The sequence below is a fragment of the Paenibacillus qinlingensis genome (assembly GCF_031455095.1).
Taxonomy (GTDB): Bacteria; Bacillota; Bacilli; order Paenibacillales; family NBRC-103111; genus Paenibacillus_E; species Paenibacillus_E qinlingensis_A.
Window position 1 is genome coordinate 460,673 of sequence record NZ_JAVDSB010000003.1, and the last position, 115,106, is coordinate 575,778.

Sequence of the window (115,106 nt, forward strand, 5' to 3'; positions counted from 1 at the left end):
GGTCGGCTCATAACCGATTGGTCGGGGGTTCGAGTCCCTCTGGGCCCATAGTACGGAAACCCTTGGTAGATAAGGGTTTTTATTTATTTTAGAGACAAAAACAAGCCTCTCGTTCTCATCAATGTTGATGGGAATGAGGGGCTTGTTTTTGCTTATGACGTAGCATCATCCAGATTCGCAGACCTGTCGCCCAGAGCGTTACAGAGGAGCCGAAGCCGATAAAGATAGACCGGGGCACTAGAGAAACATGGCCAAACGTACCGTCGATTGGTATATTTAAAGAAATGATACCTAGTAGACAGAGTACTCCACCTGTACCATAATAAAATTTTTCTCGAAATAAGGAAGCTAAAGGAAAGAAATGAATACCTACAATCATAGCCATGATGGGGAAAAAGAGTTCAAAATGATCGAGTGACTGACAAATGACACTTGCAAGAAAGATAGCAACACCTTCTAATCCAAAGATTAAACCGAATTTGCGATTTAATTGTTTGGTATCTTCCTTTTCTTCCGGCGTTACAGTATGACGTATACTGCGCGATTTGACAAAAAGTGAAATGGCTCCACTAAGTAAGATAAGGGTTACGATAGCTGATAGCATAAGTGGCCATGGAGCTCCAAGTTGATGGGAACCAACAATACCAATAGATGACCAGAGCGCACCAAAGAAAGTCATAAACATGATGCCATTGGCAGCGCCCAAGACATTCGCTTTCGAAAGTTTTACAAGTTGACTCATCATTCATCATACTCCTGACATGTTTAATTTGGCAGCTACGCCATTACATAAAAAGAGTTAATACTTTGTTAATAATCCATTTAGATGGATTCAATAAGCGTATAATAAAATAACTAGTAAGGAAACGTTTCCCGCAAATTATTTCTATATAAAGGAGAAAAGAGATGAAACTTAGTAAAAAATCAATTACCGTACTTTCTTTTACCGTTGGAGCATGTTTATTTGTATCTACGGCATTTGCGGATGCGCTGCTTGGATCTGGATATGACCGATTGAAGGATTCAGTGAAGAATACGGCTTCTGTGATGGAAAAGGGTCTTAACAACTACACGGTTGAGACGATGTATACATTGAAAGATAATGATCAAATTTTACTCCAATCTTCAAATTTCCAGAAGATGGATACAGCGAACCAAGTCAAAGAGAATAAAGAGGTAACGAAAAACGCCAAAGGTGAAACGACCTCCAGATATACGTATTCCGACAAGAAGCAAACGATAGACAAGAACGAATTGGAAAATACATATTATGTATTTGATCATTCGGGAGATGTGAACCAAAACCGTAGAGGACCAGCCGATTTCGAGAACCCTTTTAATCAAAAAGGTGCAAGTGAGGTAGAGAAAATCGTCGATGCCGTAGTTGGCTCCTTGAAGGATTATGTACAAGTTGAAGAAGGAGCAGACGGCGGTAAAGTGTTTTCTGGAAGTTTATCCGAGGCACAAGTGCCGGCACTCGTGAATGCCGTATCCTCCTTCGGTATTAAACAAATGCTGGATAATGAAAGAGATTTACCAGCTATAGAGAGCGATATTTTCGTGAAAAAGGTTATCGGTACGGCAAATGAAAGTAAGAATGGCTATCTAGAAAATCTAACGGGTGAGATCACGCTGTCAGGTAAAGATAAAAATGGGGTTCAGCATGACTTAAACCTCAATGTTATGCTAAAGCTGTCTGAGATTGGCAGTACGAAGATTAATAAGCCTGATCTTAGCACGGCTAAGGTTGAGAAGGTTAGTCAGAATAGTGGGTTCAGCACTAAATATGTGGGAACCTATCAAAACGATATTATTATGGACAAAGACGGTAAATTCACGAAGATTGGTGAGAGAACAGTTAAAATCACAAACGTAGAAGGCGATAAAATTTCAGGATCGTATTCCGAAACTGTCATTCCTGGTTTTGAGAGCGAGTATCCAAACAAGGATGCATTTAATTTTGAATACAACCTAGCGACGTCTCCTATGTTTACTTACACGGATTCAAAAGGTGAACAGAAACAAGGAATGGTACATCCTAACCAGCCAGGTAAGATTTATTTTGATATGAATCTTGCAATTAGAGATAAAAATGATTACAAACAAAGTAACAGCATGAAGCCATTCTATGATGGAGAATTTAGACGCGTATTTGAATAGGAATGATTCTCAGGAGGCTGCTTATGCGGCTTCCTGAGCATTTTTAGGGAGATGAGATGAATTGACAGTCAAGGCGATTGAAATAACGGGCTTAACCAAGTCATTTACGAATGGCCGGGGCATTAGTGATTTGAACTTAGATGTAGATCAAGGGGATATCTTCGGTTTTCTGGGACCTAACGGCGCAGGGAAAACCACTGCGATGAAGATGATAACAGGCCTTATGAAGCCTGACAGAGGCGATGTGAAAATTTTCGGAGCGAGTGTGGCAGAAGATTATGTCAATGCCATGAAATATGTAGGCTGTATTATTGAAACAGCGGAGTCATACCCCTATTTGACAGCTAATGAAAATTTAAAGTTGTTTGCAAGATTCTATCCAGGTGTTGATCAGCGAAGAATAGATGAATGTCTTGAAATCACGGGAATGTTGAAATATAAAAATGAGAAGTCCCAAAAGTTTTCGCTCGGAATGAAACAAAGACTCGGTATAGCGGCGGCGATTCTGTCCAGACCGAAACTGTTAATTTTGGACGAGCCACTAAATGGGTTGGATGTAGAAGGCATGCTAGAGATGAGGAAGTTGATTAAACAACTTTCGCAGGAAGGTACTACTTTTTTTATTTCAAGTCACTTGATTCACGATGTGGAATTAACATGTACGAGAATTGGTATTATTTATGGCGGCAAGCTGGTGAATGTCGAATATACCCAAAATATTCTGTCGTTCTATTCATCGCTTGAGAATTATTTTGTTAGTGAGGTGGACAGGAATGGAAGGGTTTAAGGCTGCATTTATCAATGAAACCGTGAAGCTGCTCAAAAAGAAAAAAATAATGGCAGCCGCGATATTGTCCATTCTTGCCGTACTGATCGGTCAAATTGCTGTCACGACGATTAAGCATGGCTTTGGATTACGAGTAGTAGGGAGTGTAGAATTTCCTATTGCTGTACTAACGTTTATTTCTTACACGTTATTACCACTATTTGCTGTTTTTGTGGCAATCGATATGTTTAATGGTGAGTCTTCATCGAATACGATGAAAATAACCCTATTGAGACCCGTTTCCAGGTTCGGTGTGTTTAGCGCTAAGGTATTGAATTTAGCTTTATTTATTGCTGGTAACCTATTGTTTATTATGGTGCTTTCGCTTCTAGCTGGGTTTATTTTTAATCCTTCGTCTGCCAGTTTGGTTGGGATTTTTAAAGTGATGGTGTCCTATGGCTTAACTTTTTTTCCTGTATTTGTGTTTGCACTGATCGTCGTACTGTTATCCAACCTCATTCAGGGAGGACTGGCTGTATTTTTCCTCGCTATCCTTGTGTTTATTGGATTTAATTTTCTTGGCATTGTATTCTCATCGTATTCGAGCTTTTTTATTACATCGATGTTTGATTGGTATACACTCTGGATCTCTGAATCGATCAATTTCTTCAAAATCATCCGCCAGATTCTAATCATGTCCGGTTGTGGTATCATGTTATTTACGACGGGCTATTATTTGTTTGACAAGAAGGATATATAGGAAGGACGTCTAGAAAGGAAACTACATGCACTTAACGAAACGTTTTTTCACGATGAATACATTGGCCGTGCTGCTCTCCATTGGATTGACGATTCTGGCTGTCATTATTTTTGTTGCAGCGTATGCGAAAGTTTTTGGGCGCGAAGCCAGTATAAAAGAATTTCAACATACGTTCGAGGTCCGGGCAGCCATCAGTGAAATCAAAAGAGAAGCGCAGACCTTTAAGTTCGAGGAACTTTTGGATAAGAAATACCAACAAGAGTTGTCTGAACGTGTGAACGTTTTGGATGCGAGTGCAATCATTATTCTTAATCGAGAGGTTTTGTTTACCACTCATAATTTTAACAAGATTGAAATAGAGAAAAGCTTGATGCTGACCAGTGAGTCTAATCGTGATGAGTTAGAGCTTGATGGCAGCATGTATATGTTTAATCGAACGGACTACAAACTTCCGTCTGGCGACAGAGGTGTTCTATTGTTGCTTGCGCCAATCAAGATTAAGACCAATTTATATTGGTCGCTTGGTATCTTTACGGTCAGCTTTTTCACGGTTGTTTTTATGCTGATGAATTTTTGGATTTCCTATAAGTTCTCCCGCGGGATTATTATTCCGATTTCCAGGTTGAAGGATGCTGCGATCAAAATTAGGGAAGGCGATCTAAGCAGCGAGATTGCGGAAGATGGCGAAGGCGAGATTCGGGAATTGGGCCAAACCTTGGAATTAATGCGGATTAAGTTGAAGGAGTCTGTTCATTTACAACAAAAATATGATGATAACCGGAAGTTTCTTGTTTCAAGTATTTCTCATGACTTAAAGACGCCAGTAACTTCCATTAAAGGATATATTGAAGGTATTATTGATGGGGTGGCCAAGACGCCTGAGAAAATGGAGGAGTATCTCGAAACAGCGCGTTCCAAGGCAGTTTTGGTCAATGCGATGATTGATGATCTCCTTTTATACTCTAAGCTCGACTTAAACCAGCTTCCGTATCATTTTGAAAAGAGTGATCTGGCCAGTTATTTCGAGGATTGCGTGGCAGACCATAAATATGAAAGTGAAAAAGCAAATGTGTCGATTACCTTAATGAATGAACTCAAGGAGCCTGTCAAAGTATTAATTGATGGAGAACGATTAAAGAGGGTTGTACAAAACATTATTGACAATGCCATGACCTATGCCCGTAAAGAAAATGGCAAGATTGACATCATCCTTAGGGAAACTAGAACTTCTGCTATTATTGAAATAAAGGATAATGGAAACGGCATACCAGAGGATAAGCTTCCCTTCATTTTTGAAAGATTCTATCAAGTCGATCCCTCAAGAAAAAGTGGCAGTGGTTTGGGGTTGGCGATCGCCAAGCAAATCGTTGAAGGACACGACGGCAAAATATGGGCTAAAAGCACGGTAGGTGAGGGAACCGGGATTATGATATCACTGAAAAAATTCTAAATGTGTTTGGAGGTTATGATGAACAGAATTTTGATTGTTGAAGATGACCAAAGTATTGCTAATTTACAACGGGACTACCTCGAATTAAGCGGTTACTCAGTAAAGATGGTGAACAACGGGTCTGCTGGATTGAAGGCGCTCAAAGAGGAAGAGTTTAAGCTTGTTATCTTAGATATCATGCTGCCCGATATGGATGGGTTTGAAGTGCTGAGAACGATCCGTGAGCAGGATGATATTCCGGTGCTGTTGGTATCTGCGAGAGCAGAGGAAATTTACAAGGTTAACGGCTTAGGTCTAGGTGCGGACGATTATATTACAAAGCCTTTCAGCTCAGGTGAGCTGGTTGCACGTGTAGGTGCCCATCTTAAGAAGTTTGAGCGTATGAAAGAGCGATTTGGCAAAGGGAATGAAGGGACAACGATCCAAATTCGGGGACTTGAACTTCAAAAGGATGCCCGGAGAGTTTTTGTGAACGGTGATGAAGTGGTTCTTGCTCAAAAAGAATTTGACCTGCTTCTGTTTCTAGTGCAATATCCGAATCGAGTATTTGGCAAGGAAGAGCTATTCGAGCGGATATGGGGAATGGATGCGATGAGTGACGCTTCTACGGTAACGGTTCATATAGCCAGAATTAGAGAAAAGATTGAGGAAATCCCATCGAAACCTCAATACATAGGTACGGTTTGGGGATCGGGATATCGGTTTATGGTTTAAAATATACAAAGCCTGGGGATAGCGTATCCCTGGGCTTTGCTGTTATTCTACAGTCAACGGCAGTCTGACTTCAATCAAAGTGCCTTCGTTGATCTTGCTTTGATACGTAATATGGCCATGGTGTTGCTTAATTATCTTATGACTGATCATGAGACCGAGCCCCGTGCCTTTTTCTTTCAAACTATAAAAGGGCTGACCTAAACGGGGAAGCATTTCCTCGGCTATACCACTGCCCTGATCTTTAAACATGATAACGCACTCATTCTCTGAATCTTTGTGCAAGTTAATGTGAATCTCACCGCCATTAGGCATGGACTCGATTGCGTTCTTTAGAATATTCAGAAATACTTGTTTGATTTGATTTTTTTCACAGGTAAGCAGAAGAGTGGATTCTTCGCAAAAAAGCTTGATTTCAATATTACGCAAAAGTGCCTGTGGAGAGAAGAACTCGATCGTAAATACAATCAATTCTTTAATATCCGTTGAAATAAGTTGAATAGCTTGGGGTTTGGCCATGGAGAGCAGCTCACTCGTGATGGTTTCAATACGCTCTAGCTCACTAAGGAGCAAATCATTATACCTAATCGATGGGTTTTCCTTTTTGTACATTTGAATAAATCCTTTGATGGTTGTAAGGGGATTGCGAATTTCATGTGCCACACCTGCGGCCAATTCTCCAACGATGGATAGCTTCTCAGACTGCAAAAGGAACTCTTCCGCTTTCTTGCGTTCGGAGATATCTCGGCTAATAATTACGATATGGGCTATGTTTCCACAATCTGCTTTGACCGGCATGCAGCGCGATTCAAATTCGATCCAATGACCTTCATTGTGTTTAAACCGAAATTCCATGGAGTGCGACTCGAATTGTTCGAACATGTTTTTTATTCTAGTCAGGAACATCAACACATCATCAGGGTGTACGAACTTACACAATTCTGTACCTTCCAATACAAATTCCTTATAGCCCAGTACAGTCTCGTGGGAAGGTGAAAAGTAACTGATGGAGAGATCTTTATCCATAATCATGATCAAATCCGATGTATTCTCAGCGATGAGTCGGTACTTAGATTCACTAGCTTCTAGGGTTTGCTCGATGTGTTTTTTCTCTGTGAACATTCTTCTGACTCTCTCATTAGATTCAATGAGTAGGGTTCCTAGCAGGACACCTAACATCACAAACAAGAGATATTGCCCATGAAACAGTGGTTGATCTGTTAAAATATGGTAAGTAAACACAGTGAATATGTAGAGTGCAGTATAGGCACCAAATAGCGTAATACTTTTTTTCAGTGGGGAGAGATGAGAGATATAGGCATGTATGAGGGAGAAAGCAACCATGATGATTGCCCAGCCTACGATGGCTGGCGTCCAATTTCCACCCGTATACAGCCTTACAAGTAACGAGAAGAAACCAGTAATTAACCCTGGGACTGGCCCCAGATAAGCAAAAATGAGAATGACAGGGGCATATCGGATGTCGTAAGTAAATCCTTGTTGCTTGACCGCTAGGATGACGAGAACAATCGAAACAAGTCCCCCATAAATACCTACCCAAAGGCGAAGCAGCTTAAGTGGCCGATGATTAATGTAGGAACGTATTACTAATGGCGTGCTGACAAAGAGCGAAAAAATAGATAGATTAACAATGTAGTCATAAAGAAACAATATACTCACCCGTATCTAGTTATTATGAATACTCCTATCTATCATAAACCCGTATGGCTATGATTTCCATATAATTCTTCTTGTGCGCAATCTTGTAAAAATACATAGCATCTATTATATTGGATGAAAAGCCCTGAAGGAGTCAGTTATGTGCCGAAATATTAAGCCACTTTTCAATTATGAACCAGCAGTAACGGAGGATGAAATTCGTGCTGCGTCTTTGCAATTTGTACGCAAAATTTCAGGATTCACAGAACCTTCTAAAGCGAATGAGGCAGCATTCCAGTTGGCTATTCATGAAGTAGCGCAAGCTGCGCAGAAATTAATGGACTCTCTGGTGACGCATGCAGAGCCACGTAATCGTGAAGTGGAAGCGCAGCGCGCGAAAGAACGAAATGCAATCCGATTTGGTACGAAAGAGGACTAACGGATAGAAGCGTATAGAGAGGGTAACAGATAGAAGATAAACAGATTGAAGCAAGGGCTTTTCTCCATGGAGAGGAGCCTTTTTTTGTGCCCGAAAATGGGACGTTAGTTGCATGTAAGTGTCGGGAGTCGCTCTTTTGGCATATGCTAAGAATACCAATTGGAAAGTAGGTGATTGCAAGTGACGAAAGGGTTTGATTGTTCAACACCGCTTACGGCACAAAGAGCGGCTGCTTTCGTCGGACAAGGATTCAAATTTGTCGCCAGATATTTGGTGCCAAGTGGTGCGAAGGCATTAAAAAAAGCAGAGGCTGATGCCGTTAGCGCAGCTGGTTTACAGTTGGTTTCCGTGTATGAGACGACTGCGAATCGTGCGTTAGGCGGGAGAAGTGCTGGTTTGGCAGACGGAGCAACCGCGTTACAAGTTGCCGCTCAAGTGGGCCAACCGGCGGGGAGTTGTATTTATTTCGCCGTTGATTTTGATGTATCTGCAGCCCAAATGCCGACGGTCATTGCTTATATTAAAGCGGCCAGTGAGGCAACACCCGCTTACACGACAGGTGTTTATGGTTCCTATGCCGTCATGGAGGCTGTTTATGCTGCGGGTGCTTGCTCGCGATTCTGGCAGACCTATGCTTGGAGTGCAGGGAAGAAATCGACGTTTATTCATATTTATCAATATCTCAATGATGTCATGGCCAATGGTATTGCGATCGATTATGATGAATCTTACGGGAATGAAGGCTGGTGGAATACACGCATTACGCCCGAACCTCCTAGCTATCCAATGAGTGCGAAAGATGCTAATGCGATCATTCCATTCCTTTCAGCAGGGTATGGGGCTACATCCTCTGTTCCTGCACAGAATGAATTCCATCGACTTGCGAATGAATTACGGAAGGCTTCCGGTCAAAGTTTGGAATAGGATCGAAAGTATAGATGAAGAAATTTAAAGAAAACGAAAGAAACGAAAGATAAGCCCGAACGCTTTGGAACTTCCAAAGTGGCCGGGCTTTCGTCATTGGATGACTGCACTGCGTATGTACCATCGATCTTGCACGGAGGCACGTTCAAGATGAAAGAGAACGCGGCGACTCGACACCGCGGAAGCTCGAGCCGCGGTCATCGTCACGTCGACCGCGGTGTCTAGTTGCAGGAGCTGGGATACATCCTGCTCCGTGAACTTGGACAGGCGGCGCATGCTTCGCACATGCATGGCCTGTTCTTGCCCTGTGGTGACCTGCAGCAGCTGCAGATCACCTTGATGTGCTGCGCTGATCCATACGTCGATCAGCGCCCAGGGTGAGAGCTTGCTGACGTAGTCCAGCAGCAAGCCTGCGGCTCGGTGCACCATGACCTGGTGCGCCGGGTCAACGGAGCGGGAGCCGTGGGTTACGCTCCCGAGGAAGTGAATGCAGAAATGACCGTTGAAGTCATTTCCCGGTATACCATCACCGCCATGCGGCATGCCGTGCATGGAGGCGGCAAGTGTGCGGCCGTTCAGCTTCACTAGGACCGCACGGCGGTCCCAGCTCCATTGGCCGCCATAAATGCTTTTGAGCGTCGCGGAGTCGACTTTCGTGAGCGGCTGCACATCCGCATGGTGGGAGCCCGCGCGACGCTGCCCTTCGAAGCTAAGGCCGCTTTCTACATCGAGGATGGAAAAAGAGCTGAATTTGGGAAGCACGAGACTTGCTTCCTCCCAAGTTAACAGTTCGCCATAGTGCTTGGAGCGAAGAGTTTGTACGTGTGATTGGAGAGTCTCCTGTACTTTACTAGGCAACTTGATGATTTGCCTTGCCGCCAAGTCGATTACATCTCCAGTCGGAGTCACACCTAACCGTACAGTTTGATTCTTCGTGTTGTAGCGCAGCATTGTGTCCGGGAGTATGGGTTCAGTATAGGGATCTGCGCTGAGGCTGGCTTCAAGTGCACGTTTTAACGATTTATCTTCAATCGTTACCTCCGTCTGATAGGCAGCTCGGGGTGATGATGCTACAAGTAATACTATCGAGTCGGAATCAGCAACGGGTTCGTTTTTTAATGGTGCGCTATCATTTGCTAAGGCGCTATGTCCAACCGATTGCGTCAATAGGAGCGCAAGAAGGAAAGTGATAAGTAAGGTTCGATGCCGGTGTGTAGAGCGGACTGAAGACATGTGAAAGCTTCCTCCTTAATCGTATAGGTTTGCCATAGTTAAGTGTTTACTTTTTAGTATGATTTTATAAAAACGAATCCTAAACGAAACGTGTTCCTTGATCGAATTCATGTATGATAAAATTACAATAGTAAACGGTTGAACGAGTAACTAGTAGGATTTAATTGAAAGGAAGGAGATTTGTATGGAAGTAACTAAAAGCATACCATTTGAATTACATATGGCAGATGAGCGGGTCGTGCGAGGCGATATTTATAGCGCCAAAAGCGAATCAAGTAAAGGGACATTACTCCTGTGTCACGGTTACAAGGGATTTAAAAATTGGGGGATGTTCCCACATGTGGCGAATGAACTAGCAGAAACAGTTGATGTGGTTGCGTTGAATTTTTCCCATAATGGTGTGGGTGAACAGTTAATGGAATTTACTGAGCTTGAGAAATTCGCAGGTGATACCTACTCCAAAGATCTTGAAGACATCCAAGCCGTCATTGCTGAAATACATAAGCGTGAAGGGACAATGAAACCGATCCTATTGCTAGGGCATAGCAGAGGAGCTGCAGTGAGCCTGATCTATGCCTTAGATCATCCGGAGGACATCGCAGGTGTGATTAGCTGGAATGGCACTACGTATGTTGATTTACTAACGCCAGAGAATAAGGCAGAGATGAGAGCCACAGGACGATCCTACACCATGAATGGGCGAACCAAGCAGATGATGCCGCTTGATCTTGAGATTTTAGAAGATATGGAGCTCAATCAAGAGAGGTTTGATATTATTGGAAGAATCAGCGGAGCTACTTTTCCAATCACGCTCATACAAGGCACCGCGGATGGCGAGCGGGGGATTCGTGGCTCTGAGCAGTTAGTTGCGAATCATGCCGATATCGCGTGGGTGAGGATTCCTGATGGGAACCATACTTTTGGAAGTGTTCATCCTTTTCAGGGTGAGACCCAGCCTTTAAGAGAAGCAATTGCTGAGACGAAGCGGGCGATTCGGGGGATGTTAGGGTTGTAAAGAGGAAAACCCGTGAAGCATAGGGCTTCACGGGTTTGCTGTTAATCAGAAAGTTTATGATCCGAGACTTGAGATTTGCTTTTTGTTTGTTTTGAGAAAAAGTCAAATCCATTTGAAATTGATTCAAAGATTGAAATGCAAATGACCAAAGCATTAATGATATTTGCTTTAAAAAGATTAAATTGTGAAGTTGCTTTGCTGCAACCTTGAAATTTTTCATATGTCGGTTGCTCAATGCAATCAATTCCTAAATTAAATGGACCAACATTAAAATAAATTACTGTAGTAAAAAATGCAATTAATACATAAAAGATCATTTTAATCAGAGAAGTATTATTTTTTGTTCTCACCAAAGTAGTTAGTAAAACAAAATAAAGAATGAAAAGTGCATAGAAATAAAAAACAAGCCTATTAGCATCATCATTATAATTAATTCGCACATAATTCATTGTGTTGATTAATAGATGCAAACCAAATAATAAAATACTAAATTTAGTTTGAAGAGTAGAAAACTTATGGCATGAAAAAATCAATATACCAACTGTAACAATAGGGAAAATGTTATAAAGTTTATTTGAATTTGCTGCTAAGTAAGCAGAGAAAAATAATAAAGCTAGCATAAAAATCTGGTTAACACTTTTGTTTTCAATAATTTTCTTTACTAAGATAAACATCATGTTCCAACTTTCTTTAGTTTGTGAAGCATTAGCTATGTTTGTTTCCTGAAAAAACGAAAAACCCTTACTTCGTAAGGGTTTTTCGATATGACCTGTAGTGGGCTCGAACCACTGACCCCTACCCTGTCAAGATAGTGCTCTCCCAGCTGAGCTAACAAGTCGTTTATGGATACAGGTAGTAATATACCAAGAAATCGTGAGATTGTCAATTGTTGGAGAGCTTACTTCCGCCAGAAAAAGAGGAGTTTTTTTAAGTTTGAATCAGCTTTTCTCTTCTTTTTGGACCGTGGAAGAAAAGCAGTAGGATCGCTTTCTGCAGTTGGTGAATCGATGGTTTTTCCGAGCAAAAGGGATCGCTCTTCTTCAGTAACACCAAGAGTTGTCATTGCACGTTGTCAGCCTTTCTGGTAAAGATTATGAAGTAAATGTAACATATCTATCCGATGTTTCCTAGTATAGCTTTCTTCTTGCGTGAATTTATGGTAACTTGAGATCATTAGAGTTTGGGAGGACTAAGGTTATGACGAAACAACAGCATCGTTGGAATTTGCGTTTGAAGAGTAGTAATGTATATCTAGGAACTGTGTATTTGGGGGATCCGCTTCCGGAAGTGGAAGATGTGATTATGATTGGTGAGAAGAAATATACGATTCTTGAGCTCGGAAGTACACGAGATGCAAGTGACGTATTTGTAGAGGAAGTTAAGAAGAAATAAGGAAGACATATAGGAAATAACGAAGGAGCTGATCATTAATGATCGGCTTCTTCGTTTGTTAGGTGTGAATAGTTAGGTAAGATGATACAAAGACGCTAGGCAATCCACAAACATTTTATTGTACTCTTCACGTGTAAGGTCCTTGCTGCAAGCGATGTCTCTTCCTAAAAATTGAAACCAGGTAATTTCAGTACCGTTTTTCTTATACACAAACTTGTCTTGCTGAATAAGGAATGTTTCATTTTCGAAAAAGGGGACATTGTCAAATTGAAGGGCAGGTTCGTTTTGCTTTTCACTGACTAAAGTGGCCAGTAAAATTAACATTCGGTAAGGATCACGGAAAATTTCATATTGTGTGGTCATCGGTTCAACACTCCTTTTTCGGGTATCCGAGCAAGGTAATCATACTAAAACGATAAGATCAAATATAGATGTTTACAGCAAGTGGTGAGGAAATTGAAGGGAAATCAGAGGAATTTGAAGGGAATAGAAAAAAAGACTGAGGTTCACTCTAAGGAGGATCGAGTGAATCAGTCTTTTTTTGAGCTTGCTCCTACATCAAAGGATTAGCGTTTGTAGCCGCCTAAAGATTGTTCAGCCATTTGCACTAATCTTTTTGTGATGGTGCCACCGATTGAGCCAGCATCACGGGATAACAAATTACCGTTGTAACCAGAAGGGGAGAGAGGAACACCAATTTCCTGAGCGACTTCATACTTCATTTGATCTAGTGCTGCCTTTGCTTGTTGGACAACTAACGTGTTAGATCTAGCCATTCATAATCATCTCCTTTTTTATGGTACACCAGTATTATTTGAATGTTCAGAATATTTATTCGCGAAATATTAAAAAAACGAAGAAATTTTTCATGCCAATATTTTCTATATAAAATTAGTCATAAAAATCAATAAACCCCCAACGGTTAAGTTGAGGGTGATATGTGATCAGTTATGATAACGGTTTCATTATTCTTCGGATTGTTCAGCTTCTTCAGCTTGTTCCTCTGCAGCAGCTGCTTCTTCAATCGCTTCAGCGATTACTTCTTCAGCTTCAGCCTCTTGACTCACCACTTCTTCAGTGGATTCAGCAGAGATTTCTTCTTCATTTTGTGAAACTACTTCTTCTTCTTGGCTCATTTTTGTCACCTCCTCTGATACGTATAGTAACATTGTAGCACTTCTAATAGGTTATACAAGTAGCTTGGACACCTAACTATCAGATTTAATGTGGAATTGATTGATTTGTCACTTTATAGGGGAAATACGATGCGAAACGCGTCGGATATGGGGGAGAAAACCACTGTTTTCGCGGCTTTCAGCGATTGTGCATGTTTTATTTTTCTATGAATATAATTGAGCCTAAGCAACAATATTTGTTGAATTACTATGCTGAGTTTCTAGGAAAACTCATAGGGGGAATCCGAATGAATCGGTCGGATGTAATTTTGGAGCTACAACTTGTACCAGAGTTATTGAAACAAGCGGAAGCGATTTATGTGGATGCCGTGTCAGAATTGAATTGGGCCAAACATATGCTTCTAACAAAAGAGTATGAAATCATTGGTGAAGGTCTCGTAACAGGGAAGAATGAGCTTCAACGGCAAGCTGAATTGTGGCCACATACGAAGGATTTGCAGAAGCAGGTATTACAAATGGAAGATGCGGTTGAACATACGAAAGTTGAGTTTAACTTTTACAAACGCAAATTAGAAAACCTCCAAATTATTGCCAAGCTCATGACTATTTTATAATCCTAAAGGACGATGATGAAAATGCCTGTGATCGAAAGATTGCAGGCATTTTCTTTGTTGAAACGGAAGTTTTTTTTAATTTAATAGCTGTCACGCGGTTATCAGTAAGGGCAGTTGTGCATCCTAAGGGTAGAATATACCAATGTGTGGTTTTACAGGAGGATTGTACACGATGAAATCAATGCAAATTATGGTGACAGCGAGCTTGGGTCTAATGCTATTGTCTGGTTGCCAAACCGTCAGGAGTACGTCAGTTGCTGAACCCACTGCGCCCCCTGAGACGGTTCGTGTTACGCTCATAGGAGCCGACAATCAATCTGTTGGTTCAGCGCAATTAACCGCTGTCAGTAACGGTGTACAAATGGATGTGCAGGTTAGTGGGCTTTCACCCGGTGTTCATGGTCTCCACATTCATGAGAAAGCGAGATGTGAAGCGCCGACGTTTGATTCTGCAGGTAGTCATTTCAATCCCCATCAGAAGGAGCATGGTTTTTTAAATCCGAAAGGAGCACATGCGGGTGATCTGCCCAATCTCGTTGTGGATGCACAAGGCAATGGACGATTTAGTGGTGTTACAAAGGTAGTAGTCCTAGACAGAGGAAAGTCTAATTCGCTGTTCAAGCCTGATGGGACAAGCTTAGTCATTCATGAGAAGGCTGACGATTTAAAGACGGATCCATCAGGCAACTCGGGTAAACGGATTGCTTGCGGTGCTGTGAAATAAAGGAAGGAAGGTTTCGACAACATGATCAAAACACAGGATCTCAAGCTCCAAATGGATGAATTAACGAAACAAAACGATATGGTACTTATTGAATTAGAATCAGTGAAGAAAATGTTGATGTCAAGTAGCCAGGGCTCTCAAGACACGCAGGGGCAGCAACAGGCTTCTTCGAGTAATGGGAATAACGCACAACAGGAATCAGCAATGAATGGTTCGCAAAGTCAAGGTCAAGATCAAGATAATGGCCAAAATCAATCACAAGCTCAAAGCCAAAATCAAGATCAGGGGCAGCAAACAAGCAATGGTCAAAATAATAATCAAGATCAATCACAGCAAATGAAAGCTGGTCAAGGAAATGCAGGAAACTCGAATAACCAGCAAGTAACTGATTTAGCGAATGAGCTTTTGAAAATTAAAGATTTAGTTGTAAAGCTGGAGCAAAAGACGTCGCAGTATGTCAGCAGTCAGTCAAATGGCTCGTTAACGGAAAAAGATGCGGTTAATCTGGTTTTGACGCTAATGAACGGGATGGTAGACTGGGCAAGCGAATTTGTCTCATCCAAAGCTTCCTCTAATGGCCAAGTGCAATAACTTGCCCCCATAATAAAAAGCAAAAAGGCTGATATCAATCAGCCTTTTTGCTTTTTATGAAAAGGGATATCGATTAGGGCTGTACAGCTTCAGCTTTAAAATTCATCTGTTTTGCACAGTATTCAATGATTTCACTCCGCCGCACGATGCCAATAAATTTATCAGAATCATCCACGACAGGTACGAAGTTTTGTACTTTTGCTAAATCAATGAGATCAATCATTTCTGCATGAATATGAACGGGTTTATTTTTAACGCGAAGAGGAACCTCGTCGAGCACATGCCGGTGAGCATTCTCGAAGCCGATATGTTCGGAATTTTTAAGAAACCACAAGAGGTCACCTTCCGTTACAGTTCCAACATAATGGCCATCATCCGAAAGAATAGGGACAGCCGTATATCGATGATACTCCATTCGTTCCAGTGTTTGGCGAAGGGTAGCTTGTGGAGTCGCGGTAATAACTTCGGATTTAGGTAAAAGGAAAAAAGCGATGTTCATCAGTTACACTCCTTACATAAGAATCAATGTGTCTAGTATAACAAACTTTGCGCATAGAATCTAAACCTGTGTTGGATGCTAGTAGTGAGGTGAACGGAAATGAATCGAGCATTAACTACAGCTTTGGTCGGTATCGGCGCTGCTCAAGCCATCAAATTACCATTAACTTATGTGTTCAGTAAAAAATGGGACTGGTCGCAATTGGTTCAAACAGGCGGAATGCCAAGTTCCCATTCTTCCGGTGTTACAGCATTAGCTACCTATATCGGAATGAAAAGAGGCTTTTCAGCCATCGATTTTGCTGTGAGCTCCGTATTCGGGGCTGTCGTCATGCATGATGCAATGGGCATTCGAAGATCAGCTGGCGAGATTGCAGTGGAAGTGAATGATTTAGACGAGCAGGTCGAACGAATCGCTAGAGAGCACCCCGGACTCTACCATGCCAGAAGAAGAAAGGCATTGAAAGAACGATTAGGCCATTTGCCACGTGAAGTTGCGGCCGGCGCATTGTTAGGGCTTGCCATCGGGACATGCAGTTATTTACTGGAGAGAAAATAAAGCCGAAATCTTTGTAAATGTGGACAACATTTCCGGAATGGGATAAGATCAAGAAACGATCTTAGAGAGGAAGAAGCCCACATGGAAACGATTCGTGTTACGACAATGGAACAATTGAAAGCTTGTTTTGCTGTGCGATTTAATGTGTTTGTTGATGAACAACAAGTACCCGCACACTTGGAGATGGATGAGAAGGATGAGTCCCCAGAAGCCTGTCATCATTTTCTCATCATGGACGATGCAATACCCATTGCTACATCCAGATGGTATGAATATCAAGAAGCAACAGCCAAACTACAGCGTGTTGCTGTCTTAAAGGACTACAGAGGACGCTCATTAGGGAAACAACTTATTCTAGCTATGGAACAACAGGCCCTCGAACTTGGTTGTAAATATGCCATTCTAGACGCCCAATGCCAAGCAGAAGGTTTTTATAGCCAGTTAGGTTACCAAGTGATTTCCGATGAGCCATTCTACGACGCTGGCATTCTGCATGTCAGAATGAAGAAAACACTTTAACTCACAGAGACACTGTCATGTGCAGTAGGCACTGCTGCCGCGAGTGGAAAAGTAAGAATAAATCGGGTGCCAATCCCGAGCTCGCTTTCGACTTCTAGAGTGCCATGATGATCCTGTACAATTTTATAGCAAATGGATAATCCTAGACCTGTACCCGTTTCTTTGGTTGTGAAGAATGGATGAAAAATCTTATCCAACTGATCACTCGGAATACCAGGACCATTATCCGCAATGATTAAAGTCGCGTTCTTCTGATCGCGGCTTAATTTCATGTGGATAGAGCCGTTTGCTTCCATCGCCTCGCAAGCATTTTTCATCATGTTAAGCAAGAGTTGAATCATCTTATCTTGATCCATTAGCATGTGAACCCCATATGCCGCTTCATGAAAATGAATCTCATGTCCAGAGCTGGTAGCTTCAGATTCAATAAGGGAAATCACTTTGAGAACGCATTCATTTAACGAGTGATTTTGAAAAACGGTTTGGTGCGGCTTAGAGAATTGAAGAAACTCACCGGTCAAATCACTCATCCGATCAATCTCATCCATAATTAATCCATACCAATTCTCAATATTGTAATCGCTTGCTTTTGATAATTGCAAAAAACCTTTCACCGTTGTTAAGGGATTGCGAATTTCATGTGCCATGCCAGAAGCAAGTTCACCGACAACACGCAGTTTCTCTGATCGTTGCATTTGTTCCTCGCGTTTTAACCATGATTCCCGTTTCTTCATAAATAGGTTATGCTCCGCGTGCAAAATAAGATCATCTTTCGTCAAAGCATCTTGTGGAAATATCGCTATGCCATATGTATTTTGTATACCAGTCAGCTTGGGGAGTTCAGAATCGAGCTTTTGTTGATAAGACGCGGTAGTCAGAAAATCTTTATGAAGAGGCATGACCACTGCGAATTCATCACCACCATATCGAGCTATGAACAGTGCATCTTTGAATAGAATTTGAATGAGATCCGCCATTTGCTTGAGTACGAAATTACCTGCTTGGAATCCGCCAGAGGTATTCATTGCCTTCAGATCCGTACAGTCGATAAGAAACAGTACTAGGGGCTGATGATGCTTGATTTGTTGTTCGAGTCTGCGATGACATTCTTCATAATTATAAAGACCAGTAAGGGAGTCTTTTTGCGTTAGTAGATGGCGTTCATTGCGATTGCGATCCAATTTACCGGTACGAAGATGGGCAGTTCTTGTAAGCCAAGTAACAGCAGAGAAGTCGAGGATACTCATGAATCCATACATCGTGTTTTGAGAGGCAGAATGGGTAATGAAATTAACCGTAGTCACATAAGTAATCATGCAAGCAAAAGTCATGGCCCATGATTTGATCTTGTCTTCTTCCTTGTAAGCATGATGTGAGAGTGCTAATAAATATAAGGGATAGCAGAGACTAGATTGTCCAAGTGCATGTAGCGAAGCAATGAGAAGAAGTTGAACCCAAGGCATCGCAGGATGAAGATTGGCAAAGCGAACAGCTAAAGCAAAAAGAATGATGGCTAGAACGAATGAAGGGATGTTCAATACTGACTGCAGATAAATTGTATATAGGCCATACAATAGTACATAAACATAATAAACCCCATTAATAATCACCGTATCAGCTCCCGATTGGAATTTCCGCCGTTCACCTACTCATGTGACAATTTCTATACTTTTCATAAAATCCCTGCTGTTAATCAAAAAAAATGAGAAAAATAGGGACTTTTGTATGAAAAAAAGCCTTGAGAAGTTGCACTCTAAGGCTTTAGATTAACAGATAGATTAATCTGGGATTTGGATGATTTCATGTTTGTGGATAAAGGTCATCTGACCTGTTTGGCCTATGTAATCAGGCATGTGATCGTCATAATGCATTAAATAGATGAGTTTCTGAATAGGCTCGGGTAAGGAAAGAAGTTCATCTAATGTGGTATGCACAAATCCTTGACCACTTAATTGACAATCGTGAAAAATGGTGTGACAATCTCTTGTATCTATAACTTCATGAAGGAGCAAGTCTTGATTAAATTGCAAATCTGCACTATAAAACGTTCTGTGGTTAATAAAAATGGAATAGTTGAGCTTGTGAGCAATATGTAGAGTTGGGATAATTTCGATCGTTAACTTAGGTGAAACGGCATAGGGCTGTCTCTCTTGGAGATAGACGATTTCGAAGTAATCCTGAAGTTGATGGAAGCTTTCATCTGGATTATAGAGACCACCTTTAAGACTGTTCTCCCAAAGCGTATCTGCTAATGCTGCCGTCACATAAAGTTTTACGCGCTTGCGGTTATATTGATAGAATAAACGAAAGGCTACTTCTTCAAGCCCGCCTACATGGTCAGCATGAATATGTGAGATGAGAATACCATCGATTTGATCGAGCTCTATACCGAGTTCATGAAGTGATTTAGGCGTTGTTGGTCCGCAATCAATTAATATATGGGCATCCGCTGATCGGACTAATGCACTTGTATTGTAATATAATTTGGAAAAGGCACTGCCGGTTCCCAACATTTGAATTTGCAAACTCATTCAGCTGCCTCCATTTTTCGACAAATTCCATCTTTTTCTAATGTATCATGGAGGTTGCCGACTTTCAACCACTTATGTTGAAATAAAGATTCAGCAAGCTTAAAGTATCGAATAAGAAGGTGTTGATTTCATAATGAACTGGTTAGTAGCAGGTATCCTTTTTTTGCTTATTTTGTTTTGTTTAGTTGGGATTTCGACCTATGTTGGTTGGCAGTTAACGCATCCAGAGCGGAAATTAGTAGATGACACACCAAAGAATTATCAGCTTGAACATGTGGATGTGACGTTCCCAAGTCGAACAGCGGGAGTGCTGTTAGATGGCTGGTACTTGAAGTCGCCTAACGCGCCATCCACGTCCATGGCAACGACGGTAATTATGTCCCATGGCTATGCGGGCACAAGGCTGGAAAAGGGACTACCCGCACTATCATTAGCTCAGCAGCTGGTGCAGGCAGGTCACCATGTTCTCATGTACGATTTTCGAAATTCAGGGCGCTCAGAAGGGAAGACGACAACAATAGGATTCCTAGAAAAGGAAGACATTCTTGGTGCCATTGATTGGGTGAAGTCATCAACTAGTCATCCGACGAAGATTATATTACTAGGATTCTCAATGGGAGGAACTTCATCCCTTTTAGCGGCTGCTGAAGAGAAAGCGGTGGCTGGCGTCATTACAGACAGTGCGTTTGGTCAATTAATTCCTTATCTGAAGGAAAATCTGCCTGTATGGTCTAAGTTGCCTCGAATACCTTTTACGCCACTGATTCTATTTATTTTGCCAAAATTAATAGGTGTAAATACTTATGCAGTTGATGCGTTAGCTGCTGTTGATCGGATTGCACCAAGGCCAATTTTGTTCATTCACAGTAAAGCTGATCAAGCCATCCCTTATACCAATAGTGTAGAAATGTATGAGCGGCATCCGGAACAATTTGAGATATGGCTAACAGAACGTGGGGGGCATGTCGGCTCCTATCAGTTGGAAGCAGATGTGTATGTGCAGCATGTTCTAAAATTTATTGCAAAAAGTTAAATTCATCGCAACTCTTCTAAACCATCGGCGTATAATGATGCAGACAAACAGATGACTAACGAGGTTGGAGGCTAAGAGTGATGAAAGTTCAGCGCATTTTTATGTTGATGGTGATGTTTTTTGTTTTAAGTACGGCTGCGGTGGTAGCCTCTTCGATATGGGGGGAATATAAAGGATTTAATATCGCTAGATTGGTCGTAAACAATGAAACGAAGGAATTCCCAGATTCAGAAGTACCACCACTTATTGTAGATGGCAAGACAGTGCTGCCTTTACGTGCAATGAGCGATGCTTTACAGGCATTACTGAAGTGGGACGATGCAAGTAAAACGGCCTACTTGTTCAAGCCCAATGTACATATGTTTTTTACATCGGAAGTTCGTAAAGATTCGTCAATTATCCCTTTCAGCGTTGTAGCGCGCGGAGATGAAGTGAACTTTACCGTATTCACGCAGGTGGATAATTTGAAAACGAGCATTAATTCGGTTCGCGTGTCCGTTGTTTCTCCTAGTGGACGCAATGTGATCACCCCAATCGAGAAATCAATTGCAGACTCCAAAGAATCGTTTTGGTTAAAAGTACCTTTATATGGCGTGTCATTTTCGGAATCAGGTACATATGTTGTGAAGTTTGCGATGCAGCAAAGTGGCAGCAGTGATTATACGGTCGTTTCGGAGAAACAAATTCAAGCGGAATAAGCGAAGTGGGAATGAACTGGTTTGACCTCTTATAATGAAAATGTTAGGATATTCAAGTAACTTATTACTTTATGAAATGAGGTTCTGCCTGTGAGCGATGAGAAGCATCATGTGCACGGCCCGGACTGTGACCACGATCACGACGAGCAAGGGGAAGACGTTTTTATCGTAACGGACGAGAACGGTGTAGAACATGAAATGGTCATGGTATATACCTTCCAATCTCAGGAGCAAGCTTACGCTGTTTTACTAGATCGAAATGATCCTGAAGCAGACGGTGTCATTTTCCGTGTTGAAGAAGAAGACGAAGATGCATTCCTTGTCAACATTGAAGATGAGGAAGAGTGGGAACGTGTGGTAACGATTTACAATGAAATCGTGGCTCAAGAAGGCGAAGAATAAGAGCTATACATAAGAACCCCCTAGCAGAGTGATCTGTTAGGGGGTTTCTGTTTGTGTTGATTCATTTTCTAGGATTGAAATACATGACTCTACCGTTAAATAGATGAAGTTCAGCTTTCAGAAGTTTGCCCAAATATTTGCAGAATTCATTGCCTTTGCTCTTGTCACCGTGTGTGGCATTGTCAGGTAATACGAATTGTACGAACTGGCGTTCTTGCTCTTGGTTTTGTTCAGAACCGACCCCCACGACGATCGTATGATATAAAGCGTTGGTGCCTTTCAGATAAAACCATTTGCCTTCACCTTCCGGCTTCGTCTCAATCGTATAAGGGAATCCGGCTTCATCATACTCCCAACCAAGTTGTTTGGCTGTTTGGCTGAGTTGATCGCGATAATGCAACAGCTTGTCCTTGATTTCATCCAAGGTAAGTGAGGCGACAACGGATCCTGTTACGAATTTAATATAAGCGCTTTGAGCCATTCCTTGATCACCTCATTCGCAAAACATCACCCATATCATAGCATCATGTAAACGGTTTTACAATATATCCCTTCGGATGAAACACTAGAAGATCGCTTGTGTTTCCACGATGACTTTCACTTGTTGGACACTGCGATCCTCGGGTCCTTTGACAGGCAACCCAACTTCTACATGCTCAACAATATAGTCGATTAATTCTTGCGTAATGACTTCGCCAGGGAGCAAAATAGGGATGCCAGGCGGGTAAACATAAATGAACTCAGCAATAATTCGATCAGCAGAGTCTTTGAACGGCAGAATTTCGGTTTCTCCATAGAAAGCGTCACGCGGTGTTAACGTTAATTGCGGTATCGCTGGAACCTTGATGACAACTTCTTTAACCTCTACAACATCATCATTGATATGGGAGAGTTCTCGCAACGCTGTTAGCAAGATTTCCACATTCTCTGGCGTATCTCCTGGTGTGAAGAGACAGAGGATGTTGTACATGTCGCTCATCTCGACTTCGATATTGTAGTGATCACGCAGCCAGTTCTCTACTTCAAAGCCCGTGATGCCTAGCTTACGGACGTGAACGCAGATTTTGGTAGGATCATAGGCGTAAGTAGCTTCGTCTCCGAGAATTTCTTCGCCGAAGCAATATAGGTTAGGAATCTCGTTAATTTGTTTTCTCGCATAGTGAGCAAGCTCAATTGTGCGTTCAGCCATCTCACGTCCATTTAAAGCTAGATGGCGACGAGATGTATCCAAGGATCCGAGTAAAATGTACGAAGTCGACGTCGTAGTCAGCATCGATATAATCGTCTGAATTCGCTTAGGATTGACACGATTTCCTTTGACATTGAGGACCGAACTTTGCGTCATGGAACCGCCAAGCTTATGTACACTCGTTGCCGCCATATCAGCGCCAGCTTCCATCGCAGACATCGGCAGCTTCTCGTGGAAATGGATGAGTACACCATGCGCTTCATCAACAAGTACCGGCATGTTGTAGCTATGAACCAAATCGACGATTTCTTTAAGGTTCGTACATACGCCATAATACGTAGGGTTGATGACGAGCACGGCTTTCGCATCAGGATGCTTCTCGAGTGCTCGACGAACGGAGCGGGTAGGGATGCCGTGGTCAATTCCCAGATTTTTATCACGTGCAGGTTGGATAAAGACAGGTTTAGCGCCAACGAAAATAATCGCGGCTAGGACGGATTTATGAACATTCCGAGGCACGATAATTTTGTCCCCCTCGGAACAGACTGTCATGATCATCGTCATAATGGCGCCACTGGTTCCTTGTACGGAGAAGAATGTATGATCCGCGCCAAACGCATGTGCAGCCAGTTTCTGGGCTTCTTCAATGACCCCCATTGGTTGGTGGAGATCATCTAGCGGTGCTATATTGATGAGATCGATGGAAAGGGCGTTGTCGCCAATGAAAGCACGAAACTCCGGGTCCATGCCGACTCCTTTTTTATGGCCAGGAATATGAAACTGAATAGGATTTCTTTCCGCATGCGCTAGCAATGCAGAGAACAGGGGTGTACGGGTATGATCCACCTGATTATCGCTTCCCTTCTATCGTGGATTGCTTGTGCTATAGTTGCAACAAACAAAATGAGTATATCAAACTAGAGATTTGATGCAAGTTAATTTTTTCAAAATAGTTTGCACAAAATGGGGTCAAACTAACACTATGATGAATAAATAGGCAAAATAAAGGAGAAATCGGATGATTTGGCTGCAAAAATGGCGGAAAAATCGGTTATTTTCCCCATTTGTGATGGAACTGTTAATTATTATGTTTGTTGTCGAATTTGTAAAGGGCGCGTTGCTTTTAACCATTTTGCCTGTATATATGACAACAGCGTTAGGAGCTTCTGCTTTTGTGATCGGATGGACACTAGCTGCTCAATATATTGGCGATAATGTATTACGTACACCCGTTGGGTGGATTATCGATCGGCTAGGTTATCGTGTGACGATGCTAACTGGGGTATTGCTGACGTTCCTATCGGTTATTATTATGTCGATTACAACGGAATACCTGTGGATGATAGTCGGGTGCGCGCTGCTTGGCTTTGGGACAGCTCCTTTGTGGCCTTGTGTCATTACGGGAACGACAGAGGTAGCAGGTGATGAGGGTAAAGCAACAATCATGAGTGTCGTGTATATGGCTTGGCTGTCAGGGGTAGGACTAGGTCCTGTTGTGATTAATTTTTTCGTTGGTGAAGATAGTTATACGTTTGCTTTCAGATTGTTAATCGGCTGCATGACGGTAGTCGTCCTCGTGGCGCTTATGCTCCCACGTAAAGAAAAGGGGAGTATAACTAAACCTGATGGAGCAAAGGAGAGTGTCAATGTTCACTCTCAATCTCAGCCAATCAAAAGCCGCAATTGGTTGCAGAGTGTCTCTACCTATTTAAGCGAAGTTCGGAAGTCGATGTCCGTGAGTCCACTAATGTTTCCAGCTATGTTTGCACAAACATTCGCACTTGGCATATTAACGCCGATTCTAACGCTCTATGCCAAAGAAGTCTTGCTGCTGTCTTCTTTTCAATACAGCCTCTTTTTGGTTGCTGGAGGAGCGGTTACGGTGCTGTGTCTGGTTCCCATGGGCAAAATGGTGGACCGCCTAGGGATTCGTCCGTTCCTGTTCATCGGGTTTTCACTTAGCGCAGCATCGCTGCTGCTCTTTACATTTGTGAAATCAATGGGGCTGCTGTATATCTTGGTCGCGATACTTGGCGTGGGTTATGCGTTTATTATCCCTTCGTGGAATGCGTTAATTGCTTCAGCGATTCCACCAGAGAAAAGGGGGGCAGTCTGGGGGTTTTTCCTCACGATTGAAGGGTTCGGGATGATTGTTGGCCCCATTGTTTCAGGGAAGCTCTGGGATGTATATGGGTATCACGCGCCATTCCTGACAAGTGGATTCGTGCTTATCGGTCTACTTGTTCTTCAAATGTTCATTTCCATCCCCAAAAAAGGTATGGTACGATAAGGAAAAAGAATTGGTTTGGAGGCTTAACGCATCATGAATAAACAGATTGGAATCATCATGTTGTTGCTGATGACGATCTTTATCGGATTCGGAATTATCATTCCTGTGCTGCCCGAAGTAGTGAATGGAGCAGGAGCGAAGTTTCATAACGCCTTACTATTGTCGGTGTATTCCGCCGCTTCCTTCTTGATGTCTCCCATATGGGGAGGCCTATCGGATCGCATCGGTCGTAGACCGATTATCCTAATTGGACTGCTGGGATTTAGTATTAGCTTCTTGATTTTCGGTTTTGCTAATGATGAATTATGGATTATGTACGTATCCCGTATCCTAGGCGGTTTATTCTCAGGAGCAGCTACGGCATGTGCTGTCGCTTATGTTGCGGATATTACAACCGCAGAGAATCGAACGAAGGGCATGGGCATGGTTGGAATGTCCATTGGCCTAGGTTTTATCTTTGGACCCGCAGTAGGCGGAATTGTTAGCAAATGGGGAACGTACACGCCATTCTTCGTAGCTGCTGCGATATCCTTTGCATCGTTCTTACTTGCTGCTGCGATTCTTAAAGAATCCTTAACGGCGGACAAGCGCAGATCCTCTAAGGAAAAAGCGCCTTCGCGCTGGAGCGCTTTCGATGGAGCTTCGAAATATTTGTACGTGCTTTCGTTTTTCGTCTCGTTCACGTTGGCAGGACTTGAGGCCACGCTGCAGTATTATCAAATGGACAAAATCGGCGCTACGCCCTTTGACATTGGCATGATGTTCCTCGCCAGCGGCATCGTCGGGGCTTTGATCCAAGGTGGCGTTGTACGCCGCCTAGTGAAACAAGGTGCCGAACAGTTCGTCATCGGCATCGGTTTATTGCTTTCAGCAGCTGGCTTCTTCCTGCTGCTGTACTCCAGCAGCGTCGTAACCGCTGCGATTTACTTGTCGGTCTTCGGCGCAGGGAACGCGCTGATCAGACCGTGTGTGACGTCGCTGATTACGCAGCGCACGAAGGTTGGACAAGGCGTCGCGACAGGGCTCAGCTCCTCCATGGACAGCTTGGGCCGCATTGCAGGCCCATTGCTTGGCGGAGCGGTGTTCGCGATCGCGCACTCGCTGCCGTTCATCATCGGCGGCGTGCTCTGCCTAGCTGCGATCTTGCTTCTGCAGCGCTTCATTTTGGTTGATCGCCAATCGACCGCGCAACGAGCGGCGTAGCATAACAGAAAAGCTGCACATCCATATCTCCAGAAGGAGAAGGATGTGCAGCTTTTTTTTGTAACGTCTTATGGACGAGGCGTTAGGCCGTACAAGATGAAATTGATCGTGTAGTCAACTTCTTTCTCTTCCTGCCATTCGCCATCTGGTATTAGCAGAAAACGAGTGATAAGAAACCCCATAATGGTAGAAATAATCATCCGTAAGGCTGCTGGAGGAGGGAGGTCTATGATCTGACCATGCTCTTGAAAATGTCGTATGGCTTTATAAGCCTTTTCCAACACTTGAACGGCAACCTTCTCTTTAAATTGTTCCCGCAGCTCGTTGTGAAAAGGGATCTCGTGAATGAAGATTTTAATAATGGGAAAGTGCTTGCGAGCAAATTCCAAGCGGTTCAAAGTAACCGCGCGTAAGAAGGACTCCACACTGGGGTAATCAGCTTCCAATACCTTAGTAAAATCTTTGACAGCAAACGGAGCAATGAGTTTGGTCATCATGGGTGCTACGATCGAGAGGAGGAGCTCCTTTTTCGTTTTGTAATGACGGAAGATCGTACCCTCGGCTACGCCAGCTTTCTGCGCAATCTCACTCGTAGAGGAGCCTGCAAAACCTTTCTCAGAGAAAATCTCCACAGCGGCCTGAACAATCTTTATCTGTTTATCGGTCATTTTCTCTTCTTCATCGTTCAGACGCAGCAGCTCAGTTAACCATGGCTCGATTTCGGACATTGCATTCACCTCTTTATCCCTTCCTTGACATCCATCCATTATAACTTACGATGCTTCTTCAATGCCACAATATTCAAGAACATAAAGACGATTGTAAATGCCGCTAATACGAGCACATCAAGCCAGATGCGATCCCAACCAGCGCCGCGAATCATTATATTTCGCAAAGCATCAGCTCCGTAATATAGCGGCATCAAATGACCGATCCAGCGAAGATAAACCGACATCGTATCCAAGCTGAACAATCCAGAGAAGAATACTTGCGGAACAATGATGAGAGGGATGAACTGAATCATTTGGAATTCATTGTTGGCGAATGCAGAAATGAGTGTACCTAAGGATAAGGCGGCTAACGCAAGCAATAATGTTATGAGCAGGACATACCAGAAGGAGCCGACCATCATCAGACCAAGGACACAAGTTGCGAACCAAGCAATGAGCGTTGCTTGCAAAGTAGTGAAGATCCCGAAGCCGAGGATGTAGCCAACGACGATCTCCCAACGGCGAAGCGGCGTTGCAAGTAAGCGTTCCAAAGTACCTCCCGTCCGTTCTCTGAGGAAAGAAACCCCTGAAAGCAAGAATACGAAAAAGAAGACGAAAAACCCAATGAGTACCGGTCCGAAATTATCAAAAGCAGCCATGTCAGCCGCGCCGTGTAAATATGTGATGGCAGGTGTCTGAGCAGGTGCAGTGCCTGCGGTGGCGGCACTTTGTAACGCCTTTTGCAATAAGAAGAGGACAGCTTTGTTTTTACTTGGATCACTACCTTCTAAGGTCAATTGCGGTGTGGTTCCGTTCATCACGAGTACTGCATCTAATTGTACATTGTCTAGTTTCGTTTGAGCCTCCTCGGCGGTGTATACCGTGACCTCGGCATTCAAATCTTGTAATTTCTGAATGAGCGGGGCAGGGACATTGACGGCTCCGAGTTTAGGGGTATAGGTGTTGCCATTGAAAACTAACGACATCATAAACAAGATGAGCATGGGGGCAATAAGCATCATCATTAGCGTGCGTTTATCATGAAAAAATTGGCGAAGGATACGAATGACTATGGCTCGAATTCTCATGCTTCAGCACCTCCATAAACTAGGAATGCTTCTTCAATCGTGGAGGAGGAGGTTGCACTCTTTAACTCCTCAGGCGTACCCATTGCTGTGAGTTGGCCATCACGAATCATGCCAAGCTGATGGCATTTGTCTGCTTCATCCATGACATGTGTCGTCAGAAGAATGGTGGTTCCGTTAAGGCTCAGATTGGTCAGTTCCTGCCAAATGGAATTGCGTAAGACAGGATCGATCCCGACTGTAGGCTCATCGAGAATGAGGATGCTGGGTTCATGCAGCAAGGAGATGGCCAATGATAAACGCCGTTTCATTCCTCCTGAATAATTGCTAACTTGCTTCTTCAAGTGTTCAGTTAAATCAACGAGTTCCATGACGGCCTGAATCCGCTGCTTGCATTTGGCTCCTTGGAGTCCATACAAGGCTGCGAAGAATGCCAGGTTCTCGTACGCAGTTAATTCGGTGTATAAGGCGTCTGATTGTGCCATGTAGCCGATCTGAGAAAGCATCGCAAGCTGTGGCATCTTTTGGCCAAGTACGTGCACCTGACCGGTTGTAGGGGCTTCAATGCCTGCAATCAAGCGAACAAGAGTCGTCTTTCCCGAGCCGGATGGACCTAACAGACCGAATATCTTTGCGCTAGGTACAGCAAGCGTAATGTCTTTCAGTACGGTTTTATCACCAAATTGTTTACTGACCCCTTGCACGTGAATCGATGTGTTGGACGTCATAGCTTGCACCTCTTTCTAATTTTAAAAGTGAGTAATCACTCATTATTGGATCTAGACTTATCATACGTCATATGTATGAGATTGAGAAGTGAGTAATCACTCATTTTTCTAAAAAATAAAAAAGAGACATTCAAATGAATGCCCCTCTTGATATATCACATCGTTACTTCTTCGCTTTCGGTTCCATTTTATGATCTACCCATTTCTCGATAGAAGGGGTTAATTGATCCTTAATGGATACCACTAGCTTGTCTTTGGAAATACCTTTTGCTTGGGCAATTTCAGTTAACGACTTTCCTGCATGCAGTTGCGTGCGAAGCTCGTCTTTACTCATGCCGAGTGATTGTGCGAGTTTTTCAGTATCGGGTTTTAGACCGAATTTGTGTTTACCGTGACCACCAGGGTGGTGAGCCAGCAAGTTCTTCTCGTTGAGGATGAACTTGAGATGTTCGCCAAGCTTTTGCTTCATGTGATCGCCTTGGTCAGCAGTTAGCTTGCCGTCTTTCACGGCTGTTTCGATCTTCGTTGTCCGCAGTTGTTGGAGTTTTGCTGTTAGATCAGCTTCCGAAATGCCTTTTTCGGCTGCGACTTCAACAATGCTTTTACCGCTCTTCAGCGATTTGAAGAGAACTTCTTTGTCTACACCAATAACTGTGGCTGATTCTTCAATAATCGGCCATTTCCGTTTATGATGTCCGCCTTGTCCCTGCTCATCAGCTTGTTGCCACCCTACGGTAGGCTGTTCGTCCAAATCAGGATTCTGCGCGAGGGCAGTTAGGCTTCCACCTAAGATGCAGGAGAGTGCGATCGAGCTGATGAGAAGCTTTCTAAGTTTCGTTGTTTCCAATGGTTTCGAGGCCTCCTTCCTGTGTGATTGGGAATTACAGGATTAGTCTGCGCAGGAAAGCCACGTTTTAGTTGAAATCAACCTTAATTTAACATAAATTTTTCATGAAATTAGAGCGATGGCGTGTCTACGGCGAGCTTGTACAAAGGAAGCAGCTGCTGGAAGGTTTCCTCAATCAGTTGTTCCAATGCAGCAGGATTCGCTAATACAGGATCATTGAAGCTGAGATTGCGACCGATAAGCAGCTCCGCCTTTTTGACATCACGGAATCGGATAAGTGCATCATTCCAACCCGTGGTGTCGAGGGAAGACACAGCTGTTGTATCTTTTTTCATATGGTCAAAAGAGATCAGGAAGTCTTTCGGGATTTCAGCCTGAATTTTTTTCAAATTGTTCATGTACGTTGTCGCAATGTTTCCTTTGTTCGGTAGTTCATAGATAAGGGCAAGCCAGATGAATACACGATCATCGAAAAGTCCAACTTGGAAATGGGGGACTTGCTTATAGCCACGTTTATAAGGGCAAATCGCCATCCAAGTGTCGACTGGCGGATTGATTGTACGTCGTAAATGTTTGGCAATATGTAGGTACATCTCAGTGCCAGATTGAACGGATAAGTCAGCAGCTAATTTGTCGCCTAACGCTTTGAATTTTGGTTGAATCCGTTCGCGAATGGCAGCCATACGCCCATCTAAGCCTTCGATAGCAAAGGTATCAAAATCATGTTGTGTAAATCCAGTAAAACTCATGGTATATGGTCCTCATTTCAATCCTATTTTTCAACTATTCTAAAGTAATTTTCTACTTCTCGCAATAAATCGCAAGTTTCTTCGATGTTTGCGTATAGGTCCAAAGATCGATATTGTCGAAAAAAGCAGGGAAAATTAGGAATTTGTCGAAAGGGTAGTTACAAGCAATGGAAGGTACAGGAGGAAGAAATCGATATGAAGAAAATGCCGAAGTGGTCAAAAATAACAATCATCGGAACGTTGATGGGAACTTGCTTTGGGGCAGGTGTATACGCACAAGATGTGCTTCAACGTGTCGATGCGTATCTGAGAAGTGATTATAAGGTTGTTGTGAATGGACAAGCCGTTCAGTTAGCGAATCCGCCATTAATCTATAATAATTCGAGTTATTTGCCAGTCAAAGAATTAGGCGGTCATTTGGGTGCTATTGTTAATTGGGAGGAAAGTACGAAAACTATCTTTATTAATCCACGTGTGAATGCCAATCAACCTGCGGAGGGAACGGCAACGAATTACCTGGACATCAAGCTGCAATTTCCGTATGCGCAATATATGGATTACCGCGGGGCTACCTATCCCATGCTAATAAATAATACAGATCAAGCGTATTACCGCTTAATTGATGTGGAGCGAATGGGGATCCGCACAGATGGGTTGCGTAAGGCGAAAGATAAATTTACAGGTCAACTGTACGTAAGTGAGGCCGAATTGAAAAATGTATGGGGGAACGAACCCCCGCAAATCTCCTATACGAACTACGAAACCATCGTGATAACCGAAGAGAAGGATCCGCTCAAACTCGAGGAATTAAGGAAATATGTAAATGATTTTCAATACTTGCCGATTAATGGCGTTATCATAGCTTCAAATCCGATCATCATCGATAAATTACCTGAAGAAAATACATATAGCTATTTGACCAATGATAATGGTCATTTCTATCGAACTAAACTTACCTTGACCCAATCAACAGGATGGAATAATAAAATTCTTTATTTCGTTGGAAGTTCTTCAAAAGAAGACATTGAGGCTGGGAAGTAAACGAGGTTAGTTATAAAAAAGGCAGCTCCCGCAAATGAATGCAGAGGGGCTGCCTTTTTTTATCTGGAGAAGATTAGATTACAAAAGCGCTAGTGATAATAACCAACAAGATGAAAAGAACCAAGATTGCTGCAGAAGATCCATAACCGCCGCCACAACCAACTCCACCAACACCTGCTACGCCATAACCCATTTGATTCACCCTCTCTTTCTAAGACCTGTCATTGACTTTCGACATAGCATATGGAGCAAGGAGCCGTATGGCATGGGCTAAAAGAGGCAACTTGAATGATTGTGCTGGTGTCCCTAGTCAGGTGCGGATTTTACATGTATTTATGCTATAATAATGAGATGGACAAGGATTGAAAAGGAGAATGGTTAGAGGATGAAAGAGAATGAAATTGCAGAGTGGATGCTGAATGAATTGAAATCGGCAGGTATTTTGTATCAAAAAGATGCAGTTGACTATATTCTTAACAATTTTGGGGAATCCTTTATTTATGTGAACGAGAATGGTAATCAATCCATTTCCAAAGAGGTTAAAAAAATTTTCAAGAAATTACATGCTGGAAGAGCAGCCTGGGAGCGCGATGGATTTTTCTGGGGTTGGCATTAATTAATGAATTAATTAAAGACTGGCCGATTCATGGACTGTAGCTGATGGCAAACAGGCATCGGCTTTTTTTGTACGCTTTCTTTTAAAAAAATATCCATAATCCAAGTTGCTAAAACATAGAATTCATAATAAGATAACTGTAAGAACACAAGTTGTCTGAATATTTAAATAAATGATTATGCACCAATTATGGAGGGGATTGCCGTGAGTAAGAGTCATGAAGTGGAGTATTGCAACCTAGAGTTACGATTTGATCGCCGGCTAATCCGGAACTTCATTAAAGCGCTCATTCAAGAAGGATACTCACTCTATTGGAATGAAAGTGAACTGCAATTTATCATTTCTATTCGAACAGGCCGCAAGCTGATTAAGCTGAAATTTGAACGGATTGGCGAGAAGTATAAGATTGTTGGCAATTATTCATTTAAGGATGAGAAACTCGCTGAAATGATGGAGAAGCTGATCGGGGATACACGCGGTCATGCAGTAGTTAAAAGATTTAAGGATCGGCAAATTCTCATTGAGAATATTATGTTCGGAGAGATCATCCGCATGGTTGAGATTAGCGGAATTGAACATAAGGTGCTGTATCAGAAGGAGCCTGCTGTGACCGTAGAAGAAGTCATGCAAGCACTAAGATCGAAGAGGACGGATGAACGCATCCCTATTTTGCGAATGGAGCTTGATTATGAATTAGCTACGCTGCAAGATGCAATCGCGTCCGGGGATACCAAAGCCGCGATGGAAAGTAAAGCGAAATTGATCGAGCTTAGACAAGAAATGCTTCTATTGGAGATGTGAGAATGAATAGTGTGCTGGGATGAAAGAGAGCCTGTATGAACGTATACGGGACTCTCTTTTGTGTGTTTAGAGGGGGATATTCGAGCTAACATACACCAAAAATAAGTGAAAACCTCCTCGAAAAGGATGTTTTTTAGCTCTATAAAAAGAGTATTGTTAACGTGTGCATAGATGTGATATGCTTCAGATAGAGGTGATGGCATGAGCGTTACGATTAAGGATATTGCGAAGCTCGCAGGTGTATCGCATACCACTGTTTCCAGAGCGCTGAACAACAGTCCGCTCATCCAAGAGGAGACTAAGGAGCGCATTCGCATCATCGCTAATCAACTGGATTACACGCCGAATTATAATGCGAAGAGCTTAGTTTTGGATCGCTCGTATAACATGGGGCTATTTTTCACCACACTAAGCAATGGTACTTCCGCAGGCTTCTTCTACGAAGCTATTCGTGGGGTTAACTCTGTGATACGAGATCGCTATCAGCTGATCGTCAAGGGCATTGATGATTACACGAGCTTTCATTCCATTACGAAGAAAAGCTTCGACGGCATCATCATTGTTAGTCAAAGTGATGACGATCAACCGATCATAGAACACATTGCACAGAAAGGGATTCCCTTGGTTGTGCTGAATCGCCCTGTGGACACCGTTGGTGTGCTGAATGTGTTGTCCGATGAGGAGCAAGGTGCTTTTCATGCAGGAGCTTTCCTTGTGAAGCAAGGCCACAAGAAAATAGCACTAATTGAAGGACGCAAAGGTTTTAAATCGGCACAAAATCGGAAAGATGGTTTTGATCGTGCTATGGGCCATTACGGGATCTCGGTTCCAGCAGCCTATCGCTTGCCAGGATTGTATGATCTTGAAAGCGGTCATAAAGCGATGCAGCAGTTTCTGAGTCTTGATGAGAAGCCGACAGCTGTATTTTGCTGTAATGATGAGATGGCATTAGGCGCCATTAAAGCTGTATTTGAATCAGGTTTACATGTCCCTAAAGATATATCCGTAGTAGGTTTTGACGATACGGTTTTCGCAGGGTATGTGACGCCGTCCTTGACAACTGTACGAAGACCCATTGAACAAATTAGCAAAGAAGGCGCTTTGCGTCTCTTAGGTAATATAGAGAACAAATTGCATACAACAGAGCAAGTGCTCTTGCGAACGGAACTGATTGTTCGTGAGTCCGTGCAACCATTACAAGCCTAAGAAAGTGGGAGAAGTCGATGAGTATTCTAAGAGAGCTGTTGCAAGATATTCCGATTCCGCAAATGGTCAAGATCCGCCAGAAATTTGATCGTACAATTTTGGAGAATCCTTTGCAGGAACTTGCCGATAAGCTGGAAAGCAGTGGCGTTATGCCGAGCATCCTTCCTGGTCAACAAGTTGCAGTAGCTGTAGGAAGCAGAGGTATTGCCAATATCGCTGGTTTCACGAAAACAACATTAGATGCGATTAAGGCTAGAGGCGCACATCCATTCATCGTACCGTGTATGGGCAGTCATGGCGGAGCAACCGCAGAAGGTCAGACTGAGGTGCTGCAGCACTTTGGTATAACGGAAGAAACTATGGGAGCGCCCATTCGTTCTTCGATGGACGTCGTCAAAATCGATCAACTGCCTAATGGTTTGCCAGTTTACGTAGATCGCATCGCTTCAGAGGCAGATGCCATTGTCGTTATTAATCGTGTGAAGCCGCATACAGCATTCCGTGGACGCATTGAGAGCGGCATCATGAAGATGATCGCGATAGGTCTTGGTAAGCAAAAAGGCGCTGAAGCTTGTCATCAGCTAGGCTTTAAGTATATGGCTGAGAACGTGCCGGCGATGGCGAATCTCATGATTGAGAAGCTGCCGATCGTTTTCGGTGTTGCGCTTGTCGAGAATGCTTACGATGAAACGTGTCAGGTTGAAGTACTGCCAGCCGCGGAGATCGAGGCTCGCGAGGAAGTTTTACTTGTTGAAGCGAAGTCCCGCTTGCCCAAAATTCTATTTGATGAAATCGATGTCCTTGTTATTGATTATATCGGTAAAAACATCAGCGGTGATGGCATGGATCCAAACGTAACTGGGCGTTATCCTACACCGTATGCACATGGTGGCCCAGAGGTGTCGAAGATGGTAGTCCTTGATTTGACGCATGAAACAAAAGGAAATGCTAACGGTGTAGGTACAGCTGATTTTACGACGCAACGCCTAGTAGATAAAACAAACCTGGAGTTCACGTATGCCAATGGTTTGACTTCAACGGTATGTGCGCCTACGAAAATTGCAACGACATTAGAGAATGATTTCTACGCAATTAAAGCGGCTGTCAAAACGTGTAACATCTTAGATTACACGACCTGCAAACTAGTTCGCATTCAAGACACATTGCACCTAGGTGAAATTGAAATTTCAGTTAATCTCCTTGATGAAGCTCGTCAACATCCAGATATCGAGATTTTATCGGAGCCATTTGACCTATCATTTGATGCGGAGGGGAATATTAGCCCATGACGGATAGTCAGAAGCCGTACATCATAGCAGCCGATATTGGAACAACAAGCACCAAAACGCTTGTGATCGATCGGGATGGGCGCGTTCTTGCCTCCCATTCCATCGAATATCCGTTGTTTACCCCTGCCTCTGATCGCGCAGAGCAGGATCCAGATCAAATATTTGATGCTGTGGTGCAAGGGATCGGCGCAGTCGTTCGCAAGCTAGGCGTCAAGCCTGATCAAGTACTTTGCGTGTCATTTAGTTCCGCGATGCATTCGCTAATTGCTGTAGATGAGCATAATAAGCCACTTACGCAATGCATTACTTGGGCTGACAATCGCAGCAGTCAATATGCTGAGGAGTTGAAGCTCAGCGGACTCGGACAACAGATTTATGCAAGAACAGGTACACCGATTCACCCGATGTCGCCGCTTTTGAAGCTAAAGTGGTTTAGCCACTATGAACCAGAGCTTGTTCGAAACACATATAAATTTATCGGAATTAAAGAGTATGTGTTTGCGAAATTGTTTGGTGATTATCTCATCGACCATTCACTGGCAAGTGCAACTGGCTTATTCAATTTAGAGCAATTAGATTGGGATGCAGGTGCATTGGATTACGCAGGAGTAACGCCTAAGCAGTTATCCAAACTAGTTCCGACGACGCATCGTGTTGAAGGATTGAGCCAAGCGGATGCTGCAACAATGGGCTTGTCCATGGATACACCTTTTATTGTAGGTGCATCAGATGGTGTCCTTGCCAACCTTGGCGTGGGCGCGTTCGAGCCTGGCGTAGTCGCTGTTACGATCGGTACGAGCGGTGCTGTTCGGAGTGTTGTTAGCAAACCTCAAACAGATCCTGAAGGGAAATTATTCTGTTACGCATTAACCGAAAATTTCTGGGTCGTTGGTGGTCCCATTAATAACGGGGGTATTGTCTTCCGCTGGGTAAGAGATCAGATTGCGACAGCAGAAGCAGAGGAAGCACGCAGAATGGGCATGGATCCTTACGACCATTTGACAGCACTTGCTGCCGAGGTTGGTGCAGGCTCCGACGGATTACTCTTCTTGCCGTTACTGTCAGGTGAACGAGCTCCTTATTGGAATGCCAATGCACGCGGTGTGTATTTCGGTCTTTCACTCAGCCACCAGAAGAAGCATATGATTCGTGCAGCCCTTGAAGGCGTCATGTTTTCCATTCAAGCCGTTGCTACATCGTTGGAACGGGTGATGGGACCTGCTTCGGTGATTCGCGCGTCTGGCGGTTTCGCTCGTTCAGAGTTTTGGCGTCAGATGATGACCGATATGCTGGGGACCGCAGTTACCGTTCCGGACTCTATTGAGAGCTCAGGAATAGGCGCTGCCCTGCTAGGTCTACTAGCGATGGGCGAAATTGAAGATTTATCGCATGCACACAAATGGATTCGTGTAGGCAAGGCTCACGAGGTAAATGAAAACGATTATCGCGTATATCAACAATTGACATCTATTTATACGAGCGTATATCATCAGTTAAAAGATCAATTCGACGCGATTACCGCTTTTCAAAGTCAGCACCTACGGAGTCCTCAACTATAATTCCTAATAGACAAATTCATATTATTCGAGAGGATGACGACAATGAACTTATTCGATCTTTCTGGGAAAACAGCAGTAATCATTGGCGGTAATAGTACACTTGGTGGTTCCATGGCTCTTGCTCTAGCTGGACATGGTGCTAAAGTCGCGATCGTCGGGCGCAATCAAGAGAAGTGCGAAGAGGTTCGTGAGAGTATTGCAGCAATTGGCGGAGAAGCGAAGTCGTTTCAAGCGGATGCAACTAAACGTGAGGATGTTGAGCAAGTTCTCCAAGATGTTGTTGCTTGGTCGGGCAGTGCGGATATTCTTATGAATTGTCCAGGTAAAAATAGTGCGACGCCTTTCTTTGACATTTCCATGGAAGAATGGGATTCTATTATGGAAGTCAATTTGAAAAGTGTCGTGATAGCCTGCCAAGTGTTCGGGAAATACATGGTTGAACGAGGTGAAGGCGGAAGCATTATCAATATTTCATCCGTTTCCTCGGATCCACCACTTTCCCGTGTGTTCACTTACTCCGCTTCCAAAGCAGCTGTGAATAATATCACACAGAATCTAGCTCGTGAGTTTGCTCCAAGTCGCGTGCGCGTGAATGCTATTATTCCTGGCTTTTTCCCAGCAGAGCAGAATCGTAAGATTTTGTCGCCTGAGCGAATTGAATCCATTATGCGTCATACGCCAATGAATCGATTTGGTGAAGCTGCAGAGCTTCAAGGTGCTGCGGTGTACCTGGCTTCAGAGAAAGCTTCAAGCTTTGTGACAGGAACAGTTTTGAGAGTAGACGGCGGTTTTGGCGCGATGACGATTTAAACATTTATATATCGGAAGGGTGTATGAGAGACATGTCTAAGCAACAAATAGGTGTAGTAGGTTTAGCAGTAATGGGGAAAAACTTAGCATTAAACATTGAAAGCAGAGGCTTTACGGTATCCGTATTCAACCGTTCTGCTGAGAAAACGAAGGAGCTTCTTCAAGAAGCACCAGGGAAACAACTAGTTGGTACATACACGGTCGAAGAATTTGTTCAATCCCTTGAAGTGCCGCGCAAGATTTTGATCATGGTCAAAGCTGGCGGACCTACAGACGACACAATTAACCAATTGCTTCCGCATTTGGATAAAGGCGATATCTTGATCGATGGCGGAAATGCATTCTTCCCTGACACACAACGTCGCAACAAAGAGCTTGAAGCTCATGGCATTCGTTTCGTTGGAACAGGTGTTTCCGGCGGTGAAGAAGGCGCACTTAAAGGACCTGCGATTATGCCAGGTGGACAAGAAGACGCTTATAAATTGGTAGAACCTATTTTAACAGCTATTTCTGCTAAAGTTGGCGAAGATGCTTGCTGTACGTATATCGGACCAGATGGCGCGGGTCACTATGTGAAAATGGTGCACAACGGCATCGAGTACGGAGATATGCAGTTGATTTGTGAAGCTTATCAATTGTTGAAAGATGTACTTAACGTTAGCACGGAAGAGCTGCATGAGATCTTTACAGAGTGGAACAATGGGGAGCTTGACAGCTACCTAATCGAAATCACGCGTGATATCTTTACAAAATACGATGCTGAAACAGGCAAACCAATGGTTGACGTGATTCTAGATTCCGCTGGTCAAAAGGGAACAGGAAAATGGACCAGTCAAAGTGCTCTGGACCTTGGCGTGCCGCTTTCCATCATCACAGAATCCGTATTCTCCCGTTTCATCTCCGCGATGAAGGAAGAGCGCGTAGCAGCAAGCAAAGTACTCAAAGGACCTGATGCTCCAGCATTTACAGGCGATCGCAAAGCGTTTATTGAGGCTGTTCGTCAAGCTCTTTACGCCAGCAAAATTTGTTCTTACGCGCAAGGCTTTGCTCAAATGAGAGCAGCTTCCGAAGAATATAAATGGGATCTGAAATACGGCAGCATCGCTATGATCTTCCGTGGTGGTTGTATCATCCGTGCTCGTTTCCTTCAAAATATCAAGGATGCGTATGATCGCAATCCTGAATTGAAAAACCTCTTGTTGGATTCTTACTTCACAGACGTAGTGGATAACTACCAAGGTTCATGGAGAAAAGTGGTTGCAGAAGCGGTTACTCGCGGTATCGCAGTTCCTTCCTTCGCATCCGCACTTGCTTACTATGACAGCTACCGTACTGAAAGATTGCCGGCTAACCTGTTGCAAGCGCAACGTGACTACTTCGGTGCTCATACGTTCCAACGTGTGGACAAAGAAGGATCTTTCCACTTCAACTGGATGGGTAACGAGTAGTCGTTAAGCCTCTTCTTGTAAACCGTAGGCAGCTTCTCGAAGCCACATCTTCAATCGGTCAGCGTCTTCATCGAAGCCATTGCGGCGGTGGATGAGCATGAGAGAAACCTCGGCGAAATAACGGAAATTTCTTAATAATCGTGGTTGAGTAAGACCTTGCACAAGCGGGTCTTCTTCAGCCACTTTTTTCTTAATAAATTCTAAAATCCAGACGACATCCTCTTTGCATAACGTATAGCTTGGGTGCAAAATCTGCTCTAGTTTGCGCTGTGTGCGATTCGTAAAGGCAATCGTGTGGTTCGTGTTCAGAACAGTTGGGTTCAAAGCTCCATCTCTCCTTATCGGCGGGGTCTCTCTCCAATCTTAACTGTTTGTGCTAGAATTTATTCACACTACTATATGATTTTTAGATGGATTGTATTCATGCTGAAAGAGCTATGGTATGATGTTGGGAAAGTTTGTATGACGAGCTCAAGGGAAAAGGGGATTAGTGTGACAGTCAGAAATATTGTGCTTGTTGGATTCATGGGGACAGGAAAATCAACGGTAGGCAGGAAGCTAGCAGAGCGATTAGGATGGAGTTTTTGTGATTCTGACACGGTGTTAGAAGAGGTTCAACAGACAAGCATTCCTGAATTATTTCGCAATCATGGTGAAGCTCATTTTCGTGCTTTGGAGACAGAGACGTTGGCACGCATCTTAGATAGTGAAGGTCAAGTTGTTGCAACCGGTGGCGGGGCTGTATTAGCAGCAACCAATAGAGCGTGCATGCTTCAGCATGGCTTTGTCGTTGCCTTGGAAGCAACAGCAGCAACGATTATAGAGCGAGTTAGTGCAGATACGAATCGCCCTCTGCTGCAAGGTAATTTGGAGGAACGTGTACACACGCTTATGGAACAAAGAAAACATGCCTATAATTTTGCGCATGCGTCCATTGATACAACAGAATTAACTGAGGATGAAATTGTAGATCTAATCATTCAACATGCCGGTCGCCATTAAAGGAGAAGACAAGCTATTCAGCTTAGTCTTCCCATTCCAACATGCCGCCGGTCATGTTCTTGAGTCCTTTATAGCCATTGGCTTCTAAATAACCAAGTGCGCGTCCGCTGCGATTTCCACTGCGACATACGAGAATGACTTCATCTGCTTGTGGAATCTCGCTAAGGCGCTCTGGTAATTGGGCTAATGGAATATGTATGGCGCCTTGAATCATACCTTCTGCTACTTCTTCATCTTCGCGAACGTCGATAAGTATTAAATGTTCACCTTGTGCAAGTCTTGTTTTGACTTCGGATGGTAGAATCGTATCCATGATGCGCCTCCTTGTTTGTATTTACGGAAGAAATCTCCCTACTTAGTATGATAGAAATTTAACGCCGAGATGTCAAACGAAGCGTTACTTTATCTAGCTTTTTGACGATTAGCCTGTAAGGGATGAAGGTTTCCAAGTTACATTTCGTATGATACACTGTCAATAAATATTTGATCTCTATCATCCTGCTGAAGCGTGTTTTCTTAGCATTCATTCTGCGGGATATACATATAAACTACTTGCGAAGGAGTTAACAAACGACATGAAAGCCATCGTAAAACCAACTTCCCATCTCCAAGGGGAAATTAATGCGTTATCCTCCAAAAACTATACGACACGTTACTTGCTTATCGGGGCACTAGCGAATGGGACAAGCACCATCTATTACCCAGCTCATAGTGAAGACAGTGATGCGATGAGACGCTGCGTACGTGATTTGGGAGCGATTATAGAAGAAGATGATGAGAAAATTGTCATCACAGGATTTGGTAAGAACCCTAAGCATGTGTCTGAATTGAATGTTGGCAATGCTGGGGCTGTGCTTCGCTTTTTGATGTCTACCGCTGCTTTCTGTCCAGAAGTTACATTCGTAAATACGTATCCGGAATCGTTGGGGAAACGTCCTCATGATGATTTAATCGATACTTTGCAACAAATGGGGATAGAAGTACTACATAATAACGGTCGTTTGCCGATAACTATTAAAGGGGGACAACCTCGCGGTGGCAAAATCACCGTTTCTGGGAATGTGAGTTCGCAGTTTCTGAGCTCCCTCTTGTTCATGACGCCGCTGCTTGAAGAAGATACGGAAATTGAAGTTTTGCATGATTTGAAATCCAAAATTATTGTGGGTCAAACGCTTGAAGTATTGGCACAAGCAGGTATTATCGTGCATGCAAGTGAAGATTTGATGCACTATCGTATTCCAGGCAGACAATCTTATGAGGCCAAAGAATATGTCATCCAAGGTGACTACCCAGGCTCTGCAGCAATTCTTGCTGCTGCAGCAGTGACAAACTCAGATGTTCGTGTGCTTCGTCTAGAAGAAAACAGCAAGCAGGGTGAGAAAGCGTGTGTCGATGTTCTGAAGGCTATGGGCGTAGATCTAACACACGATAATGGCGTCGTACATGTTCGTGGGAATCAGCGCCTAGTTGCTGGAGAATTCGATGGCGATCATTTCACTGACGCAGTTCTTGCTATGGTTGCTGCGGCTGTGTTTGCAGAAGGAACATCGCGGTTCTACAATGTTGAGAACTTGCGGTATAAAGAGTGTGATCGTATCACAGATTACTTGAATGAGCTCCGTAAAGCTGGAGCTGATGTAGAAGAACGTCAGAGTGAAATTATTGTTCATGGGAAGCCTCAAGGTGTTGAAGGCGGCGTAGAGATTAATGCGCATTTTGATCACCGGGTCATCATGGCATTAACGGTGGTAGGTCTTCGCTCTGAGAAGGGATTAACGATTCGAGATGCCCACCACGTGGCTAAGTCGTACCCACAATACTTTGATCACCTGCGCTCGATTGGCGCACAGGTTGAGCTTGTGAGTGAGTCCTAGAATCTCAATTACAATGAATGGGTGAGTCAGCATGAGGATTATTTGGCAAGGATTGAAGGTGACGTTTGGATTATTTCTCGTAGCTGGTCTTACATTTGCAAGCAGTGTATTTGCTGTCCTGCTATATGCGAAGGCAACCGGGAAAGAACCAGCCTTATTCGCGTCTGGCCCAGTAGTCTTAGCAGTTGATAAGCCCGCCGCTACGGTTAAGGCCACTGTGAAGCCATCACCGTCGCCCGCTGTTGAACAAGCGAAATCAGCGATGCTGGATGTTCCTATCTTTGGTCAGCTGCCTGAGCTGCCGGCTGGTTGTGAGATCACTAGTCTCACGATGCTGCTACAGTTCTATGGCGTGTACAAAACGAAGATGGAGCTAGTCGCCGAAATGCCGACAGATTCCACACCAGCCACACTGGATGCCAATGGTAACATCACGTATTGGGGCAATCCCAATAGCGGTTTCGTTGGTGATGTAACCCGCAAGAAGAGAGGTTTCGGCATTTATGCTGCAGGATTGTTCCCTCTTTTGAAAACGTATATCCCTCAAGCTATTAATATAACGGGGGAACCTTTTGAGCTATACGAGCAGCAAGTGGCGCATGGGATTCCGGTTATTGTCTGGACGACGATTGATTACAATCTACCGTACAAATGGGTCACTTGGGATACCCCGATCGGTCCACTAAAGACGACATACTCGGAGCATGCTGTTGTTCTTGTTGGATTCGATGAGTCCAATGTATACTTAAATGATCCATTGAATGGTAAGAAGCAAATACAAGTAAACAAAGCCCAATTTGTGGAGACGTGGTCTGCCATGGGGAAACAAGGTCTAACTTACTTGAATAAATAGGAGAGTGTTGGATATGACATTTGAGAATCCGTCCAGGGAACACATCAAAGAAATACTTGCTAATGCAGGGAACATTGCTGTAGTTGGCTTATCGGATAAACCAGATCGCACGTCCTATATGGTAGCAGCAGCTATGCAAAGCCGCGGCTATCGGATTATCCCCGTCAATCCGAATGCTGAAGAAATTCTTGGTGAAAAATGTTACGCCTCTTTATCTGACATCCCAGAACCTGTGGATATCGTAAATGTGTTCCGTCGTGCCGAAACAGTAGTGCCTGTGGCCGAAGAAGCTGTTAAGATTGGCGCAAAAGTATTTTGGCTGCAATTAGAAATCATAAACGAAGAAGCTGCACGTATTGCTAGTGAGGCAGGCTTAGAAGTCATAATGGATCGCTGTATCAAAGTGGAAGATGCCATTTTGAATCCACGTAACAATTAAGGCAAGCTGTGTAAACCAAATAAACCGCTAATTGATACGCCTAAGAAGGCAATCGATTAGCGGTTTTCTTATCAATGGAAATTAAGCTTTCAGAACGTCGTGATCAACATAGCGAGCGCCATTCAGCTCACTGATGACGTTGATAGCGACCTTAGCGCCGTCACCTGCCGTAATAATGGTATGCATGCTGACACCAGCTGTCGTTCCCGCTGCCCATACACCTTTTAGGCTAGTGTTCCCTTGTGCATCGCAATCAACGATGGATTTGATCCGCGGTTCTGTTCCTGCTTTCGTCGTGATACCTGCTGCTTCGGCTAGCTCAACGGATAAGCCAGTTGCTAGAATGACATGTTTCCCTGCATAAGTGCCATTTTCCGTGGAAACTTGGAAACCATCATCGCTTTTAACAAGCTGCGTTGCTTGTCCAGTGACGAATTCGGTTCCAAACTTAGCGGCTTGCTTTTTACCGATTTCAACTAAATCTGGTCCGGCAATGGCCTCTACACCGTAATGATTCTCGATCCATGCGCGCTTCGTAACGCTTTGCTCATTGTCGATCACGAGCGTCTTCTTGCCAGCCTTTGAAGTGAAAAGTGCTGCACTTGCACCAGTAGGTCCAGCTCCAATAATAATAACATCGTAAGACATAAGTGTGTTCCTCCTTGGATCTTGAAATAGGGTACAGGTAAAGTATGACAGCTTTCAGGTGACATAGTCAACTTTTACGTTTACTATGTTGAAAAAGCTGATAGGAACCCATGATTTGCTTATTTTTTTTGACAAAAGGACGAACAAGCTTTACGATTTGAAAAGAGAATCTTATGATTAGAGAGATACTCTTTTGAATTTATTCATGTAAGATGCTTACGAAGTCAGTTTTCTGATGAAAACTTTTAGGAGGTTAGCATTCGTTTGAACTGGATGGGGAACTTACAACAGCTTGGCCGCTCCTTAATGCTGCCTACCATTGCGCTTCCTATTGCTGCTGTGCTGCTTTGTCTAGGGGATTTACCTTGGGATGTCATACATGCTTCAAGTTTTGGGGATATGCTGTCATTGGCTGGAAATACAATCTTTGATTATATACCTATTATCTTCGCTGTGGGTGTGGCATTGGGCTTAACAGAAAGTGCCGGAATTGCTGGTCTATCTGCGATGCTAGGGTATTTTATGTTTACCCGACTTATCGAGCATGGGTTGGGTACGCAATTTCAATTAGGTGTTTCTGGCGGGATCTTGATCGGCTTACTGGCCGCAATCATCTATCATCGCTGCAAAGAAATAAAGCTTCCAGAGTACATACAATTTTTTGGCGGACCCCGTATGGTTCCGCTCGTCATGGGACTCGCAACGCTCATCGTCTCTTATATAATGATCGGGATTGGACCTTATTTAGAGACATTAATGGGTAAAATATCAAGTGGATTACTGGGGTTAGGCGGCTTTGGTGCTTTTATATACGGCATTGCACATCGTCTGTTGGTGCCATCTGGTCTACATCATATTTTGAATAACTTTTTTTGGTTTCAGGTGGGCGCTTATGAAACACCGTCTGGCCAATATGCTTACGGCGATTTACCGCGATTTTTTGCAGGCGATCCGACAGCAGGCATGTATATGGCAGGTTTGTATCCCATCATGATGTTTGCCTTACCTGCCATTGCATTCGCGATCATAGGAGAAGCTAGGGAGGATTTGAAGCCCAAAATAAAGGCTACATTCCTTACAGCGGCGTTGGCGTCCTTCTTAACGGGTGTAACAGAGCCGATTGAATTTGCCTTTCTTTTTGTGGCTCCTTATTTATTTGTTATCCATGCCATCCTTTCGGGGGTTGCCATGTGGATTGCCTATGAGTTGAATATCCATCACGGGTTCTCTTATTCAGCAGGTGCGATTGACTACATTATTAATCTGCATTTGTCTACGAATGGCTTATTGTTGATTCCGATTGGGCTGGTGTACGGTTTACTTTATTATTTCTTATTTCGATGGGCGATACAGAAGTTCCGCATACCTACACCTGGCAGGGAAGAAGGCTCTTCTTTAGAAGAGTGGGCAGGAGACATCCCGTATCGTTCTCCGTTAATTTTGCAGGCACTTGGTGGGAAAGACAATATTAAGAAGATTGAGGCCTGTATTACTCGATTGCGACTGACACTTGTCAATGATCGTCTGATGGACATCACGGCATTACGACACTTAGGAGCAGCAGGCGTCATACGTCTTGGAGGAGGCAATGTTCAAGTCGTGTTTGGAACATTTTCAGAGCTTATACGTGAAGAAATTATGAAAGTATTGCGCAAAGATATTCATGTCGTCTTGTTTACTTCCCCTATGCAGGGACGTATGATCCCGATTGAAGAAGTACCAGATCGCATCTTTGCCTCGCGACTAGTCGGAAATGGTGTTGCTTTTATTCCTGAAAAAGGAGAGTTGGTTTCTCCGGTTGCAGGTACCATCATGCATATTTACCCGACAATGCATGCGCTAGGTATTTTGACGGAAGAAGGACTGGAAGTTCTGCTGCATATCGGTATCGATACATCCAGCTTACCTGGTAAGTGCTTTAATGCGGTGGTGAAGGAAGGCGATCGTGTGGAAGCAGGGCAACTGTTGGTCAAATTCAATTATAACAAAGTGAAGAAATTCGCATCTTCCTTAGCTACACCGATGATTATTACGAATCCAGATATTGTGAAATCCTGGAGCTTTGCTCCGTTTAAACCAGTTAAGAAAGGCCAAGGCTCTGTTATGTCCGTAGTCCTTAAGCCAACCAAATCCGAGGGGGGGACAAACGGATGATTAGAGGTGTAGGTGCGTCTTCGGGAATCGCGATGGGGCAGGCTTTTGTAATTCCAACGTGGGAATGGGATTTTCCAGAGAAAATGATTGATGTGACGGATTTGGCTTACGAATTCGAGCGATTATACGATGGGATTCGCCATTCCAAGGATGAGTTAGAGCTAATCAAGCAAGAGATCAAAGAGGTTGTTGGGCAAGAACAAGCCTATATTTTTGATGCGCATTTGGCGATCTTGGAAGATCCTATTTTTATGAATGAGATTCAAGGGATTATTGAATTGCAGTACAAAGCCGCAGAAGTTGCGGTGAAAGAAGTCATCGATAAATTCGTAGGTATGTTTAATCTGATTGATGATGAATACATGAAAGAACGTGCACTGGATATTAAAGATGTAGGTAATCGTCTGCTGAAGCATTTATTAGGGGATACGAGCACAACAGTGCCGCCAATTGATCACCCCTACATTTTAGTTGCGAAGGAGCTTACACCTTCCCAGCTTGCGCACCTGGATCCTACGAATGTATTAGGACTTCTGACCATTCTAGGAGGCACGCATTCGCATGTTTCCATCATGGCTAGAGCCATGTCTGTTCCTTATGTACTAGGGCTAGAAGGGAAGTTGCTTCGTCCTATTCAAAATGGTGATTTCCTGATTATCGATGGGCAAGAAGGGACCTTGTACATTAATCCGGATAAGCTCACCATCGAGCGTTATCAGGCCCGTAAGAAAAACTGGCTGGATTTCAAAGAAAGTCTGCAAGAAATTGCTGATGTGGCTCCGCTGACGTTGGATAAAAGCTTGGTTCATTTGCATGCGAATATTAATTCGGTCATGGAAATTGATCAAGTGCTGCGAAATGGTGCTTCCGGTGTTGGGCTGTTCCGAACAGAATACCTATACATGGACCGGGATTCGTTACCTAGTGAAGATGAACAATTTGAAGTGTACCGTCACGCCGCGATGTCACTGAAAGGTCGTCCTATTGTCATCCGAACACTGGATATTGGCGGCGATAAGAAGCTTGACTACATGCCGCTTGCCAAAGAGGATAATCCCTTCCTGGGCTACCGGGCGATTCGGATTTCGTTGGATCGAACGGATCTCTTCTTGACGCAGCTAAGAGCGATCTTACGAGCAAGTTATTATGGCAATGTGAAGATCATGTATCCGATGGTGACGTCCATTGAAGAGGTGCGTCAGGCGAAAGCGCACTTAGAAAGAGCAAAGGTGGAACTAAGTTCGCTTGGTGTGCCTTTTAATCCGAATATTGAAGTTGGTCTTACGATCGAAGTGCCTGCTGCTGCGATTATTGCGGATGTGCTTGCAAGTGAAGTGAATTTTATGAGTATCGGTACGAATGACTTAGTGCAATATGTGTTGGCAGTCGATCGAATGAACGAGAATATCGCGCACTTATATAATCCTTATCATCCAGCCGTAATTCGATTACTCAAATTAGTAATCGATGCAGGCAAGCGTGTTGGCATCCCTGTGGGCGTGTGCGGGGAAATGGCAGGAGATATTCGAGCTTTGCCGATTTGGCTAGGTCTTGGTATAGAAGAGCTCAGCATATCCGTTCAGACGCTCTTACAGGTAAAGCACCGCTTGCTTTCTAGTGATGCCGCGACATGCAAAGCGTTAGTGGATCGCATTTTAGTATGCAAAACCAGTGACGAAATCTTAGAACTTCTTGCTCAAACCGAGCAAATCGAACAAACTGAATCTATTGTAGGAGGTAATTAGTATGGAATTAGCTGGTCTGAAGGTGCTTGCTTTTGTTGATGAAGAATTTGAAGATTTAGAAATGTGGTACCCGGTCTATCGTTTGCGCGAAGCTGGAGCAACTGTAGATATCGTGGGTCCTAAAGCCAAAACGGTATATCACGGGAAATATGGCGTGCCCATTACGACGGATTATGCTTTTGATGAAGTGAAATCTTCCGATTACATCGGACTTTACGTACCAGGCGGTTGGGCGCCTGATAAGCTTCGCCGCTATGCGGATGTACTCCGATTGACGCAGGAGTTTCACGCGGATGTGAAGCCTATTGCGCAAATTTGTCATGCAGGCTGGGTATTAATTTCAGCGAAAATCGTGAATGGTTACACAATGACGTCAACACCAGGAATTCGCGATGATATTGAAAATGCGGGCGCAACATGGGTCGATGAAGAAGTGGTTGTTGATCGTAATATCATTTCTGGGCGTAGACCACCAGATCTTCCAGCGTTTTCTAAACGTTTTGTAGAAGAAGTTATCGCTTACAGTAAACAACAGGCAAAGTAAGACTCCGCTCCCAAAGGTGGCAAAAACTACTATGCGATATTCAGAAGGAAATCTGAAGGCATCGTAGAATAACTTAGTACAAGCAACTAATGTACATGCCGCCTGTCAGTGAAGGAGTGTTAGAATGCAAAAGTATTGTAAGTGCGGACGCACGATGAACCTTCGTCTGCGCACGGTTATTTATCAAAGTAAAGTAGATATTGAGAATGTTCCTATCTATTCCTGTGAGGCCTGTGGACGGAGTGAGGTTGTGCCTCACGTTAAACCTGAACTGACCGGTCTGATCGGCAGACTGGGAAGTAAACCAGAAAAGCAACAATTCTTCTTTCATGAAGTATCGGAGATTGCCTTTCTGCTATTGAAGGTAACAGAAAAAGAGCGTATGAATGATTCGATGGAGAAAATTGTTGAGGAACGAATTAATGAGCTATTGGACATCCTGTTGCTAGCTCAATCGCTAGGCGACGAACCTTGGGCTGATGAAATTCGAAAACGGTTATCACAAATCACTCAAAGCGCAATTTCTACTTAAAAAATGGCGGCCAATCTCGATTCGAGGTTGGCTTTTATTCTATTTGTGTCTCTTTTGAAAATAAAATGAAATTTTTTTCAAAGCATTTTCATTTTGCATTGCAAGATGGATTAATTTGTCGTATCATAACGATAATATACTAGGTTCGCAGAATACTTTGTGGAGTGGAGAGAGCAACCGTGACCGTAACCATTTATGATGTAGCGAGAGAAGCAGGCGTTTCCATGGCAACCGTTTCTCGGGTCGTCAATAATAACCCCAACGTGAAGCCGCAAACCCGTAAGAAGGTTTTTGAAGCCATTGAACGATTAGGTTACCGCCCAAATGCGGTAGCAAGAGGTCTAGCAAGTAAGAAGACAACAACTGTCGGTGTAGTAATTCCCGATATCTCCAATTCCATTTTTGCTGAAGTAGCGCGTGGTATTGAGGATATTGCGAATATGTACCATTACAATATTATTTTGTGTAATGCGGACAAGAAGAAAGAGAAAGAAATTCGTGTTATCAATACGTTGCTCGAAAAACAAGTAGACGGACTTCTCTTCATGGGTGGTGTTGTAACGGAAGAGCACATTCAAGCTTTCCGCACTTCGTCAGTTCCAGTTGTTCTATGTGGCACAAAGGATGAGAACCAAGCGATGGCTTCCGTCGATATCGATCATGAGGCGGCAGCATTTGACGCAGTGAACGTGCTGATTGAAGCTGGACATCGTGACATTGCTATGATTTCAGGAACGCTGCAGGATCCTGCGAATGGTTTCGCTAGATACCAAGGTTATAAGCGTGCACTTGAAACGGCTGGCATCCCATTGAGAGATGAGTATGTACGCATTGGTAATTATCGATACGAGTCAAGCGTGGATGCGGTGAACTACTTCCTGGAACTTTCGCCAAAACCTTCCGCGATTTTCTCGGCAACAGATGAAATGGCCATTGGTGCCATACATACCATTCAAGATAATGGTCTTCGTGTTCCTGAAGATATTGCCGTAATCAGTGTGGATAACATCCGTATGGCATCCATGGTAAGACCGACATTGACGACGGTAGCTCAACCGATGTATGATATCGGAGCTGTGTCGATGCGTCTTTTGACCAAATTGATGAATAAAGAATCAACAGATAATATGCAAGTTATTTTGCCGCATGAAATTATTAACCGTCATTCGGTTAAAGCTTAAATGAAAAATGAACCTCTAATCGTGTGCTTCCACTCTGGAAGCAGCGCGGTAGAGGTTTTCTCATGTAGAAGAGAGAGAGGATACACAGATGACTTGGAATAAAATTGCCCTAATTGGCGCAATGAATGAAGAAATTGAGCTGCTCGTTGCTCACATGACAGATATCAAAGAAACGGTGAAAGCCGGCATTACGTTCCGTGAAGGTTCTTATTTTGGCAAAAATGTCGTCGTATGTCGCACAGGTGTGGGTAAAGTAAATGCTGCGGTTACTACGCAAATCCTGATTGACCAGTTTGGTGTTGAGGCGGTGATTTTTACTGGCGTAGCTGGTGCGCTTGATCCTGACTTGCAAATCGGAGATCTTGTTATTTCGACCGAATGCGTTCAGCATGATATGGACGTAACAGCACTTGGATTTCCACGCGGTGTCATTCCTTATGCAGACAATTCCGTATACGCAGCTGATCGCAGACTAGTAGATCTTGCAGTTGCTTCTGGTGAAAAATTGTTTGCAGGCAAAGTGAAGCTGGGAAGAGTGCTTTCTGGGGATCAATTCATTGCAAGCAGAGATGTTGTTGCTAGCCTCTATCAAGAGTTGAATGGCGTCTGTGTCGAGATGGAAGGCTCATCCGTTGCTCAAGTATGTGCCATGAACAGCATTCCATATGTTGTATTACGCTCCATGTCTGATAAAGCGGATGGTTCTGCACATGTGAATTTCGCGGAATTTACGGTGATTGCCTCGGAGAATTCGTATAAAATGGTTGAAGATATGGTGAAGCAGCTGTAAGTTCCACGGTAATGAAAAAAGCTCAGAGCAACGCCGAATGGCGGGTTCTGAGCTTTTTTTATGAACTGCGTGTTATTTCAAATACATCATGGCTAATTCTTTCGTTTGCCGATTCTTTTCGGTGATCACCTGGCGCCTTGGAATCGGCGCCCAGGCTTCAACCGGGTCGAGCCACGTCTCCACGAGTGGGACGGGGCTCTTATCCTGCCAGGCGTCCAGCCACGCCTGGGGGAGCCTCAGCTGGGGCTCCGCCTCCAGCTGACTCAAGACCGCCTGCTCGCTCATGACGAGCCAGAGCAGGCTCCAAGCGCGCGGTACGACACGCCAGATGTCGTACCCACCCCCGCCGAGCGCGACCCACCGACCTTCGCACCACTGGTGCGCAAGTCGATGGATAAGCTCGGGCATGGCCTTGTACACGCGCATCGAGCAATGCACATGCGCGAGCGGGTCGAAAGCATGGGCATCGCAGCCATGCTGAGAGATGATGACGTCCGGCTGGAAGCGGGCGATCAGCTCGGTCAACACCTCGCTGAAGCATTCCAGCCAGGAATCATCTTCGGTGTAGGGCTCCACCGGGATGTTCACGCTAGTCCCGAAAGCGTCGCCTTCTCCGCGCTCATTCACAGCCCCTGTGCCGGGAAATAAGTATTTCCCCGTCTCATGAATGGACAGCGTGCCGACCTGCGGATCGGCGTAGAAACTCCACTGTACACCATCGCCGTGATGAACGTCTGTGTCGATGTAGAGCACCTTAGCGCCGTACTTCTCTTTGGCGTAAGCGATTGCCGCAGATGCGTCGTTATAGACGCAGAAGCCCGCACCTTTGCTCTGCAGGGCGTGATGGAGGCCGCCGCCTAAGTGTAAGGCATGTGGCGCTTGGCCAGACATCACGAGGTCTACAGCCAGGATAGAACCGCCTACGACCTTTGCTGTAATGTCATGCATTTGTGGGAAGTATGGTGTATCGTCGGTGTCGAGCCCAAAGCGAGTTGCCTCCCGGACCCATCGTTCTTCAGGAGCAGGATCACTTAGCGCTTTCACTGCCTCGATATAAGTAGCTGAATGCACCCGCAAGAGTTCTGCATCCGTCGCTGAGCGAGACGTGAGTACCGCATTGTCTGGAAGCGAGCCAGACTTACGCAGCAGATCAACTGTCATAATGAGACGGTCCTGATTGAAGGGATGCGTATCATTAAATTTGTACTGAATTTCTTGATCATCATAGATAAACACAGGATGCGTAAACTTCATATTCATTTTCCAAATTCCCCCGAATTGGTTAACAATTTCGTTTGAAGTACTGCTGCTGTTTACATCTCCTTGAGTTAATACATAAAACGCTGCTGAAACCGCACGCGATCGAATTGCTCGATCGAGGAGATAGGTACTTGTTTCCCGATTCTAACCATGAGACAGTTGGCGGGATGTGAGCATATTTCAGGATCATCAGTAGCGAACCAAATCATATCGACGCTCTTCATAAGCTTCTCCATCATTTGACGATATTCCCAAACCGTTAATTTACTCGTTTCCAAATCCCAATGCCAATAATATTCCGTTGTGAAGCAGATGACATTTTCCATTTGCTCGCCTTCAAAAGCGAGTTGGATCATCTTTTTGCCTAAACCAATCGATCTATAATCATCCGCAACCTCAATGGCGCCGAGTTCAATGAGATCTTTCATGTTTCCTTGCGACCATCGCTCAATTTCATCTGCATAATGGAAAGTGACGTAACCAACTATCGTAGATCCGTCCCTTGCAAGAATGATCCGCCCTTCAGGTAATCCGGCTATCTCAATAAGGGCTTCGAGCTGTTCTTTGGGGCGACGGAAAGCATCGAGCTTCTCGTGCATGATAAGTTCCTGCAGTTTTTCTTGTGGAACGGGGCCCTCAATAATAATTTCAGGTTGATCGGGAGCACTGCGCAAGCTTTGTGAGTGATAAATTTTGATATGCTGCATAACCTTGGCTCTCCTTCTAAAAAACAGCATGATGAGCGTTTCCTTTACTAGGTTTCATAGTATTTTTATACCAAACTTTTGTTTGAAATCATAGCAAAACTTAAACATAGGCGAAATATTCTGAGTGTGTTATAATAGAACATGTCAAAAATCGATCACATTTTGCTCGAATTCATCAGTAAAGTGAAAGCGGTTTATTTCGTGAGGAGGGTTTTACGTTTATGGATCAAACTAAAGATGAACTCATTAAATCAGTATCCCTTAATCCAAACATGGCTAATTACGAACAAACACATGCGACTTTTAATTGGGCAGACATCGAGAAAAACTTTTCCTGGTACGAAACAGGCAAAGTGAATATGGCATATGAAGCCATTGACCGCCATGCGGAAGGCGCGAAGAAGGATAAAATTGCCCTGTATTACAGCGACAGCACGCGTGACGAGGCCATTACATTTGGTCAAATGAAAGAGAGATCGAATCAATTTGGTAACGTCCTGAGAAATCTAGGTATCGGCAAAGGCGAGAGAGTGTTCATTTTCATGCCGCGGACACCTGAACTGTATTATTCTTTACTTGGATCGCTAAAAGTAGGCGCTGTAGTTGGACCGCTTTTTGAAGCGTTCATGGAAACCGCGGTGAGAGATCGTCTGGCAGACAGCGAAGCTGTTGCTATTATCACGACTCCTAGCCAACTTTCACGAGTGCCTTATGATGAGCTTCCTCATTTGAAGCACGTAATCCTTGTTGGGGAGAACATTGAGCTTGGCGAAGGACAAGTTGATTATCATAAAGAAATGGCAAGTGCTTCTACAGAACTTGAAATTGAATGGTTGGACCGTGAAGATGGCTTAATTATTCATTATACATCTGGATCAACAGGAAAGCCGAAAGGCGTATTCCACGTTCAAAATGCCATGCTTCAGCACTATTATACAGGTCAAATTGTTCTTGATCTTAAAGAAGATGATATCTACTGGTGTACGGCTGATCCAGGTTGGGTAACAGGAACTTCCTACGGAATTTTTGCTCCTTGGTTGAACGGCGCAACGAATGTGATTCGTGGAGGACGTTTCAGTCCACAGGACTGGTACAATACACTTCAGAAATACAAAGTAACGGTTTGGTACAGTGCGCCAACGGCTTTCCGTATGTTGATGGGGGCTGGTGACGATGTTTCGGCTGCGTACGATTTGTCAGCGCTTCGCCACGTATTGAGCGTTGGTGAGCCATTGAATCCAGAAGTAGTCAGATGGGGAATGAAGGTTTACAACCAACGTATTCACGATACGTGGTGGATGACAGAGACAGGCGGTCAGTTAATCTGTAATTATCCGTCCATGACGATTAAACCAGGTTCCATGGGACGTCCAATTCCAGGTGTTGATGCAGCTATTATTGATGATGCGGGTAACGTTCTGCCTCCTAATCGCATGGGGAACCTAGCTATCAAAACTCCATGGCCTTCAATGATGCGTAAAATTTGGAACAATCCTTCCAAATACGAAGAGTATTTCCGTTTGACCGGCTGGTACGTTTCTGGAGATTCCGCTTATCAAGACGAAGATGGTTACTTCTGGTTCCAAGGCCGTGTTGATGACGTTATTAACACAGCCGGTGAACGAGTGGGTCCATTTGAAGTAGAAAGTAAGCTTGTTGAGCATCCAGCGGTAGCAGAGGCAGGAGTTATTGGGAAGCCAGACCCAATGCGTGGGGAAATCATTAAAGCATTTATCGCGTTGCGTGAAGGTTTTGTTCCTTCCGACGAACTAAAAGCAGAAATTTCTAAGTTCGTGAAGGAAGGTCTATCAGCGCATGCAGCACCACGCGAGATTGAATTCAAAGACAAACTTCCAAAAACACGCAGTGGAAAGATCATGCGCCGTGTGCTTAAAGCTTGGGAGTTAAACCTACCGACAGGTGACCTGTCAACGATTGAAGATTAATTCGTTTCATTGAAAGCTTCCTCCGTGCCTAGTTTGGTTCGGAGGAAGCTTTTTGTGTACGCAAAAAAAAGAAGAACCTGACGGCTGTCAAGTTCTTCTTTTGCTATTTGTTATAGGCGATGGTAGCTGAGAATTTAGATTCTCCAGCTTCATTAATGGCTGTTACTTTGTAAAACCCATTGAAAGCAGCTGCATAGTAATGGAATTCTGTGCCGTTTTCAACCGTGCCTAGCTTCGTGAACGTACCTTTTTCTTTATCGCTAAAATACACGACATATTGTTTGACCTTGTCTTTGGCCTCATTGGCTTTCCAGGTCAGGACGAGTGAAGCTTCTTCAGCTTTGGCCTTAATGCCCGTTGGGGCAGCAGGAGCATCCTTAGCTGGTGGTTTGCCTGTGCTTGTGCCTGCTCCGCCATTCGTTGGTCCTGGCGAAGGCGAGGAGAGATCTTTCAAAGGATTGCCATTGCTATCGACTCCAGGAAGAATTAAGGAATCGAGGGTGCTTCCGTCTGTATACGAGGAGCGGCTTGGCGGCGATTCTTTGCCAGCTACATCCACAGCTGTCACGTAGTAGCCTGTAATTGCGGCTGTTTGAAGTTGATCTACAAACTTCGCCTCACCACCTGCGAACACGACTTTTCCACCCATGAGCTGGAACTTACCTTGATTATCCGAACGATAAATACGATAACCTACGATATCCCCATCCGCGTTCGGTTGGAACGTGATTGTCGCTGTATCACCGGATTTGACGGTCACGACGTTCTGAGGTGCAGGAGGTACTTTCCCGTCGTCAGCCCTTGGATCGACTTCGGAAGGAGCATCTACGTCATAATCAGTTGGCTTATAGAAATCGATAGGCTTTCTGCTTTTCTCAGGAAGCTTTTGCATCGCATCTTCGATTTCTTTTAATAATTGCGTGATTGATTTTTGGCGCTTAATCACGACTTTCTCTGATACGAAATCAGCAGGTGTCGTTTCTTGAGCGACATAATTGAGCCCATTTAGCGATGTGATCTTCATTTTAACCATGACATTATCTGTTTGTGTAGGCAAATACTTTTTGTTGAAAATATCGGTGACCAGGTGCTCTGAGCCGGTAGTTAATTCACTAGGCAGCATGCCAGATAAGCTGGAGACCGTGGCCGAAACGATGCCATCAGGCTTTGCGAACGTTTTGTTCGGGAATAACTCTGGCTTTTGTTCGATCGTTTTGTTCAAAATGAGAGCCCAGATATCTTTGGCATGATTGGTTTGCCCTGTTTTGGATGATAGCTTATTAATCGGCTGATCATACCCAATCCAGACACCGACTGTGACATCGGGGGTAAAGCCCATGAACCAAGCATCGGCATCATCTTGTGTGGAACCTGTTTTTCCTGAGATTTCGATTTTGCCATACGATTTAAACTTTTTCATAAGATCAGTAGCCGTACCTTGGCTAGCGTTACTGATGACCGTTTTCATCATATCTGTAATGAGATAAGCACTTTGCGGTGAGTATACCGTTTGCGGCTTCTGTTCATGTGCGTAAATTGTCTTGCCATTCGAATCTTTGATTTCACGAATTAAGTACGGGGCGTTGAACACGCCTTTGTTCGGAATGGAGGCATAAGCGCCTGCTAATTCTTTGACCGAGGTCCCGCGACTTAAACCGCCAATAACCCCTGTCTGTGCGGCATTGTCTTCTTTGGTTAGCGAAGTAATACCGAGCTTTCTAGCAAAGTCCCATGCTTGTGTAATTCCCACTTTATTAAGAAACACATCAATGGCTGGAATGTTATAGGATTGATTCAGGGCTCTTCTAGCTGTCATCAGTCCATGGAACTTATGATCCCAGTTCTCTGGTAAATGGAAGCCTTTCACGCCATCTTTTAAAATAATAGGAATATCATCCACAATCGTAGCTGGCTGTAGGACACCTTTTTCGAGAGCAGGGATGTAAGCCGCAATTGGCTTCATCGTAGATCCAGGCTGTCTATAAGCTTGTGTCGCATGATTCAGCTGCTCATCAAAGAAATCGCGGCCTTCAATCATGCCCTTAATGGCTCCGGTTTTGGAATCGAGCATGATGGCGCCGACTTGTTCAATGCCGCCTTTTTTCTCATCCGTTGGTGCGAAATTCTTATCATTGCTCGAAATTTCATGCATGGAGTCATAGATTGTTTTGTCAATGGTGGTGTAAATCTGATACCCGCCGCGCAATAGTTGTGTATGTATGTTTTTGAGTGCTTCATTATATGCGGCTTGGTTCGTCTTCGGATCAAGTTCAGGATGTTGAATCTTCAATAAGATTTCGGCTGCTTCCTGTTCGGTCTCGATCATCAGATAAGGATAGGTTGTATATGCCTTCTGTGCTGCTGCGGGCATGGAAGCTTTGAGATCAAATTTCAAGGCATCTTGATATTGATCATTCGTAATTTTGTTTTCTTCCATCATTCGTTTCAATACTAGTTGCTGGCGTATCACTGCTTTTTTGAAGCCTTCTTCATCGAAGGTTGGCTTACTTGTAAATGCTGAGTATTGCGATGGAGATTGTGGTAATCCTGCTAAATAAGCAGCTTGTGCAATATTTAATTTGTTTAAGTCATCGATGTTGAACAGACCTTTGGCAGCGGCTTTAATGCCATATAGATTGTAGCCAGTCGCTCCATTGCCATAAGGGATTTTGTTGAGATAAGCAAGTAAAATTTCGTCCTTCGACATGATGCGTTCCATCCGAAGTGCAAGCAGCAGCTCTCTTGCTTTACGGCCGTCATCGCGATCTAGTGTAAGGAAAACACGTCTAGCTAGCTGTTGCGTGATTGTACTTCCACCGGTTTGCACATCTTCATTAAGAAGTTTTTGCGTAACCGCGCGGTAGAGTCCGCGAAAATCGATGCCGCGATGGTTGTAGAAATCCTTGTCCTCGATGGCGAGGACTGCGTCTAGCAGGTTTTGCGGGATATCGGCAAGTTGTGCAAGACGACGATCTTCTTCTGTTCGTAATTGGCCAATGACAGCATCATCATTGAAATAGGCGAATCCCGTGATCGCATTTTCTTGCATTTGCTGACGGATCGCTTCTTCACTACGAACAGGATCTTTCTTGACAAGTGCACTGACATATCCGAAAGCGGCGGATCCACCTAACAAGCCAGCCAAAAAGACACAGATGATGGCCCATTTTAAGGTAATACCTGTTACTTTTAACGTTGTTCTAACCCAGGGGCGATTCCATTTCGCGAAAAAATTGCGCATAAGTTCCAATATCCTCCTTACATGAACCCTAATAGTATACCATAATTGCACCTTTTGCGGTAATGCTGAAGGGAGAAAGCTTCGGTTCTAGGTTTGACAAGCATCGGAATCCTGTGTTATAACAAGTACAAATGCGTAGATGGATCAGCAGTAGGTAGCTTGTGGATGCTTTCAGAGAGCCGGTGGAGGGTGTGAACCGGTACCTGCAGGTTAGTGAATTACGGTCTTGAGCAGTAAATGGGAACCTGCAGGAATGTGCCTGCACAAGTAGTATTTACCGATTAAACCTCGTTATCGGTTGTTGAGTGAAAATAGCACATCGTTTCTACGACTTATGTCATAGAAGTACGCAGCTGCTGTTTTAATTAGGGTGGTACCGCGAGTCAAGTCTTCTCGTCCCTTTGGGATTAGAAGGCTTTTTTTGTTTTTCATTTTATAACAAAGGATGGTTTTACATGAGTATTCTGAAGGATTTAGAGTTTCGCGGGTTGCTGCATCAAATTACAGACAGAGAAGGTTTGGACAAAAAGCTGAGCGAAGAACGCGTTGTCCTCTATTGCGGTTTTGATCCGACAGCGGATAGTTTGCATATCGGCAGTTTGCTTCCGATTTTGACCTTGAGACGCTTCCAGCTTGCTGGGCATGTTCCATTGGCGTTGGTTGGTGGTGGAACAGGACTTATTGGTGATCCGAGTGGTAAAGCCAATGAGCGTACTTTGAATGGGCCTGAGGTTGTTGAAGCGTGGTCGCAAAGTATTAAGGATCAACTTTCACGTTTCCTTGATTTCTCAACGGACATTGAAAATAGTGCAGAACTGGTAAACAATTACGATTGGTTAGGTTCTTTGAACGTGATTGAATTCCTGCGAGATGTAGGGAAGAACTTTACCGTGAATTACATGTTGGCAAAGGATTCGGTGGACTCGCGTATCACGAAAGGGATTTCGTTCACAGAATTCAGTTACATGATCCTTCAATCCTATGATTTCTTGAAATTAAATGAAACAAAGAATTGTTCCGTGCAAATTGGTGGAAGTGACCAATGGGGGAATATTACTGCAGGGCTTGAACTAATTGGGAAATCAAGTGACCGTCGTGCTTTCGGTGTGACTTTGCCATTAGTTACGAAGAGTGATGGGCAGAAGTTTGGTAAAACAGAAGGCGGAGCTATTTGGCTGGATGCTAACAAAACATCACCATACCAGTTCTACCAATTCTGGTTGGGGACAGCGGACAATGATGTTATCCGATTCCTGAAGTATTTTACATTTGAATCCCAGGAAGAAATTGAACGACTTGAAGCTGAAGTGGCAGCGGAGCCAGGGAAGAGAGAAGCTCAGAAAGTGCTGGCACGTGAAGTTACGAAGCTTGTACATGGCGGAGAAGCGCTGGAGAGTGCACTTAACATTACAGCAGCTTTGTTCAGTGGTGATATCCAAGCGCTATCGCGCAAAGAAATCGAAGAAGCTTTCAAGGATGTACCTTCAACGACACTAGAACAAGAAGATGTTGCGTTGATTGATCTTCTCATTTCTGTAGGTGCTTCGCCATCCAAACGCCAATCACGTCAAGACATTGAAAGTGGAGCGGTTACGGTGAATGGTGTGAAGGTGACGGATCTTGAAGCGACTACGCAGCAACTGGGTCGACTTGGTGATTCTTATCTTATTATTCGCCGCGGTAAAAAGAATTACTTCCTTGTGAAATTTGCTTAAGTTCAGGCAACAAAATAACCCCCTTAGGGAAATCCCTAAGGGGGTTGCTTTTATTAACGGCTGTAGAACTCGACGATTTGTTTCTCGTCAATTTCTTGTGGAAGCTCGGAACGTTCTGGTAAACGGATGTATTTACCTTCTAGACCTGCGTCGTTAAACTCAAGGTAAGTAGGAAGGTAGTTACGGTTAGCAAGAGCTTCTTTCACAGTGGAAAGGCCTTTGCTTCTTTCACGAAGTGAAATAACATCACCAGTGGATACGATGTAAGAAGCGATATCAACTTTTTTGCCGTTCACAGTTACGTGACCATGAGCAACGAGTTGACGTGCACCTGCACGGGAATTGGAAAGACCAAGACGGTAAACCAAGTTGTCTAGGCGGCTTTCAAGCAATACCATGAAGTTTTCACCGGCAATACCTTTAAGCTTGGAAGCTTTGTCGAAAAGGTTGCGGAATTGTTTTTCGTTCAAACCGTACATATGACGAAGTTTTTGCTTTTCGTTCAATTGTACACCGTAACCGCTCATTTTTTTACGTTGTCCTGGTCCATGTTGACCTGGAGGGAATGGGCGTTTCAAGTCTTTTCCGTTACCGCTCAAGGAAATACCAACGCGGCGGCTTAGTTTAAATTTAGGTCCTGTATAACGTGACATTTAGGGAAAACTCCTTCTCATGACAATTAGTTTAGTAATAGCATCTAGATGTCAGGGTGAAGTCATGTGCCCGATTTTGCTAATGAATCATAATGTGATTCCCTGTCAAGAGAGTTCAGCCGCTGTCTTGTCAGGAGCAAAAGCAGTGAGGGTGACACATTGGGCATTCACCGAAATCATGGTGTTACTCGACTTCTAATTTTATTAAAAACAGGGGCAAGTGTCAAGTCTCTCATCATCCCAAAGAGAGGAAAATATCGTGCAATAGATGAAAAAAAATAGTATGATAGAAGAAAGTCAGTTTTAAATTGGTACTTGAGGACTATTGTTAGTGAGTGAAGGAGAGCCTATGAGTGAACTTCGCAGTATACAAAAGCATAGTCGAGCAGAACACTTTGATGTTTTTCTTCGGAAAGGCTTTATACTTTCTGGCAACTTTTCTAACGAGGGTTTGCAGGTAACCTTCAACTTACATCAAGCATTTGAGAACTGGTATCAACAGTTCGGTCCGAACATGCTTCCTTCGCAAACGGCGCTGTTATGCGTAAATGAGCAGCTCTGTGTGGTCGACTCGTGCTCGAATGATATGCCTTCAATGGTTAACTATCTGCAGCCAGGTACTTCTTGGCGTGCTGAAGTTCGTGGAGATAATCCACTTGCTCGGTGTGAAAGTGCAGGTCATTTACAGTTGTCAGCTGGTGATGACTGTCACATAGGCGAGCTTACGGGTCATTTTATTGCGGTTACACCCGTATTGGATAATTATGGGAAAATTCATTTCTATTTAGGTCTTTTTACCCAGTCTCTTCTAAATATGGAAAATTTGACACAATTGTTATATAGTCTAGCACTTTCTTTTCAAAGTTCCTTACTGTATGTGGAGGAACGTAGACAATACGATCGTTTAAATAGTCTTCACCATATGAAGGAATTGGAAGCTAAGAAGCATGTGGTTCTGTTCGAAGCTTCGAAGAAGCTCCTTGCGAAGAATGACGTACACGCCGTATTGACTGAAGTTATTGATTGCATGGGTCGGGTATATCCTAATACGCGTGTTGATTTACTTCTATCCCAGGATAATGACTCAACGAATGTATCCGTCAAACCCTTGAATTTTCAACGGACAGAGTCTGATATTCGAACGCGGGCGTTCATGGAAGGGCAAGTCATTTTTGAACCAACCACAAACGGCAGCACCTCGAGTTCAGGCAATATCGCGGCACCATTGTCGGGGAAACAAGGCGTGTATGGCGTTTTGTACATGGAGTTCACAGATCAATTGATCGATGCGTCGGATTTGCAATTCATATCGCTGTTGGCAGACTCGGCGGGCACCGCTTTTGAGAATGCGAAGCTATACGAACAGTCGAATCTCATGATCAACGAACTGCGCCTCATTAATGAAATTACAAAACAACTTAATCAAAGTTTACGTCTAAATGAGATTTTCAATTCAGCTTCAAGTGAAATTTTAAGCATCTTCGGTGCTGATTATAGTTGCATTCTTCAAAACTCCAAAGATAGTGACCAACTCGTTGTTCAAGCCACTAACTTACCTGCCATGTTCCATGAGACATTTACGCTTGATCAAGGTTTCTCAGGGCTCATTTATTCATCGAAGGAACCGATTATTATTTCGGACTATTGGAGTAATGATAAGGTAAGCTCAAGCTTGATGCAGCGCACGAATTCGCGCTCACTTATTGGTTCTCCTATCCTTGTAAACGGTAACGTTGAAGGAGTAATCCTTGTTGTGCATCGTTTGCCTAATTTTTTCTCATATGATAATTATAAGCTTTTGCAGGTGTTATCCAGCCATATTGGGCTAGCGATGACGAACGCCTCCTTACATGCCGAAGTGAAGCGTATGGTGATTACGGATAATTTGACTGGACTGCATGCTCGACATTATTTGGATGAACAAGCGAATTTGATGCAAAAGAAAGATTTCTGCGGATCACTCATCATCGTTGATGTTGATAACTTCAAGAAGGTAAATGACACATATGGCCATCAAATTGGTGATAAGATCCTCATTCATGTCAGTCAGATCATTAAGTCAAGTATACGAGAGATGGATATCGCGGCGAGATGGGGCGGAGAAGAGCTGGCTGTCTATTTGCCCCAAGTATCTAAGGATCAGGCAATTCGGATTGCTGAGCGTATTCGTAGACGTGTAGTTGAAGAGACGCAACCTCAAGTGTCGGTGTCCTGCGGCGTTTCGGATTGGAATTGGGAAGAAGATAAGATCAGTGTAGAATCTCTCTTTTACCGAGCGGATATGGCACTTTATCAGGCCAAGCACAACGGCCGCAATCAAATTCAAATCGGTTGACGCTTACAATGCTTGTCTTCGGACGAGCATTTTTCCTTTTAGCGCAGCTAGGTGAAGGGTAGAATGACGATCATTTGTTTGCTCTTCCTGAACCTGTTGTAACATGTTACAATGATTTGGTCTAAGGGAGGATGGTCGAATTTTGTCGGCATTTAAAAGTAAACGTACAGGACTGATTATTTGTATTTTTATTGTGCTCATTGCCTTGATTTATTTCTTCTTCTTTAATCCTGTAGGCATCAAACTTGCACATAGTAACTTGCGTGAATTGTCCGGACATTTAAGGGATTTTGGCTGGCCTGGCAAAATAATTGGGATGAGCTTGATTTTCTTCCAAACGTTCTTTCCGTTTATTCCGTTCGTTCTTGTAGCGGGTACTAACGTTGCCATATTTGGGATTAAAATGGGGTTTTTAGTAAATTATGTGATGTCGTGCTTAGGTGCGATTGCTTCTTTTTATTTTGCTCGCTATTATGGACATGCTTGGGTAGAAAAGAAATTAGAGCGGTTTCCGTTGGTTACACAATTCAGTAAGCGGATGGAAAGACACGGCTTCTTCTATGTCTTGATTGGGCGTCTAATTCCGATATTGCCTTCTTCTGCTGTTAATTTCTCCGCGGGTTTAACGCGAATGAAATTTCGTGATTTTCTTTGGGGTACTTTATTAGGGAAGTTCCCAATCGTTTTCTTAGAATCGATGATTGCGCACGATTTATTTCATTTTCAGAAGTATAAAGGGAGACTGCTCTTATTGTTGGGGATACTAGTTCTCCTATTAATTCTTGGAAATAGTGTGAAGAAAGCGCTAGCGCCGAAGACGAAATAAAGGGCTTACATGGAGAATGCAGGAAATTTTGTAGTTGCTTTCCCTTCCTATTCCAAGTTATCATAGAGGAAGCAAGATGACCAACTCATATGTGACTATAATGGAGGAATGAAATATGCCAAGTGCTAATAATGCAGCAATTGTTGAGATTTCCCAAACAGCTAATAAATTCAGATCATCCATCGTTCTTCAATACGACAATAAGTATATCGATGTAAAAAGTATTCTTGGCTTGTTTACTACGCTACTTAGCTCCAGCAACTATGATCTTCATGTTCATGGACCAGATGCTGATGAAGCGAAAACAGCTATGGCGGATGTATTTGCTAAGCATAATTTAGGTGTAAACGTCGTTCAAGATTAATTTTCTTCACAAGAGAAGGTATTCTCAGAATCTCTGAGGGTACCTTCTCTTGTATATTACGGCAATTTCGCTTAATATAGATCATATAAGGACGGATGACTTTGCGTATAGGGGGAAGTTGGGAATGTCTTCATCTGATTTATTGCTGGATATGAATCAAAAGGCGCTTAATCTTCTTCAAGAAGATGCAGATAAAATCGAAAAGCTGATCGAAGTACAGATGGAAAACTTGACGACGCGTCAATGTCCACTTTACGAAGAGGTATTAGATACGCAAATGTACGGACTATCGAGGGAAATTGATTTTGCTATTCGCGCGGGGTTAATCTCCGAGTTGCCAGGCAAACAAATTCTCAATAAGCTTGAACGTAATCTTGCGCAACTGTATGAAGCGTTGAACAATAAAAAGTAACCCCGAGGGGTTACTTTTTTTTGTTGTCTGATGACAATTATACGAGGAAGAATACGACACCAAGGATAATATAGACGAACATGAGGAGAAGTCCTTCATACCAGTTCGTCGATCCATCTTGTGTAATGGATTTCGTGATAAAGACGGCGACGCCGATCGCAGCGATCTCGTAGGTAGTAAAGACAATGTTCATTGGCGAACCACTGATGAAGAAGCTGAGCAGGATTAACACGGGTGCGACGAATAGGGCAATTTGTAACGAGCTCCCTATCGCAATTTCTACAGCTGCACCCATTTTATTTTTCATTGCCATCATCACAGCAGCACTATGCTCAGCAGCGTTCCCGATTATAGCAATTAAGAAGGCACCGACAAACAGGTCGGATAGACCGAATTTATCTTTCACCTCTTCAATGGTTCCAACTAGCCATTCACTTGTAAAGGCTACCATGGCCGTCGCCAAGATGAGGAACACAATCGAAGTACCTTTGGACCATGCGGCTTCACCATGTTCGATAGCTTCATCCGAAAGTACACTTTTATGAGTGACCATGGAGAAGTACAGCCAGAGTAGATAAGCTACAATTAGGATAATCGCCACAATCATACTCATGGAGGATGTTTCATCCGTAGTCAAGCCTCTGGCAAATAACGCGGGAATGAACAGTGCGACAACACCGAGAATCATCAGCGAGGAGTTATGTGACGCTAGTTTAACGTTAAAAGACTGCTCTTTGTACTTTAATCCCCCAGCGAATAGGCTGAGTCCAAGTACAAGCAACAAGTTCCCGATGATGGCACCGGTTAAACTGGCTTTAACCACTTCAAATAACCCATCCTTCACTAAGAAGAAGGCGATAATGAGCTCAGCTGCGTTTCCGAAAGTTGCATTGAGGAAGCCGCCCATACGGTCTCCTGCATAGTGAGCTACACTTTCTGTCGCTCTCCCTAAGAATCCGGCCACGAATACGATAGCCACACAAGCAATAACGAATTGCCAGGTTGTATCTAGATGCGCGTAATGCGCAATACCCGCAGCAAGGAATGATACTAACAAACCTATGTAGAATAATTTTCCTTTCAATGTGAACCCTCCGACTCATAGATATTGGAACTTTTTGACTTCTTTTAATATAACTACTTTGGTTAATAAAGTAAATTAAAATGGATACATTCAGGCAGTTCTTGCTTTAAGCTTTTGTTCTTATTACAATAGATTTATACCAAGTTTAGGGAGTGATCCGTATGTCCGAAGACAATCAAACTGGCTTAATTCGAATTTCTGATGACGTAGTATCGACAATCGCAGGGCTAGCAGCCTTGGAAACAGCAGGCATTGCGGGCATGTCAGGTGGTATCTCAGAAGGCCTAGCTAAGCGTCTAAGCGGTAAAAATGTGCAGCGCGGCGTTTCTGTTGAGGTAGGACAAGTAGAAGCAGCGATCGATCTACGAGTGATCGTAAAATATGGTTCTCGGATTCAGGATGTTTGCAGGGACCTTCAAGAAAACGTGCGGGAAGCCGTTGAAAATATGACAGGTCTAAATGTGGTGGAAGTGAATGTGAAGGTGGAAGGCGTTGCCTTTACGGAAGAAGAAATAGAAGATCAGCTTCGAGTTAAATGAGTGTTATGAAACGGTTGTCGCAACCTTATTCTTTCGCACGTTGTAAAAAAAGACCCAGTCGACGTTATATCATGTCGATAAGGGTCTTTTTTTATGTGTTTTCTGCGTTTTTTGTGCAGATGGTAATTCTTTGAAGGATTGCTCACGCGATATCCCAAGGATTACGCCCATACTGATGAGTGAGACCATCATCGAGGAGCCGCCTGCTGAGATGAAGGGCAGCGTTACCCCTGTGAGGGGAATGGTATTGGTCACACCGCCGATATTAATAAAGGCTTGTATGGCGAACATGACCATGATCCCTACACCCGATAACATCCCAAACATGTCTGGACAACGTACGGCAATTAGAATCCCTCTCCAAATAAAGATTAAATAGACGAGAAGGAAGAGTGAGCTGCCAATGAATCCGAGCTCCTCGCCAATAATAGCAAAGATGAAATCGTTATGTGCTTCCGGTAAATAGTGAAGTTTTTGAATACCTTGTCCGAATCCAGCGCCTGTCAGTCCCCCATGCCCGAAAGCATACAAGGATTGCACAACTTGCAGGCCTGAGCCTTGCGGATCAGCGAAAGGATCCAAGAATGATGTGATACGATTGAGCCTGAAGTTAGAGTCTGTGTCCCCTAATACGAGGTACAAGAGAACGGCAATTCCAAGAACAATCGACATTAGGATACCTAGATAAAAAACATGCTTGAGGTTCGACCCTCCCACCATAATGACAATGGCTGAACACGTCAAGAGGATCATACAGGAACCGAAATCGGGCTGTAAGAGGATCAAGCCGCACACAAAACCTACGATCACAAGAGCAGGGAGCAACCCTTTGCTAAAACTTCTGAATTTCTCTTCTTTATTACTTATCAGTGAAGCGAGATACATAATGACTATTAATTTGGCAAACTCCGTTGGTTGTATCCCGTATTTGCCGAGCGAGTACCAGCTGCTCGCGCCATTCGCTTTACTTGTAAAGACAACGAAAATTAAGCCGAGTACAATGAAGAAGAAAGCTGGGATGACGAGCTTTTTCAACTTCGAATAATGAATATTCATGCAAAATAACATCCCGATCGTGCCGATCCCAACAGCTACAATTTGCTTGCGCGTAAAGAACCAAGGGTCGTCCCACCGATAGGCACTTGTCATTGAACTTGCGCTGAACACCATGACCAATCCAAAGCAGACCAATACAAAGGTTAATAAAAGCAGCAGAAAATCCGGCGTTCCTCTTCGAGGTGGATTCATGCTGATTCCTCGCCTAGTCTGCTAATAATTGTTGCAGTTGGTCTAATTTTTGTTTGGAGATTTTGAGCACATTCTCCGGGATTGGTGAATCGTAGTCCAAACCATGTGGGAATGTTTCTTTGCCTATGTAAGCTTCTTCTAGATATAATACAGCATAAGGGGATTCTAGCTTGCCAGTTTCAACGCGTGCATTGACACGTAAGAAGTAGACTGCTTTGCTTGCTTTATCTTCCATTTTAAAATCGTAAGTAGCACGAGTGTATTCCCATTGCCAGCGCACGAAACCAAGTTTAGTTGTTACTTCGTCCAAGTGAGCCAAGTCGCTTTTTAGGCCTTTTAAGCCAGTTGCTTCAATAATCAATTTTAACGCCTCCATAGTGTACGTATGCATTCTTTTCTCATGATAGTATGTTTCAAAAGGTTGTGCAAGTCGAATGCCATGTCTAAATTCTAATATTTGATGTCACTTTAAAGATGAAACCAGTGTTAATATTTGATAGAATAGGTTCAATAGATCATTTTTTTAGCTATAGTAAGCGATCGAAAACGGGAGGTGGGTGTATCTGATGAATCAATTTCAGGAAGATCTCCAAGCCATATATGAAGAAATGGTGGGCTGGAGGCGTTATTTGCATCGGAATCCTGAGCTTTCCTACCATGAGTACCAGACGGCTGAGTTTGTTACTAAACATTTGCTGAGCTGGGACATTGAAGTTCGTACAAGTGTTGGTGGGAATGGTGTTGTTGGTTTGCTCCGCGGCGGCGGTGAGGGACCGACGGTTGCCCTTCGTGCTGATATGGACGCTCTTCCGATTCAGGATGAGAAAAAATGTGACTATACATCAACCAAGAATGGGATTATGCATGCCTGTGGACATGATGCACATACCTCAACGTTGCTGGGTATAGCCAAAGTAGCTAGCCTGCATCGAGCGGAGCTTAAAGGGAATTTAGTTTTTCTGTTCCAGCATGCTGAAGAAATTTCTCCTGGCGGTGCTGATTCCATGATTAAAGCAGGCGCCTTGGATGGTGTAGACGCCGTGTTCGGCGTGCATCTATGGACGCCATTCCCAGTCGGGCATGTCTACACGCGATCAGGGGCTTTTATGGCCGCACCAGACGAATTCACCATCCGAGTACAGGGAAAAGGCGGACACGGTGGATTACCTCATCAAACGATCGATAGTGTGTATGTTGCCTCACAGCTAGTTGTTAACATGCAATCCATTGTAAGTCGGCAAGTAGACCCTGTTGAACCTTGTGTTGTTAGTATTGGCTCGTTCCATGGAGGGACAAGCTTCAATGTTATTGCAGAGACGAGCGTACTCAATGGAACCGTGCGGACTTTCAATCCAGAGCTAAGACAAGATGTGAGAACACGCATTGAGCGAATTGTGAAGTCGACTTGTGAAATGTCTCAAGCAACGTATGAACTGGAATATAAACTCGGCTATCCAACAGTGATCAATGATGCGAACGAAGCGGCACGTTTCTTTCAAGTAGGCACAGCCTTATTTGGTGAAGAGAACGTACATGAGTCTCCACTTATTATGGCCGGAGAAGACTTTTCCTATTATTTGCAAGAGAAGCCAGGATGCTTTATGTTTGTAGGCGCTGGTAATGTGGAAGCGGGAATCGTCTATCCACACCATCATCCTAAGTTCGACATTGATGAAAGATCCATGCTGAACGCGGCGAATTTATTGCTGTCCATGGCCTTGGATTATATGGCATGAATGCCTCCAGAACCTTGGTGAATGCTAATGTAGCAATCATTTGTTGCATGACATGACACCAAGGAGGATGAGGAAATTGCCTAATAAGACCGTAAAGGACATTATGAGCAAGGATTGCGTGACGGTTACCCTGCTGGATAATGTATTCGAGATTGCTTTGAAAATGAAGCAGCACGATATTGGATTTGTAGCGGTTCTCGATGGAAAGCAGTTTATAGGCGGAGTGACGGACCGGGATCTTGTTGTTCGAGGATATGCGGAGAAGCATTCGGGATCGACTGCTGTGGAAACAGTAATGACCAAAAATATGATTACCGTTGACCCTCAAACATCTGTAGATGAAGCTGCGAAAATTATGGCTCAGCATCAAATTAGGCGGTTGCCAGTTGTCGAACAGGGTGAGCTTATCGGCATCGTGGCCATTGGCGATTTGGCTGTTCGCGGCAGCTTTGAAGACGAGGCTGGGGAAGCGCTAAGCCGAATCTCTCAAGAACGTACACTGGTTGGTAGTCATTAAGAATGACTAGTAATTTCGTAAGCAGTCTCCCTCATTTCTGAGCGAGGCTGCTTTTTTCCTTCTTTACGAGGTACGTCTGAGTAAGCGATAATAATAGACGTAAAAGGGTGAAGGGGGAACGTATACGAAAGATGAACATGCTCGAAGAAAACGCTTCCATAGGATTTATCATCCTAGATTCAAACTGGCATTATATATACGCAAATCAGTATGGCGCTAGCGTTTTAAATCGATCGCCTGAGGATCTTATAGGTAAAATGGCGTGGACAGAGTTCCCAGCTGTCATTAGGCACGCCACGTATAGCCATTTTCATCAAGCCCGCAGATCAGGAGAGGAAGTCGTCTTTAAGGAATATGTAAAGCTCTCCAATCAATGGATTCATGTAAATGCGTATCCCGTGGGTGACAACTTACATGTGATCATTCGAAAAACTGAAATGCTTGCTAATCATGAAGCTATTGAAAATAATCTGTATCAAAAATATACAGACTATGTGCAAGATCTAATAACGTTGACTGCCACGGACGGCACGCTGCTTTATGTTTCCGTCTCGATAAAAGGTTTGCTAGGTTATGAACTCGAGGATATGTATGGGGCCAATATGCTGTCTTTCTGCCATCCGGAGGATCTGGACGGGTTGAAGAAGATTTTTATGACAGAAGATACAGATATACGGAATGAGCAGGGAACCATCTCCTGTCGGTTCCTTCATAAAAAGGGTTGGTACGTATGGTTTGAAAACAATTCCAAGTGGTTGCTGGATGAAAAAGGGAAACGCACTCAGAACCTGGGCATTTGGCGAGATATCTCCGAACGAAAGATTGGTGAAGAGCGCTTCTTGCAAGCTCAGCGGTTAGGACAATTCGGCAGCTTCGAACGAGATCTGGAAGAGGATACCATTTTATGGTCGGACGAAATGTTTCGCATCCATGGTCTTCAACCGGCTGTACGGATTGATTTGAGCAAGGCAATTGAACTCATTCAGCCGGATGACCGTGAGAAGGTATGGCTTGCAACGAAACAAGCTGTCCTAAGTGGTGTGTCAGATACCGAATATAGAATTACACGTCAAGATGGGGAAGTTCGACATCTACGTTCTCAAATCGAGCGAGTCATCTTGGACGGTGGACGGATAGCAGTTCGCGGACTGATTCATGATATTACAACGCACAAACAAATCGAAAATGAGCTCATCCAAAGCAAAGCGAAATTGGAGATTGCGCAAGAAATTGCTGGCTTAGGGCATTACGAGTGGGACATCATCCATAATATGGTGTATTTATCAGACGAATTGACGGCGTTATTTGGTTGTCATAATGCGGTTAAGCAAATGCCTGTGGAAACTCTCATAGACAGCATACATCCTGATGATCAGTCAAACGCAAAGGCAGCAATTAAAAATGCGTTATTAAAAGGATCGTTGGATCTCGTTTATCGGGTTGTGGTACGTGAGGAAGTGCGCATTCTACACACGTTAGCAAGAACCTCATATGACGAGTGGGGGAGAGCGCTGTGTTTATTCGGAACAGTGCAGGATATTACGGTGCAGAAACAAACTGAGGAGCTGCTCCGTAAAACAGAAAAGCTGCATGTTGCTGGTCAACTGGCGGCAGGCATCGCACATGAGATTCGCAACCCGTTAACAGCGCTTAAAGGCTTTGTGAAACTGATGTGTCACGCGAGCGAAGAGAGTAAGATGCGGTATTATCATATTATGCAAGAAGAGTTTAATCGCATTGAGTTAATACTTGGTGAGCTCTTAATTCTTGCAAAGCCGCAAGCGGTGGCCTACATGCCTCATGATCCATTCCTTATTCTGGAAGAAGTCATTCAATTATTAAATACAGAAGCCATTATGAATAATGTGGAAATTATTTTGTGTGGAGATTCGACGCTACCGACAGTAAATTGTGAGCGGAATCAAATTAAGCAAGTATTTGTGAATGTCATCAAAAATGCAATTGAAGCAATGCCTTTAGGCGGCATTTTGACGATTACCTCCCTAAAGCAAGGAAATGATGTCATATTAACTTTCGTCGATCAAGGCCAAGGTATCTCAGAGGATCGACTGCCACGAATTGGCGAGCCCTTCTACACGACGAAGGAAAAAGGGACAGGACTTGGGATGATGGTGAGTTTTACGATTATTGAGGAGCATCATGGTTGTATCTCGTATCAGAGTAAGCTTGGCGTGGGAACCTCGGTTAACATTCAACTTCCCGCTTCCGAACAGTAAAATTGCGCCTAGTGCATTTAACTGTCAAAGTTCGCAATAAGGTAGTCAATCTGCGACAAGATGCCTCTCGCTAAATATGCTAAAGTGAAAACGTGCTTATTAATTGTGAATCTGACAAGAAAAAGGTGACGTACAGTGGAAAAAGTAAGGATTGGTATCGTTGGTCTGGGGAACATGGGAACTGGACATGCCAAATATTTGGTGAAAAATGAAGTGAAGGGCGGCGTACTTACCGCTATTTGTGAACCACGAGCAGACCGTCTACAGTGGGCGAAGGAAAATCTAGGTGAAGGTATTCAATTATTTGACAATCTTGACGATTTTCTAGCTTCTGGCTTGATTGATGGTGTTTTGATCGCAACGCCTCACTATGATCACCCTGAAACAGCTGTGCGCGCTTTCCAAGCAGGCTTACACGTTATTTGTGAGAAGCCGGCAGGTGTGTATACGAAACAAGTTCGTCAAATGAACGAAGCTGCTGAAGCTTCAGGTAAAGTATTCAGTATGATGTATAACCAACGTACAAATCCTCTATATACAAAACTAAAAGATTTGGTTTCTTCTGGCGAGCTAGGTGAAATTCGCAGAACGAACTGGATTATTACCAACTGGTATAGATCACAGAGCTATTACGATTCAGGCGGCTGGCGTGCAACATGGGCTGGTGAAGGTGGCGGCGTTCTCATTAATCAGGATCCGCATCAATTAGATCTTTGGCAGTGGACGATTGACATGATGCCAAAACGCGTTCGCGCTTTCTGTTATTTCGGAAAACACCGCAATATCGAAGTTGAAGATGATGTAACTGCTTTTGTTGAATATGAAAATGGTGCTACTGGACTGTTCGTGACTACGACAGGCGAAGCTCCAGGGACTAACCGTTTCGAATTGTCCGGTGACCGTGGTAAAATCGTCATCGAAGACGGGAAATTGACGTTCTGGCGTTTACGTGTTTCCGAAAGAGAGTTTAACGAAACGTACAAAGGTGGATTTGGTTCACCGGAGTGCTGGAAATGTGAAATTCCGGTTGAGGGCAAAGAAACGGGCCATATGGGCATTACACAGAACTTTGTTGATGCGATTCTTCATGGAACACCATTGATTGCTCCAGGGGCAGAAGGCATTAAAGGCCTAATGATTTCCAATGCCATCATGCTATCGACGTTCACAGATAACTGGGTTGATTTGCCGATCGATGAAGATCTATTCGAGCAGCATTTGCAAGATCGAATCAAAAACTCCAAAAACAATAAAGAGTCTGGCTCCTTTAAAACACTTGACGTCTAATTTCACGGGGGAAATTTCAAAATGCAAAAGAATGATGGCATGAATTATGCACCAAAAGGGAAACCGAACCTTGTCGTTCAAAAAGGGGAGTTTACCTTCGCAGCTATCGCATTGGATCATGGCCATATCTATGGCATGACTAATGGACTTCTAGAAGCAGGTGCGGAACTGAAATGGGTATATGATCAAGACCCAGCTAAAGTTGCTGCGTTCATTGAAAAGTTTCCTCAAGCGAAAGCAGCGGCTTCCGAAGAAGAAATCTTTCATGACCCTGAAGTGAAGCTGATTGCTGCGGCAGCAGTTCCTAGTGAGCGTGGTCCGCTAGGTATTCGCGCAATGGAGCATGGCAAAGACTATTTTACAGATAAAACACCGTTCACTTCACTGGATCAGCTTGCAGCTGCGAAAGCGGTTGTAGAAGCAACTGGCCGTAAATACGCGGTGTACTACAGCGAGCGTCTGCATGTGGAAAGTGCTGTTTTCGCAGGTCAATTGATTGAAGAGGGCGCAATTGGGCGGGTTGTTCAAGTCATCGGTCTTGGACCTCACCGCTTGAATGCACCAAGCCGTCCCGATTGGTTTTTCGAGAAGGACAAATATGGCGGTATTCTGGCTGACATTGGCAGCCATCAGATTGAGCAATTCCTTTACTATTCGGGCTGTAAGGATGCAAAAGTGGTTAGCAGTAAGGTAGCTAATTATAATGCCAAGGATTATCCAGAGCTTGAAGATTTCGGAGATGCAACACTTATTGGAGACAATGGGGCAACGAACTATTTCCGTGTAGACTGGCTGACACCTAATGGCCTAGGGACATGGGGAGATGGTCGTACATTAGTCCTAGGTACTGAAGGTTACATCGAAATGCGTAAATATATTGATATTGCTCGTGATCCGCAAGGGGATCAGTTGTATCTGGTCAACCAACAAGGAGAGAAGCACTACAGTCTGCATGGACAAGTAGGGTTTCCATTTTTTGGTCAGTTAATTTTGGACTGCATACATCGTACGGAAAATGCAATGACACAAGCGCATACGTTTAAAGCGGCTGAATTGTGTTTACTTGCCCAAGCGCAAGCGGTTCGTGTGGAGTAGTTTTGCAATCTAACATTCGGGTAGTTAGCGGTCATATCGCTAGCTGCCCTTTTTGTGTTTCCGTCGTCACGGTAGATCGTGGATAGAACATGGCGATCATGTTTAAATCTAGTGCTTTCCCTTCATACTAAGGAAAAAGGAGGGAATACGCGATGACTATGGATCCATCAAGACCTCTGATCGTTCAGAGTGATTTAACAATCCTCCTGGAAACGAATCATCCTGAATTTGAAAAGCTCCAGAGTAAGCTGGCTCGCTTTGCTGATCTTGTGAAAAGCCCTGAGCATCTTCACACTTATCGGGTTACACCGTTATCGTTGTGGAATGCAGCTGCAGCGGGAATGGGGTTGGAAGAGATGACAACCTGCTTGCAGCTCTATGCCAAATTCGGTGTACCCTCATCTGTTCTTAGCACGATTCGAAAATATACAAAACGGTACGGCCTTTTACGCATGTTGCATGTGGGGAAGGAACTTTTCTTAGTCAGCGAGGATACTGTCGTATTTAAAGAAATATGTGCCTATGATTCCTTGCAACAATATCTGCAGGATACCCGGGGGGAACGGGCTATTGCCATTTCACCGAGCTATCGGGGGATTCTGAAGCAAGAACTGATGAAACTCGGCTATCCGGTAGAGGATTTGGCCTCATACCGCAGCGGCGAATTTTTGAAGATTCCTTGGCGAGATGATGATCAGATGGAGGAGCCATTCCAGCTGCGTGATTATCAAAAGCAAGCCGTAGATGCTTTTCAACAGGTGGGTCACGGTGGGAGTGGTGTTCTAGTGCTTCCTTGCGGAGCGGGAAAAACGGTGGTCGGGATTGCGGCAATGGCGAAAGCAAGCTGCGCTACACTCATCCTTACATCCAATGTGACTTCTGTGAAGCAATGGAAAAGAGAAATTTTAAGTAAAACCGGGCTAACGAGCGATCAAGTCGGTGAGTATAATGGCACGACGAAAGAGATTAGACCAGTCACCATTGCTACCTATCAAATTCTAACGCATCGCGGGAGCAAGGAGGCTGATTTCTCACATTTACGGCTATTTAGTGAAAGGGAGTGGGGCCTCATTATTTATGATGAGGTTCACCTTCTGCCTGCCCCTGTTTTTCGAGCGACTGCGGAGATACAAGCGACACGTAGGCTCGGCTTAACAGCTACCCTAATCAGAGAAGATGGCTTAGAAGGTGATGTCTTCTCTTTGGTCGGGCCTAAGAAGTATGACATGGCGTGGAAGCAACTAGAAACGATGGGATGGCTTGCGAGGGTTACCTGCCAAGAAGTGCGCGTACCACTTTCTATTCAGGACCGTGATCGTTATGCTGCCTCTGAAGCTAGGCACCAGTTCCGAATTGCAGGGGAGAATACAGCGAAGCTGGATGTTATTGATCATTTGTTGAAGCTTCATCGGGATGAGCCGACGCTAATTATCGGTCAGTATATTGATCAACTCGAACAGATTGCCGTTCATACAGGTGCACCTATGATCTGTGGAAGCATTCCTCATGAACGGCGTGAGGAGCTCTATGAGCGATTCAAAAAGGGACAGCTTCCGCTGCTCATTGTCTCTAAAGTAGCCAACTTCGCTGTCGATCTCCCCGATGCAGCGATTGCTATTCAAGTTTCAGGAAGTTATGGCTCGAGACAGGAAGAAGCTCAGAGACTCGGTCGTATTCTTCGGCCGAAACGGAATGGAGAAAATACGGCCGTCTTCTATTCACTCGTAAGTACAGACACGAAGGAGCAGGATTTTGCCATGAAGAGACAGTTATTTCTTGTGGAGCAGGGCTATCAATATGAGATCTCAAGCTGGGATCAAGAGCTAAGCGTGGAGGTAGGCATAGAAAATGAAGTATGAGCACGTAGAAAGGAAAATGCCGGGCTCCTTAAGAGAAGTCATCATAAGACAACCGTGGTGCGCGGCATTTTCAACAACTAATTCAACATTAGGCGAGGTATTGACGTCACCTGCTCATATACGCGAGCTTTCTAGTGAGCTTACCTGGGATGAGAGGCGCACGCTGCGTCTTGTGATGTCAACATTTGGCTGTCAGCCTTTTACGAAGGAGCGGTTGGAAAAAGAAGCGGTGCTCCAAATGGCTGGCGCGCAAATAAGCTTAGGGTTGTGGGGGCTCCGTCGATATGGGGTCATTGTTGCTTTTCGTAAGTCATGGGGAGACCAGCTGCTCATGTTACCAGAAGATGCCTTTGCGGTGTGGCAACAGGTTCTATTCCCTATATCAATAAATCCCTTTAAAGGGTCGGAAAGTCAACTTGAACCTCTAAGTTCTGGGGAGATTGGCGAATATGTGGGAGGCATTGAGGAAGAAGAAAGCCGCCAAATAAATCCTAGAGGGTTAGCTCAGCAATTGTTTCTTTTCATGGTCAGTTGTTCGCGGCAGCCTGCACTTCCCCTTACGAATAAAGGAACCTTACATAAGAAGTTAATTCACAAGCTTACTGAACATGTGAGTCTGCCCAAAAGAATAATCACGATGTCTGGACTTACGTATGCCTTCACAGACGTTTATAACGAGCCTGCCGCGTTGATGCTGGAATTGGCGTTACAGATGGGGTTTGTTTACAAAAATGAATGGGGTAACGGTTTCCTGATTCATCACCGGAACTTTGAGGCGTGGCTGCAAGGGACATATGAACAACAGCAATTGCAGTTGTATCACATTTGGCGGCAGGCCTTAATTCCCGCACCCGTTTGGTTAGAGCATGGAATTGCCTTCATGGAGAGGTGCACTTCTCAGCAGTGGTATAGTTTGAATGAACTAACTCAAGCCATCTTGGCTTGTTGTTCAATCTCCCGAAAAACAATGGACGAGACCTCGCTGCAAGAGGATTTACTGATGGTTTGGATGAAGCCATTGTCCTCTTTTCGTTTTATTGAATTGGCGCAGGAGCAGGGAGAGGATCTGTGGTTCAAATGGCTCATCAACCCTCAGCGCATTGAGGATGCCAATCTAGACTTTGAAAGAGAACCGTCACGCAAAAACAAGTCGACCGCAACGCTCTACGTTCAGCCCGATTTTGAAGTACTTCTACCTCCAGACGCGTCCCTTTACCTGGAATGGCGAATTGCGATGTTCAGTGACCTCGTGAACTCCGATATTGTACGTACCTATCGTTTGACCAAGGAAAGCTTTCAACGGGCGTTAGACCATGGACTGAAGAGCGCTGAAGTGATTCAATTATTGCAAGACAATGCTTACTATGAAATTCCTGAACAAGTGATTATTACTTTAGAACAGTGGGAAGAGCAAAAGGATAAGCTCTATATGCAAGAGGTTACGCTGCTTCGCTGTCAATCTGTGGAAGTGGCGGAAGCACTGATTCGGAATGAAAAGTGCCGTATGTTGCTCGGTGAGCGCATTGGTGACTCCCATTTTATTATTTCACGTGAGCATGTAAAAGATGTGACCAAGTGTTTGGAAGCAATGGGCTTTCATCCTAATCAAATTGCGAATATGTCTGTGGAAAAGGATGACGTGTTTCCCTCCTTGTCGCAGCCTGCCGCAGGCCTTTGCTACTCGCGAGATACGATTCAATTATATGAAATTGATCCTTATTTGCCCCAGCCGGAGGAACACTATCCAGATATACAGCAGATCCCTGCTAGCTGGATCAAGGAGCTTCGCGACTATCATGCTTCTACACGGAAGGATATGATTCGTAAAGCCATCGAATGGAAGAGTGTGCTGCAGTTGAGAAAAGAGGGGCGCGATTGCTTCATCATCCCTCGCATGCTGCGAGAAGATCGGACAGGTTGGATTCTAGAAGGTTGGGAAGAATATCAGGAGATTGCTTGGGCTAGCGAGGATTGGAACGAGATGAAGCTCATATTGCCAGGAATCAACGATGGAGGTGTGAGAGAAAAGGAAGAAACTCTTGGCGAACTGTGATATGATAGAAGTGTTATAGACTTTTTCGCGAGGAAGGATGGGGTTGTCGTAATGTTACAAACAATGGAAACAGAAACACTCGATATGTCGGCTATCCTTATGCAGGCCTACGATATGGGGGATATGATTAATTCTTCTGCGGAAGTTGCAGATTATTTATATTGGAAGACCGCGGTTGAGAACAGCAAGGAAGTTAAAGATTTGCAAGCTGTTTTTGCTAGAAAGAAAGATGCTTTTGAGGAATGCGAGCGTTTTGGTCATTACCACCCTAGTTATCACGATGCATTAGCCGCTGTGAATGACGTGCAGGAGAAGCTGCTTGCAGTGGAAGCTGTTCGTAAATATAAAGAAGCTGAAGATCGTTTGGACGACTTGTTGTTTACAGTTTCCACGACGATCGCTCATGCCGTATCGGATTCGATTAAAGTTCCGAGTAACAACCCGCTACCAACGGGAAAAGGCTGCAGCTCCGGTGGAAGCTGCAGCGGGAATTGCGGTTAACACTCGTCTACAGGCGGAAATCAGGTCGGATTCGTCCGACCTCGGTTCCTTGCCAATTGTGGACAGCAGGCGTATGGAATGTCGCGAGCTCGCTAACTTCGGCTTCGGAGAGATAGTGGAGCTGCTTCAGCGCTTCGATCACCGCGGGATACAGAGCACGAATATTTCCGTCTTCCACTTTTAAGACGAAGCCGATTGCCAGCTCAGGTATGGAGAGAGCGAAGATGCCTTCGGCCCCCATTTTACCTATGATTCGTCCTTGGGTTACCTCGATTAATCGCGTATCGAAGCGGTCGCTTCCTGCGAGGAATTGAGGATATTTTCGCACAGCCTCGACAATTCTCTGGCAAGCGTTTGCACGCCCCTCAGATAGCCCATCAGGGCTGCCCAAACGGGCAAAAGCAAGGGCGAGACGGTTGATCGGCATGCCGAACACGGGGACGCCGCAGCCGTCAATACCTAGTTCGATCTGCTCCTTCGGCACATCTGACATGGCGCTCACAGCATCTAACATGAGGACTTGAACAGGATGCTCTGGACTCATGTACGTATCTGGTGAAGCACCCAGATGGCTGTTAAGAGATAGCATACCCGAATGTTTGCCCGAGCAATTGTTATGCAAGGTTGAAGGGGATTCTCCCCGTTCGCGCATCGCCTGTGCAGTTGCTGCGTGGTACGGCTCGTGCGCACCGCATTGCAGGTGCTTGGCGTGATACCTGAGCTTGCCCAGTATGCCTCGGGCCGTGCTCACGTGCTCGGCTTCCCCATTGTGGGAAGCACAGATAAGGGCAATTTCGGCTTCGGTCAGGCCGAAATGATCAGCAGCGCCGGATTCTATGACCGGCAGCGCTTGAATGAGCTTCGCCGTTGAACGGGCGAAGGTGAGTAGCTGTGGATCGCCTGCACCGTGCAGGAGCGTTCCTTGGGTGTCTACGACAGCGAGGTGGATGCGATGTATGCTTTCCGTTATATGTCCGCGAGACACGCGGACAATAGTGTCTGATGGCTTCATGTTGTGAGATCACTCCATACTAGGATTATTGAAAAGAGGTTGCAATCATGATGATTGAGCGAAGCGGATTAATCATTTGGGTGAACGATATTAAAGCCGCCAGAAATTTGGAGCGGTTCGGTTCCCTTCATTACATATCCAAGAAAATGAATTATGCAGTTCTTTATATACATGCGAGCAAATTGGAAGAAACCACACGCAGCCTCCTCAAGCTGCCTTACGTGAAGAAGGTAGAGAAATCATACCGTAATGAAATTAAAACGGAATATAGTAGTGACGTGCCTGACAAAACTAGATTTTACACGCTTTGAGGCTGCAGTGCAAAATGAAAGCTTCGCGAGAAGCTTTTTTCTTTTTTTTTTTTGTCATTTGAAACCCTTGCCATTCAAGTTGGTGTGTCATCTCAGTAAGTTTTCTCAATTTTCCGAAAATTAGGCATAGTTTGCTGACTTCATAAATAGTTATTAATAATTTTATATATTCTTCCATGGGAAAAAAAGTTATAATGTAGTAAAATATAACTTACAAAGCTTCTGGGAGTAGGTATTTGGTCCCATTTGAATTAGGAAAGGGGATGTGATCATGAAAGATAAGGTGATGGGGCGATGGAGTACTTACGAACCATTCTTCGTACAGCTGGGCGATAAGAAAGTAGCGGATATCGTGATCACGAATCATGCTAAGCTAAGATGGAGTGATCGCATTTCAAGCGATAACAATTCACTAGAGGAAATTTGCGCTTTTCTTTGGGAGAAGCTTAAAAATGATAGCATGGTGCCTTATTATCGGAATGAAGAAGACGTTTATCTGATTGATGATGATTTAGTAGTTGTGGCCGAATTCTCACATCTGGAGCACGAGACTGATCTTGTTGGCAATCCCTTACACAAAATGATTATCGTTACCTTTCTAGGAAAAATGTCAGAGACCATGGAGCTGCGTGATTTAAAATCATACTATTCCTGGTTGAGGCACTCTCGTCGTATGACATTGATTAAGAATAGCCGCAAACGTCGCTAATCATGGAATTCATCAGAGTATGTCTAGGTGGACATACTCTTTTTTGGCGTTCTTGATGGACTGCACGGGTTCGATTTCATATAATGGAGCTAAGAGAGGCGGTATTCCATGGCACTTAACTTTCATCAATTACATATTTTCTATACCGTAGCGGAAAAAGGCAGTTTCTCACATGCAGCCGGTGCGTTACATATGACCCAGCCTGCAGTAACCATGCAGGTACAATCTCTTGAAGATTACTTCGGCGTAAAGCTCTTTCATCGCAGCACGAAGAAGATTGAATTGTCCGAGGCGGGACGAGCACTGCTGCCTTTCGCCAAAAATAGCATTGAGCTGATTCGTGACACGGACGTTGCCATGTCCAAGTTTACAATGATGATTGAAGGACGGCTTCAATTAGGTGCTAGTTTAACGATGGGGGAATATATACTGCCTCGTCTCCTAGGCCCCTTCAGCAAGGACTATCCGAACATTTCCGTCTCGATGAAAGTGATGAACACAGCGCAGATCCTGGATGAGGTGCTTAGTCACCAACTCAATTTCGGTCTTGTTGAGGCACCAATCCATCATCCAGATGTCCATACAGAACCGATTTTAAGCGACGAACTGCGCCTCATAGTACCTTCGGACCATCCGCTGGCGGATGCCCCGGTAGTTACCCTGGAGGAGTTGTTGAAGTATCCTTTTGTTTTGCGTGAACAAGGCTCTGGTACGAGAAGGGTTATGGAGGAAGAGTTTGCGCGATGCAACATGGATTGTTCCACGATGAAGATTGTCATGGAACTAGGAAGCACGGGAGCAATTAAATCCGCTGTTGAAGCGGGGTTGGGTATATCTATTTTATCGCAATCTTCGGTCAAGCATGAGGTAACGCTAGGACTCTTTAAGGTGAAGAAAATTGAGAATATTACATTTGAGCGCAGCTTTTATGCGATCTATCTAAACTCGACCTTGCTGCCAATTTCAGCAGTAAGCTTCATGACTTTTTTGCGACAAGAAGATTTAAGTCGGTTTCTATAACAGTGGGGGATATCATGAAGAATCGAATGGAAGCAGATTTACACTCACATACAACAGCTTCTGATGGGACGCAATCGCCTAGAGAGAACGTTCAAATGGCTCTAGACGCAGGTCTAAGTGCAATTGCGATTACCGATCATGACACCATTTCGGGGGTTGCGGAAGCGCTAGCCGCAGGTTTAGAACTGGGCATTGTCGTAGTTCCTGGCGTTGAAATCTCAACGGTTGCGAATGGCCAAGATATTCATATTCTCGGTTACTACATGAACATTGAGGATGAACGATTTTTACAGAGATTGTCCTCTCTACGTGATACGAGGGATATTCGTAACGAGATGATTATTGCGCGGTTACAGGAATTGGGCATTGAAATTACGATGGATGAAGTCCTGAAAGAAGTAGCAAATGTAAAACGCAAAGGGGACACGGTAGGGCGGCCACATATTGCTGCTGTACTTTTGAATAAAGGCTATGTAAGTACGATTACGGAAGCTTTCGATCGCTATTTAGCTACAGGGGCTGCTGCGTACGCTAATCCACCGCGAATAGAACCTGCAACGGCGATTACTTGGATTCACGAGGCTGGCGGTTCTGCGGTGCTTGCACACCCAGGTCTCTATCAGGATGATGCTCTGGTTGAGGCCATTACTACGCAGGGGATAGACGGCATTGAAGTGTATCATGCTGATCATTCCCCTGTAGATGAGGAAAGATATAAGATCCTTGCTGAGCGTAAGGGGCTGTTGATGACCGCGGGATCTGATTTTCATGGTGTACGCGGCGGTGTTGCTTTCCATGCAGCAATCGGTTCCAAACGCATTGGCATGGATGTCGTTGAGCGTTTACAATCGTCGAAGGGGGAACGTGCATGAAGAAAATACGCAAAGCTATTATACCGGCGGCAGGATTAGGGACTCGTTTCTTGCCTGCGACCAAAGCGCAGCCCAAGGAAATGCTGCCTATTGTGGATAAACCAGCGATTCAATATATTGTCGAAGAAGCGATTGATTCCGGTATTGAGGATATTATTATTGTCACCGGGCGTAACAAGCGTGCAATTGAAGATCATTTTGACAAGTCCGTCGAGTTAGAGATGATGCTTGAAGAAAAGGGAAACACCCAACTGCTGGAGATTGTGAAGTCGGTATCCAATCTTGCGGATGTACACTATATCCGTCAGAAACAGCCGCTTGGCTTAGGCCATGCTATTCTTTGTGCGCGCAAATTTATCGGAGATGAGCCGTTCGCTGTTCTGCTGGGGGATGATATTCTTCAATCTTCTCCGCCAGGTCTTAAACAGATGATGGATATTTATGAGCAAACAGAAACCTCCGTCATTGCGGTTCAAGAAGTACCTTGGGCGGATGTTAGTAAGTACGGCATTATTTCTCCCGCGTCGAGTCGTGCACATTATCGCTTGATTGAGGATCTGGTAGAGAAACCGGATCGTGATCAAGCACCATCGAATTTAGCGGTAATCGGTCGTTATATCATATTGCCTGAAATTTTCGGCATACTTGAGAAGCAAGAGCCAGGCCGCGGCGGTGAAATTCAATTAACAGACGCTTTGCGCGTATTGAATAAAGAGCAGCAGATGGCCGCATATCTCATGCAAGCGAAGCGGTATGATGTGGGGGACAAGCTGGGGTATATTGAAGCGACGATTGAGCTCGCCTTACAGCGTCCGGATCTGCAAGAGCAAGTTAGGGCCTATCTACTTGCATTAGTTAAGCAATGGGATTAGTCACAGTCATATACATGAAAAACCTATCGAGATGTAGAATCCCGATAGGTTTTTTTGGCATGTCTATTTAATCGTCACTTTCAATTGCTTGATCTCTTCCTCTTCCGGCGTTACATAAAGAGTTTTTTGATTCACATAAATGACAAAGCCGGGCTTCGAGCCGTTTGGCTTATGGACATGCTTGATCGTTGTGTAATCAACAGGAACTTGACTGGAGTTTTTGGCCTGACTGAAGTAGGCAGCTAGCTGCGCTGCTTCAAGCAAAGTTGTGTCGCTGAATTCGCCGCGTATTACGACGTGGGAGCCAGGTATATCTTTCGTGTGCAGCCAGGTATCCATGGATGATGCCAGGCGGTTTGTCAGATATTCGTTCTGCGTATTATTTTTCCCCACATAGATAGGCACGCCTTCGCTCGATTCGTAGCAGGCTAAAGCGGGCTTGTCTTTTTTCTTTTTCTTGCGCTGCTTCTTATTGCGGTCACGCACATAGCCTTGCTCCATAAGTTCATCGCGAATTTCTTCTATATCCGGCAATGAGGCGACACTCAATTGTTGGAGCAGAGTGGTGAGGTAGGTAATTTCTTGATGTGTTTGGGTGATTTGTTCCTCTACGATAGCCGTGCTGTTTTTCAATTTCGTATATTTTTTAAAATAGCGCTGTGCGTTCTCCGCAGGTCCAAGGAGCGGGTCTAAGGGGATGGTGATCATCGCCTGATCTTCCTCATAGTAATTGATGGCTTGGACGGATTTGTCACCCTTCTTTATCGTATGAAGCGAAGCGGTTAATAGCTCGCCTAGGATTCGAAATTTATCCGCATCTTTGGAGTCTTCGATCGTATCCTGGAGTTTTTCCAGTTTTTTAACATTTTTATTGACTTCATTCTGTAAAAACTTCAATAGGTCAGATACACGCTGTTTAACCGTATCTCGTTCGGCCTTGTCGCCATAAAATTGTTCCAAACACGCACTTGGCGTTGGATACGATTTCGTCGTACCTGCGATATGCGTGAGCGGCGTCATCGCAAAGCTCAGCTTGCCGGTCGATTCTTGCTCTACAATAACCGGTTCGTAGCGATTCTCGCGTGTGGCCATCATGATTTCGCTGAATGATTGCCATAGTGAGGATGTGTCTGCTGCCTCGTTTCGTTGCTTGCTTCGATACACAATTTCTTTGGCAATTAAGGGACTTAGTCCGCTGAATGCAGCAACTAATTGCTGCTCGGGCTGGATTGGCGCTGCATCTCCCTCGTGCGATTGCGTATTCGCTAGCGTTTGTACGAAAGCTTCAGCATCCACTTCTAATGGATTTTGCTTGTCTTGCTCCGGTGGTGCCACATACTTGCTGCCTGGCATGACAACACGATAAGAACTAATGGCTGGTGTAACATGATGAATACCATCGAGTATCGTGTCTGTTTCAGGGTCGAGGAGAATGATATTGCTATGGCGTCCCATGATTTCCACAATAATATACTTGAGGGAGACATCACCTAGTTCGTCACGATGACGAATTTGGAAACGAATGACCCGTTCCATGCCAATCTGCTCTACGGCTTCAATGACCCCGCTCTCGCAATATTTGCGAAGAAGCATGCAGAACATGGGGGCATCCATTGGATTTATAGATACTTGCTCTGTTGTTTGAACGCGTGGATAGGTAGGGTTAGCAGAAAGCAGCAGTTTCACGTTCTGCCTTTGGGTGCGAATTTGCAGGACAATATCATTTTCGCTCGGTTGATGAATTTTATTAATTCGGCCTCCTACATACATTTGAAGCTCGTGAACAATTGCATGAAGGACGAGTCCGTCTAAAGCCATGATGCATACAACTCCATTCTTTGGGGCTAGTTGTCTTTCGCGACTGTATTTCGCAACCAGTTCGTTGGCTGACAACGTTGCTAATCTCTATGATGCCATACTTTTCACAAAAACTTAAGGGGCTCTGGGAAGGAAAGATGATTTCAGGGATATTTTCCTGCTTGTCTGAATACAAATACGTATAAGCGTGAGACAAGATCAAGTGGATGTGGGAGGGAGAAGGGCGCATGAGTCAGAATAAGTGGTACCAGTTGAACTCGGAGGATGTCTTGCAATTGCAGCAGGTGGATATACAGCAAGGATTGCCCTGGGAAGAAGCTTGGAAGCGTCAGGCTGAGGTAGGGCGAAACGAGCTCTCAGAGGGGCAGCGTGTATCACCAATTACACTGCTCTTAAATCAATTTAAAGATTTCATGGTGCTGGTCCTATTGGGGGCGACTCTAATATCCGGCTTGCTAGGTGAATATTTAGATGCGATTACGATTGTCGTCATTATTGTGATGAATGGGATTCTGGGCTTTACCCAAGAATTTCGAGCGGAACGCTCACTTCGTGCACTGAAAGAGCTGTCTGCACCTAATGCGAATGTTTGGAGAGAAGGGGCTGTACATCAAATTCCGGCTCGTGATCTGGTTCCTGGTGATATTGTATTCCTTGAGAGCGGCGACAGAGTCCCGGCGGATGTGCGCTTTCTAGAGACCAATGGTGTCTATATCGAGGAGTCGGCCTTAACCGGGGAGTCCATTGCTGTTAGTAAAACGATTGCTTCTATTCCTCATGATGAAGTACCGCTGGGGGATCAGCGTAATCTGGGCTTCATGGGGACGATGGTTTCTCGTGGCACAGCGAAAGCCGTTGTTGTTCGAATCGGGATGGGCACGGAAATGGGTAAAATTGCTGACCTGATTCAAAATACCGAATCCATGGAAACGCCTCTGCAGCACCGTTTAGAACAGCTGGGTAAAATTTTAATTATCGTCGCTATTGCGTTGACCATTCTTGTTGTAGTAGCAGGTATTATGCATGGACAACCACCTTATGCCATGTTCTTGGCTGGCGTCAGCTTAGCCGTTGCAGCTATCCCTGAGGGGCTCCCGGCGATTGTAACGATTGCATTGGCTCTAGGTGTACAACGAATGATTAAGCGCAAAGCTATCGTTAGAAAGCTGCCTTCCGTTGAAACATTAGGTTGTGCTTCCGTCATATGCTCAGATAAAACAGGAACGCTAACGCAGAACAAAATGACAGTCACTCATTTGTGGGTCGGTGGTGATGTGCTAGAGGTAACGGGAGACGGTTATGCGCCGGTTGGCAACATTCTGTTAAGTGGCCAGCATACCGATGTGCATAAGCATCCTTCCCTCTCGAAGCTGCTTCATGTGTCAGCTCTTTGTAATAACGCAACCTTAATTGAAGAGAAGCAGGAAACGAAGCGAAAAAAAGGGAAAGAGGGCGCAGAGGGTTCTACTTCCATTTGGAATATTAAAGGGGATCCAACAGAAGGAGCTTTAGTTGTTCTGAGTGCCAAGAGCGGGATTACCCAAGGTTCGCTCCGTGAAAAGTATAAAAGAATTGCCGAATTTCCTTTCGACTCGGAGCGTAAACGGATGTCCGTTCTCGTGTCCTCTGAAAATGGCCGTATGGCTTGTACGAAAGGGGCGCCGGATGTATTGCTGCAGCATTGCAGCTACATTCTGTGGGAGGGCAAAGTCATACCATTCACCTCTACCTTGAAGCAAAAGGTTATCTCAGCGAACGAAGGCATGGCCAAATCGGCGCTGCGTGTACTGGGCATTGCTTATAAAGAGCTTAAAGCAAGTGATCGGTTTGACGATCATGAGGATGTCGAAAATGGCTTGGTCTTTGTAGGTTTAACCGGTATGATTGATCCTCCGCGCAAGGAAGTGCGTGATGCGATCTCCAAATGCCGTAAAGCTGGCATTAAGACGGTTATGATTACAGGTGATCATCAAACAACAGCTGAAGCTATTGCAAAGCAGTTGGGTATGATTCCAACCAACGGTGTAAGCATGAGCGGTCAGCAGATCGGCCAGCTTTCAGATGATGAACTCGATGCCAAAGTCAACGATACTTACGTCTATGCGAGGGTCTCCCCAGAGCATAAGCTTAGAATCGTTAAATCGTTGCAACGTAATGGGCACGTTGTGGCTATGACAGGTGATGGGGTCAACGATGCACCAGCGATTAAAGCTGCGGATATCGGGATTGCAATGGGGATTACGGGCACGGATGTATCGAAAGAGGCCTCATCTTTAATTCTTAGTGATGATAATTTCTCAACCATTGTTGCAGCGATTGAAGAGGGACGCAGTATTTATGAAAATATCCGTAAATTCATTCGTTATTTGCTGGCATCCAACGTAGGGGAGATTATGACGATGTTTATCGCCATGATGGCGGGACTTCCGCTCCCGCTCGTGCCCATTCAGATTTTGTGGGTAAACTTGGTCACCGATGGTCTGCCTGCCATGGCGCTTGGTGTAGATCAGGCAGAGAAGGACTTAATGCAGCATAAGCCGCGTTCGGCGAAGGAAAGTATTTTTGCAAGACGCTTAGGCTGGAAAATTATTTCCCGAGGCATACTCATTGGGGTATGTACACTAGGTGCCTTCTGGCTCATCTTACGTGTGAATCCATCCGATGCAGATACGTTATTGAAAGCGCAAAGCGTCGCGTTTGCTACCCTAGTTATGGCGCAGCTCATCCATGTGTTTGATTGTCGCAGCTCACGTTCCATTTTCCACCGCAATCCGCTGCAAAATAAGTACTTAGTGCTTGCTGTATTATCATCGCTCATTCTTATGCTCGGCGTTATGTATGTGGATGCGTTGCAACCGATCTTCAAAACCGTTCCACTGGGCTGGAAGGACTGGATTCTCGTTCTTGTCGCAGCGGGTATACCGACGTTCTTTATGGGCTTGGGCAGTGTATTGTCGCCAAAACGCAACAAAGGCTCCAGAGGTTCGAGAGGTTTAAGCGCTTCTGTGTACAGTAAATCTTCGAAGCCAAGTTTTAGATAAGGGAAGTGAAAAAGCTGCCGTGAGGCGGCTTTTTTCTTGTATTGCAAGATGTGGCGATTTCGCGACTATGACCGTGCTTTGAGGGGGTAGGGCTATGCATACCAGCGATTTTACGCTATGATAATGGCTAAACCGCACATAGGGGTGCTTGACATGAATTTTACGAAAATGCATGGACTTGGCAATGACTTTATCGTCGTAGCCGGAGAGAAGGAGCTGCCTGCCGGTGCTGACCAGCTGGCTATTCAGCTGTGTAATCGATTTTTTAGCATCGGTGCTGACGGCGTCGTCTTTATTCTTCCTTCAAAAAAAGCAGATTTTCAAATGCGCATTATTAACTCGGATGGATCAGAAGCTGAACAATGTGGCAACGCGATCCGCTGTGTTTCCAAATATGTGTACGACCATAAGCTGATTGATGCAACAGAAATTACGATTGAAACCATTGGTGCTGGTGTACAGAAAGTTCAAGTGCACGTGCAAGATGGCAAAGTTGTGACCGCTCGCGTGGACATGGGAGAGCCCATTCTGCAAGGACTTCAGGTGCCAACGACGGTAGATGCCAATGCGGTGGTCGATTACCCGATTGAAGTAGATGGCAGATCGTTTCGTTTCACAGCAGTGTCCATGGGGAACCCGCATTGCGTCATTTATGTTGATGATGCTGTGAATTTTGACCTCGCGACATGGGGGCCGAAGCTTGAAGCACATCCGATGTTTCCGCGTAAAATAAATGTCGAATTCGCGACCGTTCGCGACCGTGCTTTTACGGATATGCGGGTTTGGGAGCGAGGCGCTGGGCCAACGCTGGCTTGCGGAACAGGCGCGTGTGCTACGCTAGTCTCCTCTGTGCTGAATGGATTATCGGATCGTGAGGCGACGGTTTCACTCAAAGGTGGAGACTTGTTCATCGAGTGGCTGGAAGCGGATAATCACGTCTATATGACGGGACCTGCGGAAGAAGTATTTGCAGGAGTGCTATAAGAATAAAGGTTTTACATGTTGGATAGATAGGGGAAATGACGCATGAAATTGGATCTTCGTACCGCGTTGCAACGGGAGATTCTGACCGGTGACGGCGCGATGGGGACATACTTATATCAGATGGGATTTCCCGTCGGCATTTCATATGAAGAATTGAATTTGCTTAGACCGGAAACGGTCGCTGACGTGCACCGCCGTTATTTTGAGGCAGGTGCTCGTCTTATTGAAACCAATACGTTTTCGGCGAACCGGGAGAAATTGTCGAAATATGGGTTGGAAGGCGACGTAGAAGCTATCAACCGCGCTGGTGTTGAACTGGCTCGGAATGCGGTTGGAGACGACGCTTATGTCGTGGGGGCTATCGGCTCTATTCGCGCTGGTAAGCGCAAAAACGTACGGACTTCCGACGTGGAGGAGTCGCTTCGAGAGCAAATCAGCATTTTGTTAGACTCACCCGTGGATGGGCTATTGCTGGAGACCTTCTATGATCTAGAAGAGCTGCAGCTAGCCTTGCGGATTATCCGCAGTATGAGCGGACTTCCTGTGATCTGCCAGTTCGCCAATGAAGGCACAGGCAGTACGCAAGACGGCGTCCCGTTGCAAGAAGCTTTCCTGCGGCTGCGTGATGAAGGGGCTGACGTGATTGGCTTTAACTGCCGCGTCGGTCCGAACGGAATTCTCCGCTCGATGGAGAAAATCGCGCCGATTCCTGGCATTCCATTCTCGGCGTTTCCGAACGCAGGTTTGCCCGACTACGTAGACGGGCACTATACGTATGCGGCGACGCCGAAGTACTTCGCCGAAAGCGCGCTGCGCTTTGCCGATCTTGGCGCGCGCATCATCGGCGGCTGCTGCGGCACGACGCCGGAGCACATCGCTGCTGTGGCGAAGGCGCTGCAGGGCTACGTGCCGGCTTCGCCAGGCGCAATCCCCTCGGGGTCTGCGGCGATCGTGCTCGAACCGGCACCGGCGAAGCCTGCGCCGCCGGCAGGCATCCCTTCGCTGCTGGACATCGTGAAGCAGCGCAAAACCGTCATTGTCGAGCTGGATCCTCCGAAGGATCTCGACATTGAGAAGTTCATGCAGGGGTCGAAAGCCCTGCAAGATGCGCATGTCGACGCCATTACGATGGCCGACAATTCCCTTGCTGTGACGCGCATGAGCAACCTGGCCCTCGGCTACCTCGTGCAGGAGCGTTTGGGCGCGCGTCCGCTCATTCACATCGCGTGTCGGGACCGCAACATGATCGGGACACAGTCCCATCTCATGGGCTTGCACGCGCTGGGCATTGACCACGTGCTGGCCGTAACCGGCGATCCCGCCAAGTTTGGCGATCTCCCGGGGTCCAGCTCTGTGTACGATCTGACTTCATTCGAAATTATTCGAATGATCAAACAGCTCAACGAAGGCATAGCCTTCTCCGGTAAACCGTTGAAGCAGAAGGCTAACTTCGTCGTTGGTGCGGCATTCAACCCGAATGTGAAGCATCTAGACAAAGCCGTTCAGCGCTTGGAGCGCAAGATTGAGGCAGGCGCAGATTATATCATGACGCAGCCCGTGTACGATGCGAAGCTCATTGCAGATATTTATGAAGCGACCAAGCATTTGCAGATTCCTATTTTCATCGGTATCGCCCCGCTGGCTAGTGGTGGCAATGCCGAGTATCTGCACAATGAGGTTCCAGGTATTCGGTTATCGGATGAGGTTAGAGCACGGATGGATGGCTTGAAAGGTCCAGAAGGTCGTGCCATGGGTGTGGAAATTGCCAAAGAATTGCTGGATACGGCGATGCAATACTTTAATGGTATTTATCTGATGACTCCTTTTCTGGCCTATGAAATGTGCGTAGATCTGACGAACTACGTGTGGGAAAAGTCGAAAAGGCATGATTTCCACTTGTACCCACTTTCAAAATGAATTAAAATAGGGTAATGGATGTGATTAGAATGATTTGCAGTATGACCGGGTTCGGACAAGCGAATCGTTCTTTTGCGGGATACAACGTGTTTATCGATGTGAAATCGGTCAATCATAGGTATAGTGAAGTGTCTATTCGTTTGCCTAAGGAATGGGCAGCTTTTGAGGACGCTTTGAAGAAAACGGTATTGCATGCTGTGAAGCGAGGACGTGTTGACGTTTTTATCACAGCAGAACGTGAAGCGGCTTCCCCGAAGAACGTAACGGTTAATTATGCTTTGGCAGATGCTTATCTGGAAGCGGCCGAGCAGTTGAAGCAGCGGTATGGGATTACGGGTCAGGTAGAACTCATTGATTTATTGAGACTTCCTGAGCTGATTCAAATGAAAGATGTTCGTCAAGAGCTTGATGACGAGATCGGACAGGAGCTATGCGCCTGTTTGCAGGAGGCTGTCACGCAGTTATCTGTGATGAGACACCGCGAAGGTGAAAACTTAGAGCAGGATATTCGTGAACGGCTAGCCGAGATGAAGCGAATTCATCTGGAATTAGAAGCGTTAGCTCCTCAAGTGGTTCAGGAGTATGCGACGAAGATGACCATTCGTATTCAATCCCTCGTTCTCGATGGAATACCTGTGGATGAGCAGCGCTTAGCGACTGAGATTGCGCTCTTCGCAGATCGTTCTAACGTGGATGAGGAATTAACTCGTCTGAAGAGTCATTTCGGGCAATGTGAATCATTGCTGGTAGACAAAGAGCCTGTGGGCCGAAAGCTGGATTTCTTGATTCAAGAAATGAATCGAGAAGTGAACACGATTGGATCCAAGTCCAATCATTCCGAGCCTACGGCGAGAGTGATTGCGATGAAAGCAGAGCTTGAGAAAATGCGGGAACAAATACAGAATATCGAGTGAAGCTTGCATGCGCTTCGCGAGGAGGAAGTCCTAGATGGCTATCAAATTAATCAATATTGGGTTCGGCAACATCGTATCGGCGAACCGCATTATCTCGATCGTGAGTCCAGAATCAGCTCCGATCAAGAGAATCATTCAAGAAGCGCGTGATCGTCACATGCTGATTGACGCTACATATGGTAGAAGAACCCGTGCCGTTATTATCACGGACAGCGATCATGTGATTTTGTCGGCAGTACAACCAGAGACGGTAGCGCATAGACTTTCGAATAAGGACGATGATCATGACGAGTAATACGAACACTCTTGAGCGTGAGAGAGGTATTCTGATTGTTTTATCCGGCCCTTCTGGTGTCGGCAAGGGCACCGTTTGTGCGGCGCTGCGTAAAGTTGCTCCGGATATTGTCTATTCGGTATCAGCCACGACACGTTCTCCTAGACAAGGTGAAGTAGATGGCGTTAACTATTTTTTCAAAACGCGTGAGCAGTTTCAGCAGTTGATTGAAACCGATGAAGTGCTGGAATGGGCTGAATATGTAGGGAACTTCTACGGAACGCCAAGACGTTTTGTTGAAGAAACACTGCGTTCAGGTCACGATGTTATTTTGGAGATTGAGGTGCAGGGTGCACTTCAGGTCAAACAGAAGTTTGACGAAGGTGTATTTATTTTCTTGCTGCCGCCTTCTCTGGATGAGCTAGAGAATCGTATCGTTACACGAGGCACGGAAACGGACGAAGTCATTCGCAGCCGGATGTCAGTGGCCATCGATGAGATTCGTTTAATGGAACACTATGATTATGCCATTGTGAATGATCATGTGGATACCGCGTGTGCTAAGATTCAAGCCATTTTATCGGCTGAACATTGCAAAAAAGATCGTATGTTTCCCAAAATCGTACAATGGATGGATGAGGTGAATTGAATGTTATACCCTTCAATTGATAAACTGCTTGATATCGTGGACAGCAAGTACTCCCTGGTTGTAGCTGCTTCCAAAAGAGCTAGATCCCTGCGTGATGGTGCAAAATCCGATTTAAAAGGTCAGAAGGCTCACAAACATGTTGGTCTAGCGTTAGAAGAGCTTTACGGTAATTACATCGGTTATGAGAAAATCAACGCAAACGAGAACGAGAAATACTCGAAGAAATAAACCGCCTTACCCAACAACCCTTGTGGTTGTTATTTTTTTCTCATTTGGTATTTCGAAAGGGGATTCCCATGGGTGTTTTGCAGGGTAAAACAATTGTACTCGGTGTCTGTGGAGGCATTGCGGCGTATAAGGCCGCGGCATTAACGAGTAAATTAACACAAGCTGGGGCTGTTGTGAGGGTTATTATGACACGCTCCGCGGTGCAATTCGTTGCGCCGTTAACGTTTCAAACCCTGTCGCGGCATCATGTGTTTGTCGATACCTTCGATGAGAAGGATCCTTCAGTTGTGTCTCATATTAATTTGGCGGACAGCGCAGATCTCGTGCTGATCGCGCCAGCTACAGCCAATACGATCGGCAAGCTCGCCTTAGGGCTGGGTGATGACATGCTAAGCACGACATTGCTTGCGACCATGGCACCGATCTGGGTGGCACCTGCGATGAATGTGCATATGTACGCGAATCCAGCTGTACAGACGAACATGGAGACGTTGCGTCGCCGTGGCGTTCGTTTCATCGAGCCTGGCGAGGGGCAGCTTGCCTGTGGGTATGTGGGCAAAGGGCGTCTTGCCGAGCCGGAAGAGATTTTTGCAGCGGTTGAGCGGCATTTTCAAGGGGAGGCGGGGCTCTTAACGGGCAAACGCGTCCTAGTGACGGCCGGAGGCACGGTTGAACGTCTGGATCCGGTTCGTTATTTAACCAATGATTCTTCAGGCAAAATGGGCTATGCCATTGCGGAAGAAGCGGTACGCATGGGGGCGAAAGTAACCTTAGTGTCAGGGCCGTCGGCCCTAGCCGTACCTGAAGGTGTTCAGCTTGTTCCTGTGAAGTCTGCGCTGGATATGCGCGAAGCAGTGTTAAGCAGGCTGGCGGAAAGCCAGCTCATTATTAAAGCAGCGGCTGTAGCCGATTATCGCCCTGCAGTGGTTGCCGAGCAGAAAATCAAAAAGAAGGCAGATTCTTTAACGCTGGAGCTGGTGAAGAATCCGGATATTTTGCAGGAAATTGGTGCGCTGAAAACTGCGAAACAGTTCGTCATTGGGTTTGCTGCGGAAACAGAACGCTTGGATGAGCATGCAATGGACAAGCTGAAGCGCAAAAATTGTGACCTTATCGTAGGGAACGATGTGTCTCAAGAAGGCGCAGGCTTTGGCGGGGATACGAATGTCGTTCGCTTCTATGATCAGAATGGGCTTGTACAAGCGCTTCCGATTCAAAGCAAATGGGATGTTGCACGTAAACTGCTTGAGCTTGCTGCAGTGCGAATGGCTGCGACTGCGGGGGAATCCTGATGTACGCCAAAGTCATTGTCGATGTCCCAGCTAAGCAAACGAATCGGGCGTTCGACTATGAAGTGCCGTCATCTCTGCGTAAGTGGGTCGAAGTCGGCAGCCGAGTAGGTGTACCTTTTGGACCACGCGTTCTGCAAGGCTTTGTGGTCGAACTGCAAGAGAAAACGGAAGTAGACGCAAAGCGCATCAAGCCGATTCAAAATGTATTGGATCTGGTTCCACCTCTGACAAGTGAACTTGTCAGTCTTGGACGTTGGATCAGTCGCATGTATATGTGTCATGAAGTAACGGCTCTGCAGGCGATGCTTCCTGCGGCACTTAAAGCGAAATATGAACGTGTCATTATCGTAGGGGATGAATCTGAGGACCAATCCCTTCTCGATATGCCGGATATTGAAGCTATTCTTAGCTTTGTGAAGAGTAAGGAATCGGTTTCCATGGACGTGTTGTTGGAGCGGTTTTCGAAGGAAGGCGCTCTGATCAAAGAGCTGTTGTCATCGGGCAGACTTACGGAAGTTCAGCTAGTGAAGGACAGGATGAATGCCAAAAAGGCGCTAACCGTATTTCCACCTGCAGGTGGTCGTGGCTTGGAAGAGGCGCTTGGCGAGCTTCCGGCCAGAGCGAACAAGCAGAAGGATGTACTGCGATATTTGATCGAACACCCGCACGCTATTCGCTTGACGGAGCTGATGGAAACGATTGAGGTCGGAGCGAGCACGGTCAAAAGTTTGGCGGATCGCGGCTGGATCGAGCTGCGCGAAGTGGAAGTGATGCGCGACCCGTACAGCGGGCGTGCTTTTACAAGGACGAAGCCGCTTACCCTGACAGAGGAGCAGAGCGGCGTGTTTGCTCCTATCCGCGATGCGGTGGCAGAAGATCGCCATGAAGTGTTTCTGCTCCACGGGGTGACAGGAAGCGGCAAGACAGAGGTATACTTACAATCCATCCAGCAATGCTTGGATATGGATAAGGAAGCGATTGTTCTTGTGCCGGAAATTTCTTTGACGCCGCAGATGGTCGAGCGTTTTAAAGGAAGATTCGGCGACCAAGTTGCTGTTCTGCATAGCCGCTTGTCGAACGGCGAGCGTTATGATGAGTGGCGTAAAATTACCCGCAAGCAGGTGAAAGTCGTCATCGGCGCACGCTCGGCGATTTTTGCTCCTTTTACGAATATTGGCTTAATTATTATAGATGAAGAGCATGAATCCTCGTATAAACAAGAAGAGAGTCCCAAATATCATACCCGTGATGTGGCTGTTCAAAGGGCAAAGCAGCAAGATGCCGTTGTGGTACTCGGCTCCGCTACACCATCTCTGGAGAGTATAGAGAAAACGAGACGCCGGAGAGATCGCCCTAAACCTCCTTTTACATTGCTGACCATGAAAGAGCGCGTTGCGAGCAGACCTATGCCGCCTGTGACGATTGTGGATATGCGGGAGGAGCTGAAAACCGGCAATCGGTCGATGTTTAGCAGATCTTTGTATAAAGCGATCGAAGAACGGTTACACAAGAAAGAACAGACAGTATTGCTGCTGAATCGACGCGGGTATGCGACATTTGTGATGTGCCGAACGTGCGGTTTCGTTTCGCAGTGTCCGCATTGCGACATTTCATTAACGTATCACCAAAGCTCACATGCGCTGCGTTGTCATTATTGCGGTTATGCGGAGCGTGAAGTGAAGGAGTGTCCGAGTTGTCAGTCCGAGCATATTCGCCATTTTGGGACCGGGACGCAGCGTGTCGAGGAAGAATTGAGCAAGATATTTCCTGGTATTAGGGTCATTCGCATGGATGTGGATACGACGACTGAAAAGGGTTCTCATGAGAAATTGTTAACGATGTTTCGTGAGAAACAGGCGGATGTTCTTTTGGGGACGCAGATGGTGGCAAAAGGGTTGGATTTCCCCGATGTTACCTTAGTTGGGGTTATCGCGGCAGATACTGTGCTGAATATACCTGATTTTCGTTCCGCTGAGAGGACGTTCCAGCTGTTAACACAAGTTGCAGGTCGAGCGGGACGGCATGAGAAGCAAGGGGAAGTGTTTGTGCAAACGTACACACCTGACCATTACAGTGTGCAATATGCAAGTCATCATGACTATATCGCTTTTGCCAATCATGAAATGGATATTCGGGCAAATTTGGGGTATCCGCCTTATCAAAGACTGATTTTAATTACATTCTCACACGAACAAGTCCCCCTCTTGGTGCGCATGGCGGAAGCCTTTGTTACACGGTTAAAAGAGATCGCTCTTCCGTATACGAGGCAGCAGGTTGACTTGTTTGCGGATGCGGTATCGATGGATTCATCTTTTCATTTTGACGTGTTAGGACCTGTGGCCTCGCCTATTTCCCGAATCAAAGATAGATATCGATTCCAATGCGTGGTAAAATATCGTGGGGAAGATAGAGCTGCAGAAATCGTTGGGAAGACAGTAGCTTGGTTTGAGGAGCGCTCAGCCAAAGAAAAGCTGCTAATAAGCGTGGATGTTGACCCGCAATATTTGATGTAAGACCCCCTAATCGAGACGACTTAAAGGTAGGTGCACATTCATGGCTATTCGTATTATTGTTAAAGATCCAGATCCTGTGCTGCGCGAGAAAGCGATCACAGTTACGAAATTTAATTCCAATCTGCATAAGTTGCTTGATGATATGGCAGATACGATGTATGAAGCGGAAGGCGTTGGTCTTGCTGCTCCACAAATCGGTATTCTGAAGCGTGTAATCGTCATGGATTGCGGCGAAGAGCATGGCGGTTTGATCGAAATGGTGAACCCAGAGATCGTCGTATCCAGCGGTGAGCAAATGGGGCCAGAAGGCTGTTTGAGTATTCCTGGTCTTCGTGGCGATGTGCTTCGTGCGTTGAACGTAACGGCGAAAGGGCAAGATCGTCATGGCAATCCGATTGAAGTTACGGGCACAGAGCTGCTAGCTCGTTGTATTTTCCATGAGATTGACCACTTAAATGGCGTATTGTTTACGGATCTTGCGGTCAAAACGTATACAGCCGATGAAGAAGAGGAAGAAGAAGCGTGAATATTATTTTCATGGGTACGCCGGATTTCGCAGTTCCCTCCTTGCGTGTACTCTTGGAGGAAGGCTATAACGTGACAACTGTTGTCACGCAGCCGGATCGGCCGAAGGGACGCAAACGCGTCCTTACGCCTACACCAGTGAAGGTAGAGGCTGAGAAGCATGGCATCCCGGTTCTTCAACCCGTGAAGCTGCGTGAGGCGGATTCCGTAGAGCAGCTTCGCCAGCTTGCGCCAGATCTAATTGTAACAGCGGCTTATGGTCAAATTTTACCGAAATCGGTATTAGATTTGCCTAAGTATGGCTGCATTAATATTCACGCATCGCTGCTTCCTAAATATCGGGGAGGAGCGCCGATTCATCATGCTGTGATGCGAGGTGAGGCCGAAACAGGCGTTACCATCATGTATATGGCGGTTGGATTGGATACGGGGGATATGATCTCGCGTGTTGAACTTCCGATTGAGGATACGGATACGACAGGGATGTTGTTCGATAAACTGAGTATAGCTGGGGCTGATTTGCTAAAGCGGACATTGCCAGATTTACTTGCCGGACGGATCGAAGCTGTTCCTCAGAATGAGGCTGATGCGGTCTATTCACCTAATATTCGCAGGGAAGATGAACTTCTGGACTGGTCACGTTCAGCAACGGAACTGTGGAACCATATTAGAGGCTTAAACCCTTTTCCTGGTGCGTATACCTTTTGGAATGGGGAAGTGTTGAAGGTATGGGCGAGCTTGAAGCCGAATCAAGCCCATGAGGAGCGCTCTGGCGCAGCGCCAGGAACCGTGCTTAGTTGCAGTGAGCAAGGGATTGAAGTGATGACGGGAGCAGGCACATTGTGGCTCACGGAGATTCAACCTGCTGGCAAAAAGGCGATGCCTGTATCTGAATTCATTCGCGGAGCGCAAATTCCTGCGGGTACCGTGCTGGGGAACGTGTAAAGTAGCGTTCGGTCACATTTGATTTCAAATAAGGGGAATTTTGTGAACTGATTATAGATGCCATACAAGTTGTAAAGTCACGAAAAAAATGAGGTATTTGATTTTGTCTACAAACAAACCAAGTCGTCCGCACCATGGACATTCCAATTCGCAGGGCGCGCGCAAGCCCTCTGCGTCAAAATCATCCTCGGGCGCTGCGAAGAGCAGCGCTGTTAAGCGTTCTGCCCGTGATGCGGCACTGGACGTACTTATTCGAGTTGAAGAGAATCAGTCTTATAGTAATCTGCTGCTAAATCAAGTTCTGCAAAAGCATGCGCTGGAGCGGGCTGATGCGGGTCTTGCTACCGAGCTCGTGTATGGCACGATCGGGCGTCAGAATACAATCGACTTCTTCTTAGAGCGATTCGTCAGCAAAGGGCTCGCGAAGCTGGAGCCCTGGGTAAGGTGCTTGCTGCGGCTGAGCTTCTATCAGCTGCAGTACTTGGACCGCATCCCTGACCATGCGGTCGTGAGCGAAGCGGTCAATATCGCGAAGCGCCGAGGCCACCAAGGCATCTCGGGCATGGTCAACGGCGTGCTGCGGGCGATCATCCGCAGCAAGGACGAGCTCACGCTGCCGGCTGCGCTCGGCGACGTGAAGCGCATCGCACTGAGCCATTCCCATCCGGAATGGCTCGTGCGCCGGTGGATTCGTCAGCTCGGCCCGGAGCTGACGGAACAGATCTGTGCGGCGAACAACGAGCCGCCGCACGTGAGCATTCGCGCGAACGCGAGGCGGCGCAGCCGCTTGGAGCTGCTGGAGCAGCTCCAAGCTAGCGGCCTCAGCGCGGAAGTGTCAGAGCTGGCCCCGGCTGGGATCCTTGTACAGGGGGCCGGGAACATGGCATTAGTCCCCGGCTTCCAGCAAGGGGACTTCTCGATTCAAGACGAGAGCTCGATGCTCGTCGCCGAGGCTCTTGACCCGCGTCCAGGCATGAAGGTGCTGGACTGCTGCGCCGCCCCTGGCGGCAAGACCGCCCACATCGCCGAGAAGATGGACGATGTGGGTCAGATTTGGGCTTGTGATCTGCATGAGCACAAGCAAAAATTAATCGCAGATCAAGCGGAGCGTCTGGGACTATCGTCGATTCAGACGCTCGTGATGGATGCTGCGAAGCTGGAAGAGCATTTTGCGGCGGAGTCCTTCGACCGCATCCTCCTGGATGCTCCTTGCTCTGGCCTTGGGGTTATACGCCGCAAGCCAGACCTCAAGTGGGCAAAGCAGGAGACGGAGATCGAGGCGATCTGTGAAACGCAATATGCGATTCTAAGTCGTGTACATCGCTTGCTTAAACCAGGCGGAGTGCTTGTGTATAGCACCTGCACGATTGAACAGGCTGAGAATGAAGGCATGGTCGAACGCTTTCTTGCCGAGCATAGCGAGTTCGAGTTAACTCCGCTGCCAGCGGAAGTTTTCACGGAGATTGACCCGAAGATGGCTGCGTCTGGCATGGTGCAAATTCTGCCGCAGCAGTATCATTCGGACGGTTTTTTTATCGCTCGACTGCGTAAACGTGACGTGTAACGGACAGGGACGTGTGTTCGTTTCTGCTTTGTGTTAAAATACTTTAAATAGACGAAATAACAACAGGTTGTGATAAATGTGAATTTAAAGCCGTACGTGAAAGAGAAACCATTTGTATATGATTTGAATTGGGATGAATGGCAAAGCTGGGTAAAAGAAAACGGCGAGTCCGCGTTCCGTGCCGGTCAAATTTTTGACTGGTTATATATAAAACGCGTGTTTAGCTTCGATGAGATGTCGAATCTGCCGAAGACGCTTCGCGACAAGTTGAAGGCGAATTTTGACTTCGTAACCCTATCGGAGATTACGAAATATCAATCTCAAGACGGCACGGTCAAGTTTTTGTTCGAGCTTGAAGATAAGAACGCCATTGAAACGGTTGTCATGAAGCATAACTATGGCAACAGCATCTGCGTGACGACACAAGTCGGTTGTCGCGTTGGTTGTACGTTTTGCGCCTCTACTTTAGGCGGTTTGAAACGTGATTTGCGACCAGGTGAGATCGTCGCCCAGGTCGTCAAAGCTCAGAAATTGCTCGATGAGACGGGAGAGCGTATTTCTTCCATCGTGATTATGGGGATTGGTGAGCCTTTCGAAAATTATGAAGCGACCATGAATTTCCTGCGTGTCATGATTCACCCGAAAGGCTTGAATATCGGGCAGCGTCACATCACGGTATCCACGAGCGGAATCGTGCCGAACATTTATAAGTTCGCGGATGAGAATTTGCAAGTCAATTTGGCGATCTCGATTCACGCGCCGAATGATGCCTTGCGCTCGAAGTTAATGCCTGTTAATCGCAGGTTCCCTTTCGTTGATCTAATCGAAGCATGTAAGTACTACATTGCCAAAACAGGCAGACGGATTACGTTTGAATATGCCCTTATGGGTGAAGTGAATGACCAGCCTGAGCATGCGGAAGAGCTGGCGCTTGTCTTGAAAGATATGCCGCTTAGCCACGTGAATCTGATTCCTGTCAACTTTGTGGCTGAACGTGATTTCAAGCGTACACCGAGAGATGATATTTTTACCTTCCAACGTATTCTCGAGAAGGGCAAAATTAATGCCACCATACGCCGTGAACAAGGTAGTGATATTGCGGCTGCCTGCGGACAATTGCGAGCTAAGCATATGGAGAGCACTAAATGAGGTGAGAGCCGGATGAAGATGGTAAGTCGTACCGATATAGGGAAAGTCCGTCAAGTCAATGAGGACCGTGCTGCCATCCACCATCAACTCAATGGTCTATCTTTGGCTATTGTTGCGGATGGGATGGGGGGGCATCAAGCTGGTGATATTGCCAGTCAAATGGCCATTGACACGATTGGAGCGCAATTGCAATCCATCCATTGGGGAATGTCGGTGGAGTCCTGTAAGCAAATATTGAGGGAAGCGATTGAGAAGGCGAACGAGGAGATTTATGCTTTTGCGTCGGATCAAGAAAAGTACCACGGCATGGGAACGACGGTCGTTGCCATTATTGCTTCACAGGAACTTCTTATTATCGGACATATCGGGGATAGTCGTGCTTATAAGTTGACTGGGGAATCGATCACACAATTGACGGAAGATCATTCCTTGGTTTACGAGCTTGTTAAGAATGGGCAGCTGACGATGGAAGAAGCGGATCATCATCCAAGACGCAATTGGATTACACGAGCATTGGGCACGGAGCCTAGTGTGGAAGTGGACCTGTACGAGTACACGTGGCGTCCAGACGACGTTATTCTCATTTGTTCGGATGGGTTGAGCGGGTTGGTCGATGATGCGGATATCTTGCGGATTGTTCGGGAAAATGAGCAATTGGAAGATGCGGCAGAGGCGCTGATCCAGCGCGCGCTTCGCGAAGGCGGAGATGATAATGTAACGGTCCTTTTAATTGCACATGATCAGGATTCGGACGGAAAAAGGGGTGATGGGAATTGATCGGTAGAAAGCTTGGAGGCCGCTATGAGATCTTAGAGCGTATTGGCGGAGGCGGCATGGCTTTGGTCTACAAAGGGCATGATTTGCTTTTGAATCGCAAAGTAGCTGTCAAAGTACTGCGTTCGCAATATGTACACGATGAAGAATTCATTCGTCGCTTCCGCAGAGAAGCTCAAGCAGCCGCTTCCCTCTCTCATCCTAATGTTGTCAGTATTTATGACGTTGGGCAAGAAGAAGATGTCCATTACATCGTGATGGAATATATCGAAGGCAAGACGCTGAATGATTTGATTAAGGAAAAGGCACCATTACAGGTGGAAGATGCTGTTCATTACGCAAGTCAAATTGCGGATGCACTTGATCATGCCCACCATAACGAAATTATTCACCGTGATATCAAGCCGCACAATATTCTAATTGGCAAAAACGGCCGAGTGAAGGTGACGGATTTCGGTATCGCTAGAGCCGCTACTTCCTCTACCATTACACAAACCGGATCTGTTGTCGGTTCTGTTCACTATTTCTCGCCTGAGCATGCGAAAGGCACGAATACGGGGGAGAAGTCCGATCTGTATTCGCTTGGCATTGTGATGTATCAAATGCTGACCGGTCGACTTCCTTTTCTTGGGGAAAGTCCGATTTCCGTTGCCTTGAAACATTTGCAGGAAGATGTGGAAGAGCCGCGTAAGGTGAATCCGTTGATTCCGCAAAGTGTAGAGAATATTATACTCAAGGCCATGCGCAAAAAGCCGGAAGAACGGTACCAATCTGCGAAGCTGATGATGGCGGATCTCGATACGTGCTTGGCTCCAGATCGTCGGAATGAAGCGAAGGTTGCTTTCTGGGATGCTTATGGCATGGATGAAGAGCGTACACTGGTTATGCCAGCCATTCGCGCTGATCAGCTAGCTCAATTCGATGATGACGACGATGATGAACCAGATAAGCCCGCTTGGCGAGAAGAGCCAGCTCCTTCGAAGGGGAAAGGCTGGATTAAGCCGCTCATCTGGATTGCTGTTTTACTAATTGTGTTAGGCGCCATGTGGTATATGGTTGGTTATGTGAAAGGGATGTTCGCCATTGAGACTGTTGATGTCCCGAATGTCGAGAACAAGTTACTGACACAAGCGCAAGCTGAACTAACGGTTGCCAAATTAGGCTGGACGGTCGAATATGACGAGGATAGCAAACTTCCCAAGGATACGGTCATTCGTCAAGATCCAAGCGGGTTAAGACTGAATGTCGGTACGAAGGTTATACTTTATGTAAGTAAAGGCATACCGAAATTCAAAATGGACAATTATGCGGGGCAAACCCTAGGCGATGTTAAGTTAAAGCTGCAGGGACTGGGTATTAAGGATGATCAAATTACGATCAAACCTGAAACATCCGATAATCCGCCGGATCTGATTCTTAAGCAGTCACCAGCTCCTGGTGAGGAGTTTGAACTGGAAAAAGCCGCGATTATCCTTACGGTGAGCAAAGCGAAGGAAACGGTTAAAATGCCTGACTTAGTTGGCATGGCGGAAGCAGAAGCGAAGGCACAAATTACGAAGCTGGGTCTGAAGCTCCCGGTCAATGGGATTACTCGTGAAAAGAGCTACAAAGTAGCTAAAGGAAAAGTAATCGCTCAGTTTCCTTATAAAAAAGATGAGGAAGCCTCCATCGGCGGGGATGTTTCACTCGTCATTAGTGATGGTTTGCCAGAGGAAGCTGGTCAACTCACGGTTAGCGTACCTGTGAAGCCGACAACAGAAGGCAAGGATTCCGTGTTCAAAATTATTGTGAGCGATGCCCAGTATGAGAATTTCGAATACTTGACTGAAAAAGTCTCGAAACCGCAAAACTTGGATGTCAAAGTTATTGTTTCACCGGACAAAAAAGCCGTAATCTTGATCAAAGAAGGAGACAGCTTGGTTAACTCAATCACACGCACCTATCAAGATTATTTGGATCAAAAAAATGGGAAACCGGTATCGCCTAGTCCATCCCCGACTCCGAAGACACAAAATACCGGACCTGCTATACCCGTTGGTGGGAATGGTCAAGGTCAAACTGGTGGAACAGCTTCGAAACCACCTGCTGGAGGGGCCAATTAATGCCGCAAGGACTTATTGTTAAAGCGCTTAGCGGTTACTATTATGTATTGCCTGAAGGTGTTCCACTACTGGAGGGCAATACGGTAACCTGTCGTGGAAGAGGCGTGTTCAAGAATAGAAATATAACGCCGCTTGTTGGAGATCGTGTCGTGTATGAGGCTACAGAGAATGGGGAGGGGACGGTTACAGAAATCCTTCCTCGCTCTTCAGAGCTCATTCGACCGCCGATAGCGAATGTGAACGTGGTTGTGCTCGTTTTTTCGGTGACAGAGCCCATTCTAAATACACAACTGCTGGACAAGTTTCTGGTGCATATCGAGAATACGGGGATTGATGTGCTTCTATGCTTCACCAAAAGCGATCTGCTGACGGTGTCGGATGACGATCCCACGCATGCCAAAGAAATGACATCGGCGGAATTTGAGCGGATAACGAAGCTCTATGAGGGCATCGGGTATCCTTTCGTTACGACGAGTTCCCGACTAGAAGAGGGTGTGGAAGCGATTCTGCAGCATCTAGATGGCAAAGTTAGTGTATTCGCGGGGCAATCCGGCGTAGGTAAATCTTCTTTGTTGAATAAAATGATTAGTGGTCTTGATCTGGAAACGAATGCAATTTCGCAGCGATTAGGAAGAGGAAAGCATACCACACGTCATGTGGAGCTGCTACCGCTTGCTAATGGCGGTCTTGTTGCCGATACGCCAGGGTTCAGCCAGCTTGATTTCATGGAAGTCGAAGCTGAGGGCCTATCTAGCTGTTTTAGGGAGTTCGCCGCTGTTGCAGAAGGCTGCCGCTTTAGAGGCTGCTTGCACTTGCATGAACCGGACTGTAAAGTACGGGACGGCGTCGCGGAAGGTACGATTGCGGCCTCTCGTTATGATCACTACTTGCTATTTTTAACTGAAATCAAGGAACGGAAGAGGAGGTATTAGACGTAATGGTATATGTAGCACCTTCTATTTTGTCTGCTGATTTTGCCAAGCTTGGCGACGAGATTAAAGCTGTCGAGCAGGGCGGAGCGGATTGGATTCATGTCGATGTCATGGATGGCCATTTTGTGCCCAATATTACGATTGGTCCATTGGTTGTTGACGCGATTCGTCCAGTTACGAAGCTGCCGCTTGATGTTCATCTGATGATTGAAAATCCGGATCGTTACATTCCTGATTTTGTGAAAGCAGGCGCGGATCTGATTTCCGTGCATGTAGAAGCGTGTACACATCTTCATCGGACACTTGACTTGATTAAGCAAAGTGGTATTCAAGCAGGTGTTGTCCTGAATCCTGCTACACCCATCTCGCTCATTGAGCATGTACTTGATGAGCAGTTGGATCTTGTACTTATTATGACAGTGAACCCAGGCTTTGGCGGACAAGCATTCATCCCAGGGATGCTGACCAAAATTCGCGCGCTGCGTGAGCAGGCGAATGCGAAGGGTCTCACAGGGCTTCATATTGAAGTAGACGGCGGTATCAATGAGTTAACGGCACGACAGGTCATAGAGGCGGGGGCTGACGTCTTGGTAGCCGGCAATGCCGTATTCGGGCAGCAGGACCGCACTGAGGCCATTAGACGAATACGGGGCTAAGGGGACGAAGGACAATGCGATTTCTCTGGTTAATGATGTACAGTGTGCTTTGTGCGGTATTACTGACGTGCTTTTCACATATTGACGATTTTGTGAAGTACATTTTCTCGCTTGGCGCGCTCTACGTAGGGATGCGGTTCTTCCGTCGATTTGATCAAATTAGCTTCCGTATATGGTTTATCGTCATCTCGGTATTCTTCTATTTCCTTTTCAGTTTAATTGTTGCACTGTATACCCAGGTGGGCATAACCGCTCCATAGCCCGCATACATATAGTTACAAGAGCGAAGTGCTCTTGTAGCTTTTTTTGCTTTCTGGAAGCAACTGAATTGTGGGAGGAAGTAAAAATAGATGTCACGTTTTCTCCGCTCTGGGCATACACTGTTGTAATGATGTTAAGGAGCAGTCATGCACGTTGTGAAGCGTTTGCTCAAGAAGCTAGAGAGCTGGCGAAGTCTGTTTTCTGACGAAAACGCTAAGTGGATGCTTAGGAAGCCAGTTGTCTGGCGAAAACTCTAAGGAGGGGTAGAGAATGAAATTCTACACAATCAAACTGCCGAGATTTTTGGGAGGATTTGTGAAAGCCGTACTTAATACGTTTAGCAAAAACTAAGCTGTGCCTATACTTACATCATTCTCCCCAGAATGCAAAAAAAGCACCGATTAAGGTGCTTTTTGTCATTCACATAAGTAAGTTAAGTATCCGCAGCTACGAATTAAACGCGAGCCACTTTTCCGGATTTCAACGCACGAGTACTTACGTAAACCCGTTTCGGTTTACCATCAACGAGGATGCGAACCTTTTGAACGTTAACTCCCCAAGTACGCTTGTTTTTATTGTTAGCGTGGGACACGTGATTTCCTGAACTAGGACTTTTACCTGTAATGAAACATTTGCGGGACATGTTTGACACCTCCTTCGGCAGTATACAAAGAAGCCTGGGTGGCAAGCCTAAGCTTGACATGACAGTATTCCTCAAATTAAATCTTGTGATACGTAATGCTTCCAGCAAAAACACACTTAAACATAATAGCATAGCAAAAGGAGCCGAGTCAACGAATTAACCGCATTTTTGCCGTTTATTTATGAAGTATGTTATAGTACAATGAAGATTAGTCTTGCTAAAGTGAAACTTGAAGGAGTTGTTACATAATGCCGATTGAACTCACAACCGAGTATGGAAAAGTGTATATTACCAATGAAGTGATTTCAACTCTGGCCGGATCTGCTGCATTAGATTGCTATGGGCTTGTAGGCATGGCAACAAGAAAGCAATTGAAGGATGGCATAGCTGAACTATTAGGTCGAGATAACTTGAGCCGCGGTGTAGAAGTTCGTAGAGAGAACGGGCGACTAGAAATTGATCTTTATATTATTGTCAGCTATGGAACCAAAATATCCGTAGTGGCAGGGAATGTCCAAACGAAAGTCAAATATATTTTGAATGACGTTGTAGGGTTGCAAGTGGACGATGTGAACATCTTTGTTCAAGGCGTTCGAGTAGCCAAATAATAGCCCGAAAATCAGGAAGGGGAATCACTTTGAGTAAGCGCTTTATTTCAATAAATGGAAATGACTTCACTGCCATGGTCTTGGCGGGTGCGGATAACCTTCGCAGGAATGTAGATAAGGTTAATGGATTGAACGTTTTCCCTGTACCCGATGGAGATACTGGCACCAACATGAATTTAACACTCACAGCAGGTTGTGAGGAACTGAAGAAGAAGCCATCTTCTCATATTGGGAAAGCAGCTGATGCATTGTCCAAAGGGTTACTGATGGGCGCAAGAGGCAATTCTGGTGTGATTTTATCGCAGTTGTTTCGCGGTTTCGCGAAGCATGTGCATGATTTAGAACATGTGAATGGCCAGCAATTCGCGGCTGCCTTACAACAAGGCGTAGAAACAGCCTATAAGGCTGTGGTAAAGCCAGTTGAAGGTACGATTTTAACGGTATCGAAGGAAGCAGCAAAGTTCGCTGTTCAATACCGTCGCAGCAGCGACTTATTGGATCTGATGAACGAGGTGTTGGGCAGAGCGAAGGAAGCACTGGCTAAAACACCGGATCAGCTGGCGATTCTGAAGCAAGTCGGCGTTGTGGATGCAGGGGGCCAAGGGCTTGTATGCGTCTATGAAGGATTTGTTACAGCGCTAAACGGTGGTTTGGTACAAGTAGATGAAGATTTTGCTACAATGGATACCAACTTAAGTGAAGTGTCTCTTCTTCCTGGCATGAACTTAGCCAAAGAGGTACATGCTCATTTGCCAGCGCAGGCTCATATGGCCACTGAAGACATCGAATTCGGCTATTGTACGGAATTTATGCTGACGATTGCTCCTGGCAAGGTCAAGGGTTTTACTTTTGATGAAGGTACATTTCGTGAGCAGCTTAGCAAGCTGGGAGATTCGCTCCTTGTCGTTGCTGATGAAGAGCTTGTGAAGGTGCATATTCACGCGGAGTATCCAGGCGAAGTTATGAATCAAGCGATGAATTACGGGGCATTAAGCCGTATCAAAATTGAAAATATGCGTGATCAGCATTCACATATATTAGAAGATGTGACGCATGGGTATGATGCTCCGGCAGCTATCTCTTCCACGACAGCTGTTGCCGCGCCTGCTGCTAAGAAGCCTTATGGCTTTGTTGCTGTCGCACTCGGCGATGGGATTACCGATATTTTATCCAGTGTTGGCGTTGATGTCGTGCTTTCAGGCGGACAAACGATGAATCCGAGTACAGAGGATATCGTGAACGCTGTGAACAGCATTGATGCGGACACCATTTATGTGCTTCCGAATAACTCGAACATTATTTTGGCCGCGCAGCAAGCGGTGGAGCTGGTCGATAATAAAACCCTTATTGTTATCCCATCCAAATCCATTCCGCAAGGACTTGCAGCTATTTTGGCTTTTCAAGAGAAGGCGGATGCCAAGACGAATACGGATGCAATGAGTGAATCACTGCGACGTGTGAAATCGGGTCAAGTCACCTATGCCGTGCGTGATACGAACATGGATGGTATGGATATTAAGCAAGGTCATTTCATCGGTATCCAAGATGGGCGTATTGTCTCTTCACAGCCAAGCTTGATGGACGCGTGCAAGAAGCTGCTTGAGGCCATGATTGATGAAGGCAGTGAAATTGTGACGATTCTGACGGGCGAAGATGCTACGGAAGAAGGCACGGAAGAGCTGGAGGCTTTTATTCAGGCGATGTATCCGGATATGGAAATTGAGCTTCATCCTGGTGGACAACCCTTGTATGCCTACCTATTTTCGGTTGAGTAAGAGCATACAAGCTGGTAGTTTAAATTCGTGATTGGAGTGAGCCCTGTGACAAACATTCGCATTGTAACGGATAGCACGGCCGATATTCCATTGGCTGTCAGAGAAGCGTTGAATATTGAAATGGTGCCGCTCAAAATTAATTTTGGCGAGGAACAGTATCTGGATACAGTGACGCTGCAGTCCGAGGATTTTTATCGGAAGCTGACGTCGTCCTCTCACTTTCCAACAACGTCAACGCCGTCACCTGGTGAGTTTCTGGCTGTCTATCAAGGCTTGCTGGAAGAGCCCGATACCGAGGTGATTTCTATTCACTTGTCTTCTGTGTTGAGTGGAACGTACAGGACGGCGGAACTGGCTTCTACGCTATTAGAGGGAGATCAGGTCGGTAAGGTTCACCTTGTTGATTCCTGCTCTGCTTCCTATGGGATAGGGGCACTCGTGGTGGCTGCAGCGGAAGCTGCGCAAGCTGGGAAGAGCGTCGCTGAAATTACAGCGCTTGTGCAAGAGATGAGAGCGAACTTTTACATTTATTTTCTTGTTGATACGTTGGAGTTCCTTCAAAAGGGCGGACGAATTGGGAAAGCGTCGGCGCTGCTGGGTTCCTTATTGAACATTAAGCCGATTTTGACTTTGGACAGTGCGGGTGAAGTGACCGTTGTTGATAAAGTACGTGGTAACAAGAAAGCGATAGCGCGCATACTTGATCTGTTAGCCACAGATGTGTCGGATAAGACGATTCATACATTGCATATCGCTCATGCTAATAATTTGGAAGGTGCGGAGGGGCTGCGGGAGGCCATCATGCAACGCTTTGCTGTGGAGCACGCGGATTATATTACCCTAGGTCCTGTTATTGGTGCACATGCTGGGCCAGGTACGATTGCAGCCTTCGTGAGTACGGTGTAAGAGATGGATTTAAATCAATGTCAAGTACGTGAAGTCCATGGAGTTGGCGCTCAAAAAGCACTTGAGCTAAACGCCATGGGCGTTTTTACGGTTATGGATTTGCTGGAGTATGTTCCGTTTCGGTATGAGGATTACACCGTTCGTGACCTAGCCAGTGTGAAGGATGGTGATCGTGTCACCGTTAAGGGCTACATTATCGGGGAGCCGGTGTTGCAGCGCTACAGTGGCAAATCTCGTCTATCGTGCAAGGTGATGGTCGATGACTTCTTGCTGACGGCGGTGTGGTTCAACCGCCATTTTCTGAAAGATCGCTTGCGACCGCAGCAGGAGATTACCCTGACTGGTAAATGGGATGCCAAGCGGCGGCAAATGAGTGTGTCCGATTCGGAGTTCCCCGGACAAGGGGATTCGAATACCGGCACCATTCAGCCGGTATACTCGGTTGTTGCGGGTACGATTACGCAGAAATGGATGCGTAAGATTATCGGGCAGGCGCTGACACAGTACAGCGCGATGATCCGTGAAGTGCTGCCGGCGAGCATCACCGACAGGTACGGGTTTATGTCGCGCAGCAAGGCGCTGGCTATTATCCACACCCCGAGTGGTGTGGAAGAGGGCAAGCAGGCGCGCAGGCGCATGGTGTATGAGGAGCTGTTCCTGTTCCAGCTCAAGCTCCAGGCTTATCGGGCTGTGACGCGCAGCCGCACGGATGGGTTGAAGCAGGGGGTCGATCTGCCTGCTGTACGCGCCTTCGTGCGCGCGCTCCCCTTCCAGCTGACAGAGTCGCAGAAGAAGGTCGTCGGTGAGCTCCTGCACGACATGCAGGAGCCATACGCGATGAACCGACTGCTGCAGGGCGATGTCGGTGCGGGGAAAACGATCGTCGCGGCTATCGGGTTATACGCGACGGTGACGGCCGGCTACCAAGGCGCGCTGATGGTGCCGACGGAGATTCTCGCTGAGCAGCATAATCGCTCGCTCAGCACGTTGTTCGAGCCTTATGGGCTGCAGGTCGCTTTGCTGACCGGAAGCTCCACAGACCGCCAGCGGCGCGATCTGCTGGCCTCTTTGCAGATGGGGTTGATCCACGTGCTGGTCGGGACGCATGCGCTGATTCAAGAGGATGTCTATTTCCGCCAGCTGGGGCTGGTTGTGACGGACGAGCAGCATCGCTTCGGGGTAAATCAACGCAGTATTCTGCGGCGCAAAGGGATGAATCCGGACGTGCTGACGATGACGGCGACGCCGATTCCGCGCACGCTGGCGATTACGGCGTTCGGCGACATGGACGTGTCGACGCTGCGTGAGCTGCCGAAGGGGCGGAAGCCGATCAAGACGTATGCGGTTCAGCATGCGATGCTGGAGCGTGTGCTCGGTTTTATTCAGCGCGAGGTGGCCGCAGGCCGTCAGGCGTATATCATTTGTCCGCTCATCGAGGAGTCGGACAAGCTGGACATCCAGAATGCGGTCGACGTCCACATTCAGTTGCAGCAGCATTTTCCGCAGATGCGGATCGGCTTGCTGCACGGGCGTATGAGCGCGCAGGAGAAGGAAGCGATTATGCGCGCGTTTAAGGAAGGCACCGTGGAGGCGCTCGTGTCGACTACGGTGATCGAGGTTGGCGTGGACGTGCCGAACGCCACGCTGATGGTGATCTACGACGCCGACCGTTTCGGCCTGTCGCAGCTGCACCAGCTGCGCGGCCGGGTCGGGCGGGGCGAGCACCAGTCCTTCTGTGTGCTCATCGCCGACCCGAAGACGGAGGTCGGCAAGGAGCGCATGAAGGCGATGACGGAGACGACCGACGGCTTCGAGATTGCGCGGCGCGACCTCGAGCTGCGCGGGCCGGGGGATTTCTTCGGCACGAAGCAGAGCGGGCTGCCGGAGTTCCGAATCGCCGATATGATGGCGGATTTCGAAATCATGGAGCAGGCGCGAGATGATGCGGCCGAGCTGGTCGGCGACTCGTCCTTCTGGACGGGGGCTTCTTTTATGCCGCTGAGGGCGTATTTGGAGCGGGCTCATATTTTTGACAGCGAAGTGCTAGATTAGTAGGCAGGTGCCTAAGAGAGCTAAAGAGACAAAGTCGCTCAAAGGTTGACCCGTGGCGTGTTCCCTTTTAAGATAGGAGTAGCAGCGCTATTTTATGGAAACGAAGGTGTGCCGCCAGTGACTTATTTCCTCGTTTATTTATTAGTTATGAATATCCTTACGTTTATTGAGATGGGTCATGATAAAGGACAAGCCAAAAAGGGCGGGCGCCGTGTGCCGGAGAAACGACTTTTTTTATTCGCTGCGTTTGGTGGCGCGATTGGTGGTTGGCTGGGCATGCGGATGTGGCGGCATAAGACGAAGCATACTTCGTTTGTCGTTGGTTTTCCGCTCCTAATTGCTTTGAATTGTATCTGTGTCATCCTCATAGCCGTGTATATGTAAAATGAAATGAAGGAACAGCTGCCGGAAACGGTGGCTGTTTTTTCGTCTTTTTCTGCTGCTTGTCGATAGAAGTTTGCTCGTAGACAGATTACGCAGTCAAGTTTACCTGGGTTCACTCATATAGATAGGAGCATGACGGGTATCGGAGGTGCGGGGATGAGTTATCAGCAATATGGCATCGATCCTGCGCTCGTGGAGCGTGTAAAGTTCAAAATGAAAAATCCTGAGGTCAAAGAGCGCATCAAAATGCTGCTCCAAGGCGTGACAAAGGCAGATTTGCAAAATGCAGCGAAGGTTACGCGATTAATCGGTCTTGCCGCGGGCATTTTTGGCGAGAAACTGAGCGGAAGCCAGACAAATCAGATTTTAACGTTTATCCTGGCGCAAAAGATTGATCCGAATAACACGTTTCATTTAATTAAATTATGGTCTATATTTCGATAGGTACATGATGAAAACGCCATATGTAGAGTGTGAGATGCTCTATTGTGGCGTTTTTGCGAGTAAGCTGCGTGTAATTAAATAGTTGCGAAAGGCCTCTGGGTAAACTCAACACCAGAAGGCCTTTTTTTCGTGAGGATATATTTTATCTAAGGGACATGAGTACAAGCATTTTAAGCTGAATTTCATTTATTAGTAATAAGTTGTTTGAAGCAAGGAAGGTTCTTGTATGGTTTGTCTTAGGAGGGTATGATTTGTGAACTATTGTGGTCCTGCAGGTGAGGATGAATTTCAAAAAAAATGTTCATGTTCATGTTCAGTTCCTTTAAGCTGCGGCGGGATTCCGTGTATATGTCCAACTGGCCCAACCGGAGCAACGGGTGAAACAGGAGCAACAGGAGTAACTGGTCCAACTGGGGCAACCGGAGCGACTGGGGCAACCGGAGAAGCTGGCCCAACCGGAGCGACTGGGGCAACAGGCCCAACCGGACCAACAGGTGCGACTGGGGCAACCGGTGCGACTGGGGCAACAGGAGCAACAGGCCCAACCGGGCCAACAGGGGCAACCGGAGCGACTGGGGCAACAGGAGCAACAGGCCCAACCGGGCCAACAGGGGCAACCGGAGCGACTGGGGCAACCGGAGAAACTGGCCCAACCGGACCAACAGGTGCGACTGGCCCAACCGGAGCAACCGGGGCAACTGGAGTAACTGGCCCAACCGGGCCAATCGGAGCAACTGGAGTGACCGGCCCAACAGGTCCAACAGGTCCAACAGGTCCAACAGGAGCAACAGGAGTAACAGGAGCAACGGGAGTAACTGGCCCAACTGGGGCTACCGGAGCAACCGGTGCGACTGGACCGAATTTTGCGACGAATGGATTTTCGGCATTCCTGTCTACGTTATCCATTGCAACAAGTACACAGCTTACGAATTGGTCGACGACTAGTCCGTATTATGGAAGTGCGAATTTTAACGCTGTGACAGGCAACTTCACGGCGCCGACAACAGGAAGATACACAATTCTAGCAACGATTAACTACGCTACGACTGCAGCTGTCAGCGTGAGTATAGGAGCCGGAGTCAATCCTTTTTTTGCCGTGCAGCGAACATCTCCTTCTGCCTTCAATTTGGTGAGCGGTTATCTACCTATTTTAAATGTTAACGTAGCCTTAGTCCTAACTTTGCGCGCGGTATTGGGAACCGGTGAAATTACGTTGGCTGGGGATGTTATATTGACGGCAGGCGATGTTGTTGGTTTATTCTATAATGCTGCGGGATTAGCAATTACGATTAATATAGGCAATGCTGCGGCTGGAGTAGTCTGGTCGATACACCAGATTGCCTAGTCTCACATATTGAAATAAATTGAAAACATGTATGACCATTGGGGGAGAACAATCATCTAATATAAGTATGCATTAGGAATTGGCACTTCGAGGGGAGGAGGAGGCGGTGATCAAGAAGAAACGCAGCGCGAGGAAAAAGGTTGTAGAGCTGACTATCGTTCACAAGACATCGTCTTCTTGCTTATCCTTAAACAAAGGGAGAGTTAGCAGGCCAAAGCAGAAAAAGCAGTCTTATCGTCAATCGATGACGAGTATCACACATCCCGTTCTTCCTTCTTCTCGCAGCCGCTATCCAACCAATAAGCCAAAGCCTGAGTGGAGCTCAAATCCAAAACTAAAGCTAATTTATAAGCCAATGGTGAGACCTTGTCCACCACCAAAGCACCACCATTGCCATCCTCCACCTCCACCAGCCTCGGTGACAACGATCAATAAAGAATGCTGCGGTAATATACTTCTTCAAGGCAATCAACCTGGATTTCGGATATGGGAGATGGATGTGGACTCTAAGATTGAAGTGGCTCAGATCAGCATATATTCGAGCTCGAGCAGCACCCAAGCATTAGAGGTTGACATTGAAACCGATGACGTCGATAACAAAAGGCTGAGCATTCCTCCAGGTAGTACCATTAATTTTATTGGCCAAAGTGTCAAAACAATTACCATTGCTTCGCTGGGGGATGAAATGGGGTATGTAGACGGCAAGTACGTCATCTCCACGACTATCCAAATCCAATCCGATCATTCCTGCTGCGATCAATCGAGTAGGAGGGGACGGCTAGTCCCCGACCTCTCACACCACCGTACGTACCGTTCGGTATACGGCGGTTCATGAAATATTCCGTAATGAGTT

The 115,106-nt window shown here is 45.5% G+C and carries 115 protein-coding genes, 2 tRNA genes and 1 other annotated feature (1 of these 118 cut by a window edge); of the genes, 85 read left to right on the forward strand and 32 right to left on the reverse strand.

Going from position 1 to position 115,106, the window contains the following annotated elements:
* A tRNA-Ile gene (locus J2736_RS12880) sits at nucleotides 1–48 on the forward strand (it extends 26 nt beyond the left edge of the window).
* A 70-nt stretch (nucleotides 49–118) separates the two neighbouring features.
* Here the strand turns inward: J2736_RS12880 and J2736_RS12885 are convergent.
* Nucleotides 119–745, reverse strand: coding sequence for a DUF7010 family protein (locus J2736_RS12885; RefSeq protein WP_310227103.1), 627 nt, complete (start codon nucleotides 743–745; stop codon nucleotides 119–121).
* Between the two features lie 161 nt (nucleotides 746–906).
* Between J2736_RS12885 and J2736_RS12890 the strand changes: the two genes are divergently transcribed.
* The 5 genes from J2736_RS12890 to J2736_RS12910 all read left to right on the forward strand — a co-directional run bounded on the left by J2736_RS12890 (nucleotide 907) and on the right by J2736_RS12910 (nucleotide 5,850).
* Entirely contained in the window at nucleotides 907–2,160 is a 1,254-nt protein-coding gene (locus tag J2736_RS12890; protein WP_310227105.1) for a hypothetical protein, read from the forward strand.
* A 61-nt stretch (nucleotides 2,161–2,221) separates the two neighbouring features.
* Nucleotides 2,222–2,947 carry an ABC transporter ATP-binding protein gene (locus J2736_RS12895; RefSeq protein WP_310227107.1) on the forward strand — a complete coding sequence of 242 codons (726 nt, stop codon included), beginning with the start codon at nucleotides 2,222–2,224 and terminating at the stop codon, nucleotides 2,945–2,947.
* Nucleotides 2,934–3,686: an ABC transporter permease gene (locus J2736_RS12900; protein WP_310227109.1), complete on the forward strand. Its 753-nt coding sequence runs from the start codon at nucleotides 2,934–2,936 to the stop codon at nucleotides 3,684–3,686. Before J2736_RS12895 ends, J2736_RS12900 begins: the two co-directional genes overlap by 14 nt.
* A gap of 52 nt (nucleotides 3,687–3,738) precedes the next feature.
* Nucleotides 3,739–5,136: a sensor histidine kinase gene (locus J2736_RS12905; protein WP_310227110.1), complete on the forward strand. Its 1,398-nt coding sequence runs from the start codon at nucleotides 3,739–3,741 to the stop codon at nucleotides 5,134–5,136.
* 18 nt (nucleotides 5,137–5,154) lie between these two features.
* On the forward strand, nucleotides 5,155–5,850 hold the full coding sequence (locus J2736_RS12910) for a response regulator transcription factor (RefSeq protein ID WP_310499116.1): 696 nt from the start codon (nucleotides 5,155–5,157) through the stop codon (nucleotides 5,848–5,850).
* 42 nt (nucleotides 5,851–5,892) lie between these two features.
* Here the strand turns inward: J2736_RS12910 and J2736_RS12915 are convergent, their stop codons facing one another.
* Nucleotides 5,893–7,527 carry an ATP-binding protein gene (locus tag J2736_RS12915; RefSeq protein ID WP_310227111.1) on the reverse strand — a complete coding sequence of 545 codons (1,635 nt, stop codon included), beginning with the start codon at nucleotides 7,525–7,527 and terminating at the stop codon, nucleotides 5,893–5,895.
* Nucleotides 7,528–7,666: 139 nt separating this feature from the next.
* Between J2736_RS12915 and J2736_RS12920 the strand changes: the two genes are divergently transcribed.
* Entirely contained in the window at nucleotides 7,667–7,945 is a 279-nt protein-coding gene (locus J2736_RS12920) for a DUF2277 domain-containing protein (RefSeq protein WP_310227113.1), read from the forward strand.
* A 180-nt stretch (nucleotides 7,946–8,125) separates the two neighbouring features.
* Nucleotides 8,126–8,869 (forward strand): DUF1906 domain-containing protein, encoded by a 744-nt coding sequence (locus J2736_RS12925; protein WP_310227115.1) that lies wholly within the window; start codon nucleotides 8,126–8,128, stop codon nucleotides 8,867–8,869.
* A gap of 93 nt (nucleotides 8,870–8,962) precedes the next feature.
* Here the strand turns inward: J2736_RS12925 and J2736_RS12930 are convergent, their stop codons facing one another.
* The gene (locus tag J2736_RS12930; RefSeq protein ID WP_310227117.1) at nucleotides 8,963–10,102 is read right to left on the reverse strand and encodes a hypothetical protein; all 1,140 of its coding nucleotides are present in this window, start codon (nucleotides 10,100–10,102) and stop codon (nucleotides 8,963–8,965) included.
* A 184-nt stretch (nucleotides 10,103–10,286) separates the two neighbouring features.
* Between J2736_RS12930 and J2736_RS12935 the strand changes: the two genes are divergently transcribed.
* Nucleotides 10,287–11,117, forward strand: coding sequence for an alpha/beta hydrolase family protein (locus tag J2736_RS12935; RefSeq protein WP_310227119.1), 831 nt, complete (start codon nucleotides 10,287–10,289; stop codon nucleotides 11,115–11,117).
* Nucleotides 11,118–11,158: 41 nt separating this feature from the next.
* On the opposite strand, the gene J2736_RS12940 is transcribed toward J2736_RS12935, so the two are convergent.
* Both J2736_RS12940 and J2736_RS12945 read right to left on the reverse strand, forming a co-directional pair.
* Complete coding sequence (locus tag J2736_RS12940) at nucleotides 11,159–11,794, reverse strand: hypothetical protein (RefSeq protein ID WP_310227121.1); 636 nt, start codon at nucleotides 11,792–11,794, stop codon at nucleotides 11,159–11,161.
* A gap of 88 nt (nucleotides 11,795–11,882) precedes the next feature.
* A tRNA-Val gene (locus J2736_RS12945) sits at nucleotides 11,883–11,955 on the reverse strand.
* Between the two features lie 359 nt (nucleotides 11,956–12,314).
* Here J2736_RS12945 and J2736_RS12950 point away from each other — a divergent pair.
* Complete coding sequence (locus J2736_RS12950) at nucleotides 12,315–12,509, forward strand: hypothetical protein (protein WP_028558119.1); 195 nt, start codon at nucleotides 12,315–12,317, stop codon at nucleotides 12,507–12,509.
* 72 nt (nucleotides 12,510–12,581) lie between these two features.
* Here J2736_RS12950 and J2736_RS12955 read toward each other — a convergent pair whose 3' ends face one another.
* The 3 genes from J2736_RS12955 to J2736_RS12965 form a co-directional block, all read right to left on the reverse strand.
* Nucleotides 12,582–12,872 carry a hypothetical protein gene (locus J2736_RS12955; RefSeq protein WP_310227125.1) on the reverse strand — a complete coding sequence of 97 codons (291 nt, stop codon included), beginning with the start codon at nucleotides 12,870–12,872 and terminating at the stop codon, nucleotides 12,582–12,584.
* Nucleotides 12,873–13,075: 203 nt separating this feature from the next.
* Nucleotides 13,076–13,285: an alpha/beta-type small acid-soluble spore protein gene (locus J2736_RS12960; RefSeq protein ID WP_068670616.1), complete on the reverse strand. Its 210-nt coding sequence runs from the start codon at nucleotides 13,283–13,285 to the stop codon at nucleotides 13,076–13,078.
* Between the two features lie 189 nt (nucleotides 13,286–13,474).
* A complete protein-coding gene (locus J2736_RS12965) occupies nucleotides 13,475–13,645 on the reverse strand; it encodes a hypothetical protein (RefSeq protein ID WP_310227127.1) in 171 nt (56 codons plus the stop codon).
* Between the two features lie 287 nt (nucleotides 13,646–13,932).
* On the opposite strand from J2736_RS12965, the gene J2736_RS12970 reads away from it, so the two are divergent.
* The 3 genes from J2736_RS12970 to J2736_RS12980 all read left to right on the forward strand — a co-directional run bounded on the left by J2736_RS12970 (nucleotide 13,933) and on the right by J2736_RS12980 (nucleotide 15,574).
* The gene (locus J2736_RS12970; RefSeq protein ID WP_310227128.1) at nucleotides 13,933–14,259 is read left to right on the forward strand and encodes a hypothetical protein; all 327 of its coding nucleotides are present in this window, start codon (nucleotides 13,933–13,935) and stop codon (nucleotides 14,257–14,259) included.
* Nucleotides 14,260–14,431: 172 nt separating this feature from the next.
* Nucleotides 14,432–14,983: a superoxide dismutase family protein gene (locus J2736_RS12975; protein WP_310227130.1), complete on the forward strand. Its 552-nt coding sequence runs from the start codon at nucleotides 14,432–14,434 to the stop codon at nucleotides 14,981–14,983.
* Nucleotides 14,984–15,004: 21 nt separating this feature from the next.
* On the forward strand, nucleotides 15,005–15,574 hold the full coding sequence (locus tag J2736_RS12980) for a hypothetical protein (protein WP_310227132.1): 570 nt from the start codon (nucleotides 15,005–15,007) through the stop codon (nucleotides 15,572–15,574).
* A 73-nt stretch (nucleotides 15,575–15,647) separates the two neighbouring features.
* Here the strand turns inward: J2736_RS12980 and J2736_RS12985 are convergent, their stop codons facing one another.
* Nucleotides 15,648–16,073, reverse strand: coding sequence for a CBS domain-containing protein (locus J2736_RS12985; protein ID WP_310227134.1), 426 nt, complete (start codon nucleotides 16,071–16,073; stop codon nucleotides 15,648–15,650).
* A gap of 99 nt (nucleotides 16,074–16,172) precedes the next feature.
* On the opposite strand from J2736_RS12985, the gene J2736_RS12990 reads away from it, so the two are divergent.
* Both J2736_RS12990 and J2736_RS12995 read left to right on the forward strand, forming a co-directional pair.
* Nucleotides 16,173–16,631: a divergent PAP2 family protein gene (locus J2736_RS12990; RefSeq protein ID WP_310227136.1), complete on the forward strand. Its 459-nt coding sequence runs from the start codon at nucleotides 16,173–16,175 to the stop codon at nucleotides 16,629–16,631.
* Between the two features lie 81 nt (nucleotides 16,632–16,712).
* Entirely contained in the window at nucleotides 16,713–17,150 is a 438-nt protein-coding gene (locus J2736_RS12995) for a GNAT family N-acetyltransferase (RefSeq protein WP_310227138.1), read from the forward strand.
* On the opposite strand, the gene J2736_RS13000 is transcribed toward J2736_RS12995, so the two are convergent.
* A complete protein-coding gene (locus J2736_RS13000) occupies nucleotides 17,147–18,760 on the reverse strand; it encodes an ATP-binding protein (protein ID WP_310227139.1) in 1,614 nt (537 codons plus the stop codon). The two genes, J2736_RS12995 and J2736_RS13000, sit on opposite strands and share 4 nt — an antisense overlap.
* Nucleotides 18,761–18,928: 168 nt before the next feature.
* Complete coding sequence (locus tag J2736_RS13005) at nucleotides 18,929–19,681, reverse strand: MBL fold metallo-hydrolase (protein ID WP_310227141.1); 753 nt, start codon at nucleotides 19,679–19,681, stop codon at nucleotides 18,929–18,931.
* A 133-nt stretch (nucleotides 19,682–19,814) separates the two neighbouring features.
* Here J2736_RS13005 and J2736_RS13010 point away from each other — a divergent pair, with 133 nt between their 5' ends.
* The 3 genes from J2736_RS13010 to J2736_RS13020 all read left to right on the forward strand — a co-directional run bounded on the left by J2736_RS13010 (nucleotide 19,815) and on the right by J2736_RS13020 (nucleotide 21,814).
* A complete protein-coding gene (locus J2736_RS13010; RefSeq protein ID WP_310227143.1) occupies nucleotides 19,815–20,714 on the forward strand; it encodes an alpha/beta hydrolase in 900 nt (299 codons plus the stop codon).
* Between the two features lie 80 nt (nucleotides 20,715–20,794).
* Nucleotides 20,795–21,412 (forward strand): stalk domain-containing protein, encoded by a 618-nt coding sequence (locus tag J2736_RS13015; protein ID WP_310227145.1) that lies wholly within the window; start codon nucleotides 20,795–20,797, stop codon nucleotides 21,410–21,412.
* Nucleotides 21,413–21,502: 90 nt separating this feature from the next.
* Nucleotides 21,503–21,814 carry a DUF1292 domain-containing protein gene (locus tag J2736_RS13020; RefSeq protein WP_310227147.1) on the forward strand — a complete coding sequence of 104 codons (312 nt, stop codon included), beginning with the start codon at nucleotides 21,503–21,505 and terminating at the stop codon, nucleotides 21,812–21,814.
* A gap of 61 nt (nucleotides 21,815–21,875) precedes the next feature.
* Here J2736_RS13020 and J2736_RS13025 read toward each other — a convergent pair whose 3' ends face one another.
* Both J2736_RS13025 and J2736_RS13030 read right to left on the reverse strand, forming a co-directional pair.
* Complete coding sequence (locus J2736_RS13025) at nucleotides 21,876–22,295, reverse strand: DUF1885 family protein (protein ID WP_310227149.1); 420 nt, start codon at nucleotides 22,293–22,295, stop codon at nucleotides 21,876–21,878.
* Between the two features lie 84 nt (nucleotides 22,296–22,379).
* Nucleotides 22,380–23,849 (reverse strand): aminotransferase class I/II-fold pyridoxal phosphate-dependent enzyme, encoded by a 1,470-nt coding sequence (locus J2736_RS13030; RefSeq protein WP_310227151.1) that lies wholly within the window; start codon nucleotides 23,847–23,849, stop codon nucleotides 22,380–22,382.
* A 172-nt stretch (nucleotides 23,850–24,021) separates the two neighbouring features.
* Between J2736_RS13030 and J2736_RS13035 the strand changes: the two genes are divergently transcribed.
* Both J2736_RS13035 and J2736_RS13040 read left to right on the forward strand, forming a co-directional pair.
* Nucleotides 24,022–25,293, forward strand: coding sequence for an MFS transporter (locus J2736_RS13035; RefSeq protein WP_310227153.1), 1,272 nt, complete (start codon nucleotides 24,022–24,024; stop codon nucleotides 25,291–25,293).
* A 33-nt stretch (nucleotides 25,294–25,326) separates the two neighbouring features.
* Nucleotides 25,327–26,496 (forward strand): MFS transporter, encoded by a 1,170-nt coding sequence (locus tag J2736_RS13040; RefSeq protein ID WP_310227155.1) that lies wholly within the window; start codon nucleotides 25,327–25,329, stop codon nucleotides 26,494–26,496.
* Nucleotides 26,497–26,564: 68 nt separating this feature from the next.
* Here the strand turns inward: J2736_RS13040 and J2736_RS13045 are convergent, their stop codons facing one another.
* The 5 genes from J2736_RS13045 to J2736_RS13065 all read right to left on the reverse strand — a co-directional run bounded on the left by J2736_RS13045 (nucleotide 26,565) and on the right by J2736_RS13065 (nucleotide 30,615).
* Complete coding sequence (locus J2736_RS13045; RefSeq protein WP_310227157.1) at nucleotides 26,565–27,224, reverse strand: TetR/AcrR family transcriptional regulator; 660 nt, start codon at nucleotides 27,222–27,224, stop codon at nucleotides 26,565–26,567.
* Nucleotides 27,225–27,262: 38 nt separating this feature from the next.
* Nucleotides 27,263–28,294, reverse strand: coding sequence for an ABC transporter permease (locus tag J2736_RS13050; protein WP_310227159.1), 1,032 nt, complete (start codon nucleotides 28,292–28,294; stop codon nucleotides 27,263–27,265).
* Nucleotides 28,291–29,019 (reverse strand): ABC transporter ATP-binding protein, encoded by a 729-nt coding sequence (locus tag J2736_RS13055; protein ID WP_310227161.1) that lies wholly within the window; start codon nucleotides 29,017–29,019, stop codon nucleotides 28,291–28,293. The genes J2736_RS13050 and J2736_RS13055 overlap by 4 nt, the downstream gene beginning before the upstream one ends.
* 163 nt (nucleotides 29,020–29,182) lie before the next feature.
* Complete coding sequence (locus J2736_RS13060; RefSeq protein ID WP_310227163.1) at nucleotides 29,183–29,866, reverse strand: hypothetical protein; 684 nt, start codon at nucleotides 29,864–29,866, stop codon at nucleotides 29,183–29,185.
* 110 nt (nucleotides 29,867–29,976) lie between these two features.
* Nucleotides 29,977–30,615 carry a YktB family protein gene (locus tag J2736_RS13065; protein ID WP_310227165.1) on the reverse strand — a complete coding sequence of 213 codons (639 nt, stop codon included), beginning with the start codon at nucleotides 30,613–30,615 and terminating at the stop codon, nucleotides 29,977–29,979.
* A gap of 195 nt (nucleotides 30,616–30,810) precedes the next feature.
* On the opposite strand from J2736_RS13065, the gene J2736_RS13070 reads away from it, so the two are divergent.
* Nucleotides 30,811–31,656, forward strand: a complete 846-nt coding sequence (locus J2736_RS13070) for a stalk domain-containing protein (RefSeq protein ID WP_397340616.1) — start codon at nucleotides 30,811–30,813, stop codon at nucleotides 31,654–31,656.
* Between the two features lie 73 nt (nucleotides 31,657–31,729).
* Here the strand turns inward: J2736_RS13070 and J2736_RS13075 are convergent, their stop codons facing one another.
* Nucleotides 31,730–31,849 (reverse strand): YjcZ family sporulation protein, encoded by a 120-nt coding sequence (locus tag J2736_RS13075; protein ID WP_082595333.1) that lies wholly within the window; start codon nucleotides 31,847–31,849, stop codon nucleotides 31,730–31,732.
* A 192-nt stretch (nucleotides 31,850–32,041) separates the two neighbouring features.
* Between J2736_RS13075 and J2736_RS13080 the strand changes: the two genes are divergently transcribed.
* From J2736_RS13080 to gndA, 7 genes are all read left to right on the forward strand, one after another.
* Nucleotides 32,042–32,272 (forward strand): DUF6953 family protein, encoded by a 231-nt coding sequence (locus J2736_RS13080; RefSeq protein WP_310227170.1) that lies wholly within the window; start codon nucleotides 32,042–32,044, stop codon nucleotides 32,270–32,272.
* 204 nt (nucleotides 32,273–32,476) lie between these two features.
* Nucleotides 32,477–33,073 (forward strand): hypothetical protein, encoded by a 597-nt coding sequence (locus J2736_RS13085; RefSeq protein ID WP_310227172.1) that lies wholly within the window; start codon nucleotides 32,477–32,479, stop codon nucleotides 33,071–33,073.
* Between the two features lie 201 nt (nucleotides 33,074–33,274).
* Complete coding sequence (locus J2736_RS13090) at nucleotides 33,275–34,279, forward strand: LacI family DNA-binding transcriptional regulator (protein ID WP_310227173.1); 1,005 nt, start codon at nucleotides 33,275–33,277, stop codon at nucleotides 34,277–34,279.
* A gap of 17 nt (nucleotides 34,280–34,296) precedes the next feature.
* On the forward strand, nucleotides 34,297–35,568 hold the full coding sequence (locus J2736_RS13095) for a nickel pincer cofactor-dependent isomerase, group 22 (RefSeq protein ID WP_310227175.1): 1,272 nt from the start codon (nucleotides 34,297–34,299) through the stop codon (nucleotides 35,566–35,568).
* A complete protein-coding gene (gene gntK / locus J2736_RS13100; RefSeq protein WP_310227177.1) occupies nucleotides 35,565–37,127 on the forward strand; it encodes a gluconokinase in 1,563 nt (520 codons plus the stop codon). Before J2736_RS13095 ends, gntK begins: the two co-directional genes overlap by 4 nt.
* Nucleotides 37,128–37,169: 42 nt before the next feature.
* Entirely contained in the window at nucleotides 37,170–37,937 is a 768-nt protein-coding gene (locus J2736_RS13105) for an SDR family oxidoreductase (RefSeq protein ID WP_310227179.1), read from the forward strand.
* A 32-nt stretch (nucleotides 37,938–37,969) separates the two neighbouring features.
* Nucleotides 37,970–39,385 (forward strand): NADP-dependent phosphogluconate dehydrogenase, encoded by a 1,416-nt coding sequence (gndA, locus tag J2736_RS13110; protein ID WP_310227181.1) that lies wholly within the window; start codon nucleotides 37,970–37,972, stop codon nucleotides 39,383–39,385.
* Between the two features lie 3 nt (nucleotides 39,386–39,388).
* Here the strand turns inward: gndA and J2736_RS13115 are convergent, their stop codons facing one another.
* On the reverse strand, nucleotides 39,389–39,709 hold the full coding sequence (locus tag J2736_RS13115) for a hypothetical protein (protein ID WP_310227183.1): 321 nt from the start codon (nucleotides 39,707–39,709) through the stop codon (nucleotides 39,389–39,391).
* Between the two features lie 99 nt (nucleotides 39,710–39,808).
* Between J2736_RS13115 and J2736_RS13120 the strand changes: the two genes are divergently transcribed.
* The gene (locus tag J2736_RS13120; RefSeq protein WP_310227185.1) at nucleotides 39,809–40,387 is read left to right on the forward strand and encodes a shikimate kinase; all 579 of its coding nucleotides are present in this window, start codon (nucleotides 39,809–39,811) and stop codon (nucleotides 40,385–40,387) included.
* Nucleotides 40,388–40,409: 22 nt separating this feature from the next.
* Here J2736_RS13120 and J2736_RS13125 read toward each other — a convergent pair whose 3' ends face one another.
* Nucleotides 40,410–40,700, reverse strand: a complete 291-nt coding sequence (locus tag J2736_RS13125) for a rhodanese-like domain-containing protein (RefSeq protein WP_310227187.1) — start codon at nucleotides 40,698–40,700, stop codon at nucleotides 40,410–40,412.
* A 262-nt stretch (nucleotides 40,701–40,962) separates the two neighbouring features.
* Here J2736_RS13125 and aroA point away from each other — a divergent pair, with 262 nt between their 5' ends.
* Genes aroA through J2736_RS13140 form a run of 3 tightly spaced genes read left to right on the forward strand, consistent with a single transcriptional unit; the run spans nucleotide 40,963 to nucleotide 43,553 of the window.
* Complete coding sequence (gene aroA, locus J2736_RS13130; RefSeq protein WP_310227189.1) at nucleotides 40,963–42,261, forward strand: 3-phosphoshikimate 1-carboxyvinyltransferase; 1,299 nt, start codon at nucleotides 40,963–40,965, stop codon at nucleotides 42,259–42,261.
* A 31-nt stretch (nucleotides 42,262–42,292) separates the two neighbouring features.
* On the forward strand, nucleotides 42,293–43,114 hold the full coding sequence (locus tag J2736_RS13135; RefSeq protein ID WP_310227191.1) for a C39 family peptidase: 822 nt from the start codon (nucleotides 42,293–42,295) through the stop codon (nucleotides 43,112–43,114).
* Nucleotides 43,115–43,127: 13 nt separating this feature from the next.
* Nucleotides 43,128–43,553, forward strand: a complete 426-nt coding sequence (locus J2736_RS13140) for a CoA-binding protein (RefSeq protein ID WP_310227193.1) — start codon at nucleotides 43,128–43,130, stop codon at nucleotides 43,551–43,553.
* An 81-nt stretch (nucleotides 43,554–43,634) separates the two neighbouring features.
* On the opposite strand, the gene J2736_RS13145 is transcribed toward J2736_RS13140, so the two are convergent.
* Nucleotides 43,635–44,201 carry an NAD(P)/FAD-dependent oxidoreductase gene (locus tag J2736_RS13145; RefSeq protein ID WP_310227194.1) on the reverse strand — a complete coding sequence of 189 codons (567 nt, stop codon included), beginning with the start codon at nucleotides 44,199–44,201 and terminating at the stop codon, nucleotides 43,635–43,637.
* 264 nt (nucleotides 44,202–44,465) lie between these two features.
* Here J2736_RS13145 and J2736_RS13150 point away from each other — a divergent pair, with 264 nt between their 5' ends.
* From J2736_RS13150 to J2736_RS13175, 6 genes are all read left to right on the forward strand, one after another.
* Nucleotides 44,466–46,355, forward strand: a complete 1,890-nt coding sequence (locus tag J2736_RS13150; protein ID WP_310227196.1) for a glucose PTS transporter subunit IIA — start codon at nucleotides 44,466–44,468, stop codon at nucleotides 46,353–46,355.
* The gene (gene ptsP, locus J2736_RS13155; RefSeq protein ID WP_310227198.1) at nucleotides 46,352–48,100 is read left to right on the forward strand and encodes a phosphoenolpyruvate--protein phosphotransferase; all 1,749 of its coding nucleotides are present in this window, start codon (nucleotides 46,352–46,354) and stop codon (nucleotides 48,098–48,100) included. The genes J2736_RS13150 and ptsP overlap by 4 nt, the downstream gene beginning before the upstream one ends.
* Before the next feature lies 1 nt (nucleotide 48,101).
* Entirely contained in the window at nucleotides 48,102–48,644 is a 543-nt protein-coding gene (locus tag J2736_RS13160) for a type 1 glutamine amidotransferase domain-containing protein (protein WP_310227200.1), read from the forward strand.
* A gap of 124 nt (nucleotides 48,645–48,768) precedes the next feature.
* A complete protein-coding gene (locus J2736_RS13165) occupies nucleotides 48,769–49,176 on the forward strand; it encodes a hypothetical protein (RefSeq protein ID WP_310227202.1) in 408 nt (135 codons plus the stop codon).
* A 179-nt stretch (nucleotides 49,177–49,355) separates the two neighbouring features.
* Complete coding sequence (gene ccpA, locus J2736_RS13170) at nucleotides 49,356–50,357, forward strand: catabolite control protein A (protein ID WP_310227204.1); 1,002 nt, start codon at nucleotides 49,356–49,358, stop codon at nucleotides 50,355–50,357.
* Nucleotides 50,358–50,445: 88 nt separating this feature from the next.
* On the forward strand, nucleotides 50,446–51,147 hold the full coding sequence (locus J2736_RS13175) for a 5'-methylthioadenosine/adenosylhomocysteine nucleosidase (protein ID WP_310227206.1): 702 nt from the start codon (nucleotides 50,446–50,448) through the stop codon (nucleotides 51,145–51,147).
* A 72-nt stretch (nucleotides 51,148–51,219) separates the two neighbouring features.
* Here the strand turns inward: J2736_RS13175 and J2736_RS13180 are convergent, their stop codons facing one another.
* Both J2736_RS13180 and J2736_RS13185 read right to left on the reverse strand, forming a co-directional pair.
* On the reverse strand, nucleotides 51,220–52,407 hold the full coding sequence (locus tag J2736_RS13180) for an acetoin utilization protein AcuC (RefSeq protein WP_310227208.1): 1,188 nt from the start codon (nucleotides 52,405–52,407) through the stop codon (nucleotides 51,220–51,222).
* 68 nt (nucleotides 52,408–52,475) lie between these two features.
* Nucleotides 52,476–53,114: a GNAT family N-acetyltransferase gene (locus tag J2736_RS13185; protein ID WP_310227210.1), complete on the reverse strand. Its 639-nt coding sequence runs from the start codon at nucleotides 53,112–53,114 to the stop codon at nucleotides 52,476–52,478.
* 221 nt (nucleotides 53,115–53,335) lie between these two features.
* Here J2736_RS13185 and acsA point away from each other — a divergent pair, with 221 nt between their 5' ends.
* Nucleotides 53,336–55,060 carry an acetate--CoA ligase gene (gene acsA, locus J2736_RS13190; RefSeq protein WP_310227212.1) on the forward strand — a complete coding sequence of 575 codons (1,725 nt, stop codon included), beginning with the start codon at nucleotides 53,336–53,338 and terminating at the stop codon, nucleotides 55,058–55,060.
* 103 nt (nucleotides 55,061–55,163) lie between these two features.
* On the opposite strand, the gene J2736_RS13195 is transcribed toward acsA, so the two are convergent.
* Entirely contained in the window at nucleotides 55,164–58,301 is a 3,138-nt protein-coding gene (locus J2736_RS13195) for a transglycosylase domain-containing protein (protein ID WP_310227214.1), read from the reverse strand.
* Between the two features lie 127 nt (nucleotides 58,302–58,428).
* Nucleotides 58,429–58,705: a binding site (T-box leader), on the forward strand.
* 51 nt (nucleotides 58,706–58,756) lie between these two features.
* Between J2736_RS13195 and tyrS the strand changes: the two genes are divergently transcribed.
* A complete protein-coding gene (tyrS, locus tag J2736_RS13200; RefSeq protein ID WP_310227216.1) occupies nucleotides 58,757–60,016 on the forward strand; it encodes a tyrosine--tRNA ligase in 1,260 nt (419 codons plus the stop codon).
* A 53-nt stretch (nucleotides 60,017–60,069) separates the two neighbouring features.
* On the opposite strand, the gene rpsD is transcribed toward tyrS, so the two are convergent.
* The gene (gene rpsD / locus J2736_RS13205; RefSeq protein ID WP_310227218.1) at nucleotides 60,070–60,669 is read right to left on the reverse strand and encodes a 30S ribosomal protein S4; all 600 of its coding nucleotides are present in this window, start codon (nucleotides 60,667–60,669) and stop codon (nucleotides 60,070–60,072) included.
* 349 nt (nucleotides 60,670–61,018) lie between these two features.
* Here rpsD and J2736_RS13210 point away from each other — a divergent pair, with 349 nt between their 5' ends.
* The 4 genes from J2736_RS13210 to J2736_RS13225 all read left to right on the forward strand — a co-directional run bounded on the left by J2736_RS13210 (nucleotide 61,019) and on the right by J2736_RS13225 (nucleotide 64,606).
* Entirely contained in the window at nucleotides 61,019–63,004 is a 1,986-nt protein-coding gene (locus J2736_RS13210; RefSeq protein ID WP_310227220.1) for a diguanylate cyclase, read from the forward strand.
* 142 nt (nucleotides 63,005–63,146) lie between these two features.
* Nucleotides 63,147–63,830 (forward strand): TVP38/TMEM64 family protein, encoded by a 684-nt coding sequence (locus tag J2736_RS13215; protein ID WP_310227222.1) that lies wholly within the window; start codon nucleotides 63,147–63,149, stop codon nucleotides 63,828–63,830.
* 115 nt (nucleotides 63,831–63,945) lie between these two features.
* Nucleotides 63,946–64,194, forward strand: coding sequence for an HPr family phosphocarrier protein (locus J2736_RS13220; RefSeq protein ID WP_310227224.1), 249 nt, complete (start codon nucleotides 63,946–63,948; stop codon nucleotides 64,192–64,194).
* 124 nt (nucleotides 64,195–64,318) lie between these two features.
* Nucleotides 64,319–64,606: an Fpa/YlaN family protein gene (locus tag J2736_RS13225; RefSeq protein ID WP_056612445.1), complete on the forward strand. Its 288-nt coding sequence runs from the start codon at nucleotides 64,319–64,321 to the stop codon at nucleotides 64,604–64,606.
* 37 nt (nucleotides 64,607–64,643) lie between these two features.
* Here the strand turns inward: J2736_RS13225 and cax are convergent, their stop codons facing one another.
* Complete coding sequence (gene cax, locus J2736_RS13230) at nucleotides 64,644–65,690, reverse strand: calcium/proton exchanger (RefSeq protein ID WP_310227227.1); 1,047 nt, start codon at nucleotides 65,688–65,690, stop codon at nucleotides 64,644–64,646.
* Between the two features lie 161 nt (nucleotides 65,691–65,851).
* On the opposite strand from cax, the gene J2736_RS13235 reads away from it, so the two are divergent.
* A complete protein-coding gene (locus tag J2736_RS13235; RefSeq protein WP_056612440.1) occupies nucleotides 65,852–66,229 on the forward strand; it encodes an Asp23/Gls24 family envelope stress response protein in 378 nt (125 codons plus the stop codon).
* Between the two features lie 69 nt (nucleotides 66,230–66,298).
* Here J2736_RS13235 and ftsW read toward each other — a convergent pair whose 3' ends face one another.
* Together ftsW and J2736_RS13245 are read right to left on the reverse strand one after the other, a co-directional pair.
* Nucleotides 66,299–67,477: a putative lipid II flippase FtsW gene (gene ftsW, locus J2736_RS13240; RefSeq protein WP_310227230.1), complete on the reverse strand. Its 1,179-nt coding sequence runs from the start codon at nucleotides 67,475–67,477 to the stop codon at nucleotides 66,299–66,301.
* Nucleotides 67,478–67,490: 13 nt separating this feature from the next.
* The gene (locus J2736_RS13245) at nucleotides 67,491–67,838 is read right to left on the reverse strand and encodes a YugN family protein (protein ID WP_310227233.1); all 348 of its coding nucleotides are present in this window, start codon (nucleotides 67,836–67,838) and stop codon (nucleotides 67,491–67,493) included.
* Between the two features lie 205 nt (nucleotides 67,839–68,043).
* Between J2736_RS13245 and J2736_RS13250 the strand changes: the two genes are divergently transcribed.
* The 8 genes from J2736_RS13250 to J2736_RS13285 all read left to right on the forward strand — a co-directional run bounded on the left by J2736_RS13250 (nucleotide 68,044) and on the right by J2736_RS13285 (nucleotide 78,762).
* Nucleotides 68,044–69,213 (forward strand): amidohydrolase, encoded by a 1,170-nt coding sequence (locus J2736_RS13250; protein WP_310227235.1) that lies wholly within the window; start codon nucleotides 68,044–68,046, stop codon nucleotides 69,211–69,213.
* A 67-nt stretch (nucleotides 69,214–69,280) separates the two neighbouring features.
* Nucleotides 69,281–69,730 carry a CBS domain-containing protein gene (locus tag J2736_RS13255; protein WP_310227237.1) on the forward strand — a complete coding sequence of 150 codons (450 nt, stop codon included), beginning with the start codon at nucleotides 69,281–69,283 and terminating at the stop codon, nucleotides 69,728–69,730.
* Nucleotides 69,731–69,861: 131 nt separating this feature from the next.
* Complete coding sequence (locus tag J2736_RS13260) at nucleotides 69,862–71,967, forward strand: PAS domain S-box protein (protein WP_310227239.1); 2,106 nt, start codon at nucleotides 69,862–69,864, stop codon at nucleotides 71,965–71,967.
* Nucleotides 71,968–72,102: 135 nt separating this feature from the next.
* Nucleotides 72,103–73,254, forward strand: coding sequence for a Gfo/Idh/MocA family protein (locus J2736_RS13265; protein ID WP_310227241.1), 1,152 nt, complete (start codon nucleotides 72,103–72,105; stop codon nucleotides 73,252–73,254).
* Nucleotides 73,255–73,275: 21 nt separating this feature from the next.
* Nucleotides 73,276–74,349, forward strand: coding sequence for a Gfo/Idh/MocA family protein (locus J2736_RS13270; protein WP_310227243.1), 1,074 nt, complete (start codon nucleotides 73,276–73,278; stop codon nucleotides 74,347–74,349).
* A 152-nt stretch (nucleotides 74,350–74,501) separates the two neighbouring features.
* Nucleotides 74,502–76,208 (forward strand): DNA repair helicase XPB, encoded by a 1,707-nt coding sequence (locus J2736_RS13275; protein ID WP_310227245.1) that lies wholly within the window; start codon nucleotides 74,502–74,504, stop codon nucleotides 76,206–76,208.
* Nucleotides 76,198–78,261: a helicase-associated domain-containing protein gene (locus J2736_RS13280; protein ID WP_310227247.1), complete on the forward strand. Its 2,064-nt coding sequence runs from the start codon at nucleotides 76,198–76,200 to the stop codon at nucleotides 78,259–78,261. The genes J2736_RS13275 and J2736_RS13280 overlap by 11 nt, the downstream gene beginning before the upstream one ends.
* Before the next feature lie 51 nt (nucleotides 78,262–78,312).
* A complete protein-coding gene (locus J2736_RS13285; protein WP_310227249.1) occupies nucleotides 78,313–78,762 on the forward strand; it encodes a YlbF/YmcA family competence regulator in 450 nt (149 codons plus the stop codon).
* A 7-nt stretch (nucleotides 78,763–78,769) separates the two neighbouring features.
* Here the strand turns inward: J2736_RS13285 and J2736_RS13290 are convergent, their stop codons facing one another.
* Nucleotides 78,770–79,774: an asparaginase gene (locus J2736_RS13290; RefSeq protein WP_310227251.1), complete on the reverse strand. Its 1,005-nt coding sequence runs from the start codon at nucleotides 79,772–79,774 to the stop codon at nucleotides 78,770–78,772.
* Between the two features lie 47 nt (nucleotides 79,775–79,821).
* On the opposite strand from J2736_RS13290, the gene J2736_RS13295 reads away from it, so the two are divergent.
* From J2736_RS13295 to galU, 5 genes are all read left to right on the forward strand, one after another.
* Nucleotides 79,822–80,085 (forward strand): YlbG family protein, encoded by a 264-nt coding sequence (locus J2736_RS13295; protein ID WP_056612401.1) that lies wholly within the window; start codon nucleotides 79,822–79,824, stop codon nucleotides 80,083–80,085.
* Between the two features lie 271 nt (nucleotides 80,086–80,356).
* A complete protein-coding gene (locus J2736_RS13300; protein WP_056612399.1) occupies nucleotides 80,357–80,794 on the forward strand; it encodes a hypothetical protein in 438 nt (145 codons plus the stop codon).
* A gap of 108 nt (nucleotides 80,795–80,902) precedes the next feature.
* Nucleotides 80,903–81,814: a selenium metabolism-associated LysR family transcriptional regulator gene (locus J2736_RS13305; RefSeq protein WP_310227253.1), complete on the forward strand. Its 912-nt coding sequence runs from the start codon at nucleotides 80,903–80,905 to the stop codon at nucleotides 81,812–81,814.
* A gap of 14 nt (nucleotides 81,815–81,828) precedes the next feature.
* The gene (locus J2736_RS13310) at nucleotides 81,829–82,686 is read left to right on the forward strand and encodes a PHP domain-containing protein (RefSeq protein WP_310227255.1); all 858 of its coding nucleotides are present in this window, start codon (nucleotides 81,829–81,831) and stop codon (nucleotides 82,684–82,686) included.
* The gene (gene galU, locus J2736_RS13315; RefSeq protein WP_310227256.1) at nucleotides 82,683–83,558 is read left to right on the forward strand and encodes a UTP--glucose-1-phosphate uridylyltransferase GalU; all 876 of its coding nucleotides are present in this window, start codon (nucleotides 82,683–82,685) and stop codon (nucleotides 83,556–83,558) included. The genes J2736_RS13310 and galU overlap by 4 nt, the downstream gene beginning before the upstream one ends.
* 63 nt (nucleotides 83,559–83,621) lie before the next feature.
* Here galU and J2736_RS13320 read toward each other — a convergent pair whose 3' ends face one another.
* Nucleotides 83,622–85,376 carry an Rqc2 family fibronectin-binding protein gene (locus J2736_RS13320; protein WP_310227258.1) on the reverse strand — a complete coding sequence of 585 codons (1,755 nt, stop codon included), beginning with the start codon at nucleotides 85,374–85,376 and terminating at the stop codon, nucleotides 83,622–83,624.
* A 227-nt stretch (nucleotides 85,377–85,603) separates the two neighbouring features.
* On the opposite strand from J2736_RS13320, the gene J2736_RS13325 reads away from it, so the two are divergent.
* The 19 genes from J2736_RS13325 to spoVM all read left to right on the forward strand — a co-directional run bounded on the left by J2736_RS13325 (nucleotide 85,604) and on the right by spoVM (nucleotide 106,447).
* The gene (locus J2736_RS13325) at nucleotides 85,604–88,417 is read left to right on the forward strand and encodes a calcium-translocating P-type ATPase, SERCA-type (RefSeq protein ID WP_310227260.1); all 2,814 of its coding nucleotides are present in this window, start codon (nucleotides 85,604–85,606) and stop codon (nucleotides 88,415–88,417) included.
* Between the two features lie 153 nt (nucleotides 88,418–88,570).
* The gene (gene dapF, locus J2736_RS13330) at nucleotides 88,571–89,401 is read left to right on the forward strand and encodes a diaminopimelate epimerase (RefSeq protein WP_310227263.1); all 831 of its coding nucleotides are present in this window, start codon (nucleotides 88,571–88,573) and stop codon (nucleotides 89,399–89,401) included.
* A 42-nt stretch (nucleotides 89,402–89,443) separates the two neighbouring features.
* Entirely contained in the window at nucleotides 89,444–91,318 is a 1,875-nt protein-coding gene (locus J2736_RS13335) for a bifunctional homocysteine S-methyltransferase/methylenetetrahydrofolate reductase (RefSeq protein ID WP_310227265.1), read from the forward strand.
* 41 nt (nucleotides 91,319–91,359) lie between these two features.
* Nucleotides 91,360–92,232, forward strand: a complete 873-nt coding sequence (locus J2736_RS13340; RefSeq protein ID WP_310227267.1) for a YicC/YloC family endoribonuclease — start codon at nucleotides 91,360–91,362, stop codon at nucleotides 92,230–92,232.
* Between the two features lie 34 nt (nucleotides 92,233–92,266).
* On the forward strand, nucleotides 92,267–92,527 hold the full coding sequence (gene remA / locus J2736_RS13345; RefSeq protein WP_009672664.1) for an extracellular matrix/biofilm regulator RemA: 261 nt from the start codon (nucleotides 92,267–92,269) through the stop codon (nucleotides 92,525–92,527).
* Entirely contained in the window at nucleotides 92,517–93,155 is a 639-nt protein-coding gene (gmk, locus tag J2736_RS13350) for a guanylate kinase (protein WP_310227269.1), read from the forward strand. Before remA ends, gmk begins: the two co-directional genes overlap by 11 nt.
* The gene (gene rpoZ, locus J2736_RS13355) at nucleotides 93,156–93,383 is read left to right on the forward strand and encodes a DNA-directed RNA polymerase subunit omega (protein ID WP_068668722.1); all 228 of its coding nucleotides are present in this window, start codon (nucleotides 93,156–93,158) and stop codon (nucleotides 93,381–93,383) included. It begins immediately after the preceding gene.
* A gap of 68 nt (nucleotides 93,384–93,451) precedes the next feature.
* The gene (gene coaBC, locus J2736_RS13360; RefSeq protein WP_310227271.1) at nucleotides 93,452–94,675 is read left to right on the forward strand and encodes a bifunctional phosphopantothenoylcysteine decarboxylase/phosphopantothenate--cysteine ligase CoaBC; all 1,224 of its coding nucleotides are present in this window, start codon (nucleotides 93,452–93,454) and stop codon (nucleotides 94,673–94,675) included.
* Nucleotides 94,675–97,188, forward strand: coding sequence for a primosomal protein N' (priA, locus tag J2736_RS13365; protein WP_310227273.1), 2,514 nt, complete (start codon nucleotides 94,675–94,677; stop codon nucleotides 97,186–97,188). Before coaBC ends, priA begins: the two co-directional genes overlap by 1 nt.
* 40 nt (nucleotides 97,189–97,228) lie before the next feature.
* The gene (gene def / locus J2736_RS13370; RefSeq protein WP_310227275.1) at nucleotides 97,229–97,714 is read left to right on the forward strand and encodes a peptide deformylase; all 486 of its coding nucleotides are present in this window, start codon (nucleotides 97,229–97,231) and stop codon (nucleotides 97,712–97,714) included.
* Nucleotides 97,711–98,658, forward strand: coding sequence for a methionyl-tRNA formyltransferase (fmt, locus tag J2736_RS13375; RefSeq protein ID WP_310227276.1), 948 nt, complete (start codon nucleotides 97,711–97,713; stop codon nucleotides 98,656–98,658). The genes def and fmt overlap by 4 nt, the downstream gene beginning before the upstream one ends.
* 88 nt (nucleotides 98,659–98,746) lie before the next feature.
* Nucleotides 98,747–100,222, forward strand: a complete 1,476-nt coding sequence (gene rsmB / locus J2736_RS13380; RefSeq protein ID WP_397340640.1) for a 16S rRNA (cytosine(967)-C(5))-methyltransferase RsmB — start codon at nucleotides 98,747–98,749, stop codon at nucleotides 100,220–100,222.
* A gap of 96 nt (nucleotides 100,223–100,318) precedes the next feature.
* A complete protein-coding gene (gene rlmN, locus J2736_RS13385) occupies nucleotides 100,319–101,371 on the forward strand; it encodes a dual-specificity RNA methyltransferase RlmN (protein WP_310227280.1) in 1,053 nt (350 codons plus the stop codon).
* 12 nt (nucleotides 101,372–101,383) lie between these two features.
* Nucleotides 101,384–102,148, forward strand: coding sequence for a Stp1/IreP family PP2C-type Ser/Thr phosphatase (locus J2736_RS13390; protein WP_310499083.1), 765 nt, complete (start codon nucleotides 101,384–101,386; stop codon nucleotides 102,146–102,148).
* Complete coding sequence (gene pknB / locus J2736_RS13395) at nucleotides 102,145–104,247, forward strand: Stk1 family PASTA domain-containing Ser/Thr kinase (protein ID WP_310499084.1); 2,103 nt, start codon at nucleotides 102,145–102,147, stop codon at nucleotides 104,245–104,247. The genes J2736_RS13390 and pknB overlap by 4 nt, the downstream gene beginning before the upstream one ends.
* Nucleotides 104,247–105,179, forward strand: a complete 933-nt coding sequence (gene rsgA, locus J2736_RS13400; protein WP_310499085.1) for a ribosome small subunit-dependent GTPase A — start codon at nucleotides 104,247–104,249, stop codon at nucleotides 105,177–105,179. Before pknB ends, rsgA begins: the two co-directional genes overlap by 1 nt.
* Before the next feature lie 5 nt (nucleotides 105,180–105,184).
* A complete protein-coding gene (rpe, locus tag J2736_RS13405; protein ID WP_310499086.1) occupies nucleotides 105,185–105,835 on the forward strand; it encodes a ribulose-phosphate 3-epimerase in 651 nt (216 codons plus the stop codon).
* Between the two features lie 14 nt (nucleotides 105,836–105,849).
* Complete coding sequence (locus J2736_RS13410) at nucleotides 105,850–106,095, forward strand: hypothetical protein (protein ID WP_310499087.1); 246 nt, start codon at nucleotides 105,850–105,852, stop codon at nucleotides 106,093–106,095.
* A gap of 271 nt (nucleotides 106,096–106,366) precedes the next feature.
* Nucleotides 106,367–106,447, forward strand: a complete 81-nt coding sequence (spoVM, locus tag J2736_RS13415; RefSeq protein WP_036634233.1) for a stage V sporulation protein SpoVM — start codon at nucleotides 106,367–106,369, stop codon at nucleotides 106,445–106,447.
* 103 nt (nucleotides 106,448–106,550) lie between these two features.
* Here the strand turns inward: spoVM and rpmB are convergent, their stop codons facing one another.
* A complete protein-coding gene (gene rpmB, locus J2736_RS13420) occupies nucleotides 106,551–106,739 on the reverse strand; it encodes a 50S ribosomal protein L28 (protein ID WP_029197753.1) in 189 nt (62 codons plus the stop codon).
* 248 nt (nucleotides 106,740–106,987) lie between these two features.
* On the opposite strand from rpmB, the gene J2736_RS13425 reads away from it, so the two are divergent.
* From J2736_RS13425 to J2736_RS13460, 8 genes are all read left to right on the forward strand, one after another.
* A complete protein-coding gene (locus J2736_RS13425; RefSeq protein WP_310499088.1) occupies nucleotides 106,988–107,347 on the forward strand; it encodes an Asp23/Gls24 family envelope stress response protein in 360 nt (119 codons plus the stop codon).
* Between the two features lie 29 nt (nucleotides 107,348–107,376).
* Nucleotides 107,377–109,122 (forward strand): DAK2 domain-containing protein, encoded by a 1,746-nt coding sequence (locus J2736_RS13430; RefSeq protein WP_310499089.1) that lies wholly within the window; start codon nucleotides 107,377–107,379, stop codon nucleotides 109,120–109,122.
* A gap of 45 nt (nucleotides 109,123–109,167) precedes the next feature.
* Nucleotides 109,168–110,028 carry a DegV family protein gene (locus tag J2736_RS13435; protein WP_310499090.1) on the forward strand — a complete coding sequence of 287 codons (861 nt, stop codon included), beginning with the start codon at nucleotides 109,168–109,170 and terminating at the stop codon, nucleotides 110,026–110,028.
* Between the two features lie 3 nt (nucleotides 110,029–110,031).
* The gene (gene recG, locus J2736_RS13440) at nucleotides 110,032–112,080 is read left to right on the forward strand and encodes an ATP-dependent DNA helicase RecG (RefSeq protein ID WP_310499091.1); all 2,049 of its coding nucleotides are present in this window, start codon (nucleotides 110,032–110,034) and stop codon (nucleotides 112,078–112,080) included.
* Nucleotides 112,081–112,137: 57 nt separating this feature from the next.
* Nucleotides 112,138–112,464, forward strand: a complete 327-nt coding sequence (locus tag J2736_RS13445) for a DUF1294 domain-containing protein (RefSeq protein WP_310499092.1) — start codon at nucleotides 112,138–112,140, stop codon at nucleotides 112,462–112,464.
* 156 nt (nucleotides 112,465–112,620) lie between these two features.
* Entirely contained in the window at nucleotides 112,621–112,908 is a 288-nt protein-coding gene (locus J2736_RS13450) for a stage VI sporulation protein F (protein ID WP_310499093.1), read from the forward strand.
* Nucleotides 112,909–113,161: 253 nt separating this feature from the next.
* The gene (locus J2736_RS34365) at nucleotides 113,162–114,253 is read left to right on the forward strand and encodes a collagen-like protein (RefSeq protein WP_310499094.1); all 1,092 of its coding nucleotides are present in this window, start codon (nucleotides 113,162–113,164) and stop codon (nucleotides 114,251–114,253) included.
* Nucleotides 114,254–114,359: 106 nt separating this feature from the next.
* Entirely contained in the window at nucleotides 114,360–115,088 is a 729-nt protein-coding gene (locus J2736_RS13460; protein WP_310499095.1) for an S-Ena type endospore appendage, read from the forward strand.
* Nucleotides 115,089–115,106 lie beyond the last annotated feature (18 nt).

Excerpts from the sequence above, each read along its gene's own strand:
- J2736_RS12885 (WP_310227103.1), bottom strand. The coding sequence starts at position 745 with ATGATGAGTCAACTTGTAAAACTTTCGAAAGCGAATGTCTTGGGCGCT.
- J2736_RS12890 (WP_310227105.1), top strand. The coding sequence starts at position 907 with ATGAAACTTAGTAAAAAATCAATTACCGTACTTTCTTTTACCGTTGGA.
- J2736_RS12900 (WP_310227109.1), top strand. The coding sequence starts at position 2,934 with ATGGAAGGGTTTAAGGCTGCATTTATCAATGAAACCGTGAAGCTGCTC.
- J2736_RS12905 (WP_310227110.1), top strand. The coding sequence starts at position 3,739 with ATGAATACATTGGCCGTGCTGCTCTCCATTGGATTGACGATTCTGGCT.
- J2736_RS12910 (WP_310499116.1), top strand. The coding sequence starts at position 5,155 with ATGAACAGAATTTTGATTGTTGAAGATGACCAAAGTATTGCTAATTTA.
- J2736_RS12920 (WP_310227113.1), top strand. The coding sequence starts at position 7,667 with ATGTGCCGAAATATTAAGCCACTTTTCAATTATGAACCAGCAGTAACG.
- J2736_RS12930 (WP_310227117.1), bottom strand. The coding sequence starts at position 10,102 with ATGTCTTCAGTCCGCTCTACACACCGGCATCGAACCTTACTTATCACT.
- J2736_RS12935 (WP_310227119.1), top strand. The coding sequence starts at position 10,287 with ATGGAAGTAACTAAAAGCATACCATTTGAATTACATATGGCAGATGAG.
- J2736_RS12940 (WP_310227121.1), bottom strand. The coding sequence starts at position 11,794 with ATGATGTTTATCTTAGTAAAGAAAATTATTGAAAACAAAAGTGTTAAC.
- J2736_RS12950 (WP_028558119.1), top strand. The coding sequence starts at position 12,315 with ATGACGAAACAACAGCATCGTTGGAATTTGCGTTTGAAGAGTAGTAAT.
- J2736_RS12955 (WP_310227125.1), bottom strand. The coding sequence starts at position 12,872 with ATGACCACACAATATGAAATTTTCCGTGATCCTTACCGAATGTTAATT.
- J2736_RS12960 (WP_068670616.1), bottom strand. The coding sequence starts at position 13,285 with ATGGCTAGATCTAACACGTTAGTTGTCCAACAAGCAAAGGCAGCACTA.
- J2736_RS12965 (WP_310227127.1), bottom strand. The coding sequence starts at position 13,645 with ATGAGCCAAGAAGAAGAAGTAGTTTCACAAAATGAAGAAGAAATCTCT.
- J2736_RS12970 (WP_310227128.1), top strand. The coding sequence starts at position 13,933 with ATGAATCGGTCGGATGTAATTTTGGAGCTACAACTTGTACCAGAGTTA.
- J2736_RS12975 (WP_310227130.1), top strand. The coding sequence starts at position 14,432 with ATGAAATCAATGCAAATTATGGTGACAGCGAGCTTGGGTCTAATGCTA.
- J2736_RS12980 (WP_310227132.1), top strand. The coding sequence starts at position 15,005 with ATGATCAAAACACAGGATCTCAAGCTCCAAATGGATGAATTAACGAAA.
- J2736_RS12985 (WP_310227134.1), bottom strand. The coding sequence starts at position 16,073 with ATGAACATCGCTTTTTTCCTTTTACCTAAATCCGAAGTTATTACCGCG.
- J2736_RS12990 (WP_310227136.1), top strand. The coding sequence starts at position 16,173 with ATGAATCGAGCATTAACTACAGCTTTGGTCGGTATCGGCGCTGCTCAA.
- J2736_RS12995 (WP_310227138.1), top strand. The coding sequence starts at position 16,713 with ATGGAAACGATTCGTGTTACGACAATGGAACAATTGAAAGCTTGTTTT.
- J2736_RS13005 (WP_310227141.1), bottom strand. The coding sequence starts at position 19,681 with ATGAGTTTGCAAATTCAAATGTTGGGAACCGGCAGTGCCTTTTCCAAA.
- J2736_RS13010 (WP_310227143.1), top strand. The coding sequence starts at position 19,815 with ATGAACTGGTTAGTAGCAGGTATCCTTTTTTTGCTTATTTTGTTTTGT.
- J2736_RS13015 (WP_310227145.1), top strand. The coding sequence starts at position 20,795 with ATGAAAGTTCAGCGCATTTTTATGTTGATGGTGATGTTTTTTGTTTTA.
- J2736_RS13025 (WP_310227149.1), bottom strand. The coding sequence starts at position 22,295 with ATGGCTCAAAGCGCTTATATTAAATTCGTAACAGGATCCGTTGTCGCC.
- J2736_RS13035 (WP_310227153.1), top strand. The coding sequence starts at position 24,022 with ATGATTTGGCTGCAAAAATGGCGGAAAAATCGGTTATTTTCCCCATTT.
- J2736_RS13040 (WP_310227155.1), top strand. The coding sequence starts at position 25,327 with ATGAATAAACAGATTGGAATCATCATGTTGTTGCTGATGACGATCTTT.
- J2736_RS13045 (WP_310227157.1), bottom strand. The coding sequence starts at position 27,224 with ATGTCCGAAATCGAGCCATGGTTAACTGAGCTGCTGCGTCTGAACGAT.
- J2736_RS13050 (WP_310227159.1), bottom strand. The coding sequence starts at position 28,294 with ATGAGAATTCGAGCCATAGTCATTCGTATCCTTCGCCAATTTTTTCAT.
- J2736_RS13055 (WP_310227161.1), bottom strand. The coding sequence starts at position 29,019 with ATGACGTCCAACACATCGATTCACGTGCAAGGGGTCAGTAAACAATTT.
- J2736_RS13065 (WP_310227165.1), bottom strand. The coding sequence starts at position 30,615 with ATGAGTTTTACTGGATTTACACAACATGATTTTGATACCTTTGCTATC.
- J2736_RS13070 (WP_397340616.1), top strand. The coding sequence starts at position 30,811 with ATGAAGAAAATGCCGAAGTGGTCAAAAATAACAATCATCGGAACGTTG.
- J2736_RS13075 (WP_082595333.1), bottom strand. The coding sequence starts at position 31,849 with ATGGGTTATGGCGTAGCAGGTGTTGGTGGAGTTGGTTGTGGCGGCGGT.
- J2736_RS13080 (WP_310227170.1), top strand. The coding sequence starts at position 32,042 with ATGAAAGAGAATGAAATTGCAGAGTGGATGCTGAATGAATTGAAATCG.
- J2736_RS13090 (WP_310227173.1), top strand. The coding sequence starts at position 33,275 with ATGAGCGTTACGATTAAGGATATTGCGAAGCTCGCAGGTGTATCGCAT.
- J2736_RS13095 (WP_310227175.1), top strand. The coding sequence starts at position 34,297 with ATGAGTATTCTAAGAGAGCTGTTGCAAGATATTCCGATTCCGCAAATG.
- gntK (WP_310227177.1), top strand. The coding sequence starts at position 35,565 with ATGACGGATAGTCAGAAGCCGTACATCATAGCAGCCGATATTGGAACA.
- J2736_RS13105 (WP_310227179.1), top strand. The coding sequence starts at position 37,170 with ATGAACTTATTCGATCTTTCTGGGAAAACAGCAGTAATCATTGGCGGT.
- gndA (WP_310227181.1), top strand. The coding sequence starts at position 37,970 with ATGTCTAAGCAACAAATAGGTGTAGTAGGTTTAGCAGTAATGGGGAAA.
- J2736_RS13120 (WP_310227185.1), top strand. The coding sequence starts at position 39,809 with ATGCTGAAAGAGCTATGGTATGATGTTGGGAAAGTTTGTATGACGAGC.
- J2736_RS13125 (WP_310227187.1), bottom strand. The coding sequence starts at position 40,700 with ATGGATACGATTCTACCATCCGAAGTCAAAACAAGACTTGCACAAGGT.
- aroA (WP_310227189.1), top strand. The coding sequence starts at position 40,963 with ATGAAAGCCATCGTAAAACCAACTTCCCATCTCCAAGGGGAAATTAAT.
- J2736_RS13135 (WP_310227191.1), top strand. The coding sequence starts at position 42,293 with ATGAGGATTATTTGGCAAGGATTGAAGGTGACGTTTGGATTATTTCTC.
- J2736_RS13140 (WP_310227193.1), top strand. The coding sequence starts at position 43,128 with ATGACATTTGAGAATCCGTCCAGGGAACACATCAAAGAAATACTTGCT.
- J2736_RS13145 (WP_310227194.1), bottom strand. The coding sequence starts at position 44,201 with ATGTCTTACGATGTTATTATTATTGGAGCTGGACCTACTGGTGCAAGT.
- ptsP (WP_310227198.1), top strand. The coding sequence starts at position 46,352 with ATGATTAGAGGTGTAGGTGCGTCTTCGGGAATCGCGATGGGGCAGGCT.
- J2736_RS13160 (WP_310227200.1), top strand. The coding sequence starts at position 48,102 with ATGGAATTAGCTGGTCTGAAGGTGCTTGCTTTTGTTGATGAAGAATTT.
- J2736_RS13165 (WP_310227202.1), top strand. The coding sequence starts at position 48,769 with ATGCAAAAGTATTGTAAGTGCGGACGCACGATGAACCTTCGTCTGCGC.
- J2736_RS13175 (WP_310227206.1), top strand. The coding sequence starts at position 50,446 with ATGACTTGGAATAAAATTGCCCTAATTGGCGCAATGAATGAAGAAATT.
- J2736_RS13180 (WP_310227208.1), bottom strand. The coding sequence starts at position 52,407 with ATGAATATGAAGTTTACGCATCCTGTGTTTATCTATGATGATCAAGAA.
- J2736_RS13185 (WP_310227210.1), bottom strand. The coding sequence starts at position 53,114 with ATGCAGCATATCAAAATTTATCACTCACAAAGCTTGCGCAGTGCTCCC.
- acsA (WP_310227212.1), top strand. The coding sequence starts at position 53,336 with ATGGATCAAACTAAAGATGAACTCATTAAATCAGTATCCCTTAATCCA.
- J2736_RS13195 (WP_310227214.1), bottom strand. The coding sequence starts at position 58,301 with ATGCGCAATTTTTTCGCGAAATGGAATCGCCCCTGGGTTAGAACAACG.
- tyrS (WP_310227216.1), top strand. The coding sequence starts at position 58,757 with ATGAGTATTCTGAAGGATTTAGAGTTTCGCGGGTTGCTGCATCAAATT.
- rpsD (WP_310227218.1), bottom strand. The coding sequence starts at position 60,669 with ATGTCACGTTATACAGGACCTAAATTTAAACTAAGCCGCCGCGTTGGT.
- J2736_RS13210 (WP_310227220.1), top strand. The coding sequence starts at position 61,019 with ATGAGTGAACTTCGCAGTATACAAAAGCATAGTCGAGCAGAACACTTT.
- J2736_RS13220 (WP_310227224.1), top strand. The coding sequence starts at position 63,946 with ATGCCAAGTGCTAATAATGCAGCAATTGTTGAGATTTCCCAAACAGCT.
- J2736_RS13225 (WP_056612445.1), top strand. The coding sequence starts at position 64,319 with ATGTCTTCATCTGATTTATTGCTGGATATGAATCAAAAGGCGCTTAAT.
- J2736_RS13235 (WP_056612440.1), top strand. The coding sequence starts at position 65,852 with ATGTCCGAAGACAATCAAACTGGCTTAATTCGAATTTCTGATGACGTA.
- ftsW (WP_310227230.1), bottom strand. The coding sequence starts at position 67,477 with ATGAATCCACCTCGAAGAGGAACGCCGGATTTTCTGCTGCTTTTATTA.
- J2736_RS13250 (WP_310227235.1), top strand. The coding sequence starts at position 68,044 with ATGAATCAATTTCAGGAAGATCTCCAAGCCATATATGAAGAAATGGTG.
- J2736_RS13255 (WP_310227237.1), top strand. The coding sequence starts at position 69,281 with ATGAGGAAATTGCCTAATAAGACCGTAAAGGACATTATGAGCAAGGAT.
- J2736_RS13260 (WP_310227239.1), top strand. The coding sequence starts at position 69,862 with ATGAACATGCTCGAAGAAAACGCTTCCATAGGATTTATCATCCTAGAT.
- J2736_RS13270 (WP_310227243.1), top strand. The coding sequence starts at position 73,276 with ATGCAAAAGAATGATGGCATGAATTATGCACCAAAAGGGAAACCGAAC.
- J2736_RS13275 (WP_310227245.1), top strand. The coding sequence starts at position 74,502 with ATGACTATGGATCCATCAAGACCTCTGATCGTTCAGAGTGATTTAACA.
- J2736_RS13280 (WP_310227247.1), top strand. The coding sequence starts at position 76,198 with ATGAAGTATGAGCACGTAGAAAGGAAAATGCCGGGCTCCTTAAGAGAA.
- J2736_RS13285 (WP_310227249.1), top strand. The coding sequence starts at position 78,313 with ATGTTACAAACAATGGAAACAGAAACACTCGATATGTCGGCTATCCTT.
- J2736_RS13290 (WP_310227251.1), bottom strand. The coding sequence starts at position 79,774 with ATGAAGCCATCAGACACTATTGTCCGCGTGTCTCGCGGACATATAACG.
- J2736_RS13295 (WP_056612401.1), top strand. The coding sequence starts at position 79,822 with ATGATGATTGAGCGAAGCGGATTAATCATTTGGGTGAACGATATTAAA.
- J2736_RS13300 (WP_056612399.1), top strand. The coding sequence starts at position 80,357 with ATGAAAGATAAGGTGATGGGGCGATGGAGTACTTACGAACCATTCTTC.
- J2736_RS13305 (WP_310227253.1), top strand. The coding sequence starts at position 80,903 with ATGGCACTTAACTTTCATCAATTACATATTTTCTATACCGTAGCGGAA.
- J2736_RS13310 (WP_310227255.1), top strand. The coding sequence starts at position 81,829 with ATGAAGAATCGAATGGAAGCAGATTTACACTCACATACAACAGCTTCT.
- galU (WP_310227256.1), top strand. The coding sequence starts at position 82,683 with ATGAAGAAAATACGCAAAGCTATTATACCGGCGGCAGGATTAGGGACT.
- J2736_RS13320 (WP_310227258.1), bottom strand. The coding sequence starts at position 85,376 with ATGGCTTTAGACGGACTCGTCCTTCATGCAATTGTTCACGAGCTTCAA.
- J2736_RS13325 (WP_310227260.1), top strand. The coding sequence starts at position 85,604 with ATGAGTCAGAATAAGTGGTACCAGTTGAACTCGGAGGATGTCTTGCAA.
- dapF (WP_310227263.1), top strand. The coding sequence starts at position 88,571 with ATGAATTTTACGAAAATGCATGGACTTGGCAATGACTTTATCGTCGTA.
- J2736_RS13335 (WP_310227265.1), top strand. The coding sequence starts at position 89,444 with ATGAAATTGGATCTTCGTACCGCGTTGCAACGGGAGATTCTGACCGGT.
- J2736_RS13340 (WP_310227267.1), top strand. The coding sequence starts at position 91,360 with ATGACCGGGTTCGGACAAGCGAATCGTTCTTTTGCGGGATACAACGTG.
- remA (WP_009672664.1), top strand. The coding sequence starts at position 92,267 with ATGGCTATCAAATTAATCAATATTGGGTTCGGCAACATCGTATCGGCG.
- gmk (WP_310227269.1), top strand. The coding sequence starts at position 92,517 with ATGACGAGTAATACGAACACTCTTGAGCGTGAGAGAGGTATTCTGATT.
- rpoZ (WP_068668722.1), top strand. The coding sequence starts at position 93,156 with ATGTTATACCCTTCAATTGATAAACTGCTTGATATCGTGGACAGCAAG.
- coaBC (WP_310227271.1), top strand. The coding sequence starts at position 93,452 with ATGGGTGTTTTGCAGGGTAAAACAATTGTACTCGGTGTCTGTGGAGGC.
- priA (WP_310227273.1), top strand. The coding sequence starts at position 94,675 with ATGTACGCCAAAGTCATTGTCGATGTCCCAGCTAAGCAAACGAATCGG.
- def (WP_310227275.1), top strand. The coding sequence starts at position 97,229 with ATGGCTATTCGTATTATTGTTAAAGATCCAGATCCTGTGCTGCGCGAG.
- rsmB (WP_397340640.1), top strand. The coding sequence starts at position 98,747 with ATGAGGTATTTGATTTTGTCTACAAACAAACCAAGTCGTCCGCACCAT.
- J2736_RS13390 (WP_310499083.1), top strand. The coding sequence starts at position 101,384 with ATGAAGATGGTAAGTCGTACCGATATAGGGAAAGTCCGTCAAGTCAAT.
- rsgA (WP_310499085.1), top strand. The coding sequence starts at position 104,247 with ATGCCGCAAGGACTTATTGTTAAAGCGCTTAGCGGTTACTATTATGTA.
- rpe (WP_310499086.1), top strand. The coding sequence starts at position 105,185 with ATGGTATATGTAGCACCTTCTATTTTGTCTGCTGATTTTGCCAAGCTT.
- J2736_RS13410 (WP_310499087.1), top strand. The coding sequence starts at position 105,850 with ATGCGATTTCTCTGGTTAATGATGTACAGTGTGCTTTGTGCGGTATTA.
- spoVM (WP_036634233.1), top strand. The coding sequence starts at position 106,367 with ATGAAATTCTACACAATCAAACTGCCGAGATTTTTGGGAGGATTTGTG.
- rpmB (WP_029197753.1), bottom strand. The coding sequence starts at position 106,739 with ATGTCCCGCAAATGTTTCATTACAGGTAAAAGTCCTAGTTCAGGAAAT.
- J2736_RS13425 (WP_310499088.1), top strand. The coding sequence starts at position 106,988 with ATGCCGATTGAACTCACAACCGAGTATGGAAAAGTGTATATTACCAAT.
- recG (WP_310499091.1), top strand. The coding sequence starts at position 110,032 with ATGGATTTAAATCAATGTCAAGTACGTGAAGTCCATGGAGTTGGCGCT.
- J2736_RS13450 (WP_310499093.1), top strand. The coding sequence starts at position 112,621 with ATGAGTTATCAGCAATATGGCATCGATCCTGCGCTCGTGGAGCGTGTA.